The organism is Roseiarcus fermentans (genome assembly GCF_003315135.1).
In the GTDB taxonomy this organism is placed as follows: Bacteria; Pseudomonadota; Alphaproteobacteria; order Rhizobiales; family Beijerinckiaceae; genus Roseiarcus; species Roseiarcus fermentans.
Genome location: NZ_QNRK01000003.1, coordinates 57672 through 171527, shown reverse-complemented (window position 1 = coordinate 171527; position 113856 = coordinate 57672). Strand labels below are relative to the sequence as shown.

Sequence of the window (113856 nt, the reverse complement as noted above, 5' to 3'; positions counted from 1 at the left end):
ACCGTCGACGACGGCGTCAAGGAGATTCCGATCGAGGAGCGCGGCGGGGACGAAGTGTCGTTCGTGCAGGGGCGGGACGCCGACGGCGCGATCGTCCGGGTGCGGATTTCGCCCGACGCCAGTCCGGTCGCCAACCCGGCCTTCGACGTGACGCCGGCGCGGCTCGTGACCGGCCTGATCACCGAACGCGGCGTGGCGGAAGCCTCGCGCGAGGGGCTGAAGGCCCTGTTTCCCGAGCGCGGGTGAGCGGGCTTGCCGACTGGCCGTCGCAGCGCGCCCCCGCGCGGCGACGCTCTCGTTGACATGGTGGAACCGCCTCGATGACCTCGGATCTCGCGACGGCGAAGGACGAGCGGGTTCTCCCGCAAAGAAGCGCGAGCGTGCTCGCGAACGTGGCGATCCTCTATTACAAGGACGGGCTGACGCAGGGCGAGATCGCCAAGCGCATCGGCGTTTCGCGCGCGACGGTGGTCAACTATCTGCGCCAGGCGCGCGAGCAGGCCATCGTCGACATCCGGATCAACGGCGCGTCCTTTTCGGTCTCGAAACTGTCCAAGGACCTGCGTGAGGCATACCGACTCGAAGACGTCTACATCGCGTCGGTGTATCCCGGCCCGGACGTCAATCCCGAGAAGCTCGCCCGGGACGTCCGCCGCCAGGTCGCGCGCGTCGGCGCCATGGCGGTCTACGATCTGGTGCAACCCGGCGACGTGCTGGGGGTCGCCTGGGGCGAAACGATCCAGTGGCTGTCCGAGGAGATGCCGCGCGGAAACGTCCGCAATCTGACGATCTGCCAGATGATCGGCTCGATGAAGTCGCCGTTGCTCCCGGCGGCCGAGACGAGTTCGATCCGCATCGCCTCCAGCCTCGGCGCCGACTGCTACACGCTCCACGCCCCGGCGATCCTGTCGAGCCGGGAAATCGCCGAGGCGCTGAAGAACGAGCCCATCATCCACACCCAGCTGCAAAAGCTCGGGGAGCTGACGAAGACGCTGTTTTCCGTCGGCAATTGTTCGGAGACGACGCACCTCGTCCAGTCGGGCATCGTCGACGCCGAGGAATTGCACGCGTATCGGCGCCAGGGCGCGGTCGGCGTGATCTGCGGGCGGTTCATCGACGTCCACGGGCGCCATGTCGTCGGCGAGATGGACGCGCGCATGATCGGCGTCACGCCCGAGGGGATCAAGGCCGCGAGCTGCGGCGTCATGGTCGCCTCGGGGGTCGACAAGATCGAGGCGATCAAGGCTGCGCTCGCCGGCGGCTACGCCAACTATCTCGTGACCGACGAGACCACGGGCAAATTGCTGTTGGATAAGGCCTGATCGCAGACCCGCGCGAGCCGGTCCGGGTTGGCAAGGGCCTCTCGGCTTCCAGCATCTCCTGTCTCACCGCGCGAACGAGTTCGCACAGCCCGTCCGGGCTCCCGGCGAAAAGCCCTTTGACGGCGGCAATCGCAGGTTCGCTTCGGTCTTGGTCATGGCGGCGGTTCCCCGACAAAGAAGTCAGGCGACTTGGCATCGCCGGCCTGCCGTGACCGCCTCTCGCTCCAGGCGATCTTGCACAACTTTCCTCACACGACCCGGCCCACACCGACCCGTAGCGCCAATCAAGCCCGGCAAGGGCGGCGCAAGATCTCTTGGCTGGCGACCCTGTCGGAAGGAACCGAACATGGGCGGTTCGCGTTGTTGTTCGCAATCATCGGCCCTGACCCTGGAGACCCACGACATGCCCGGAAATCTTGTTTATTACGCGCTGATCCTGATCGTCATTGCAGTCGTCGCGGCGCTGCTGGGGTTCGGCGGCGTCGCTTCGACCGCCATGAGCGGCGCGCACCTGTTCGTCTGGCTGGCGGTCGTCATCGTGGTTGTCGGCGTCGTATTCGCCCTGATACGTCGCGTGTAGCCTATCGACCGGACGAGATTTGCGGGCGCTGCAGCAGATCCGGCCACCAGGAGCTTGGCGCCTCCCGCGCCGACGCTCGTCGTGGTGAAGGTTCCCGTGGAGGAGCCCGCGAACATCAGGGCGGCGTCGCCCGCGCAGGCGCGCAGCGCGCGGCGTTCGCCTGCCAGGACAGGCGGGCCGAACGTCGTTTCCCGACCGAGATCACGACGAAAGCCAGACTACGCCGATGGCGAGCGTGATCAGCGTCAGCGGCGCGCCGACACGGAAATGGTCCCAGAAGCCGATCTTCACGCCGGACGCCTCCGCCTTCTGCACGACAATGAGATTGGCGATCGAGCCCAGAATCGTGAAATTGCCGGCGAGCGTGGAAGCCATCGCGATCGTGAGCCACGCCTTGTCGTGATCGGCGAGCGCCGAAACGAACGGCCTGAGCATCAGCACCGCCGGCACGTTGCTGACCAGATTGGACAGGATGGCGGCGACGGCGGTCAGGACAGGAAGCCGATCGAGGCGAAGCCGCCCGACCGCGGCGACGACGTCCGAGGTCAGAAGCGCGTGTTGCGCGCCCGCCACGATGATGAACAGGCCCGCGAACATCAGCAGCAGCGACCAGTCGATGTCGGCGTAGACCCGCCGGCTTTTCACCCGGCGGGTCAGGAGCAGGAGGCCGCCGATGATGATCGCAGCCTTGGCCGGGGCGACGCCGAAGAAGAACAGCGCGATCATGACGAGCGTCGCCGCCACGGCGCGCATGGCGAGGACGCGGTTGACGACCGCCCGGGGCCGCGGCGCCGCGAGGCGCGTGTCGCCGGTGAACTCGCCCCGATAGACGAGCGCGATGAGCGCCGCGGCGACGACGAGCCCGATCGCCGCGATCGGCGCCAGGGCCAGCGCGAACGCGGCATAGGAGATGTGGGAAAAACCGCCGATCATGATGTTTTGCGGATTGCCGGTGATGGTCGCGGTCGACCCGACATTCGAGGCCATCGCCACGGCGAGCAGGTAGGGCGCGGGGCGACGTTTGAGCGCGACCGTCAGGTCCAGCACGAGCGGCGCCAGCACGAGGCAGATCGCGTCGTTGACCAGGAAAGCGGAGAAAAAGCCCGAGGTCGCCACGATCGCGGTCAGCAGGATCGGCGCATGTTTCGCCCGCGCCATGACCCAGCCGGTGGCGAAGGCGAAGAAGCCCGACAGCCGCAAACTGGCGACGACGATCATCATGCCGAGCAGCAACGCGATGGTCTCGAGATCGACCGCCTTCAGGGCGTCCTGAAGCGGCAGGGCGCCCGAGGCGACCATCAGGCCGGCGCCCACGAGCGCGATGCCCGCCCGGTCGATGCTGAGGCCGGGAATCCGTCCGATGGCCAGCGCCAGATAGCTGCCGGCAAAGATGACGCCCGCCGCGATGTCCCGGCTTTCGCCAATGACTTCGTGGCCGCGCGGGAGCAGATAGCGCGCCAGCGCCGCCCCGAAGGCGATCGCGAGCACGAGGCCCAGGAGAACGAGGCTCAGCGCCATGGGCCATCGCCGCGGGGCGCCGTTCGTGGTGTTCATCGACAGACCATCGGGCGTTGATTTCGTCTACACGCCTTCGGCGCGCGACACGTGAGCGGACTCGGAGCGTGTTTCCTTGATTGCGTCAATCACCGACTGAGGGTCCGCCGGCCGCGACATCGCGTCGGCCAGTTCATCGATGCGATCGTGGAGTTGCGGGCTATCCTGACGAAGCTCCTCGAGCAGGGCGACCACCTTGGCGATCTTTTGCTCGCTCAGGATCGTCAGCTCCAGATTGAGGAGCTCGAGCCGCTGGGTCAGGCGGTCGTCTCCCGTTTGCGTCGTGAGGATCAGAATGACCAGATAGAGGGACGCCAGCGACGTTGCGCCCGTCAGCCAAGCAAAGGGAGGCGGATCGAGGGCGGGATAGCCCAGGGCCGCGGCCAGGCCGTTCAAGCTCACCCAGCCGACGACGAAGACCGACAGCGCCGCGATGAAATTCGCTCGACCGATGAGCGACGTGATGCGGTCGACGAAGCGCTGGTGTCGGGTGGCGTTCGCACGATGTTCGGCGCGCAGCCCGGCGATCGCCCGGATCGTTTCTTCGAGGTGGATCGGCGGGATCGACGACGCGGCGTCCGGTTCAGGCACTGGCCGTCCTCTCCAGGAAGCGCGGCGCGTTCCGCCGGGATTGTGTTGCGGAAGCTCGAAGCGGACCGCGCCGGGCGCGGCGGCGCGCGCTTCGCCGATGTGCGCGCGCCGTTCGAGAGAGATCCGGGTGGAGGTGGTCTATCGCGGGCCGGCGAACCCCTGGCGGCGACGACGCCCCGCCATCGGGCGCCGTCGATCGATCAGTACTGATCGTAGTGGCGGTGGTGGTGGTGATGATAAGGATACGGCTGATAGGCGTAGCCGCGATGGTAGCTTCTGTGATTGGTGGCGGCGTTTCCGACCGCCGCGCCTCCGACGCCGCCCACCACCGCTCCGACCGGACCGCCGACGACCGCTCCGGCGACAGCGCCCCCCACCGCGCCCGTGACGAGGCCGTTTTGGTCGGCAAGCACAAGTCCGGACGACCCGCACAGCAACAGCGCCGCCGAGACAACGAGAACAATTCGTGACATGAGACCTCCTGCGAGCCGGCGAACCCCGCCGCCGCTCTTCGCCACTTGGTCGCCAACCGGTCCGAAAGGTAAGCGTCGGATTCTACTCAGGGGCGCGTCGCCTGGTCCGTCGCCTCGCGGGGAGCGCCCCGCACCCGGGCCGGCCTCTTGAAGGAAGGCTCCGGAGCTCGGGAAACCCTTTCGTGACCACGCAGGTCGCGAGCGCCTTGAGGACGCTGCGTCTCTGGCTCCGCGGCTTGATGCGTGGTCGGGTGTCATGAAGGCGTTAGGTCCCGGCCCCAAAGTCAACAGTGTGATCGTCGAGCCGCGGGGGCCAGCGTGAATTCCATGGATTCTACCAGAAAGAGCCAAAACCGTGATCGAGGGAACAGACCCTCTTCGGAGGCTGACGAGGGAGAGCGGCCGCACGGCGCCATTGGCGCAGACGAGGCCGGTCATTTGACGGGCTCGCCGGCTCTCGAACCGACCCCGACGGCTCTGGAAGCCGTGGCGTCAGACGCGCAAGTCAAGGTCGTTGTCCCGCCGGCGATCGACGCCTCGGGAGCCGAGCCGCTGGCTTACGAGGAGGAAACCGCAGTCGATGAGTCTGATCTTGTCGATTCGCTGCTCGTGGACGACGTCCGAACCAAGGCTCAGTCGACCATCAAGACGTATGTGATCGCCGCGCTCGCCGTCGGCATGGTCCCGGCGCCGGTCTTTGATTTGGCGGCGCTGCTCGCCGTTCAGCTCAAGATGGTCCACGGGCTGTGCGGGATCTACGACAAGAGCTTCTCCAAGAGTTCTGCATCCTCGATCGTACTCTCGCTCGTCGGCTCTGCGATCCCCGTGGCGGCGGCCTCGACCGTCGCGAGCTTCGTCAAACTCATCCCCGGCGTCGGGTCGCTGGTCGGCGGCGCCAGTCTGGCGGTCCTCGGCGGCGCCCTGACCTATGCCGTTGGTCAGGTCTTCGTGCATCACTTCGAGTCGGGAGGCGCCCTTCTCGACTTCGAACCCGCCAGGTTGCGGGAGCGCTTTCGGATGGAGTTCCTGAAGGGCAAGCAGGTGGCGCAGGAAGCCCACGACGAGTCGGAACGCCCGGACGCTCACGACAGTCCTGCCGACCGCGCAGGGCTCGCTCCCGAACCGAAGGTGGCCCAGGCCTGAGCGGTTGTCGCGGGCCTGGCGTCGGGAGTTTCCGGGCCCGCTGAACGGGTTCATTCCGCGACGCGGCGAACAGGCGCTTCGCCGCTCCTGCGGAGCGGGTCCGAGCCGCCCATCGCCTGTCCGGCGTCGGCCGGTGCGGGGGCTGGATCAGTCGAAGCGGCATGGTGCGTTTGAGGGTCGACGATCCGGTCGCATCGAAGGTTTTCGGATTTGCAAGTGATGGCCGAGCGCGCCACTGACGACGACCCGGTTGCGGAGTTCCTGAGCGTAAAGTCGGAGGCCGCGGCTGCGCCGGATCCGCGCTTCGACCGATTGCGTCGGACACTGGCGGGCGTTCGTCGCGGCATGCTTCTGAGCGTGGTCCCCTCGCTGATCGTCATTCTCGCCTTCGTGGCGTTCGTCGCGCTCGTGTTCTGGAAGCGCATTGTCGTGGTCATCCCCTCGGGCGAAGCTGGCGTGCGTTACGCCCTCTTCGGCGGCGGCACGGTGACCGACACCGTCTATGGCGAAGGGTTGCACATCATCTCGCCGCTGGACGCCATGTCGATCTACGACACCCGATCCCAGATGGCCCTCCATTCGATCACCGTTCTGACGAACAAAGGCCTTCCGGTGACGCTCGACATCGCCATCCGCTATCATCCGGAATACGAGATGCTTGGGCTTTTGCATCAGCGCGTCGGCCCGAATTACTTACAAACCGTCGTCATTCCCCAAGTGGAGTCGGTTCTCAGGCGGAACATCGGCAAGGCCGATCCTGAAGACATCTACACAAACAAGGCAGGCATCCTCACCGAGATCATCGCGCGCGCGATCGATGAAACCGGCCAGCAGTTCGTCACCATCGAGGACATCATCATCCGGTCGGTGGAGCTGCCGCCCGACGTCAAGGACGCGATCGCCAGGAAGCTCGTCCAGCAACAGGAGGCGCAGGCCTACGAATTTCGCCTGGTGACGGAGCGCCACGAGGCCGAGCGCAAGGAGATCGAAGCAAACGGCATTCGCGCCTTCAACCAGATCGTCTCAACCAATCTTTCGGATCCGCTGCTGCGGTGGGAGGCCATCAAGTCGACCAGCGACCTGGCGCGCTCGTCGAATGCGAAGACCGTCGTCATCGGCGGCGGCGGCGCCAGCCCGTCGCTGATCCTGGGGGGTCAATGAAAGCGGCGGCGAGCGGGTCGATCGAGACGGCCCTCGAGCGGCGGGCGTTTCTGCTGGGCGTCTCCGCCGCCGCGGCGTTTCCCGCCGCCGCGTTCGGCGCGCCGCTGCAATCAACTCGGCCGCCGCCGATCGTGATCGGATTTGTCGACGAGCCCGGTCCCGCCGGGTCCGTCAGGACCGGAGTCGAGCTCGCCATCGCTCAGATCAACGCCAAGGGGGGGCCCCTCGGCAGGCCCTTCTCCCTGGTCCCGGTTTCTGTCGAGGGAGGCGCGGACGAGGCTTCTCAGCGCGCCGCCGCGGTCTCCGCCGCGCGCCAGCTCACCGGCCATGCGGATCTGGTCGCCGTGATCGGCCACGCCACCGTCTCCGCGGCGATCGCCGCCTCGATCACCTACGAACAGGCCGGCGTGCTCTATCTCAACGCCCTCGTGACCGACGACACCCTCACCCAACACGGTTTCCAGATGGTTTTCACCACCATCGAGTCGGATGGCGAAATCGCGGCGCACATGGCGACCTTCGCTTTCACCGAGGGGCTTCGCCGCGTCGTGATCCTTCGCAGCCGCCAGCCCGAGGCCGAGCGCCTGGGCGCGTCCTTTTCCGTGGAGGCCGCGCGTCTGGGCATGTCGATTGTCGCGGAGCGCGCTTTCGCCGCCCGGGAGACGAACTTCCGAAACGTCATCGCAGACCTCGCGAGCAAGCAGTTCAACGCCGCGTTCATCGCCGCCGACGACGCCCAGGCGGTCGCGCTGGCGGAGCAGATGTATCAGCGGAACGCCCGCGTTCCCCTGTTGCTCGGCAAACACATCGACGCGGACGGGTTCAGGTCGGCCCTGGGCTCGAATCCGTTGCCGGTCCTCGCGCCGGTGCGCCTCAGCCCCGCCGACACGCGCGAGGGCGTCGCGGCGTTCCGCGCCGCCTACCGAGCGCGCTACGACCGGAGCCCCGACGGCTGGAGCCTGGAAGGTTACGAAGCCGCGAACCTCCTCGCGGCGCTCATTGTGCGTTGCCGGGGAAGCAATCCGCTGGCGCTCGCCTCGGAGTTGCGTTTCAGCTTCGCCTGGAAGGGCGCGAAGGGCCTGTATTCCTTCGCCCGCAACGGAGCCCTCTACACCCGCGCGCCCGTCGTCGTGAAGCTGGCCGAGGGCGCCGCGACCTACTACCTGCCGGACAGTTGAGCAGGCGGATCATGGAGACGTCTTATGGTCCTCGAACCAATGACCTTCGCACTCGCGCTCGGCGTCTATTTCATCGCGGCGCTCCTGCTCGGACTGGCCGGACGGCGGCGCAAGCTCGGCGGATGGGGCTATTTTTTCGGCTCGTTGCTGCTCACGCCCGTTCTCGGCTTGCTGCTCGTGCTCGCCTCGGATCCGCGGCGGCGCGAATGACGGGCGCGGTCGGTGGTTGGGCGGCGGGGACGCTGGCGTGCCTTCTGACGCTCGCCGCCGTTTCGCCGGCGCGGCCGGCGGAAGACCGCGACTACGTCTGGCTGGTCGCGCCCGCGAGCCTCAATCGCTACGCGGTCTCGGTCGTCGAGGCGGTCGGCGCGCGCAGTCGGCAGAAGTTCGCCAAGATCGAGACGGCCGATTCCGACGGCGCGGTTTCCCTGCTCTGCGCGAGCGCCGGCCTCGAATCGCCGGACGCCGCGCTGCTGACGCGGGATCTGTCGGCGGAGGAAAGAAGCCGATGCATCGCCAACGGCGTCCAGGACCTCGTGCCTCTGGTGGTCGCCTATGACGCCTTTGTCCTGGTCCGCAGCCGTGACGACGCTCCGGCGCGCATCTCCCGGGTCGATCTGTTCCGCGCCGTGGCGGCCGAAATCCCCGATCCCGCGGCGCGTCAGGACGCGAGCGTGCCCGCCATCCTCGTGCCGATCGTCGCCAATCCGCTGACGCGGTGGAGGGACGTCGCGCCGAGTTTGCCCGACGCCCCGATCCATGTTCTCGTTCCTCCCGCCGGTTCGGCGCTGCGGCAGCTCGTTTCGGGGTTGCTGCAGCGGCCGAGTTGCTTCGCCATCCCTCCGATCGCAGCCCTCGCCCGGACGGACGACATCGCCTTCAATCGGATCTGCAGGTCGCTGCGCGGCGACCCCATCGTCCAGGCGACGCCTGCGAGTCTCGACGACACGATCGCCCGGCTGGGGTCGACGCCAGGGTCGATTGCGGTGATGCGATTTGGCGACCTCCAGCAGCACGCGGATCGGCTGCAACCGGTGGCCATCGACGGCGTCACGCCCAGCGCCGAAACGATCCTGAGCGACTCCTATCGCTTTTCGCGTCCCATGCGTCTGGTGGTCAAGTCGGCCAACTTCAGTCTGGTCTCCGGCTTTCGCGAGTTCGCCGGCGAATTCATGTCCGGGCGCGCGGCCGGCGAGGGGGGATATCTGATCCAGAACGGAGCGGTGCCCTTGTCCCGGGCCAGGCGCGCCTCCGTCGCCGAGCAAGTCCTCGACCTGTCCAGAGCGCCGCCGCCGCCCGCCTCGGCCACCCAGCAGGCCGCCGACCAGGCCGGCGCCGCCGTCCGCGAAACGATCGCGAGGACCTTGTTTCAAGAGGCGCAGCGCAAACATGACCGCAGCCTGTTTGACGCCTACGTGACGATTTTCCCGGACGGCGCTTCGGCGAAGGACGCGGCGACGGAACGCGACGCGCTCGATCGATCGGCCGCAGAGCGCGGGTCCACGGCCCGCAGCAACGCCGAGACAGGCGGCCGTGAAGTGGGGGAGGACCAGTCGAAGGCGGCGACCGAGCAAACGCTTGGGTCGAGACCGGAAATCGGCGAGGACGCTGCGGCGGCGGTGATGCTCGCGCTGTTTCCGGACGGGCCGCACGCTCAGTCGGCGCGATTGCTGCGCAACGAAGTCGCCGAGCGGCGACGCACGAGCCTCTGCCCGGATGCGCCGAACCCTGCGCCTGCGGGGTGGCGAGATTGCTGGCGCCCGCCGCCGCTCGCCTTCGCCGCCGGCTCGTCGGATCTCACGGTCGACGGCGAGGCGACCCTGCAGGCGGTCGCCGAGGTTCTGGCGGCCGATCCGTCGGTCCAGGTCGAATTGACCTGCCGACCGGACGCGGGCGGCGGTCAAATCGACACCCTGCTCGCTTCCTTGAAGCGCGTTCAGACCGCAGAGCATGGGCTGGAGGCCAAGCACGTCGATCCGAGCCGCATCGCCCCGATCGCGATCCTCGCCGCGGCGCATCCCGACGCGGCCAGCGCGGTCGATCCGAGCGGCGCGGCCGGGGGCCGCGTGGAGATGACGCTCTATCGCAGCGCTGCGTCGCGCGCCTCGCCCCCGGATCGAACGCCGTGATCGCGATCGTGTCGCCATTCGGCGCCGGCTGCGCCGGCCGGGCCAGCAGGCCGCCGCATCCGCCGATTCCGCGACCGGCCGGTCCGCCTTCGGCATTGCGCTGAGATTCAGGGCTCGGGAGCGGCGCGTTGATGACGGACGAAACGCTTTTGGGCTGGACGAAAGAGCCCGCCGCCGGCAGCGACCGAAACGCTCGCTCCGCTGCGGCGCCCTCAGTCAGACTGAGCGCCTTCGTCGTCTTTTATCGTCTGCTCGCCGACTATTCGTCCGCTCGCACGGTTGCGGCGGCCGGACTGACGATGCTCGTCGGCGCCGCCTACGCGGGCCTCCTTTACGGGCTGGCGCGCCTGCTTGCGTTCGACCGGACGCCACAAGATGAATTCTTCCTCGGCCAGGTCTTGCTGGCGGCGATCGTCCTCTACAACGTCCTCGCCCGCGTTCAGGCGTCGGTCATGTCCCGCCTCGACCAGGACGCCGTCGCCGCGTTCTTCCTGCGCCTGGCGCAGGCCGTGACGGCGACGCGTTTCGCGACGCTCGAAGGCATTGGTCCGTCCGTCGTGCTGGAGGCCTTCCTCACCGACCGCCAGTCCGTTGCGGACGGTCTCGTGATCGCCGTCCGGCTCTTGCGGGGCGCCTCGACCGTCGTCGCCTGCATCGCGCTCATGGCGCTGCTTCAGCCGCTGATCGGGCTGCTGCTCGCGTCGGCGTTCCTCCTGGGTATGCGCCGCTCGCCACGCCCGGCCCGATCGCTCGAAAAGACCAGCAAGCTCGCGAACCAGGCCGAAGCCCGCTACCGCCGGGTCATCGACGACCTCCTGCACGGACTGGAGGGGATCAAGTTGAACGCCGGCCGCCGGAGCGAAATCCTGTCCAGTTGTCGAAGGGCGCTCGAGCGCCAGGGGCAAGGCATGCTCTTCGCCCGGGTGCGCAGCCGCATCCTGTTGCGCCCGATCGTCCTTGCGGGCTACGCGGTCCTGGCGCTGATCGCCTTCGTTCTGTCCGACGTTCTGGTCCGCCACCAATTGCTGGCTGGCGTGCTGATCATCGCCGCCATCGTCAACCTGGAGATCGAGATGGCCCGCGACAGCGAGGACCTGCTGCGCCACAGGACGCATCTCGAAGGGCTCATGCGGATCGGGCAGGCGCTCGCGAGCGGCGGCGCCCCTCCGGCGTTTGCGCTGCCCGCGAACATCGAAACCATCTGCTTCGTGCAAGCGGAGCGCCAGTACCGGCTTCGCGACGGATTCCGCCTCGGGCCTGTGTCGCTCACGCTCAGGCGCGGCGAAATCACCTTCATCGTGGGCGGCAACGGAAGCGGCAAGACGACCTTCATTCGGCTCCTCGCCGGCCTCGACGATCCGACCGCAGGCGAGGTCCTGCTCGACGGGATGGCGTATTCCGCTCCCGCGCGCGCCCTGTTGTTCACGGCGGTGTTCAATGACTTCCATTTGTTCGACGAGGTCCACGGCCTCGATCCGGCGGCGTCCGAGCAATTCGCCGCGACGCTCGCCCGCCTTTCGCTCGACCGTGTGACCCGCCTCGACGGCGAGAAGATTGTCGCTACGCAATTGTCGTCCGGCCAGCGGCGCCGCCTCGCGCTCGCGGTCGCCCTGAGCAAGCCGCGGCCTTTCGTCCTGTTCGACGAGTGGACGGCCGATCAGGATCCCGAGTTCCGCGCCTACTTTTACGACGAGCTGCTTCCCCGGTTGCGCGACGAAGGCCGCGGCGTGGTCGCGGTCACCCACGACGACCGATACTTCGACCGCTGCGATCAACGCGTCGTTTTCGAGGAGGGGCGCATCGCGGCGCTGGTGCGCCCATGAATCCGTCCCGCGTCGAGACGCCGTTCGCGCAGCGCGCGTTCAGGCCGCTGATCGGATTTCTGGGCGCTCAGGTGTTGGGCCGCCTCGCCCTGAGCGTCGCTCTGGGGGCCGCCTTATACGGCGACCTCGATGACGTCGAAACGCTGATCATGGGTCTCGTTTTCGCCGCCGGGAGCGTCAGCGCCCGCGTGTCTTTCGATCTCGCCGACATCGAACTCTCGGCTCTCTGCTGGATCTACGCCGTCCATCGGCAGGAGCGCTTCATCCGGCGCGTCATCGCGGCGGACCCGATCGGCTTTCAGCAATTCGGCGCAGGACGCCTGTCGGCGATTCTCAACCGGATGCTCCGCAGCGTCGCCTTCTTCGACCTTCCGCTCGCGCGTCTGTTGTCCCTGGCGGCGAATGTTCTGGCGGTGCTCGCGATGGCGGTGGTCTTCAATGCGCTTCTCGGACTTTCGGTGCTGCTTGTCCTCGCGGCCGCCGCCGGGTTCGTCTACCTGCGAAACCACCCCTCCCGGGAACGTCGAGCGCTTGCCGAAGGCGAGCGCGTCTATGAAGCGAGCGTTGCGGATCTGGTGAGCGGATTCAAGGAGCTGCGACTCGATCCGTTGCGCGCGGCGGCGATTCTCCGCGACCGGTTCATCCCGGCCAATGCGATCATCGCGCGAGCGGGCGGCGTTCGTCATCGCCAGGATTCCGCCACCCAGACCTTTCGCGAGTCGCTGGCCCTGACGAGCGCAGGCGTCATCGCTCTGGCGGCGATGGCGTTCTTTCCGGCTGAAAAGGAAGCCGCGGGCACGGTGGCCGTCGCGCTCCTGCTCCTGCAGACCATCGCCCTGCAATCCCTGCCCGACGGCCGGCAGCTCCGCGGCGCGCTCGACGCCCTCGATGACGCGGAGCGTCGACTGGGATCGGATCCGACCCCGCCTCCCCGGCCCCTTCCGGCCTCGGTCGAAGTCCCCCGCGCCCGCGCGCCCCGAGACGCGGCGCTCGCGCGACTGATCGGTCCCGGCCCTTCGACCCAAGCCGCAGAGCTGAAGCGCTTCGCCCCGCCCCGCCTCAGCCTCGGCGACGTCGTCTACCGCAGACCCGACCCCGCGCCCGGCATATCCGGCTTCGCGCTCGGGCCGGTCTCCTGCGTGTTCCCCCCCGGCAGCCTGTCGTTCATCGTCGGCGGCAACGGCAGCGGTAAATCCACGTTGATGCAGTTGATCTGCGGCCTCGCCCGACCCCAGTCCGGCGACATTCATCTCGACGACACGCCGGTCGACATCGCCTCCCACCGGGACCTGTTCACCGCGGTCTTCGCCGACGCGCATCTTTACGATCGGCTCTACGGGCTGCCGGCCGGGGTCGGCCCGCGAATCAATGCGTTGCTGGCCCTCCTCGAGATCGATCACAAGACCAGGGTCGAGGGACGCGCATTCACCACGCTCGATCTCTCGAGCGGGCAGCGCAGACGCGTCGCGCTCGCTGTCGCGCTCGCCGAGACTCGCCCGTTCCTGCTGCTGGACGAGTGGGCGGCGGACCAGGATCCTCAGTTTCGCAAGCGATTTTATTCCTCCATTCTGCCCACGATCGCGGCAAGCGGACGAACAATCATCGCGGTCTCCCACGATTCCCGCTATTTCGACGTCGCCGACCAGATCGTTCGGCTGGACTTCGGACGACTGGTCCCTCACGCGACCGATACGATATCGCTTCAGGCCGCCGCTGACGCCCGCCGCTCGCCCATTCCTCAATCTCCGGGATGACGCGTGCGGCGCGGACCGATTGGGAAGGCTTCGAGGGACGCGACTCGGGCGCGGGGCGGTCGCGACGGTCGTGGCGTTTCCCCCCAATTGCGGACGAATGGGCCGCCGACAAATCGCCCAATTGGCGCACATGGTGGTGCACTGAGCGTCGCTCCGAACTTCGGGCGGCGGGAATCGCGGTCGTTGCGGCCACCCACGACGATGAGTTCGTGTCGATCGCCGATCTGGTGGTCACGTTGCGCGGAGGGCGATTGTCGGTCTGATCGGGCGCGGCCGAGGCGGGATGGCGTTCCTGCTCGCCTGGACGGCGCGACGCAGCTTGCGTGGACCGCCCGACGTCGCTCGCCGCGGCGACAGATCGAAGTCGAACGGCCGGACCGTCAGCGCGAAATCAGGGAGGACGGGTCCGAGCGAAGCGGCCACTTGCGCGCCATGACCGCGACCCCGGACAGCACCTGCGCTTGGTTGGCGAGCACGGACGCGAAAAACCCGAAGTTGCCGAAGAGCACGCCCGCCGCGGCCCCGATCGCGATCGGGGCCGTCACCGCCAGGGCCGCGCCGGATCTCTCACGAAACCGGTCGGTCGCCTCGAGCAGATCGAGAACCCGGCGCAGATCGTGTTCGACGAGCACCACGCTGGCGACCGCCTGGGCGGCGGCGGCGGCGTCGGCGACGGCGATCGAAACGTTCGCCTGCCTCAGCGCCACGAGGTCGTTGACGCCGTCGCCGACGAAGCACACCCGTCGGCCCCGAGCCTGCAACCGCCTGATCACCTCTGATTTTCCGGAGGGCAGCACCTCCGCGTCGAATCCGTCCACGCCGAGCTCCCGGGCGACCCGGGCGGTCTGCGCCCGCCCGTCTCCGGAGAGAATGCGGACGGCGATTCCGCGAGCGCGAAGCGCGGAGACGACGGCGGCCGCCTCCGGACGGATGCGCGGCCTCACGACGATGGATCCGACATGCCGTCCGGCCCGGGCGACGTGCACGACCACGCCATCGGGCGAGCCGCCCTCGCTCGACGAGGGACTTCGAGACAGATCGACGCCCATGGCCGACATGTATCGAGCGCTGCCCACGATCACCGGCGCGCCCTCGACGTCCGCCTGGGCCCCGTTGCTGATCGTGTACTCGAGCGCCGCAGCGCCCGCGCGCGCCACGCCCCTGCGCGCGGCTTCGGCGCAAATCGCACGGGCGATCGGATGGCTGAGCCGCTGCTCGACCGCCGCCGCCCATTGCAGCACCTCCCGCTCGCTTACGCCCGCTACGCATCGCACGGACTCCACCAGGGGGATCTGATCGGTGAGGGTCCCCGTCTTGTCGAAGACAATCGTGTCGACGCCAGGCAGGATCTCGAGCGTGCGGCCGTCGGTGATGAGGATCCCCTCGCGCGCGCAGCTCGACAGCAGATGCAGCATGCCGATGGGAGCGTAGATGATTTCCCATGCCCCCGGATGGGCGAGGTTGAGCAAGCCGGCCGCGCCGTAGGGACCGAGGAACGGGAGCGCGGCGATCGCGGCGCCGAGGCGGTAAGGCACGGTGCGCTCGTTTTTCTCCTCGGCTTTCGTGTCGATCGTCAGGCGGTACTCGGTGGTGCGCTCGAGCAGCGCCACCACCTGGCCGGCGACCGTCTCGTCCCCTGCGCGCGTCACGCGAACCGTCACGCGGCCGGCGATGAGCTGCGTCCTCGCCAGCGCGGGCTGGCCCTCGAACAGGTCGGCGGGGCGTTCCTCGCCGGTCATCGTACGCTGGTCGACCAGCCCCGTCCCGTCGATCACCACCCCGTCCGCCGGAAACGTCTCGCCGGCATGCACGATCACTCGGTCGTCGCGCCTCAGGCTCCCGATCGGCGTCTCGACCTCGACGCCGTCGACGAGCACCCAGACCCGTTTGGCGCCGGCGCGGAAGTAGCGGCTGACGTCCTGCCGCGCGTGGTCCTTGACCGCCAGGAGAAGGCGCTTGCGAACCCACACCAGGATCATCGCCAACGGAATCGCCCAAAAGGTCTGGGCCAGGATCACCAGACTGTCGATGACGACGTCGGCGGCGTCTTCGCTCAGTCGTCCGCGGTCGCGCAGGTCGGCGATTGCGCTCTCGAGGCTCGGAATGACCCCGAACGTCGCCAGAGCCGGCGCCGCCAGCACGAGCGGAGGCGCAACGGGCGCGAGGAGCAGGCAGGCGGTGACGCCGCCCGCCACCAGGGGCTGCCGCGCCGACTGGTCGGAGACCGCGAGGAACCTCTGCAATGCCCCCTCGCGCCCTGCCGTCAGCGGCGGCGATGCGGCGCCGTCGAAGCGCGCGCCTCGCGCAGCGACGGCTCCGACCTGCGACGTCGCCGGCTTCCGGCAGGGCCTCGCGGCGTCGCGGTCGCCTGTCCGCGGACCCGGCGCGGCGTCTGGTCGCGCCAGGGCGGGGCGGTCTCGCTTCAGGCTTCGGGCCTGAGCGGGCGGGCTCGCCCGCAACCCATTCCCCTGCGCGGCCCGGGCGACCGGGCGCGCGCTTGATCGCTGCTCGGGTTGGCGTTCCTGCCTGGGTGCGCGCAGGCCAGCGGCCCCGTCGCCATTCGACCCCGACGGGCCGCTGATTGAAATTGGGCGTTTCGCCGCCGATTGAGCGGCGACCGCCTTCGGCGGGTCTCCCTCCCGGCCGCGCCGCGCCTTCTGGTCGTGAACGACCGCGCCTGCTCGCCGCGACCCGCGGGTCGGCCAGGCGCGCAGAAGGTAATCGGCGACACCGCCGAGCGCGCTGGAAATCACCAACGCAGACAATGACAGCACCGGCAGTTCTCCCTGCATGAATCGTCTTTGCGCGACAGCGCGAGCTTTGCGTCGCGGTTGGCGCCCACAGCTGGTCGCCACCCTGAACGACGGACCCGTCCCGCCCCGGAGACGATCGTGCAGACCGTCGATCCGGATGCGAAATCCCCGAAAGAGAAGCCGGCGGCTCGCGCCGCCGTCGAACACAGCCTGCGGGTCCGGTCGGTCGAGACGGGCCGGTCGCGCGCCGGCTGCCGGTTTCGCCCTCGCTACACCTTGAAGTTTTGAGAGGTCAGGCCTGATGTCGTCCCTTTCAGCGAGATCGCCATCAGACTTGCGCTGCCCGTGGCGAGAGTGTTCACAGTGTCATTGACGTAGATCATGGCGCCGGCGCCGTTGTAGAGCCAGGCGATCGAGTCGGCGCTGACGGTGGCGTTGGCCCCGGACAGGCCGCCCTGAACGTTCAGGTTCGGGTCGAGCGGCGAGAAGTTGAAGAGATCGTGGATGGATCCGCCGGCGGCGAAGCCCGTGATGGCGTCATGGCCGCCGGCGGTGTTGATCGAGTCCGACACCGCCGAGTAGGTGAAGGTGTCGGCGATGGCGTGGCCCGCGACATTGATCGTGTCGGCGCCGCTTCCCGCCAGGATCGTGTCGCCGCCATGAGTGGCGGTGATCGAGTCGTTGCCCGACCCTGTCGCGATCGTATGCGCGGCCAACCCCGTCGTCGTCACGTTCAAGGCGCCGGAGAGGCCGGTCGCCACCACATTCGCCGCCAGATTGGTCACCGTTTCCTCGGCCGACCCGGCGAGGGTCAGCGTGCTCCCCGCGGCCATTTGGGCCGCATTGACGTTCATGCCGCCCGCGCCATTGTCGGTGATCGAGGCATTGCCGGAGCCCGCCGTCATGGACTGGGCCGTCGTCCCGGTCGCGATGACTCGCAACGCGCCGCTGGAGTTGGCGGCTCCGAGCGTGCCGGAGAGGTTGGTGACCGTCGCCGCTGCAGAGCCGAACAGGCGCACAGAGTTGCTGGCCAGAAGCGCCGTGGCGTCGATAGCGAGGCTCCCGCCGGCCGCGTTGTCCGTCACCGTGATGGCGCCGGAGCCCGTGGCGATCGTCTGCTGCGTCGCGCCGACCGCGGCGACGGTGACGGTCCCGCTGGCCGCCGACGCATCCAGGCCGGCGGCCAAATTGGAGACCGTTTCGTTGGCCGACCCGGCGAGGGTCAGCGTGCTCCCCGCGGCCATTTTGGCCGCATTGACGTTCATGCCGCGCGCGCCCTTGTCGGTGATCGAGGCCTTGCCGGAGCCCGTCGTCACGGACTGGGCCGTCGTCCCGACGGCGGTGACTGTCAACGGCCCGCTGGAATTGGCGGCTCCGAGCGCGCCGGAGAGGTTGGTGACCGTCGCCGCTGCAGAGCCGTAAAGGCGCACAGAGTTGCTGGCCAGAAGCGCCGTGGCGTCGATGGCGAGGCTCCCGCCGGCCGCGTTGTCCGTCACCGTGATGGCGCCGGAGCCCGTGGCGATCGTCTGCTGCGTCGCGCCGACCGCGGCGACGGAGAGGGTCCCGCCGGCCGCCGACGCGTTCAGGTTGCCGGCCAGGTTCGCGATCGCCTCCGCGGTCGAGCCCGAGACCTGCAAAGTGTCGCCCGCGCCGAGGCCCGCCGCGTTCACCGCGAGGGTTCCCGCGTTGCTGTCGGCGATGCTCGTCGGACCAGCGGCCCCGGCGAGCAGAGTCACCGCGGAAATGCCGGCGGCGGCGGCGTTCGAACCGAGCGCGACGCTGCTTGCGCCGCTCAGCGCGAGGGCCTCGATGCTGTGGAGCGCGCTGAAATCCGCGTCGGTCAGGGCGGCGCCGGCGGTCAGCTGGACCGTGTTCACGCCCGCCCCGCCGTTGATCACGGCCGCCGCGGCGAGCGCCGCCTGCGACGCGAACGAGAAGGTGTCGTTTCCGGGCGTTCCCTCATACCACGCGCTCGAAGGCGCGCTGGTGTTCCCCGCCGCGACCGTCGCCGTGACCGTGAAGTCGCGGACCGCCGTGTTGTTGCCGCCGGCGAAAGTCCAGACGCCGCCGGACGCGACCGTCGAGCCGAGCCTGTGAGCGCCGTCGTAGATCGTCACCGTGTCGCCCGCGTCCGCAGCGCCCGACAGGGACCAGTGTCCGCTCGAGCCCGACCCGACATAGGACGCGGCGACGATGGCCGGCGCGGTGACGTCCGTCACCGAGGCGTTGGCGTTCGTCGCGGGCGTGGCAAAGGCGCTGCTCGTGTCGCTGAGCGTGAACGTCGTTGTCGACCGCGGCGCCGGATAGAACGTCAGCGCGTCGAGTTCGCTCGTCACGGTCGCGGCCGAGCCCGAGAGGGTGTAGACGCCGCCGCCCGCCCCGCCGATCAAGCCCACGCCGGCGAGCGTTCCGCCGGCGCCGCCGTTCGATAGCGTGATCGACAGCGTTTCGGTCGCACTCGCGTTGGCGTCGCCGATGACGACATGGGCGAACGGCCCGATCGGCGCCGCCGATGTCGTCGTCAGACCGTGCTGGACGCCGGAGATGGTCGGCGCGACGGCCGGGTCGACGTTCGTCACCGTCGTGGTCGAGTCGACGGTCGCGGCGGCGTAGGCGCTGTTCGTGTCGCTGAGCGTGAACGTCGTCGTCGCGCTCGTGTTCGGCGCTCCGGCGGCCGGGGTGAACGTGAGGGCGTCGAGTTCGCTCGTGACGGTCGCAGCCGAGCCGGAGAGGGCGTAGACCCCGCCCGCGCCGGCAACCAGGCCCGCGCCGGCGAGCGTTCCGCCCGCCCCGCCGTTCGACAGCGTGATCGAGAGCGTTTCGGTCGCATTGGCGTTGGCGTCGCCGATCGTGACGCTGGCGAACGGTTTGACGGTCGCCTCGGACGTCGTCGACTGACCGCCGATCGCCCCGGATAGGGTCGAAGCGACGGCCGGATCGGCGTCGATGACCGAAGTGGTCGAATCGACCGTCGCCGTCGCGTAGGCGCTGCTCGTGTCGCTCAGCGTGAACGTGGTCGTCGCGCTCGTGTTCGGCGCCCCGGCGACCGGCGTGAAGACGAGTGCGTCGAGTTCGCTCGTCACGGTCGCGGCCGAGCCGGAGGGGAGGGTGTAGACGCCGTTCGTCCCGCCGCTGAGGCCGTTCCCCGACAGGGTTCCGCCGGCGCCGCCGTTCGACAGCGTGATGGCGAGCGTGTCGGTCGCGTTGGCGTTCGCGTCGCTGTCGGTCACGTTGGCGAACGGAAGGACCGCCGTCTCGGAGGTCGTCGCCTGCCCGGCGGTCGCGCCGGACAGGGTCGGCGCGACCGCCGGGTCTACGTTCGTCACCGACGTGGTCGAGTCGACGGTCGCTGCGCCATAGGCGCTGCTCGTGTCGCTGAGCGTGAACGTCGTCACGGCGGTCGTGTCCGCCTGTCCGGCGACCGGGGTGAAGGCGAGGGCCCGCAATTCGCCCGTCACGGTCGCGGCCGCGCCGGCGAGCGTATAGACGCCGCCGGCGCCGCCGGAGAGGCCCGTCCCCGACAGCATTCCGCCCGCGCCGCCATTGGAAAGGGCGATCGTCAGCGTGTCGGTCGCATGAGGATTGGCGTCGCCGATCACGACGGTGGCGAACGGGTCGACCGCCGCCTCCGAAGTCGTCGTCTGGCCGCCGGTCGCCCCGGAGAGGGTCGGCGCGACGGCGGGGATGACCGACACGGTCGTGGTCGCATCGACGGTCGGCGCCGCATAAAGGCTGCTGACGTCGATCAGCGAGAACGTCGTCGTGGCCCCGATCTGACCGGCTGCGGGGGTGAAGATCAGAGCGTCGAGCTCGCTGGTCAAGGTCGCAGCCGCGCCGGACAGCGCGTATACGCCGCCGGCGCCGGCGCCGAGCCCGGTTCCGGACAGCGCGCCGCCCACGCCGCCGTTGGACTCGACGATGACGAGCGTGTCGGTCGCGTTGGCGTTGGCGTCGCCCACCGTCACTTGCGCAAACGGCGCGAAAGCCGTGTTCGGAGTCGTCTTCTGGCCGGCGAGCGCGCCGGACAGGACCGGCGCGACCGCCGGGTCGGCGTTCGTCACCGTCGTCGTGGCGTCGGGGGTCGGCGTCGCGTAGGCGGTGCTCACATCGCTCAGCGTGAACGTCGTGGTCGTGGATGTGTTCGGCTGCCCCGCCGTCGGGGTGAAGGCGAGCGCCTCGAGTTCGGAGGTGATCGCGGCGGCCGCGCCCGAGACCGTATAGACGCCGTTCGTCCCGCCCGCGAGGCCGTTTCCGGACAGCGTTCCGCCCATGCCGCCGTTCGAAAGCGTGATGGTCAGCGTGTCGCTGGCGTTGGCGTTGGGGTCGGCGACGGCGACGGCGGCGAACGGATGGACGGCGGCTTCCGAGGTCGTGACGAGGCCACCGGTCGCGCCGGATAGGGTCGGAGCGACCGCCGCGGCGACGTCGGTCACCGAAGTCGTCGAATCGACCGTGGGCGTGGGCAGCGCGCTGCTCACGTCGCTGAGCGTGAAGGTGGTCGTGACGCTCGCGTTCGGCTGGCCCCTGGTCGGCGTGAAGACGAGCGCTTCGAGTTCGCTCGTCACGGTCGCGGCCGAACCGGCGAGGGTGTAGACGCCGTTCGTCCCGCCGCCGAGCTTGCTGAAGCCGACGCCGTCGCTGAGCGTCCCGCCGGCGCCGCCGTTCGAGAGCGTAATGGTGAGCGTGTCGGTGGCGTTGGCGTTGGCGTCGCCGATCGCGACGGCGGCGAACGGCGTGACCGTCGCTTCCGCCGCAGTGGTCTGGCCGCCGGCGGCGCCGGAAATGGTGGGGGCGTAGGCGATGATGTTCACCGTGGTGGTCGCGTCGACGCTGGGCGTCGCGGCCCTCGCCAGTTCGAACACGGTTCCGGATCCTCCGGCGCCGCCGGCGCCCGTCGCGCCGAACAGGTCGCCCGACGAGTCGGACAGCAGGGTTCCCGCGGGATAGAGGCCAGTCGCGCTGTTGAAGCCGGTCAACGTGACCATTGCGCCGTAGCCGCCGGCCGTCTTTGGAATCTCGAACACCGTGCCGGCGCCGCCGTCGCCGCCGTACATCGCGGTCCCGAACAGGTTGCCCGAGGCGTCGAGCATGAGGCCACCGGGTTTGAGGCCATTGCCATAGGTGAACGTCGCCAGCGACACGGGCGCACTGTAGCCCGAAGCGCTCTTCACGATCTCGAAAACCGTATCGCTCGTCGTGCCGAACAGGTCGCCCGCCGCGTCGATATCGAGGTTTCCAACGGGGAATTGGCCGGTGAAATAGCCGAAGGACGCGATGGCGACCGGCGCGGCGTATCCCGAGCCGGTCTTGGCGAGTTCGAACACCGTGCCGTCCCCGCCGAGGCCGTCGGAGCTCGCGGTCCCGAACAGGTTGCCGGACGCGTCGACGGCGAGGTCGCCGAACGGATCACTGCCGATGGGCTTGCTGTTGTAGGAATTGAACGACGCAAGCGTCACGAGCGCGCCGAAACCGGTGTCGGACTTCGGCATTTCGAACACCGTGCCGTGGTTGTTGACCCAGTCGCCGGTTGTCGTCCCGAACAGGTCTCCGGCGGCGTCGAACGTCACGCCAGCCACCGGGTCCGCGCCGTTCGGCCCGGTGAACGTCGCCAGGGTCTGGGGAGCGCCGTAGCCGGAAGGCGTGTTGACCAGCTCGACCACCTGGCCGTCGGCCGACGCGCCGGAGCCGGAGTTGAGCGTGACGAACAGGTCGCCGGACGCATCCAGCGTCACGGCTTTGGGGTTGGCGCCGCCCGCGTCGGTGGCGAACGTCGCCAGGGTTTGAGGCGCGCCATAGCCCGAGGCCGTCTTGACGAGTTCGAACACGGTTCCGGCGCCGCCGGACCCGCCGCTGTTGGTGACGCCGAACAGATCGCCGGCGGCGTCCGAGGCCAGGCCCTGGGGATAGGAGCCGTCCGGACCGCCGAAGGCGGCGAGCACGGTCGGAGTCGAGGACAGCGCGGTGGGTTCGGCGCTGCTGACGGCGGCGAGCGTGAAAGTCGTGGTCGTGTTGGCCGACCCGGCGGCGGGGGTGAAGACCAGCCCGTCGAGCTCGCTCGTCACCGTCGCCGCCGAGCCGGCGAGCGTGTAGACGCCGCCCGTCCCGCCCGCGAGGCCCGCCCCGGAGAGCGCGCCGCCGGCGCCGGCGTTCGACAGCGTGATCGTCACCGTGTCGATCGCGCCGGCGACGGAATCGGCGATCCTTGCGTTGGCGAACGGCGCGATCGTCGAGGCGACGCCCGTCGTCTGCCCGCCGACCGTGCCGGAGATGGTCGGCGGAAGCGCGGGGTCCACGTCCGTCACGGTCGTGGTCGAGTCGGTCGTGGCGGCGGCGTAGGCGCTGCTCGTGTCGCTCAGCGTGAACGTCGTCGTCGCGCTCGTGTTCGGCTGCCCCGCATTCGGCGTGAAGACGAGCCCGTCGAGCACGTTCGTCACGGTCTCAGGCGAACCGGTGAGGGTGTAGACGCCGTTCGCGCCGCCGCCGAGGTTGTTGAAGACGCCGGGGTCGGTGAGCGTCCCGCCGGCGCCGCCGTTCGAGAGCGTGATGGTGAGCGTGTCCGTCGCGTTGGCGTTGGCGTCGCCGACGGTCACGCCGACGAATGGATTGACGCGCGCCTCGGAGGTCGTCACCTGCCCACCCGCCGTCCCGGAGAGGCTCGGGGCGACGGCGGGATCAGCGTCGATCACCGAAGCGGTCGAATCGACCGTCGCCGTCGCGTAGGCGCTGCTCGTGTCGCTGAGCGTGAAGGTGGTCGTCGCGCTCGTGTTCGGCGCCCCGGCGACCGGCGTGAAGACGAGCGCGTCGAGTTCGCTCGTCACGGTTTCAGGCGAACCGGTGAGGGTGTAGACGCCGTTCGCGCCGCCGCCGAGCTTGCTGAAGCCGACGCCGTCGGACAGCGTCCCGCCGGCGCCGCCGTTCGAGAGCGTGATGGTCAGCGTGTCGCTCGCGTTGGCGTTGGCGTCGCCGATCGTTACGCCGGCGAACGGGTCGACGGGCGCCTCGGAGGTCGTCGCCTGCCCGCCCACCGTCCCGGAGATTGTCGGGGCGACGGCGGGATCGGCGTCGATCACCGAAGCGGTCGAATCGACCGTCGCCGTCGCGTAGGCGCTACTCGTGTCGCTCAACGTGAAGGTGGTCGTCGCGCTCGTGTTCGGCGCCCCGGCGACCGGCGGGAAGACCAGCGCGTCGAGTTCGCTGGTCACGGTCGCGGCCGAACCGGTGAGGGTGTAGACGCCGTTCGCGCCGCCGCCGAGCTTGCTGAAGCCGACGCCGTCGGCGAGCGTCCCGCCAGCGCCGCCGTTCGAGAGCGTGATGGTCAGCGTGTCGGTCGCATTGGGGTTGGCGTCGCCGATCGTTACGCCGGCGAACGGGTCGACGGGCGCCTCGGAGGTCGTCGCCTGTGCCGCCACCGTCCCGGAGATCGTCGGGGCGACGGCGGGCTGGACAGCAACCGTGGTCGTCGAATCGACGGTTGCGGTCGGGGTGAAGACCAGCGGAAGCTCGAGCACCGCGCCGCCGCCGACGGCGCCGCTGGCGGTCACGCCTTTCATGAACGCCGTCACGTACAGATTGCCGCTGGCGTCGACGGACATGCCCACCGGTTCGTCGCCGGTCGAGGCGCTGAACGAGGCCAGTGTCGTCAGCAACGACGCGTAGGACGCGCCGGACTTGACGAGCTCGAACACCGAGCCGCCGCCGGAGGCGCCGCCGTTATAGGTCGTCCCGAACAGGTCGCCGTTGGCGTCAATCGTCAGGCCGTCGGTGTACGTGCCGTTGTAACTACTGAAGGAAGCCAGCTTCGTGAGCGCATAGGACGACCCGCTCTTGACGAGCTCGAAGATCGTGCCGTTGTTCGCCCCGCCCTGGGTGGTCGTCCCGAACAGGTCGCCGGCGGCGTCGGCGACGAGGGGCGCTTCCGGCGCGGATCCGTTCGTCCCGTTGAACGAGGCGAGCGTCGTCATCGTGTAGGACGTCCCGTTCTTGACGAGTTCGAACACGCTGCCATCGCTGTTGGCCCCGTACCCGACGGTCGTTCCGAACAGGTCGCCGCCGGCGTCGGCGATGAGGCCCGCCATCGGGCCGGAGTAAGAATATATGCTGGAAAACGCGTAGAGCGTGTTCAGCGCGTAGGACGAGCCGGTCTTGACCAGCTCGAAAACCGAGCCCGCGCCGCCGTAGGTCGTCCCGAACAGGTCGCCGTTGGCGTCGGCGAGCAGAGCCGATTCCGGCAGTCCGTTATTGGGGAACGAGACGAGCGTCGACGGCGTGTAGGACGATCCGCTCTTGACGAGTTCGAACACCGTGCCGCCGCCGGACGCGCCGCCGTACCCTGTGGTCCCGAACAGGTCGCCGTTGGCGTCGGCGATCAGCCCCCCGATCGGGTACGACCCGTTCGCCGCGCCGTTGAAGCTCTGCAGCGTGACCTGCGTATAGCTCGCCCCGGTCTTGACGAGTTCGAACGCCGAGCCCTCGCCGTTGGCGCCGCCATCCTGTGTGACGCCGAACACGTCGCCGCTTCCGTCGAGTACCGGAACGCCTCTCGGGAAGGAGCTGCTGGGCAACACGGACAGGACCGTCGGCGTGCTGCCATAGGACGTCGCGCCGTAGGCGCTGCTGGCGTCGCTCAGCGTGAACGTCGTGGTCGAGGACGAATTCTGCCCCGCCGGCGGGGTGAAGACCAGCGCGTCGAGTTCGGCCGTGATCGTCGCGGCCGAGCCGGCGAGGGTGTAGACGCCGTTCGTCCCGCCGCCGAGCTTGCTGAAGCCGCCGCTGTCGCTGAGCGTCCCGCCGACGCCGCCGTGCGAGAGCGTGATGGTCAGCGTGTCGGTCGCGTTGGCGTTGGCGTCGCCGATCGTTACGCCGGCGAACGGGTCGACGGCTGCGCCTGGAGCGGTCGTCTGTCCGCCAACTGCCCCTGAAATCGTCGGAGCCGACGCAGAGGCGCCGGAAGACTGAGTGCTAGACATGCGCTTGCCCCCACCGTCGCATTTTCAACATCAGTTTGTCATAGGTGAACAATGAAAACTTTTCCAGTATCTGTAATCGCTCTCCATGACGGCGACATTACACGTTAATTTACTGTCTATTTAGAGCGCAACACCCTCGCGACCGCCAACATCGTCCGAGTCGGCGCCGAAGACGCCGTCAACCCCAGATCGATTTGACCGGCGCGTTGTTCCATTTGGGCAGAACGACGATACCCTCTCGGTTCACGCGGCCTGCACGAACACGACCGCCATCCCTACCGCTGGCGTCCGCGTCAGGTTCCGACGTCCTGTCGTCGCTGCGGGGAAACGCGGCGCGCCTCGTCGGAGACGACGACCTTCCGCGCGGAGGTCCGGTGCGCCGCGCTCTGGGCCCTCGATCCGCCGGCTCGGCGAGGCGCCGCTAGTCCGCGTCGTCCGCGATCGGGTCCGTGGCCGCCGTCGCGTCGAGACGCTGCATGTTCTCCAAAATCTTGAGGAGATAGTGCAGCATGTGCGCGGTGTCGCTGATCGAGAAATCGACCAGGATCTGGTCGTAGTAGGCGTGGATCTTCGGCAGGGCGAGGTCGCGCCAGGTGGCGCGGCCGGCGTCGGTCATGGCGACGATCCGCGACCGGCGGTCGCGCGTGTCCGGGGCGACCGCGATATGCCCGTCGCGCTCCATCCGGCTCAGGAGCCCGGCGAGGTTCTGCCGGCTGACCATCAGGTAGCGGGCGAGGTCGCCGACGCTCATGCCGCCTTCGGCCTTCTTGCGCGACAGGGCGCCGAGGACCGCCCACTGCTGGGTGGTGAGGCCCTCGGCCTCGACCGCCCGGCTTCCGGTTTTATGCAACATATTTGCGCATTGATACAGGCGAAAGAACAGCCTGTTCGCCAATTCGATCTTGGCGACCGGAGCGCCTGCACGAATTTTTTCCTCAGTTGCGGTCATAGTCCCTCTTGCGCATGATACGGCGCTCCGGCTATATAGCAACATGTTGTCTTAAAAGATCGCCTGACGTCGATGATCCTGTCCTAAATCGACGGCGGTCGCAATGTCGGTCCCGAGGGAGGATTTCGTCATGACGCGTTTCGCAGGCAAGGTCGTCGTGGTCACCGGCGGCGGCGGCGGCATCGGCGGCGCGACCGCGCGCCGCTTCGCCGGCGACGGCGCCAGGGTCGGCGTGTTCGACCTCGATTCCAACGCCGCCGAAAAGGTCGCGGCCGGCATCCGCGCCGGCGGCGGGGACGCCGAGGCCTTCGCCTGCGACATCGCCGACCGGACCCAGGTCGACGCGGCGGTCGCCGCGGTCGAAGCCCGGTTCGGCCCGATCGACGTCCTCGTCAACAACGCCGGCTGGGACGTGTTCCGGCCGTTCGTCAAGACCGAACCGGCGCAATGGGACCGGCTGATCGCCGTCAATCTCACCGGCGCGCTGCACATGCACCACGCCGTGCTTCCCGGCATGGTCGCGCGCCGGGCGGGCCGGATCGTCAACATCGCGTCCGACGCCGCGCGGGTCGGTTCGTCTGGCGAGGCGGTCTACGCCGCCTGCAAGGGCGGCCTCGTCGCCTTCTCCAAGACCATCGCGCGCGAGCACGCGCGGCACGGAATCACCGTCAACGTCGTCTGCCCGGGCCCGACCGACACCGCCCTGTTCGCCGACTACAAGGAGGGCGCCGGCAACCCGGACAAGCTGGTCGAGGCCTTCACCCGCTCGATTCCGCTCGGCCGCATCGGCCAGCCGGACGACCTGCCGGGCGCGATCCTGTTCTTCGCCAGCGACGACGCGGCCTACGTCACCGGCCAGGTGCTCAGCGTCTCCGGCGGCCTGACCATGGCCGGCTGATTTTCTTTCGAGGGAGGATTTTCATGCAGTTCCAGGACATCACCTACGAGATCCGCAACGGCGTCGCCTGGATCGTCATCAACCGGCCCGACAAGATGAACGCCTTCCGCGGCACGACCTGCGACGAACTGATCAAGGCGCTCTACAAGGCGGGCTACGACAAGCAAGTGGGCGCGATCGTGCTCGCCGGCGCCGGCGACCGGGCGTTCTGCACCGGCGGCGACCAGTCGGCGCACGACGGCGGCTACGACGGCCGTGGCACGATCGGCCTGCCGATGGAGGAATTGCACGCCGCCATCCGCGACGTGCCGAAGCCGGTGATCGCCCGCGTCCAGGGCTTCGCCATCGGCGGCGGCAACGTGCTCGCGACCCTCTGCGACCTGACGATCTGTTCCGAGAAGGCGGTGTTCGGCCAGGTCGGCCCCAAGATGGGGTCGGTCGACCCGGGCTATGGCACCGCCTACCTCGCCCGCGTCGTCGGCGAGAAGCGCGCGAGAGAGATGTGGTATCTCTGCCGGCGCTACTCCGGGCAGGAGGCGGTCGCGATGGGACTGGCCAACCTCTGCGTGCCGCACGCCGAACTCGACGCCGAGGTGCAGAGATGGGGCGAGGAGCTGTGCGAGCGCAGCCCGACCGCGCTCGCCATCGCCAAGCGCAGCTTCAACATGGACACCGCCCACCAGGCCGGCATCGCCGGCATGGGGATGCTGGCGCTGAAGCTCTACTACGACACCGACGAGTCGAAGGAAGGCGTCAACGCGCTCAAGGACAAGCGCAAGCCGGACTTTCGCAAGTACGCGAAATGAGACGGGCGAGGACACCCGCCGCCGACCCGCCGTGCGGGCGGCTGCGTCGGCCGACGTCTCCGGCGAGGGAGAGGGGTTTCAGGGAGGCTCATCGATGAACCCGTATCTCGACGCCGATCTCGTCGCGCTCGCCGATCAGGCGCGCAAGTTCGCGGCCGACCGCATCGCCCCGGGTTTCCAGGAGCGCGACCGGACGCGCGCGCTCGATCGCTCGATCATGAAGGCGATGGGCGCGATGGGCTTCATCGCTCCCGAACTGCCGGAGGAATTCGGCGGCCTCGGCCTCGGCTCGCTCGCCGCCGGCGTGATCCACGAGGAGATCGCGCGCGCCGATCTCAGCCTCTCCTACATCAGCCTGCTCGCGTCGCTGAACGGCCAGATTCTGGCCCATCACGGGCGCCCCGACGTCGTCAAGCCGTGGCTCGCGCGCCTGACCGCGGGCGAGGCCCTGCTGGCGATCGCGCTCACCGAGCCGCGGGGCGGGTCCGACGCCGCGGGCCTCCGCCTGCGCGTCGAGCGCGACGGCGACCATTACCTCGTCAACGGCGAGAAGACCTCGATCTCCGCCGCCGACCAGGCGGACGCTGCGGTGGTGTTCGGGCGGACCGGATCGGTCGAATCGGGCGCGCACGGCGTGACCGCGCTGCTCGTCCCGATGGACCTGGCCGGGATCGGTCGCAGCCGATTCGACTGCCACGGGCAGCGCGCCATCGGCCGCGGTTCGCTGTTCTTCGACAACGTCCGCGTGCCCGTCTCGCACCGTCTGGGCGACGAGAACAAGGGTTTCGTGCAGGTGATGCAGGGCTTCGACTTCTCCCGGGCGCTGATCGGGCTGCAGGTGCTCGCGGTCGCCCGCGTCGCGCTCGAGGAAACATGGGCCTATGTCGCCCAGCGTCAGGCGTTCGGCAGGCCGCTCTCGGGTTTCCAGGGCGTGTCGCATCCGCTCGCCGAGTTCGACACCCAGGTCGAGGCGGCGCGGCTCCTCTGCCTGCAGGCTTTGTGGCTCAAGGACAAGGGCGCGCCGCACAGCGCCGAAGCCGCCATGTGCAAGTGGTGGGCGCCGAAGCTCGCCTATGACGCGATTCACCAGTGCCTGCTCATGCACGGCCACGGCGGCTACGACCGCGGGCCGATGGAGCAGAGGCTGCGCGACGTGCTCGGCTTCCAGATCGGCGACGGCACGGCGCAGATCATGAAGACGATCGTCGCCCGCGCTCGGGCCGGCCGCGAGGCGGTCCCGGCTTAACAACAAGGCGCAAACGCCGCCCCGGAAGCGGCGACAGGGAGAGGAAACATGGAATTCGACCCCGTCCTCCTGGCCGCGCGCCGCGCCGACAGCGTCGCGCGCGGCCACTGGCGCGACCGGACGATCAACGACGATCTCGACGCCTGCGTCGCCGGCAGCCCGGACACGCTGGCGCTGACCGCTTTCGAGCGCGAGTCCGGCGCGGTCCGCCGCTTCACCTGGCGCGAACTCGCCGCGCTCGCCGACCGGATCGCCGTCGGGCTCGCCCGGCTCGGCGTCGGCCGCAACGACGTCGTCGCCATGCAACTGCCGAACGGCTGGCGCTTCACCGCGCTCTACCTCGCCTGCTCGCGCATCGGCGCGGTGCTCAATCCGCTGATGCCGATCTTCCGCGAGCACGAGCTGTCGTTCATGCTCCGGCACGCCGAAGCGAAAGTCTTCGTCGTGCCGGCGGTCTTTCGCCACACCGACCACGAGGCGATGGCGCGCGGGCTGAAAAAGGATTTGCCGACCCTCGAGCGGATCCTCGTCGTCGGCGGCGGCGGCGGCGGCGAAGACGATTTCGATGCGCTGCTGACCGCGCCCGAATGGGAGACAGCCGCCGATGCCCCCGCGATCCTGACGCGGAGCCGGCCGGGCCCCGACGACGTCACCCAGCTCCTCTACACCTCGGGCACCACCGGCGAGCCCAAGGGGGTGATGCATTCCGCCAATACGCTGATGGCCAACATCGTCCCCTACGCCGAGCGGCTGCGGCTCGGCCGGGACGACGTCGTGTTCATGGCCTCGCCGATGGCGCACCAGACCGGCTTCATGTACGGGCTGATGATGCCGGTCATGCTGGGGGCGAGCGCCGTGCTGCTCGACATCTGGGACCCGGCGAAGGCGGCGGAGCTGATCCGCAGCGAGCGGGCGAGTTTCACCATGGCCTCGACGCCGTTCCTGACCGACCTCTCGCAGGTCGTCGCGGCGACCGGCGAGGGCGTGCCGACGCTGAAGACCTTTCTGTGCGCCGGGGCGCCGATCCCCGGGCCGCTGGTCGAACAGGCCCGCGCGAGCCTCGGCGCCAAGATCGTCTCGGCCTGGGGCATGACGGAAAATGGCGCGGTGACGCTGATCAAGCTCGACGACGACGACCGCCTCGCCGTCGCCACCGATGGCTGTCCGCTTCCCGGCGTCGAGGTCAAGGTGGTCGACGCCGCCGGGGCGGAGCTGCCGGCCGGCGAATCGGGCAGGCTCGTCGTGCGCGCCTGCTCCAATTTCGGCGGCTATCTCAAGCGTCCGCAATGGAACAACACCGACGCCGACGGCTGGTTCGACACCGGCGACCTCGCTTACAGCACCGCCGACGGCTACATCCGCATCAGCGGCCGCAGCAAGGACGTCATTCTTCGCGGCGGCGAGAACATCCCCGTCGTCGAGATCGAGTCGCTGCTCTACCGGCATCCCGCGGTGGCGCAGGTCGCCGTCGTCGCCTATCCCGACGAGCGTCTGGGCGAGCGCGCCTGCGCGGTGATCGTCGCCAGGGCGGGCCGGACGATCGACTTCGCCGGCATGAGCGACTTCCTCAGGGCGCAGAAGGTCGCGGTTCCGTACATTCCCGAGAAGCTGATCGTGCGCGACGCCCTTCCCGCGACGCCGTCGGGCAAGATCCAGAAGTTCAAGCTGCGCGAGATGCTGCGCGAGGGAACGCTGTAGCGCGAATTCGGGCAACCCGAAATGCTTGGGGGGAGTTTTCAGCCATGGCCGTCGACGCCGAGACCTTCGCAATCCTGATCGACACGGTGCGCCGTTTCGTGCGCGATCGGCTCGTCCCGGCCGAAATGACGGTGGAGGAACAGGACGAGGTTCCCGCCGACATCGTCGCGGACATGAAGGGCCTCGGCCTGTTCGGCCTCTCCATCCCGGAGGCATACGGCGGGATCGGCCTGTCGATGCGCCAGGAATGCGAGGTCGCCCACGCCGTCGGCCAGACGGCGCTCGCCTTCCGGTCGGTGTTCGGCACCAATGTCGGCATCGGCTCGCAGGGCATTCTGATGGACGGCACGGAGGCGCAGAAGCAGGCCTATCTGCCGCGCGTCGCGAGCGGCGAGCTGATCATGGCGTTCGCGCTGACCGAACCCGGCGCCGGCTCGGACTCCGCCGCGATCGCGACACGGGGCGAGCGCGCCGGCGACGCCTATGTTCTCAACGGCGTCAAGCGTTTCATCACCAACGCGCCGCGCGCCGGCGCCTTCACCCTGATGGCGCGCACCGACGGGCCGGGCGCGGCGGGGATCTCCGCCTTCATCGTCCCGGCCGACCTCCCCGGCCTCAGCCTCGGCAAGCCCGACCGGAAGATGGGGCAGCGCGGCGCCAAGACCTGCGACGTGATCCTCGACAACGTCCGCGTGCCGGCGGCCAACCTCATCGGCGGACGGCCGGGGCAGGGTTTCAAGACGGCGATGAAGGTGCTCGACCGCGGCCGGCTGCACATCTCGGCCGTCGCCTGCGGCATGGCGCAGCGCATCCTCGACGAGTCCGTCGCCTACGCGAGGCAGCGAAAACAGTTCGGCAAGCGCATCGGCGAGTTCCAGCTCGTCCAGGCGATGCTCGCCGACAGCCAGGCCGAGCTTTACGCCGGCTGGAGCATGGTGCGGGACTGCGCCGGGCGTTTCGACGCCGCCGCAGCCGGCCCGAGCGATCCCGAGCTCGGCATGCGCGCATCGTGCTGCAAGCTGTTCTGCACCGAGATGGTCGGGCGCGTCGCCGACCGGGGCGTCCAGGTCCATGGCGGCTCGGGCTACATCAGTGAGTTCCCGGTCGAGCGCTTCTATCGTGACGTGCGCCTGCTGCGGCTCTACGAAGGCACGACGCAGATCCAGCAGATCGTCGTCGGCCGCGCGCTCGTCGGCCGCAATTGAGGCGTAGCCGGCGATTGGGCTAAACACGCGTCCTAACCGAGACCCGGAGATCTCCCATGGCTTCCCCTTCGACCCGCGCCGCCTTCCAGTGGGACGATCCGCTCGGGCTCGAGGGGCAGCTCACCGCCGACGAGCGCGCCGTGCGCGACGCGGCGCGCGATTTCGCGCAAGGCGAGTTGCTGCCGAAGGTCCAGGACGCGTTCCGGCACGAGAAAACCGACGCCGGAATCTTTCGCGCCATGGGGGAGCTCGGCCTGCTCGGCGCGACCATCCCGGAGACCTACGGCGGCGCGGGCCTCGACTATGTCGGCTACGGCCTGATCGCGCGCGAGGTCGAGCGGGTCGATTCCGGCTATCGCTCGATGATGAGCGTGCAGTCGTCGCTGGTGATGGTCCCGATCTTCGAATTCGGCGCCGAGGCGACGAAGCAGAAGTATCTGCCCAAGCTCGCGACCGGCGAATGGATCGGCTGCTTCGGCCTGACCGAGCCCAATTACGGCTCCGATCCCGGCGGCATGATCACCCGCGCCCGCAAGGTCGACGGCGGCTACCGCCTGTCGGGGGCGAAAATGTGGATCACCAACAGCCCGATCGCCGACGTGTTCGTCGTCTGGGCCAAGGACGACGACGGCGAGATTCGCGGCTTCGTGCTCGAGAAGGCCTTCAAGGGGCTCACCGCCCCGCCGATCCACGGCAAGGTCGGCCTGCGCGCCTCGATCACCGGAGAGATCGTGCTCGACGACGTGTTCTGCCCCGAGGAGAACGCCTTTCCGCAGGTGCGCGGCCTGAAAGGTCCGTTCACCTGCCTCAACAGCGCCCGCTACGGCATCGCCTGGGGCGCGATGGGCGCGGCCGAGGACTGCTTTTCCCGGGCGCGGCAGTACGTGCTCGACCGCAAGCAGTTCGGCCGCCCGCTGGCGGCCAACCAACTCGTGCAGAAGAAGCTCGCCGACATGCTGACCGAGATCGCGCTCGGCCTGCAGGGCTGCCTGCGTCTGGGGCGCCTCAAGGAGGCGGGCGCGGCGCCGGTCGAGCTGACCTCGATCCTGAAGCGCAACAATTGCGGCAAGGCGCTCGACATCGCGCGGGCCGCCCGCGACATGATGGGCGGCAACGGCATCAGCGACGAGTTCGGCGTCGCCCGCCACCTCGTCAACCTCGAAGTGGTCAACACCTACGAGGGCACCCACGACATCCACGCCCTCATCCTCGGCCGCGCCATCACCGGAATTCAGGCGTTCACCTGAGACGGACGTCGCTGCGTCATCCATCGCGTCGAATTGTCGACCCCGGTCGCGTTCAGGGCGCCGCCCAGCAGCGCGAGCGATCCGCCCCCCAAGAACGACCGCGCCGCCGCTGATCACGCCTCCGGTCGCGAGGTCGAACGCGCCGGCGTCGAGGGTCAGCGTCGTCCCCAGCGTGAGGACGTTGCTGTCGGTGACGGTTGCGCAACAGGGGGTGAACGGATTACGGCCGCGTGATGGTGACCGTATGGGTTCCCTTGACCGCAAGGGTCGCGTCGTCTGACGCCCCCGGCGCGACCCCTGTGCTCCAACGCGTTGCACGTCGCGACGTCCCGTCTGGCCTCCGCCGGCGCAACCATTTGAGAAGACGAAACTTTCGGACATGGGTCGAGAGTTCCCCCGTACCCGGCGCGGAACCGCTTGGATGGCTGGGTCGAACCCGGCCACGAGGCCGAGCGCGACCGCCCGGGAATTTGCCCGGGGTTGTAACTCCCAACCCCGTCATTGCGAGGAGCAAAGCGACGAAGCAATCCATGCCGCCGCTTGCTTCCTGCGGAGAAAATCGCTCCGTCTTCTGCTCGCAATGAAGGGCGGCGGGACGACCAGAAGGCGCAACAGCGGCCCTGGATCGCTTCGCTTCGCTCGCGATGACGGCGCTGTTCGCTGCCGGCTTGGGAGTTACCCCGGGTACGGCGACTGACCTAATGATTTGATATCGCTGGTGCCGCAAGAGGGATTCGAACCCCCGACCCCCTCATTACGAATGAGGTGCTCTACCAGCTGAGCTATTGCGGCGCCGTGATCGCTGTCGGGCGAGAGCCCGCGATCGCGAGGTTCTCTATGCCAGATTGCATGAGCTTGGCAATACGCCGCGCATCGGCCCTTGCGCGGAATCGCGATTGGACGGCAGATTCGATCCGGGTCCGCTCCGGCGGGCGGCGGCATTGCACGGGAGGTTGCGGTCATGGCCGGACGGTTGGCGGGAAAGCTTGCGGTACTGACGGCGGCGGGCGCGGGGATCGGACGGGCGACGGCGGAGGCCTTCCTCCGCGAGGGCGCGCATGTGATCGCCACCGACATCGATCCCGACGCGCTCGCCGGGCTCGACGCCGACCGGCGCCGGCTCGACGTGCGCTCGGGCGACGAGGTGGCGGCGCTGGCGCGTTCGCTCGGCCCGATCGACGTCCTGTTCAATTGCGCCGGCTTCGTCCACCACGGCTCGGCGCTCGACTGCGCCGACGACGACTGGGACTTTTCCTTCGACCTCAACGTCAAGTCGATGCACCGGACGATCCGCGCGTTCCTGCCGGGCATGCTGGCCAAGGGCGGCGGCTCGATCGTCAACATGGCCTCGGCCGCCTCGTCGGTGAAGGGCGTGCCGAACCGATACGTCTACGGCGCCAGCAAGGCCGCCGTGATCGGCCTCACCAAGGCGGTGGCCGCCGACTTCATCCGAAAGGGCGTGCGCTGCAACGCGATCTGCCCCGGCACGGTCGAAAGCCCGTCGCTCGACGGCCGGATCGCCGCGCTGAGCCGGACGACGGGCGACACCGTCGCGGCGGTCCGGCAGGCGTTCGTCGACAGGCAGCCGATGGGGCGGCTCGGCCGTCCCGAGGAGGTGGCCGCGCTCGCCGTCTACCTCGCCTCCGACGAGAGCGCCTTCACCACCGGGCAGATCCACCTCGTCGACGGCGGCTGGGCGATGTAGGCCCCGGCCGCCCCCGCGCGCCGCTGCGGTTGCGCGCCGCCCGGCGGGGATTCATTCCAGGTTGGTGTGCCGCGCCCGCATCGTCTCCGCGGTCTCGCCGAAACGCTCCCTGAGCTTCAGGATCGCCAGTTCGAAGGCGATCATCTGCGCCGTCTCGAACAGCGATCCCATCGGCAGGACGGAGAGCGCGCCGCCGCGGTCGTCGGCCATGGTCTGGGCCGGGATCACGGTCACGAGGTCGACCTCGCCGGCGAGCCCGCCGCCGGGCTGAGCGGTGACGAGCGCCGTCTTCGCGCCGGCCGAGCGCGCGATGCGCGCGAGCACGCCGGCGGTCGCGAGGTCCCCGGGCCCGGCGGAGACGATGAGGAGATCGCCGGGACCCACCGCGGGCGTCGTCATGTCGCCCCAGACCGAGACGTCGCGGCCCATGTGGAAGAGCCGCATGGCGAAACCGCGCATCTGCAGCCCCTCGCGGCCGAGACCGAAGACGACGATGCGCCGCGCCCCGGCGATCGCCTCGACCAGCCCGTCGAGCGCATCCTCCGGCATGGCGGTGAACACGGCCCCGAGATCTCCCAGCGCCCCTTTCGTGAGCGCGCCCAGGCTTTCCGGCATCGAATCCTCCCTTGCTCTCGACTTTACCGCCATGCTGACCGCGAATCGGCGACCTTGGCAAGGCTGCGCCGGCCGCGGACGGCGCGCGGGCCGCCCGAGACGGGTCGTAGGTAAAATCCCGGACAGGCTGTAAGGGCGCCTGCGGCGAGTCGTAAGTATTATCCCTTATTGCCGTTGCGGAGGGTAACGTCGTTTACTAATAGTCGGGGAAGTTGGTAGGGCGGGCTCGATCATGGACTTCGACGAGGAACCCATTTTGTGCGGGCGGTGCAGGACGGTCGTGCATCTCGAAACCCCTTCGGTCGCCGAGACGATCGTCCGGTGCCCGGTCTGCGGCGAGAGCGACACGCTCGAGGCGGCGCGGCGGGAAGCCTCGCAGCACACCGCCTACGCGTTTCTGCAGCACGCCCTCTGGCCGATCAAGGCGGGCGCCCCGGAGGTGCGATACCGCTTCCACGCGGAAAATCATCTCCTCCACGGCCAAGATCGGCTCCGGCGGGGCTTGAGCTGATCGAGCGAGGTTCGTCGCGGCGGCCGGTCGCCGCGCCGCGGTCACCGGCCGCGGCCGGCGCCGCTCACCCGTCCTTCAATCCCAGGACGTCGGCCATCGCATAGAGGCCGGGCTTGCGGCCATGCGCCCAGCGCGCAGCCTTCAGCGCGCCATAGGCGAACAGCATGCGGTCCTCGGCGTGATGGGCGAGCGACAGGCGCTCGCCTTCGCCGGCGAACACGACCTCGTGGTCGCCGACCACCGTGCCGCCGCGCAAGGAGGCGAAGCCGATGTCGCCCTTGCGGCGCGCCCCGCTGACGCCGTCGCGCCCGCGCGCGGCATGGCTCTTCAGCGCGATCCCACGCCCGGCGGCCGCCGCTTCGCCCAGCATCAGGGCCGTGCCCGAGGGGGCGTCGACCTTCATGCGGTGGTGCATCTCGACGATTTCGATGTCGTATTCGTCGCCGAGCGCGGCGGCGGCGCGCCGGGTCAACGCCGCGAGCAGGTTGACCCCGAGACTCATGTTGCCCGAGCGCACGATCGGCGCATGGCGCGCGGCGGCGTCGATCCGGTCGAGGTCCTCATCGGCGAGCCCGGTCGTGCCGATGACGTCGGCGATGCGCGCCTGCGCGGCGAGCGCCGCCAGTTCCACCGTCGCCGCCGGCGAGGAAAAGTCGATGATCGCGTCGGCGTTCAGCATCAGGGGCAGAGGATCGGTGACGATGGTGAGACCGCTCGCCGGGCAGCCCGCCAGCGGTCCCGGATCGTGGTCGACCCACGGCGAATTCTCGCGTTCGAGCGCGCCCGCGAGGGTCATCCCGGCGGCCTCGTGGATCGCCCTGACGATCATCCGCCCCATGCGGCCGGCCGCTCCCGCGACGACGATGCGCAATTCGCCCATGCCTCGACCCTCCCGTCGCCTCAGGCGCCTTCCACCAGCACCATTTCGATGTCCGCGGCCCCGGCGCGCAGGGCGCGCGCCGCCTGGTAATCGGCCGAGTGGAAATAGGCGCGCGCCGCGTCGTAGCTGTCGAATTCCAGCACCACGTTGCGCGCTCGCGCCGCGCCTTCGAGCGCCTCGTGTCGGCCGCCGCGGGCGAGAATCCGGCCGCCGTGCGCCGCGATCGCTTTCGCGGCCGCCGGGGCGTAGCGGGCGTAGGCTTCCGGATCTGTGATGTCGACACGCGCGATGACATAACCCTTCGGCATGGCGTTTCCTCCAACGTCCCGGAGCGGGCAAGATAGCCGCGCGACGGCCCTGATCAAGGCGTCGCTGCGGCGATTTCGGCGACGATCCGCAGGGCCGCCGCGCGCGGGTCGGCCGCCTGGACGATCGGGCGGCCGACCACCAGATAGTCGGCGCCGTCGCGGATCGCGCGCCCGGGGGTGGCGACCCGCTTCTGGTCGCCGACATCGCCGCCGGCCGGCCGAATGCCGGGCGTCACCAGAATCATGTCCGGGCCGAGCGCTTCGCGGACGGGCCCGGCCTCGGCGGCGCTGGCCACGAGGCCCTGGACGCCGAGCGCCCGCGCCTGTTCGGCGCGCCGCCGCACCGTCTCGACCACGCCGAATCGGTAGCCGGCCTCGATCAGGTCTTCGTCGTCGAAGGAGGTGAGGACGGTCACGCCGAGGATCGACAGCTCGGAGCCATTCGCGCCCGCGACGGCCGCCTGCATCGTCTGGGGATAGGCGTGGACCGTGAGAAAGGTCGCTCCGAGCCGCGCGACCTGCGCGGTCGCCCGCTCGACCGTGTTCGGGATGTCGTGGAGCTTGAGGTCGAGAAACACCTTCTTGCCCGCGCCGGCGAGCCGCGGCGCCAGAGCGAGGCCGCCGTCGCTATAGGCTAGTTCCATGCCAATCTTGTAGAAGACCGCAGCGTCGCCGATCGCTTCGACGAGCTTTTCGGCGGCCGCCCGGTCGGCGACGTCGAGCGCGATGATCAGCCGGTCGCGGGGATCGAGCGGTTTCATGCGCCCGCTCCGCGGCGCCGGCGGCCCTCGCCCTGGGGCCGCGGCTGCGCCTCGAGCCGGTACGTCCAGACTCGCGCGGGCGGCAGGTTGGCCCAGATCGGCCGGCCGCGGCGGGCGGAATAGCGGTCCCCGAGCAGTTCGCGCGGAATGGGCGAGACGAGCCCATAGGTGAACTGGACGAAGGCGCCCTCGCGGCCCATCAGCGCGAACGCGTCGCCGAGCAGCTTCTCCCGATCTCCGGGCGGCCGGGTGAGCAGCGGCAGGCTGGAGACGAACGCCGAAACGCGCGCGCCCCCGAGTTCGGCCAGCGAGCGCGGCAAGTCGTAGGCGTCGCCCTCGATCACGCGCGCGCCAGGGAAGCGCTCCCTCAGCAGACGGCAGAACTGCGGATTGAATTCGAGCATCACGAGGCGGCGCGGGGCGACGCCGCGGTCGATCAGCGCCTGGGTGACCGGTCCGGTGCCGGGGCCGAGCTCGACCACGAGCCCGTCCGGCGGCGGGCCGGACGCTTCCGCCATCGCGCGGGCGAGCGCCCGGCCCGACGGCGCGACCGCGCCCGTCAGATGCGGCGTCGAGGTCAGCGACATCAGGAAATGAAAACCGTCGCCGAACCGCCGGGCGGTCCGCTTCTGATCCTGCATCTGCGCTCCCACGGGGCGGGTCGTCGCCCGTCCGGGCGCCGGTTTAGCGCGCGCCTGCCCTTGCGGTAAAGGCGCCGATTGACCGACCGGTGTTTTCGGGCTACATGTCACCGTATGGTGACAAAGGTTGCGGGCACGATCGGCGCGCGCAATCCCGCCGTCGTCCGGGCCCGGGTGCTGGCGGCGTTGGGCGCGATCATCGAACGGGATGGGCTCGCGCGCCTCGGCGTCAACGCGCTGGCGCGCGAGGCGGGCTGCGACAAGGTGCTGATCTACCGCTACTTCGGCGATCTCGACGGCGTCTGCCGGGAATTCGCGCAGAGCCGCGACTTCTGGTGGACGCTCGACGACCTCGTGCAAGGCCTCGATCCGGCGGGGCTGTCGCGGACGCGGGCGCTTCAGGTGCTGATGCGCCGCCATGCCGCGGCGATCCGCAGCCGTCCGACGACGCTGGCGATCCTGGCGCATGAACTGACGGAGCGTTCCACGCTGGCGATCGCCCTCGAGGAGGTGCGCGAGACGCGCACGCTCGAGCTGTTCGCCTGGATCGGCGAGCGTTTCGACCTTCCCGCGGCCGTCGATCTGCCGGCTGTGTCGCTGCTGCTCGGCTCGGCGGTGAACTATCTCGCGGCGCGCGGGCGCGACGTGAGCGTCATGGGCGGGGTGGCGCTCCGTTCCGACGCGGACTGGGAGCGCATTCTTTCGGCGATCGACGCGCTGATCGCCGGGGTGGTTCCTCCGCAATGAGCCGCCGGGTGGGAACAGCGTCGCCGATCGGCGACTTCAGCGGCGGGAGCCCGTCATGACCGACACCTGGATCAGCCGGCGCGCATGCCTGGGGGCGGGCGGCGGCCTCGCCGTCGTCGCCGTCGGCGGGACGCTATGCGCAGCGCCCGCGCCGCGAGACCGTTTGCCGAGCGGCGACGCCTTCGCGCCATGGACATCCTTCGACGATCCGTCGCTCGCCGGCACGCCGTTCGCGCTCGTCGCCGCGGCGGTGCTCGCCGCCAACCCGCACGACACGCAGCCGTGGCTGTTTCACGTCGGCGACGATGCGATCGACGTCCATGCCGACGTGTCGCGCAATCTCGGCGCGATGGACCCGTATTTGCGCGAGATGCACCTCGGCCTCGGCTGCGCGATCGAGAACATGGCGTTGGCCGGTCCGCCGAACGGCTATGCGGTCCGCGTCGCGCCGGTTGCGGGTTCGGTGATCGGAATCGAGGCGCGCGACCGCCCGGTCCTTGCGGCGACGCTCGCCTTGTCGCCGCAGCCGCCGGGCGCCGCCGATCCGCTTCATCGCGCCATTCCCCATCGCCACACCAACCGTTACGCCTACGACCGGGCGCGCGGGCTCGACACGAACTGGATGGACGCCGCGCGCCGTCTCGGCGAGACCGACGGCGTCCGGGTGATGTTCCTCGAAGGCGCGGCGCGCGACCGGCTGGAAAGCGCGATGATCGACGCGACCCGGTCGATCGTCGCCGACGCGCCGATGATCGCCGACAGCGACCGCTGGTTCCGGATGACCGACGCGGAGATCGACGCCCATAGGGACGGCCCGACGCTCGCGGCCGCGGGCCTGTCGTTCCTGCAGCTCGCCTTTGCGCGCCTGTTTCCGGTTTCGGCGCAGACCAGCCACGCCGCCTGGCTGGCGCAGACGCGCGACACGCAGCTCGCCACGGCGCCGGTTCTGGGGCTGATTGCGGCGCGCGACCGCTACGACCGTCCCGCGACCATCGCCGCCGGCCGTTGCTGGCAGCGGCTGCATCTCGACGCGACGCTGAACGGCGTCGCGTTGCAGCCGATCAACCAGCCGATCGAGATGATCGACCGCGAGCGTCAGACGGGCCGAGGCGACGCATTCGCGCAACGCATCGCCGAGCTGACCGGGCCGGACTGGCAGGCGACCTTCGGCTTCCGCGCCGGCGTGTGCGCCCGAGGCGGCGTCGCGAGCCCGCGCCGCCGCCTCGCCGACGTTCTCGTCGCATAAGCGGCGGCGACGGCCGCCTGCGGGTCTCAGGACGGGGGCAGGGGCGAGACGCCGATGACCAGGGGGTGCAGCGCGAGGAGAACGAGCCAGAGCGCGAGCCCGAGGACGAACCGCGCCGCATTGGGCGGCGATTGCGGGCGCCAGCGTCCGGCGAGCAGCGCGGCGAGCGGCCAGTCCGAGGCGCAGGCCGAGAGCCTCGCCCATTCCGCCTCGCCGAGTTCGCGCCGGCGACGGCGGTCGAGCGCGCGCATGCCGAGCACGGCGAAGCCGCCGAAGCCGCCGAACAGCAGGACGTGCGCGAGGTCGCCGTTCGCCAGCGTGTGCACGCCCGCCCAGAGCGCGAGAGCGACCAGCAGCGGGTGGCGGGCGACGCCGACGACGCCGGGGCGGGAAGGATCGAAGCCGGCCGCGGGGCCGCCGAAGGACAGCGGGTTGGGCGCGCCCACGGCGAAAGCGACGAGGAGGCAGGCGAGCGGCGCCGCGAGATTGGCGAGCCACATCTGCCAGATCTCGGTGGACCAGAGCGGCACGAGCGGCGCCCGCCCGGCCGCCGCGATCAGCCAGGCGATCGCCGCGACCGACACCGCGCCGTAGACGATCTGATAGCCGGCCTCCCCCAACGAGGCGGTCAGCCGGCGGCGCACGGCAGGCCGCGCGGGAAGGGCGTGGGAGACCAGGAACGCGGCCCAGGCGGCGGCGAACTCGGCCCAGCCTCCGGGGTTCATGCCCGGCTCGCTGGGAGGCGGGGGAACAGGACCGTGTCCTCGCTCAGCTCCGCCCCTCGAAGAACTCTTTCATCTTCGCGAAAAACCCGGCGCTCTCGGGATGGGTCTTGTTCGAGGATTCCTCGGCGAACTCCATCAAGAGCTCGCGCTGGCGGCGCGTCAGGTTCTGCGGCGTCTCGACGTTGAGCTGCACGAACAGGTCGCCCGCGTCGCGCGACCGCAGGATCGGCATGCCCTTGCCGCGCAGCCGCAGCTGCCGGCCCGATTGCGCGCCCTCGGGAATGCTGACCCGCGATTCGGTGCCGTCGAGGGTGTGGACGGTGAATTCGCCGCCGAGCGAGGCCTGGACCATCGAGATCGGCACGCGGCAGTAGAGATCGGCGCCGTCGCGCTGGAACACCGGGTGCGGCTTGATGGACAGGAAGATGTAGAGATCGCCGGCCGGCCCGCCGCGCATGCCCGCCTCGCCCTCGCCGGTCAGGCGGATGCGGGTGCCGTCCTCGACGCCGGCCGGCACGTTGACCGACAGCGTCCGCTCCCGGGTCACGCGCCCGGCGCCCGCGCATTTGTCGCACGGGTTTTCGATCGTCTGCCCCCGCCCCTGGCAGGTCGGGCAGGTCCGCTCGATGGCGAAGAATCCCTGCTGCGCCCGCACCCGTCCGTGGCCGCCGCAGGTGCGGCAGGTGACCGGCTTCGAGCCCGGGCGCGCTCCCGACCCCGAGCAGGCCTCGCAGGGCACCGAGGTCGGCATCTTGATCGTGGCGTTCTTGCCGTGGAAAGCCTCTTCGAGGCTGATCTCGAGATTGAAGCGCAGGTCGGCGCCGCGCTCGCGGCCGGACCCCTGACGTCCGCGCCGGCCGCCCATCATGTCGCCGAACAGATCGTCGAAGATGTCGGACATCGACGCGGCGAAGCCGTCGCCCATGCCGCCGACGCCGCCGTGCTCGAACGCCGCGTGGCCATAGCGGTCGTAGGCCGCCCGCTTCTGCGGATCGGACAAGGTCTGATAGGCTTCGTTGAGTTCCTTGAAGCGCGCCTCGGCCTGCTTGTCGCCGGGATGACGGTCCGGATGACAGCCCATCGCAGCCTTGCGGAAGGCGGATTTGAGCTCGATCTCGGTCACGGTCTTGGACACGCCCAAGACTTCGTAGTAGTCCCGCTTCGCCATATCAGCGCGCCCTTGCGCGCGTGAGCAAAACCATCATCGCTTCAACCCGCTTCAGCCCGAATTGGAACGCCGCCGTCGGCGGCGTCCCGGTTGCGATGCGCCCAAAGCCCCGTCGGGCTCGCGGACGGCGTCAGCGACGTTTCGCCGTCCGTCCCCCAGTTCCATGACGGCGTCGGCCGCTTCCTGTTTGGAAGCGGCCGGTGCGCGCGTTCGATCAGGGCTTCTTCTTGTCGTCGTCGACCTCGCGGAACTCCGCGTCGATCACGTCGTCCTTGGCCTGGTCGCCGCCCGGCGCGCCGACGGCGTCGCCGGCGCCGGCCTGCTGGGCCTTGTACATCGCCTCGCCGAGCTTCATCTGCGCCTGCATCAGGTCGTTCGAGCGGGCCTTGATCGCCTCGACGTCCTCGCCCTGCAGCGCGGTCCTGAGCGCGGCGATCGCCGCCTCGATCGCGCTCCGGTCGGCGGCGGAGACCTTGTCGCCGTAGTCCTTGAGCGCCTTCTCGGCGTCGTGGCCGAGCGATTCGCCGTGGTTCTTGGCGTCGACCACCTCGCGCCGCTTCTTGTCTTCGGCGGCGTGGGCCTCGGCGTCCTTGACCATCTTGTTGATGTCCGCCTCGGAGAGGCCGCCCGACGCCTGGATGCGGATCTGCTGCTCCTTGTTGGTGGCCTTGTCCTTGGCGGTGACGTTGACGATGCCGTTGGCGTCGATGTCGAACGTCACCTCGATCTGCGGCATGCCGCGCGGGGCGGGCGGAATTCCGACGAGATCGAACTGGCCGAGCAGCTTGTTGTCGGCCGCCATCTCGCGCTCGCCCTGAAACACCCGGATCGTGACCGCGGTCTGGTTGTCCTCGGCGGTCGAGAAGACCTGGCTCTTCTTGGTCGGGATCGTGGTGTTGCGCTCGATCAGGCGGGTGAAGACGCCGCCGAGCGTCTCGATGCCGAGCGAAAGCGGCGTCACGTCGAGCAGCAGCACGTCCTTGACGTCGCCCTGCAGCACGCCCGCCTGGATCGCCGCGCCGATCGCCACCACTTCGTCGGGGTTGACGCCCTTGTGCGGCTCCTTGCCAAAGAACTGTTTGACGACTTCCTGCACCTTCGGCATGCGGGTCATGCCGCCGACCAGCACGACTTCGTCGATCTGCGCGGCCGACACGCCGGCGTCCTTGAGCGCCTTGCGGCACGGCTCGACCGTGCGCTGGATCAGGTCGTCGACCAGCGCCTCGTACTTGGCCCGCGTCAGCTTGAGCGCGAGATGCTTGGGGCCGCTCGCGTCCGCGGTGATGTAGGGCAGGTTGATGTCGGTCTGGATCGCCGAACTGAGCTCGATCTTGGCTTTCTCGGCCGCTTCCTTGAGACGCTGCAGCGCGAGCTTGTCCTTGGTCAGGTCGATGCCCTGCTCCTTCTTGAACTCGGCCGCCAGATACTCGACGAGGCGCATGTCGAAGTCCTCGCCGCCGAGGAAGGTGTCGCCGTTGGTCGACTTCACCTCGAACACGCCGTCGCCGATCTCGAGGATCGAGATGTCGAACGTGCCGCCGCCGAGGTCGTAGACGGCGATCGTGCCGGCCTTCTTCTTGTCGAGGCCGTAGGCGAGCGCGGCCGCCGTCGGCTCGTTGATGATGCGCAGCACCTCGAGGCCGGCGATCTTGCCGGCGTCCTTGGTCGCCTGCCGCTGGGCGTCGTTGAAGTAGGCCGGGACGGTGATGACCGCCTGGGTGACCGGGCCGCCCAGATGCGCCTCCGCGGTCTCCTTCATCTTCTGGAGAACGAAGGCCGAGATCTGCGAGGGCGAATATTCCTTGCTGTCCGCCTTGACCCAGGCGTCGCCGTTGGGGGCGCGCACGATCTTGTAGGGGACGAGACCCATGTCCTTCTTGGTCATCGGGTCTTCGAACGACCGGCCGATGAGGCGCTTGATCGCGAAGAACGTCCGCTCGGGGTTGGTCACCGCCTGCCGCTTGGCCGGCTGGCCGACGAGGCGCTCGCCGTCGTCGGTGAACGCCACGATCGAAGGCGTCGTCCGGGCGCCCTCGGAATTCTCGATCACCTTGGGGGCCGACCCCTCCATCACCGCGACGCACGAATTGGTCGTGCCGAGGTCGATGCCGATTACTTTCGCCATTTGTCACCTGCTCCTTTCGCGGGATCGCCCGGCCCCGTAGCGGCCGGACCATGAGAAGGACTGCCAACGGCCCGAAGCGGCCGGCGTCGTCTGTTCTGATCCCCTCTAAACCCTGGTAAATTCAGGACGGGAGCGACGCTGATCGAGCGTCGAATCCGCCGGTCGGGCCGTATATAGGTTCGGCGATTTCGGGGCGCAAGGCGAGGAATCGGCGGATTTTTCGCGTCCCGCCGCGCGGCCGCCGGCCAAACAAACGCCTTTCCCTTTGGCCGCAGGCCTTCTACAAGACCCTCATGATTTGCCCGACGATCTGGCGCGTTGTCCTCCTGATCGGCGGCGTGGCGCTGGCCGGGGCGCCCGCCGGCGCCCAGCTCGCCCTGCCGGGCGCCGCGCCGGCCGCCCCGGCCGGTGCGTCCGGATCGCCCGCCAAGCCGAAAAGGACCAAGCGCGTGAACCCGGCCGACGCCGGCGAGAAGACGGGACCGTCGGCCCTCAAGGACGCGCCCGGCCTCGACTCGATCGACGGACGGCCGCTGATGCTCAACGGCGCCAAGGGTCTGATCCAGATTTCCGGCAGCGGCGACACGCTTCAGATCGACAGGCTGAGCCTCGCCGGCGAAGGCGTCTCGGACGCGTCGCAGCGCTGCGTCGTCGCCATCGTCGGGGACAAGCCGATCGTGGCGACCAGCGCCGGTCATCCCGACGGCCTCGCGCGCTACGAGGTCGACGTCCCCGCCTGCCCGTTCGCCTTCGACGTCGTCAACGGCGCAGTCCTCGTTCCCGCGCAGATCACCGCCTGCGTGTTCAAGGCGGCCGATTGCCAGACGAGCCCGAGCGGCCTCTGGGGGCCCGACGGGACGACGCTCCAGGCCGACGCTGCGGCGATCGGCAAGCGCCGCACCGAGGCGGAGAACGCGATGGCCCGCGCGCTGCACAAGCTCGAGGACCTGGCCCGCGACCACCCGGACGCCGCCAGTGTCGTGCGCGACCAGGGCGGCTTTCCCGGCGAGCGCGACGACACCTGTCGCGACTATGTCAAGGAAGCGGAGCACGGGTTCTGCGCGGCGAGCGTCACCGCCGCCCGGGCGGCGCTGCTCGAAGCGCGGCTCGCGACGATCGCCCCCGCCAAGTCCGACAAGAGCGCCGGGGCGGACAAGCCGAAGCACAAGAAGGGCAAGTCCGCAGAAGCGGGCGGAGCGCACCCGCAAAACCCGCAATAGAGCCGGTCTGGGAGGGAGCGCCTGTCGCGCTCGCGGGCGACGGGACGCCGCCTCTCCCAGGGAACCAACATGCCGAAGGAGCGCGCCATGACCGTCCGTTCGACCGGAACCGGGCCCGCGGGGCCGACCGAAGCGCCCGCGCGCGGACTGAAGGAGAAGGCGGCCGAGGAATTCCGCCGGTTTCTCGTCCTGTTCGTCTATCTGTGGGTGTTGTTCGGGGTGTTCGCCCTCAACCAGGGGATCGTGATGAGGGAGCAGGGGATCGGCTGGACCTGGCAGGGGCTGGCCTTCGTCAACGCCCTCGTGTTCGCCAAGGTGATGATGCTGTTCGAGATGGTCGATCCCGGGCGATGGCTGCGCAGGCGGCCGCTGATCTATCCGATCCTCTACGAGGCGTTCCTGCTGACCCTCATGTTTCTCGTGGTGCACGTGATCGAGACGGTGATCGCGGGCCTCGTCCACGGAAAGACGATCGGCGAAAGTCTGCCCAGCATCGGCGGCGGCGGGCTCGCCGGACTCCTCAGCGTGTCGGTGATCGTGTTCCTCGCGCTGACGCCGTTCTTCGCCGTCCGGAACCTGAGCTTCGCCCTCGGCGCGGACACGCTCGTGGCGCTGCTGTTCAAGGAGCCGCAGGACGAAGGCAGGCGGTGAGGCGCCGGCCGGTTCCGGCGGCGCCCGCCCGGCGCGTCGGCCGCTACCGCTTGCCGCTTTCCTCCCGATGCGAAAGGCGCGCCGCTCGGAACGCCGCGACGAACCCGGCGAGCGTCGGCGCGTCCATGTCGGAGACGGCGACGAAGGCGAGATCGGCGTCGCTCCAGCGCGCGACGTGGTAGCCGTCGATCGTCGCGGTCCCCTCGGCCCGGGCGCCCGCGGCGTCGAGCGGCAACTCCGTCACGGCCGCCATATGCTCGTTGTGCCGGTAGACGAGCGTCGGAACCGGCGCCCGATCGACGATGGCGACACGCCCCCCCGCGAGCGGAAAGCCCTGCGCGGCGAGATCGACGATGTCGGCGCTGACCGTCGTGCGGCCGGCGAGCCACGGCTTCACCGTGTGGCGGTCGGACGAGGCGACGTCGAAAGGCTGGCCGGCGACGGAAGCGCGGGCGAAATCGGAGACGAGACTGCCGGCGACCGCTCGCGACGGGTCGGGCGCGTTCAGGGACGTGAGCCCGACGCCGGCGGCGAAGCCGAGCCCGGCGAAAGAGGCCGCGAGCGCCAGCCAGCCCCTTGCGCGCGACGCCGGGGGCGGCGCGGCCCTCGCCGGCTTCGCGGGTTCTCCCGCCGCGAGCGCGAGCACGGCGTCGACCAGCCCCTTCGGCGCCGCCTCGCGCGGAACGTGGCGGCGCACCGCGTCGCGCACGGCGGCGAGCTCGCGGTATTCGGCGGCGAGCGCCGGATCGGCGGCGAGGTCGCGTTCGAAGGCGAGCGCGTTGGCGGCGTCGAGTTCGCCGTCGAGAGCGGCTTGCAAGCGCAGGCGGCGAAGGTCGGCAGGGTCGCTCATGGGTCCGCTTTCAGGGATCTCGCGAGGGCGCCGCGGGCGCGGGCGAGGCGCGACATGACGGTGCCCATCGGCAGTCCGGCCGCCTCGGCGATGTCGCGGTAGGACAGGCCGTTGACGTCGCGCAAAATGAGGATTTCCAGAAGCGGCGGCGGCAGCGCCGCCATCGCCCGCCTCAGCCGCTCGCCGTCCTGAACGGCGATCAGCAGCGCCTCCGGATCGGCGGCGGCGTTCCCGTCGCCGGGCGCGAGCGCGTCGAGATCGTCGAGGCCGCCGGCGAAGGCGAGGTCCTTGCGCCGGTTGCGCGCCATCCAGGTGACGGCCGCATTGCGGACGATCGCGAGGAACCAGGGTTTCGGACGATCGACGCTCGTCGTCTCGAGCGCCTTCAGCGCCCGCACCGCCGCCTCCTGGACGATGTCCTCAGCGTCGTTCGCGTCGCGGCACAGCCACTTGGCGAGGCTGTAGGCGTCGTCGAGCAGCGGCGGCACGAGGACGCGGAACCGCTCGGCGGCGTGCGGACTGGCGGCGGTCATGGCGCGGCCGCCCGGGGGTTTGCGCGTCTCGCCTTTCGCCGGGCGGGCGCTACTTCGCCCGCTCCCTCAGATACGCGATCACGTCGGCGCGGTCGTTCGGATCGTCGAGATGGAAGAACATTTTTGCGCCCGGAACGAAGGCTTGCGGATTGGTCAGCCACCGGTCGAGCGTGTCCGCGTTCCATTCGAAATGCGCGCTCCTGAGCCCGTCGGAATAGTCGTAGTCCGGCAGCGAGCCCGCCCTGCGGCCGAAAACCCCGCGATGGCGAGGTCCGACGTCGTTCTGATCGAGCGAGTGGCAATCCGTGCACGCCTGATAAACCTGTTCGCCGCGGGCCGGGTCGCCGGCGGGGGCTGCGTCGGCGCGGCCGGCGGCGAGCGCGGCGAACGCCAGCATGACCTTCAGCATCATGGTCCCCTTCAGGCAAGGTCCGAGTCCGTGACCGCCAGACTCGTCGGGGTGGGGACGTAGGCCACCTCGCGCACGCCGAGCCATGTCCGCAGTTCGCCGGCCGGCACGAGCTTCGGCCCCGGCGACGGCGCCGTTCCCGGCGCCGGCTGCGGAAAGGCGCTCGAACGGGCGGTATGGAAGGTCACATTGCCCTCGACCTTCTGCATCAGCTGATGGATGTGGCCGTTGAGAACCGTCACCGAGCCGAAGCGCGCGAGAAGGGCCAGCGCCTGCGCCGAATCCTCCGTCCCCCACCCCCATTGCGGGGCGATCATCCAGAGCGGGATGTGGCAGAAGACGACGATCGGCGTCGAGGCCGATTTGCCGCGCAGGTCGTCGTCGAGCCAGGCGAGCTGCTCGGGCCCGAGCGAGCCGAGTCCGTTCGCCTTCAGGTCGACGACATTGACGAGCGACACGAAATGCACGCCGCCGTGATCGAACGCATACCAGCCGCCGCCGGCGCCTTTCCCGAAGCGCGCCAGCCAGGCGTCCCGCGTTTTCGCATCGGTGATGTCGTGCTCGCCGGGCGAATAGAAGACGTCGCGCTTCGTTCGCTGGATCATCGCGAGCGCGTCGTCGAATTCGGCGGGCTTGGCGGCGTGGGTGACGTCGCCGGTATGGAGAATGAACGCCGGATCTCCCGGCATGGCCAGCACCTTGTCGATCGCCACGTCGAAGGTCTTGCGCGCGTCGGGATTGGCGGGCTTGGCGAAGCCGATGTGGCTGTCGGACAACTGGACGAAGGAAAACCCGCCTTCGGCCGCCCTCGCCGAGCCGATCAGCCGCGACGACGGAACGCCGCCGGCGACCGTCCAGACCACGCCGGTTCCCGCCCAGAGCATGCACTTCAGGGTCTGCCGGCGGTCGATACCGTTGTCGTTCTGCGCTGTCATGTCTGTCTCTCCCTGTGCCTCGCGAGGCGTCGGACAGGAAAGAGACTCGGCGGGCGCGCCATTTATTCCCCGAGGGGCGGATAAAGTTTTGCGGTGACACCCAAGCCGCCGTCATCGCGAGGAGCGAAGCGACGTGGCGATCCAGGGGGCCTGGGTGTTACGATTTGCGGTAACCGGGGCGGATTCCCGGGCAATCCGGTCAACCGTCGGCCCGGCGGCCTGCGCCGCCATCGATCGGGGCCACGACCGGCGCCGCCGCAGCACACGCTCCATCAGCGCCAATTGCGGCGCAAAACGCCAGAAACGCCGAGAACTCGGCGCCGGGGCGGCGCCGGCCCCCGAAACCGCGAGGCCTCAGGCGGCCTCGGGGCGCGGGTTCGGCAGGAAGGCCGCGAGGAAGCCGATCGCCGGCAGGAAGGCGCAGATCTCGTAGACGAAGCGGAGACTGGTGTAGTCGGCGACCATGCCGAGCAGCGCCGCGCCGATGCCGCCGAGCCCGAACGACAGACCGAAGAACAGGCCCGCCACCGCACCGACATTGCCGGGCGTCAGCTCCTGCGCGTAGACGACGACCGCGGAAAAGGCCGAGGACAGGACGAGACCGATCGCCACCGAGTTGATCGCCGTGCCGACCAGCCCGAGGTGCGGCAGCGCCAGGGTGAACGGCAGCACGCCGACGATCGATCCCCAGATGACGGTCTTGGCGCCGAAGCGGTCGGCGAGCGGGCCGCCGAAGAACGTCCCGACCGCGACCGACGCCAGGAACACGAACAGCAGGATCTGCGACGTCTGCACCGACACGCCGAATTCCTGCATCAGATAAAAGGTGTAGTAGCTGCCGAGGCTCGACATGTAGAGGACTTTCGAGAACAGCAGGATGATCAGCGCGGTGATCGTCCAGACGACGGTCGCGCGCGGGTAGCGCGGGGCGGCCGCCTCCGCCTGGCGCTTGCGCGCGCGCTGGTCCCTGTGCCAGCGGCTGACCCGGATCAGGAGCGCCACCGCGATCGCCGCCAGCGCGGTGAAGGCGAGCACCGAATGCTGGCCGAACGGCACGACGACGAAGGCCGCCAGCAGCGGCCCGGTCGACTGGCCGAAGTTTCCGCCGACCTGGAACACGCTCTGGGCGAAGCCGTGCCGGCCGCCCGAGGCGGCGCGCGCCACCCGCGATGCCTCCGGATGGAAGACCGCGCTGCCCACCCCGATCACGGCGACCGCGGCGAGAAGCAGCGGATAGGTCGAGGCGAACGCCAGCCCGACCAGGCCCGCGAGCGTGAACGCCATGCCGACCGGCAGCAGGAAAGGCATCGGCCGGCGGTCGGCGGCGAGCCCGATCATCGGCTGCAACAGCGACGCCGAGACCTGGAACACGAAGGTGATGATCCCGGTCTGGAAGAAGGTCAGCGCCATCTTCTCGCGGAACACGGGATAGAGCGCCGGCGCGAGCGACTGCATCGTGTCGTTGAGCATGTGCGAGGCGCTGACCGCGAACAGGACGCCGAGCGCCGTCGTCTGCGCCGCCTTGCGTTCGGCGGCCGCCGCCTCGAGACAGCCTGGCGTGGTGGTGGTCATCGCGGGCGCTCCCCGACCGCCGGCCGGCGGGCCCGCGGCTTGTCGCCGCAAGGAAGCGGCCCTTCCAGCAAACGCCCGGCAAGCGTCCGGGCGCAGGATTCCGTCGGGCGTCGGGGCCGCTTGCGCCTCCGGGTTACTTCGGCGCGAGCACCATGATCATCTGGCGGCCTTCCATCGACGGCTCGGCCTCGACCTTGGCGATCGGGGCGGTTTCGCTCTTGACCCGCTGCAACAGCTTGTAGCCGATGTCCTGGTGGGCCATTTCGCGCCCGCGGAACCGCAGCGTCACCTTGACCTTGTCGCCCTCTTCGAAGAACCGCATCACCGAGCGCATCTTGACGTCGTAGTCGTGGTCGTCGATGCCGGGGCGGAGCTTGATTTCCTTGATCTCGACCACCTTCTGGCGCTTGCGCGCCTCGGCCGACTTCTTCTGCTCGAGGAAGCGGTACTTGCCGAAATCGAGGATCTTGCAAACCGGCGGCGTCGCGTTGGGGACGATCTCCACCAGATCGAGCCCGGCTTCCTCGGCCTGGCGCTGCGCGTCGGCGAGGTTGACGACCCCCTGGTTCTTGCCCTCCGCGTCGATCAGCTGGACCTGCACGGCGCGAATGTCGCGGTTGGTTCGCGGGCCGCCTTTCTCCGGCGCCGCGGTAGCTTTCATTGGACGGCGAATGGCCACTCTCCTGGGTTCGTTTGCCTGGCGCCCGCGGCGCGCAAGCGATTGCTCCGTTCAGAGCCCTCGGCCCTGCGGACCCCTAGACATGGGTCAGAATGGACATCGAGTCAACCGCCGCCGGGCGGCTTGAACAGCCGGGGCCAGCGGCTTTCCAGCCAGCCGAGCGCCCGCGCGACGCCGCGTCGCAGGATCGGAACGTCCTCGGCGATCAGGATCAGGCCGAGCGGCAGCATCCACAGGCCGAAAACCGGCAGAATCGCGAGCAATCCGCCGAGCATGAGCAGGACGCCCGCGGGCAGGCGGGCCCAGCGCGATTCGGGCCGCAGCAGCCAGTGCGCCGCCGCGCCGAACCGCGCCGGCAGCCTCGCGATCAGGTTGCGGAGGCGGCGGCGGTGGGCGTCCTCGTCGCCGTGCGACATCGCGTCACGCCGCGACGTCGGCGACGACGGTGTCGAGCAGCGGCGCGCCCAGAGAGGTGACGCGAATCCGCCCCGACGGGCCGCGCTCGAGAAACCCGTCGTCGATCAGGGACCTGAGCCGGTCCCGGTCGAGCGTCCGGCCGCTCAGCGCCTCGTAGCGGCGCGGATCGACGCCTTCGCTGAGCCGGAGTCCCATCAGCAGGAACTCGTCGCCCTGCTCTTCGGGGGTCAGGGCCGAGTCCTCCACCAGGCCATGGCCGTCCGACTCCACCCGCCCGAGCCACGGCTCGGGGAGGCGCTCGCACGCCTGGGCGAGCCGTCCGCGCGCCGTGACGATCCGCCCGTGCGCGCCGGGGCCGATTCCCGCGTATTCCCCATACCGCCAGTAGACGAGGTTGTGCCGGCTCTCGCCGCCGGGCCGGGCGTGATTCGAGACCTCGTAGGGGAGGAGGCCGCGCGCCTCGGTCAGCTCCCGGGTCGCCCGGAAGAAGGCGAGGCTCAGGTCCTCGTCGGGCAGTTCGAGCTTGCCTGCGTCGCGCAGACGCTCGAAGGCGGTGTCCGGCTCGACGGTCAGCTGGTAGAGCGAGATGTGGTCGCCGGCGAGGTCGAGCGCGCGGGCGAGTTCGGCGCGCCAGGCCGCGAGGCTTTGTCCCGGCCGCCCGTAAATCAGGTCGAAGGTGAAGCGGGGAAACAGCGACGCTGCGAGCCGCACCGCCGCGAGCGCCTCCTCGACGCTGTGGCGGCGCCCGAGGGCCTGCAGGTCGGCGTCGGCGAGCGCTTGCACCCCGACCGACAGCCGGTTGACGCCGGCGGCGCGGTAACCGCGGAAACGGCCGGCCTCGACGCTGGTGGGATTGGCCTCGAGCGTGACCTCGGCGCCCGCGTCGACCCGCCAGTGCGCCGCGATCGCGTCGAGGATTCCGCCGACCGTCCCGGGCGACATCAGCGACGGCGTGCCGCCGCCGAAGAAGATCGAACGCACGACGCGACCGGGCGCGAGCGCGGCCCGGTGGGCGATCTCGGCGCTGAAGGCCGCGAGGTAGCGGGCCTGATCGATCGGCTCGCCGCGGACGTGGCTGTTGAAGTCGCAATAGGGGCACTTGGACAGACAGAAGGGCCAATGGACGTAGACCCCGAAACCGGGATCGTCGTCGGCCGTGTGGTCCTTTTGCGGTGCGGCGCGCGCCCGTTCGGCCTCCATCATCGCGCCCTTATGCCAGCGAACCGCCCGGCGCGCCAGCCGTTCCGGCCGAAGCCGATGACGGGGAGCGTCGACTCGTCAGCGGCGAGGGGGCCTAGAGGGCGTCCTCGTTCGTCTCGCCGGTGCGGACGCGCAGCGCCCGCTCGATCGGCGTGACGAAGATCTTGCCGTCGCCGGTCGTGCCGGTGCGCGCGACCCGCTCGATGGTCTCGACGACATCGTCGACGCGTCCGTCGGGGATGGCGACCTCGATCTTCACCTTGGGCAGGAACCGCACGACATATTCGGCGCCGCGGTAGATCTCGGTGTGCCCCTTCTGCCGGCCGTAGCCCTGGACCTCGGTCGCGGTCATCCCGTGCACCCCGATCTTGTCCAGCGCTTCGCGCACTTCTTCGAGCTTGAAAGGCTTGATGATCGCCGTGATCAGTTTCATGACTTTCGCAAAGCCCCGCTTCTGCCCATCGCCGACGATCGCCCGCATTTTGGGCTGGGCCGCGATGAGACGCACAATCGCCGCTCGTCATGCACAAAAAGCGGACAAAAGCAAGCCGGGCGTGTCCGGCTTGCGTATGGCGCGGGCAAAACGCCGCGGAATCCTCAGGCGCCCCGGACGCGTTCGCGGCGCCCACGCCGTGCTTGAGCGAGCGTCATCATACGCCGGGCGGAGACCGCAGAATCTACGTTTGCCAGAACGACCAAAACAATAAATTGTGGAAAAGAGAATTCAGGGGTATTGTCGCTCCCATGCCGAAGCTGCGCGGACTTCGCCGCGCTCGGCGCGCCGTTGAACGCTCGCCTGGGAAGGACGGCGCTCCGATTGACGGGCTCGCGAGCGTCAAACCGTTGGGACGCCGACGTCGACGCCGGCGAACAGGCGGGGGGCCTTGCCCGGCTGCCGAGGTGGTTGTGCGCCAGGACCCGGACAGGGCGCGTCGTGGGAGGGTGCGCGTCTCGCGCACCCCGGCGGCGAGACGCCGCCGCTCCCATTGAGCGCCGTGACCGCCGCTCGCACGCCGGGCTTGGGAGTTACGGTCGCCCGTAACTCCCAACCCCGTCATTGCGAGGAGCAAAGCGACGAAGCAATCCATGCCGCCGCTTGCTTCCTGCGGAAGAAATCGCTCCGTCTTCTGCTCGCAAGGAAGGGCGGCGGGACGACCAGAGGGCGCGACAGCGGCCCAGCGGCCCTGGATCGCTTCCCCCCGGGCTCTTCGACCCGGGGGTCGCTCGCGATGACGGCGCTATTCGCTGCCGGCTTGGGAGTTACGGTCGCCCGGAGAATCCGGCGCAAGCGGCTGGAAATGCGGAATCTGCGCCCGGATTGGCTGGCGAGGCCGGGGCGGCCGGGCCGTTAGCGACGGAACCCCGCCGACGGATCCGGCCCGCGATCGCGCGGCGGTCGCCGCCGGTCAGCGCGCGGGACAGGCGGCCGAGCGATCACGTCCGCAGCCACTCGACGATTCGCCGCGTCGCCTCGGCGATCTGCCCGGGATTGCGGGCGAAGCAGATCCGCAGGAACCCCTCGCCGCCGGGGCCGAAGGCCGAGCCCGGCGCCGCGCCGACGCCGGCCTCGTCGATCAGCCGCAGCGCCAGCGCCCGCGAATCGGGGAAGCCGTCGATCGCGAAGAACAAATAGAACGCCGCCTCGGGCTCGAAGAAACGGACCCGGCCGGTCGCCAGCAGGCCTTCGCACAAGATGTCGCGCGACCGGCGGCAGCGCTCGATCTGATCGGCGAGGAACGCCTCGCCCTGGTTCAGCGCCGCGACGCCAGCGCGCTGGGTGAACACCGGCACGCCGGAGCTGGTGAACTGGACGAGGTTCTCGATGATCGGCCCCAGCGCCGCCGGCGCCTCGAGCCAGCCGACGCGAAATCCGGTCATCGCCCAGTTCTTCGACAGCGTCTGGACGAACAGGATCTTGTCGTCGGGCGCCATGACGTCGTGGAACGACGGCGCGCGGGCGCCGTCGTAGGTGAGGCGGCCATAGATCTCGTCGGCGATGATCCAGAGATCGTGTCTGCGGGAGAGGGCAAGGGTCGCGGCGATCTCCTCAGCGGTCGCGATGAAGCCGGTGGGATTGGCGGGGGAATTGAGGAAGATCGCTTTGGTCGCCGGCGTCACGGCGGCCGCGAGCCGCTCGACGTCGAGGCTCCAGCGCCCCTCGCGCCCGAGCGGAACCGGCACGGCGCGCGCGCCCGAGGTTTCGATGGCGCCGCAAAAATTCGGCCAGGCGGGCGACGGGATCAGCGCCTCGTCGCCGGGGCCGAGCGTCAGGCGGGTCGCGATCTCGATCGCGTGCATGCCGCCGATGGTGGCGAAGAAGGTTTCGGGACGGAACGCGCCGCCGCCCGGCGCCGCGCCGTAGCAGCGGGTCATGTAGGCCGCGATCGCCTCGCGCAACTCCGGAATGCCGCCCTGGTAGGTGTAGAAGGTTTCGCCGCCGTCGAGCGACGCCTTGGCGGCGTCGGTCACGAACCGCGGCGGCGGCTGGTCGCCCTCGCCGACCCACAGCGGAATGAGGCCCTGCCGGCCGCGGCCGTAGTCGAACACTTCGACGATGCCGCTGGGCGCGGCGTTGAGCGCGGCGGGCGGGATTTCGGCGAGCCAGTTGCGGTCGGGGACAGTTGCGATGGTCATGGGCCGCGTCATGACGGAGCGCGACGCGGCAGGCAAGGGGACCCCGACCGTCCTGTGCCGGCTCGTCGGCGCACTGGGATCGGCCTATTCGCGTTCGTAGGTTATGGACATGACCGTTCAGACCACGCCCTGCGCCAGATCGTCGAGGATCGGGCAGTCGGGGCGCTCGTCGCCGCAGCAGGCGCCGACCAGCGCGCGCAGCGTCCCGGCCATCGCCTGCATCTCGGCGATGCGCGCCTCGAGTTCGGCGACATGGCGCTCGGCGATCCGGCGCACCTCGCGGCTCGGCCGCGCGCTGTCGCGCCAGAGGGCGAGCAGGGCCGCAATCTCCGCCGTCGAGAAGCCGAGCCGCCGCGCCCGCTTGATGAAGCGCAGGTCGTGCACGTCCCGCTCGCCGTAGTCGCGGTAGGCGTTGGCGCGCCGCTCGGCCGGACGCGCCAGGCCGATCGATTCGTAATGGCGGATCATCTTGGCGGTCACGCCGCTCGCCGCCGCCGCCGCGCCGATATTCATGTCCGCGATCGTCCCTTGACCTTCCCATCATGGGAAGGTCTATGCGTCGGATGAGCGAACTTCAAGGGCAGGCATGCGATGAGTCTCGTCGACAATGACAAGGCCCTGGCCAGGGACCCGGTCTGCGGCATGTCGGTCGATCCGGCCACCGCGGACTATCGCTGCGACCACGACGGAGCGACCTACTACTTCTGCGCCTCGGGCTGTCGGACCAAATTCGTCGCCGACCCGGCGCGCTACCTCGGCCCGAAACCCGCGCCGGCGCCCGCGGCGCCGCCCGGAACGATCTACACCTGCCCGATGGACCCGGAGGTGCGCCAGGAGGGGCCGGGCGCCTGCCCGATCTGCGGCATGGCGCTCGAACCGGAGACCCCGTCGGCGGAGGCCGGGCCGAACGAAGAACTGATCGACATGAAGCGCCGGCTGTGGTTCGCGCTGGCGCTGTCGGTTCCGCTGGTCGTTCTCGACATGGGCGGCCACCTCTGGCGGCCGGAGCAGCTGACGCCGGCGCTCTCGCGCTGGATCGAGCTGTTGCTCGCGACCCCGGTGGCGCTGGGCGCCGGTTGGCCGTTCTTCGTCCGCGCCTGGAGCTCGATCAGGACCCGCAACCTCAACATGTTCACCCTGATCGCGCTCGGCGTCGGCGTCGCCTGGACCTACAGCGTCGTGGCGACCCTCGCGCCCGGACTGTTCCCCGGCGGGATGGGCCATCACGGCGGGCCGCCGGTCTATTTCGAGGCGGCGGCTGTCATCACGCTGCTTGTGATCGTGGGGCAGGTCCTCGAGCTGACGGCGCGGGAGAAGACCGGCGACGCGATCCGGGCGCTGCTCGACCTCGCGCCGAAGCGCGCCCTGCGCATCGACGCCGACGGCCACGATCACGAGGTGGCGCTCGCCGACGTCATGGTCGGCGACCGGCTCCGGGTGCGCCCGGGCGAAAAAATCCCGGTCGACGGCGAGGTGGTCGACGGCGCGAGCGCCGTCGATGAATCGATGATGACCGGCGAATCGATGCCGGCGATGAAGGCGGTCGGCGCGAAGCTGATCGGCGGCACGGTCAACGGCTCGGGCGCCCTCGTCGTGCGGGCCGAAAAGGTTGGACGCGACACGGCGCTCGCGCGCATGGTCGATCTGGTCGCCAGGGCGCAGCGCAGCCGCGCGCCGGCGCAGAGGCTCGCGGACCGGGTCAGCGGCTGGTTCGTGCCGCTGGTGTTCGCCGCGGCGATCCTGGCCTTCCTCGTGTGGCTGACGTTCGGGCCCGAGCCGCGCTTCGCCTTCGCGCTGGTCGCGGCGGTCTCGGTGCTGATCATCGCCTGCCCCTGCGCGCTGGGGCTCGCGACCCCGATGGCGATCATGGTGGGAGTCGGGGAGGGCGCGCGCGCCGGCGTCCTGGTCCGCGACGCCGAGGCGCTCGAACGGTTCGAGGCGGTCGACACGCTGGTCGTCGACAAGACCGGGACCCTGACCGAAGGCAAGCCGCGCCTGACGGCGCTCGAGGCCGCGCAGGGAGTCCCGGCCGACGACGCCTTGCGGCTCGCGGCGTCGCTCGAGCGGTCGAGCGAGCATCCGATCGCCGCCGCGATCGTCGCCGCCGCGCGGCGCAAGCGTCTCAAGCTGTCCGAGCCCGCCGACTTCCAGGCTTTTCCGGGCGGCGGCGTCGTCGGCCGCGTCGACGGGCGCGCGGTCGCGGTCGGCTCGGGCGTCTTCGTCGCCGAGCGCGGCGCGGACCCGAGCGCGCTGGCCGCGCGGGCGGAGGCGCTGCGGCGCGAGGGCGCGACGGTGGTGTTCGTCGCCGTGGACGGGGCCGCAGCCGCTCTGATCGCCGTGTCGGACCCGATCAAGGCCGGCGCCGCCGAGGCGCTCGCCGCGCTCGCGGCCCAGGGGATGCGCGTCGTCATGATGACCGGCGACAACCGTTCGACCGCCGCCGCCGTGGCCGAGAAGCTCGGCATCGCCGCGTTCGAAGCGGAGACTCCGCCGGAGCGCAAGGCCGAGGCGATCGCCCGGCTCAAGCGCGAGGGGCGGGTCGTGGCCATGGCCGGCGACGGCGTCAACGACGCCCCCGCGCTCGCCGCCGCCGACGTCGGAATCGCGATGGGGACCGGAACGGACGCCGCGATCGAGAGCGCCGGCATGACCCTGATCAAGGGCGACCTCGCCGGCCTCGTGCGCGCCCGAAACCTGTCGAAGGCGACCATGCGCAACATCCGCCAGAACCTGACCTTCGCCTTCCTCTACAACGCCGCCGGGATTCCGATCGCGGCGGGCGCGCTCTATCCGGCGTTCGGCGTCCTCATGTCGCCGATCGTCGCGGCCGCGGCGATGTCGCTCTCCTCGGTTAGCGTCATCGCCAACGCGCTGCGGCTCAAGCGGGTCAAACTGTGACGCTCGCCGCACGGGGCGCGGCGCTTTCTCGACCCTCGCCCGCCTCGGGCGGGCGTCGTCACCACAGCATGGTCCACGACAGGTTCACCGCCTCGGAATCGGCCGGGCGGGAGGGGCCGGCGGCCTTCTGGACGTCGCGCACGAAGCCGCGCAGGCCGCGGCGGTTGGGGTCGATCTTCTCCATGAGCTCGTTCATCTGGCGCAGCCGGCGGACGAGGGTCTTCATGAAGGCGACGGCGCGCTCGGGGTTGTCCTCGAGCGAGCCGATGAACTCGTCGTAGGACATTTCCAGGCATTCGACGTCGGTCTGGGCGAGGATGGTGGCGGAGCGCGGCCCGGGTTCGATCAGGCTCATCTCGCCGAACACCTCGCCGGTCGCGAGCGTGCCGACCCGCCTCCCGCCCTTTCCGACCAGAACCTCGACCTCGCCCGAGACAATGAAGAACGCCGTATCGCCCTCGTCGCCTTCGCGAATGATGGTCTCTCCGGCCTTGAAAGCGACCGACTGCATGGGGTCCTCCGTCAGGTGACTGTCGATCACCGTGCCACGATTGCGGCCGTAGGGATAGCGGCTCGGGCCGCCCGGTCGAACCGCTCGGCGATCCGGCGCCTCGACGAACGTCCCGGCTCATGGCGGGCAGGCTTGCCCCGTGTGGAGCGGCGGTTCTCTCGGCTGCCCCGCCCGAAATCGGGAGCCTGCCGCTCCGGCGCCGCATTGACAATGCAGGCCGGCCATGGTTTGCGAAAACCCGCTCGGCGCTTTCCTCGCGCCCGAGCCGGAACCCCGTGCCATGCCGCGTCTCGTCAAAACGACGTCGACCAAAACGCGTCGCCCGCTCAAAGGCGGGACGATCGGCTGAACGCGCCTTCCGCTCCGGTTTCCTCCCCCGGCGGGGCGCCGGGGCGAAGTCCGCCGGAGGCGGACGCTGGAAGCGGGGAGGCTTTGAAAGCCGAAAAGGAATTCGATCATGTCTGGCTACAAGGTCGCGATCGTCGGGGCCACCGGCAATGTCGGGCGCGAGATGCTCTCCATTCTCGCCGAGCGGCGCTTTCCCGCCTCCGAGGTCGTCGCCCTCGCGTCCTCCCGCTCGATCGGCAGGGAGGTGTCGTTCGGCGACCGGACGCTGAAGTGCAAGGCGCTGGAAAACTATGATTTCACCGACACCGACATCTGCCTGATGTCGGCGGGCGGCTCAGTCTCGAAGGAATGGTCGCCGAAGATCGGCGCCAAGGGCTGCGTGGTGATCGACAACTCGTCCGCCTGGCGAATGGACCCGGACGTGCCGCTCGTCGTCCCCGAGGTCAACGCCGAGGCGGCGCGCGGCTTCGTCGCGAAGTACATCATCGCCAACCCGAACTGCTCGACCGCCCAGCTGGTGGTGGCGCTCAAGCCCCTGCACGACCGTGCGACCATCAAGCGCGTGGTGGTGGCGACCTACCAGTCGGTCTCCGGCGCCGGCAAGGACGCGATGGACGAGCTGTTCTCGCAGACCCGCGCGGTGTTCACCAGCAATCCGATCGAGAACAAGACCTTTCCCAAGCGCATCGCCTTCAACCTCATTCCGCAGATCGACGTCTTCATGGACGACGGCCAGACCAAGGAAGAGTGGAAGATGGTGGCCGAGACCAAGAAGATCCTCGATCCGAAGATCAAGCTGACCGCGACCTGCGTGCGCGTGCCGGTGTTCATCAGCCATTCCGAGGCGGTCAACATCGAATTCGAGAAGCCGATCACCGCGGACGAAGCGCGCGACATTTTGCGCGAGGCGCCCGGCTGCCTCGTGATCGACCGGCGCGAGCCCGGCGGCTACATCACTCCGCACGAGGCGGCGGGCGAGGACGCCACCTACATCAGCCGCATCCGCGAGGACCCCACGGTCGAGAACGGCCTCAACCTGTGGTGCGTGTCGGACAACCTGCGCAAGGGGGCGGCGCTGAACGCGGTGCAGATCGCCGAGGTGCTGATGAACCGCGGCTGGCTGAAGCCGAAGGCCGCCTGACGGCGCGCTTCGAGCCCGCGCCGGTCCGCCTCCACGGCGGCCGGCCGGGGAAATCGGTCGCCGGCCCGGCTCCAGACTTGCTATGGCCATCAGCAAAGGCTATCGGCGTTCAGGACCCCGCCCCCCGAGAGCCATGGCGAACGAACCGGATATCCGTCTTCTCACCTCGCCCCGTATCTTCCTGGTCGGGATGGCGGCCTTTCTGGCGCTGGTCGGCTTTGTCGTCCTCATCCTGCTCAAGCAGCTCCAGCTCGCCTTCTCCGCCAATCCGGGCCTCAACGGGCTCATCCTCGGCGTGCTGGCGATCGGGTCGCTGTTCACCTTCCGCCAGGTCTTTCGCCTGTTTCGCGAAATCCACTGGGTCAACTCGCTGACCAGCGCCTATGACGGACGCAAGGTCAGGCAGCCGCTGCTGCTCGCTCCGATGGCGGCGATGCTCAACGCCGGGGCGGGCGCGAGCGGCCTCTCCACGCTCACCTCGCGCGCCATCCTCGATTCGATCGCCACCCGCCTCGACGAGGGGCGCGAGCTCAGCCGCTACCTGATCGGCCTCTTGGTGTTCCTCGGGCTGCTCGGCACCTTCTGGGGCCTGCTCGAGACCGTCCATTCGATCAGCGGCGTGATCGACAGCATGAAGACCGGCGCCGACACGACGTCGATGTTCGAGGACCTCAAGAGCGGCCTGTCCGCGCCGATCGCCGGAATGAGCGTGTCGTTCACCTCGTCGCTGTTCGGCCTCGCGAGTTCGCTCATCCTCGGCTTCCTCGACCTGCAGGCGGGGCAGGCGCAGAACCGCTTCTATTCGGAGTTCGAGGAGTTTCTGGCGAGCCACGTGCGCACGAGCGCGGCCGAGCCGGAGACCGTGCCGCAGCCGGTGGCGGTCGGCCCGCCGCACGTCGACAGCCAGAAGAACGCCGCCGCGATCGCGACCCTCGCCGAGGGCATCCAGGCCCTGGTCGGCCACATGCGCACCGAGCAGCAGCAGATTCGAAACTGGGTCGACGTCCAGGCCCAGCAGCAGGAGGACATCGGCAAACTCCTGCGCCGGCTGCTCGACGAATTGTCGACGCGCTGACCCTTCGCCCCCTGGCGGGCGGAGTGGTTGGCGGCGCGGTCGTTGACCGCGCGCCGCGCTCAGCGAGCGCGGCTACAAAGGCAGGAGCACGGAATGGCGTTGTCGCGCAGCCGTCGGTACGAGCCGGTCAACTACTGGCCGGGGTTCGTCGACGCGTTGTCGACGATGCTGCTCGTCATCATCTTCCTCTTGTCCGTGTTCATGCTGGCGCAGTTCTTCCTGTCGCGCGAGGTGACCGGCAAGGACGAGGCGCTGACGCGGCTCAACCGGCAGATCGAGGAGCTGACCAACCTCTTGGCGCTCGAGCGCACCCAGAAGAGCGCCGACCAGACCCGGATCGCCTCGCTGTCGGCGACGCTGGAAGCGGCCGAACGCGAGCAGAAGCGGCTCGCCGGGGCGGCGGCGGAGAGCGCGGCGTCCGCCGACGCCGCCGGGCGCGCGGCGGCGGCGTCGAACGCGCTCTCGGCCGAGAAGGAGATTTCCGCCAAGGCGCTCGCCGAGGTCGACATCCTCAACCAGCAGATCGCGGCGCTGCGCAAGCAGCTCGCGGCGATCGAGGACGCCCTGTCGGCCTCCGAGGCCGCCAATCGCGAGTCGCAGTCGAAGATCTCCGATCTCGGCCAGCGGCTCAACGTGGCGCTGGCGCAGAAGGTGCAGGAACTCGCCCGCTACCGCTCCGACTTCTTCGGCCGGTTGCGGCAGATTCTGGGAAGCCGGCCGGACATTCGCGTGGTCGGCGACCGGTTCGTGTTCGAATCCTCGGTTCTGTTCGACGTCGGCAAGGCCGACATCAGCCCGGAAGGCAAGAAATCGCTCGACAGCCTCGCCGCCGCCGTGCTCGACCTCGAGCGCGAGATTCCGCCCGATATTCCTTGGATCCTCAGGGTCGACGGGCACACCGACAGCCAACCGATCGCCGGGAACGGGCTGTTCCGGTCGAACTGGGAGCTCTCTTCCGCCCGCGCCGTGGCGGTGGTGCAGTATCTCGTCGCCAGGGGCGTCGAGCCGGAGCGGCTCGCCGCCGCCGGCTTCGGCGAGTTCCAGCCGCTCGACGCCGGGACGGACGAGGCCGCCATGGCGCGCAACCGGCGGATCGAACTGAAGCTCACCGAGCGATGAACGCGCCCGTCCGGCCGTTGCGGCCGATCGAGGACGGCGATGGCCCCGCGCTCGCCGACCTCTGGGTCGCGGCCTGGCGCGACAGCGGCTTCGCCATCGACTTCGAAGCGCGCCGGGCGTGGCTCGTCGAGCGGCTGGCGGCGCACCGGACGGCCGGCGGCGCGATCGTCGTCGGTCTCGACGCCAGAGGCCGGCCGGCGGGCTTCGCGGCGATCGATCCCGCGACCGGCTATCTCGACCAGCTCTGCGTCGCGCCAGCGGAGAAGGGCGCGGGCCTCGCGGCCGCGCTCGTCGCCGAGGCGAAGCGCCTCGCCGTCGGCGCGGTCGAGCTGGACGTCAACGAAGCCAACGAACGGGCGCGGCGTTTTTACGCGCGCGAGGGTTTCGTGGTCGTCGGCCGAGGTTCGAGCGCGCAATCGGGCCTGCCGACCCTGCGTCTGCGCTGGACGCCGGGCTGATTCTGTTCCTTCGCGGTTGCGTCGGCGTTCTGTCCCGGCTACGCCATGGCCCGTGAAAGACGCGCCGCCGCCGCAGGATCGCGGCGAGACGAGAGGGCGCCCTTTCCCGGAGACTCAAATCATGCACAAGATTGTCCTTCTGTCGCTCGCGGGCGTCGCCCTGTCGGCTTTGGCGACGCCATCGCTCGCCGAGGATCTGACGATCGCGGTCGCCGGTCCGATGACCGGGCCGCTGGCCTCGATCGGCGACCAGATGAAGCGCGGAGCGGAAGCAGCCGCCGCCGCGATCAACGACGCCGGCGGCGTCGCCGGCCAAAAGATCAAGATCGTCGTTCAGGACGACGTCTGCGATCCGAAGCAGGCGGTGGCTGTGGCGAACCTGATCGTCGGCCAGCAGATCAAGTTCGTCGACGGCCACGCCTGCTCGGGCTCGTCGATCCCGGCCTCCGAGGTCTACGCCGAAAACAACATTCTGATGATGAGCCCGGCCTCGTCGAACCCGGTGCTGACCGAGAAGGGGCATCCCACGATCCTGCGCCTCTACCCGCGCGACGACGCTCAAGGGGCGTTCGCCGCCCCGTGGATCGTCGACCACTACAAGGGCAAGAAGGTCGCGATCGTTCACGACAAGTCGGCCTACGGCAAGGGCCTGGCGACCGTGGTGAAGGACAAGCTCAACGCCGCCGGGATCACCGAAGTGATGTTCGAAGGCATCAACCCGGGCGACAAGGACTACAGCGCGCTGGTCTCCAAGCTGAAGGGCGCGGGCGCCGACTTCGTCTACTTCGGCGGCTACCACCCGGAGGCGGGCCTGATCCTGCGGCAGGCGGCCGACCAGGGCTACAAGCCGCAGCTGATGAGCGCCGACGCCCTCGCCACCTCCGAGTTCTGGCAGATCTCGGGGCCCGCCGGCGAAGGCACGCTGTTCACCTTCCCCTCGGATCCGCAGCGGTCGCCGGCGGCGGCCAAGGCGGTGGAGCAGTTCAAGGCGCAGAAGTTCAACCCCGAGGGCTTTACCCTGATCAGCTACGGCGTCATTCAGGCGATCGCCGAAGGCGTCCAGAAGGCCGGCTCCACCGACCCCAAGGCGGTCGCCAAGGCGCTGAAAAGCGGCGAGACGTTCGACACCGTGCTCGGCCCCGTCAAGCTCGACGCCAAGGGCGACCTCAAGGATCCGAGCTTCGACCTCAACAGGTGGAGCGAGGGCAAGTACGCCGCGATCGGCAAGTAAGCCGACGCGGGAGGCGGCGCGCAGGCTCTACGGCGCGCCGACCACTTTCACCGGGAGGAAAACCAACATGCGCACCATCGTCATTCTGTCGTTCGCGGGCGCCGCCCTGTCGGCGCTCGCGACGCCGTCGCTCGCCGACGACCTCGTGATCGCCGTCGCCGGCCCGATGACCGGTCCGGTCGCCTCGATCGGCGACCAGATGAAGCGCGGCGCGGAAGCGGCCGCCGCCGCGATCAACGAGGCCGGCGGCGTCAATGGCCGCAAGGTCAGGATCGTCGTTCAGGACGACGCCTGCGATCCGAAGCAGGCGGTCGCGGTCGCGAATTTGATCGTCGGCCAGGGGATCAAGTTCGTCGACGGCCACGCCTGCTCGGGCTCGTCGATTCCGGCCTCGGAGATCTACGCCGAGAACAACATCCTGATGATGAGCCCGGCCTCGTCCAACCCGGTGCTGACCGAGAAGGGCCACTCGACCATCCTGCGCCTCTATCCGCGCGACGACGCGCAGGGCGCGTTCATCGCCCCGTGGATCGCCGACAACGAAAAGGGCAAGACCATCGCGATCCTCCACGACAAGTCGGCCTACGGAAAGGGCCTCGCCACCGTGGTGAAGGACAAGCTCAACGCCGGCGGCGTCACCGAGGTCCTGTTCGAGGGCATCAACCCGGGCGAGAAGGATTACAGCGCGATCGTCTCCAAGCTCAAGAGCGCCGGGGCCGGGTTCATCTACTTCGGCGGCTATCATCCCGAGGCGGGCCTGATCCTGCGTCAGGCGGCCGACCAGGGCTACAAGCCGCAGCTGATGACCGGCGACAGCATCGCCACCTCCGAGTTCTGGCAGATTTCGGGGCCCGCCGGCGAAGGCACGCTGTTCACCTTCCCGACCGACCCGCGCCGCTCGCCGACCGCGGCCCACGCGCTCGACCAGTTCAAAGCGCAGGGCTTCAATCCGGAGGGCTTCACCCTGTTCAGCTACGGCGTCGTCCAGGCGATCGCCGATGGCGTGAAGAGGGCGGGCTCCGACGATCCCAAGGCGGTCGCCAAGGCGCTCGAGAGCGGCGAGCCGTTCGAGACCGTGCTCGGCGCGGTCAAGCTCGACGCCAAGGGCGACGTGAAAGACCCGACCTACGACATCAACAAGTGGAGTGACGGCAAGTACGCCGCGATCGCCAAGTGAGGCGGTTTCCCGCCTGAACGAACCCGCGCGCCGCGGTCCGGTCGGGCCGCGGCGGAGCTTTGCCGGAGGGCGCCCATGCACATCCTGGTGACCGGCGCGGCCGGAATGCTCGGCCGCAAGCTGACGGAGAGTTTTGCGAAGCTCGGCGGGCCGGGCGGGGCGGCGGTCGACGCGCTCACCCTGATCGACGTGGTCGAACCCGAGGCGCCGACCGGTTTTGCCGGACGGACGGTGGCCCGCGCCGTCGACATCGCGGCAGCGGGCGCGGCGGAGGCGGTCGTCGCCGGCCGGCCGGACCTCGTGTTTCATCTCGCGGCCATCGTCTCGGGCGAGGCGGAGGCCGATTTCGACAAGGGCTATCGCATCAATCTCGACGCCACGCGCAGCCTGTTCGACGCCATCCGCGCGGCGAACGGCGCCTTCGGGTATCGCGCTCGCGTCGTGTTCGCCTCCTCCATCGCCGTGTTCGGCGCGCCGTTTCCCGACGAGATCGGCGACGACTTCTGCGCGACGCCGCTGACCAGCTACGGCGCGCAGAAGGCGATCGGCGAACTTCTCCTCGCCGACTATTCGCGCCGCGGCTTCCTCGACGGGATCGGGTTGCGCCTGCCGACGATCTGCGTCAGGCCGGGCGCGCCCAACAAGGCGGCGTCCGGCTTCTTCTCCAGCATCATCCGCGAGCCGCTCATGGGCCGGCAAGCCGTGCTGCCGGTCGGCGACGACGTGCGCCACTGGCACGCGAGCCCGCGCTCGGCGGTCGGGTTCCTTCGTCACGCGGCGGCGCTGGACTCGTCGGCGCTCGGGGCGCGCCGGAATCTCACGATGCCCGGCGTATCGGCGACAGTCGGCGACCAGATCGCCGCGCTCGAACGCGTCGCGGGGGCGAAAGCCGTCGGTCTGATCCGGCGCGAGCCCGATCCGGCGATCGAACGGATCGTCGCCGGCTGGCCGCGCGCCTTCGACGCGGCCCGGGCGCAGGCGCTCGGCTTTCGCGCCGAGACCTCGTTCGACGCGATCGTGCGCATCCACATCGAGGACGAGCTTCAGGGTAAACTTTAGGCTGGGGCCGCGGCGCCCGTTCCCTTCTCCCGCTCGCGAGCGGCTCCCCGTCCGGTCGCGACGTTTCCACCCGGCACGAGCAAACCCATGACGAACCTGCTTCGGACCTTCGGCGTCGCGGCGACTCGCCGGCGGTTTTGCCTCGGCCTCGTCGCGGCGGCCGCCGCGCCCGGCCCCGCCCGCGCGGCGGCCGCCGACCGGCTCGCGGCTCTGGAGCGGAGCGCCGGCGGACGGCTCGGCGTCGCCGTGCTCGACACGTCGAGCGGCGAGACGCTCCTGCGCCGCGCCGACGAGCGCTTTCCGATGTGCAGCACGTTCAAGCTGATCGCCGCGGCCGCGGTTCTGAAGCGCGTCGACGCCGGGCAGGAGACGCTGACGCGGTTCGTCCCGTATCGGCAGGCCGACCTGCTCGGCTATGCGCCGGTGACCAAGGCGCAAGTCGACGCCGGCGGCATGACGCTCGCAGACCTGTGCGCCGCGGCGATCGACTGGAGCGACAACACGGCCGCCAACCTGATCCTCGACGCGATCGGCGGGCCTGCCGGCTTCACCGCCTTCGCGCGCCTCCTCGGCGATTCCGTCACGCGGCTCGACCGCAACGAGCCGACGCTCAACACCGCCATCCCGGGCGATCCCCGCGACACCACCACCCCGCTCGCGATGGCGCGCGACCTGCAGGCGGTGCTGCTCGGCGACGTGCTGTCGGAGGAGTCGAGACGGCGGCTCGAAGCCTGGCTGATCGCCGACAGGGTCGGCGACAAGCGCCTTCGCGCCGGACTTCCGCCCGACTGGGGGATCGGCGACAAGACCGGCTCCGGCGATCACGGCACGGCCAACACCATCGCCATCCTTCGCCCGCCGAACCGCGCCCCGCTCCTCGCGGCGGTCTACTACACCGAGGGGCCGGACTCGATGGACGCCCGCAACGCGGTGAACCGGCAGGTCGGCGAGATCGTCGCGGCGACGTTCTGACCGGCGAAGCCGACCCCGGCCGGCGCGTCAACCGGCCGGAGGCAGGTACGGAAAGACCTTCGAGGGCTTCGCCGTCACCGACTCCTTGCCGATCCCGAGACGGATCGGCGCGTTGGCGGCGATGCTGAACATCACGTCGGGCGCGTTGTCGGTCAGGGATCGTCCGTTCCATTCCCCGAAGCCGAAGGTCGCCCGGGTGCCGACCTCATAGGGCAGGATGTTCGGGAACAGCCGGTGCGCGATGCGGAGGCCGTAGCCGCGCGGGTCTTCCGAGGTGCCGAGCGCCGCCACGACGCCGGCGATCGCCCCGGCCGCGGTTTCGCCGAAGGCGGCGAAATCGTCAGCCGGGCGGCCGCCGTTGAGTCGATTGCCGAGGTCCTCGTTGTATTGCGTGAACAGCGGATGGATCATCGGCAGGCCGACGCGGTTGATCTGACGCCAGCCGCCGGCGTCGGTCGCCAGCGACGCCACCGCCCACACGCCGATGCGCCTGGCGTCGGCCGGGCCGGCGGCGAGCGCGTCGTCCGGGACTTCGAGCACGATGGAATAGACGGTGTGGCCGGCGAACAGGTTTTTCGCGTGGGCAGGGTCCCAGCCGGTCAGGTCGATCGGCTTGCCGTCCTGGAACGCGTGGCCGACCGCGTGCAGGACGTGCGGCTCGATCCAGAACGGATCGCCCGCCTTTCCCGCCCAGAGGCGCAGGCCGTTCGGCCCGGCCACCGTCTCGCCGGTCGAGCCCCGGGCCAGCGCTTCGCCGGCCGCGTGAGGATCGCCGGCCTCCTTTCCGGCAAGGCGGCGAAGCGTGAGGCGCTGCCGGCCGGCCGGGTCGCGCGGATCGAAGGTGACGCGGTACGTGACGTCCTCGATCGCGTCTCCGTCGCGGTCGACCTTGAATTCGTACATGCCTTCCGGATGATAGCCGGGCGTCGGAATCGGGCCGAAGATCGAATGGCAGACGTTGATCGCGAACACGGTGCCGAGTTCGCCGCGAAACACGTACAGGTCGGTGATGTCGAGACGAATGTCCTGGCGAGCGAGGGGGGAGTCGAGATGATGCGACATCGTTTGCTCTCCTTCGAAAGGCTGCCGATGAGTATTCGCTGGAAGAATATGTGACGTCAGCGTTGGCAGGCGAAGCTGCCGCGATCGAAACGAAAGGTCTTTATGGGCGCCTTCAGACTGCGGCGACGTCGTCGCCGGACTCATCGCAGCGGCGGAAACCAGAATTCAATGACTCAACGCTCAAGCGCGCCTGAAAAAGGCCCTCGCCCCGTCAGCATCGAACGGAACGGTTCGGCCGGCAAGAGGGCGCTGATGAGTTTCGGTCAACACGACGGCCTGACGACAGCGATCTCGAGGCTGCCGGCCGCCGCCGCCGCTTCCATCGCCTCGGGAAGCGCCTCGAGCGGAAAGACGCGAGGCGTGATCGCGCGGAGATCGAGCAGCCCGGCGCGCACGAGGTCGAGAAGCCGTCCGTAGGCGCGGGCCGGATACATGAACTGGCCGAGAATCTCCCAGTCGTTGAGCATGACCGCCGTGTAGGGAATGGGCAGGTCGACCGTCATGCTGCCCATCAGCACGAGCCGACCGCCGCGGCGCAGGCTCGTGAGCGCCGCCAGTGTCGAGCGCGGATCGGTCGCGCCGCCGACCATGTCGAAGGCGATGTGCGCAGCCCCGCCGCCGGCCTCCCGGATCGCCTTGGCGTCGCCCGCGACGTCGCCGGTCAGCGTCACGGTCGCGACGCGCGAGCCGGCGACCCTCGCGACTTCGGCGAGCGCCGCCGGGTTGCGGCCCGCGGCGACCACCCGCGCCGCGCCCATCGCCACGCCGAGGAGCGCGGCGGCCGTCCCGAACGCCCCGGCCGCGCCGTTGACCACCAGCGTCTCGCCGGCGGCCAGGCGCCCGCGCAGCAGCCCGCCATAGGGGACGATGAAGCGGGAGAGCGCGGCGAGCTGCGTCGATTCGAACGCCTCCAACCCGACGAGCGGGGTCGCCGCCTCGACGGGAACGAGCGCGAGGTCCGCAAGCGTCCCGTCGGGCCATTCGGCGAGCATCGCCGAAGAGTCGGGCGGCGCGGTCAGGCCGATCAGGATCTGAGCCGGGTCGTCGACGTTCTCGCGCGCCACGACATGCGGCGAGATCACCACGCGCTGGCCCGGCCTCAGCCGCCAGACGCCCGCCCCGACCGCCTCGATTCTTCCGACGGCGTTTGTCCCGATGGTGAAGGGCCCGGGCGGCGGGTTGTAGAACGGCAGCCGTCCCGCGACATAGGCGCCGAGGTAGCTGACGAGCGACGTCGCCTCGACCCTGACGAGCACGCTGCCCGGACGCGGCTCGGGCGGGGGCCTGTCCTCGAGCGCGAGGCGGCCGCCGAGTCTGTCGAGACGCCAGGCCTTCATGTCGATGTCCTCGTTTTTCGCCCCGTCAGCGCTCCGCCAAAAGTTCGGCGCGCGCGGCGGCGAGGTCCTTCTTCGCCGCCGCCGAGACCTTCGGATAGGCGAGGTCGAGCTTGTCGACCGCCTCGACGATCGCCGCCGCGACCACGAGACGGGTGAACCACTTGTTGTCCGCGGGCACGACATACCAGGGCGCTTGCTTGGAGGCGGTCGCCCGGATCGCCTCCTCGTAGGCGTGCATGTAGTCGTCCCAATATCTGCGCTCGCGCACGTCGGCGGCGGAAAACTTCCAGTTCTTCTCCGGCTTGTCGAGTCGCTCCATGAAGCGTTTCTTCTGCTCCTTGCGCGACAGATTGAGATAGAATTTGAGGACCACGACGCCCTGGCGGGTCAAGTAGTCCTCGAACCGCGCGATGTCCGCGAGCCGTTCGTCCCAGACGCCCTTGCCGACGAGGCGCGGCGGCATCTTCTGCGCCTTCAAGAGCGCCTCATGCACCCGCACCACGAGGACCTCCTCGTAGTACGAGCGGTTGAAAATGCCGATGCGGCCGCGCTGCGGAACCTTGACCGAATAGCGCCACAGGAAATCGTGCGACAGCTCCTCGTCGGACGGCTGCTTGAACGAGGAGACGTCGCAGCCCTGCGGGTTGACTCCCGACATCACGTGCCGGATCGTGCCGTCCTTGCCGGCGGCGTCCATCGCCTGAAACACCAGCAGCACCGACCAGGAATCCTGCGCGTAGAGAATCTCCTGCTCGAGCGCCAACCATTCCGAGCCGCGGCTCAGAAGCTCCTTCGCCTCCTGCTTGTCCAGGTCGAGCCCGAGCGTGTCGCCGGGATCGAAGTCCTTCAGGCGGAAGTCCTTTCCCTTGGTGACGCGGAACGGCTCGCTGTATTTGCGCACATTTTTCAGGACGTCTTTTCGCAGCACGGCGCCCGCCTCCCGATCTGTCATGGAATCGTCACGTGACGCCCGGTCGCGCGCCCTGTCAATGGGGCGGCGCGAAGAGGGCGAAGAGGCTGCGAAGGGGGCGGATCGCGTCGCGTCGAGGGTTCGGCCGGGCCGCCGGCGGGGCCATGATTTCCGGGCGTCTTCGCGTTGCGTGCGGGCGACCGAGCTTTTCGACAGGCTGGCTGATTTGCAGCGGCGTTCTATCGCGTGCGGGTGCTCGCCTCGACAACTTTCTCGCTTGCCGCAGAAGTTCGCAGTCCGCGCTCGATGTATTCGCGAATGAGTCTTTGCGTCGGGATCTTCTCCGCAGCCGCCCGGGCGCGGACGGCTTCCAGCAGGCTGCTCGGCAGCCGCAGATGGATCGAGGCGTCCTTCATGAACCGCTCGTAGCGGGCGAACCATTCGTCACGTGGCAGCGCGCCTGCGCTGAGGTCATAGTCGTCGAGGTCGGCGGTGTCGAGAAAGGTCTCGACATCTTCGTCGCTCTGGAATTCTGGAACGGGCTTCGTCATCGGAGCCAGCGTTTCAGGACAGGATGCAGATGCGTTCGGCGCTCGCCTTGATCGCCGCGTAGATCGCGTCCGGAGCGATATCCAGTTCGCCCGGCCACGTCACGGCGCCGAAGCGGAGCGAAACCTGACCGAACGCTGCGATGTCCGCAAGCGGGGCGAAGACCCCCGCGCCCGCCGAGGCCACCAGGGCCGACATGTCGACGAGGCCGTCCAGTCCGTCGACGAAACGGACCCGAAGACGGTAACCAGGCAGCGCTTCCACAGCCGCGACGCGCCATGGCGCCCGCGGCGTGATCTCCGGCGTCACGGCAAGGGCGCGATCTTCTTCGGCGATCGGTTGCGCGCGCACAGCTCCCAATTCTCCATAAGCTCGGCGCGATGGTCCTGCGCCCATTCGAGCATGAGCGCCATCGCGCGGCGTGGCAAGCCGCCTTCGATGATCCCGAGGGTCCGGATGTCGACGATCGCCTCGTGTTCCGCATAGAGGGCATGGAAGTGAGGCGGCGCGTGATCCTGCCAGAACATCTGGATCAGGATGCCGTAAAACGCGCTGATCGTCGGCATTTTGGCGCCCTCACCGCCACATCGACCGCATCCGCGCCGCGAGGTCGACGCGCGGCCCGTCGGCGGCGAGGCGAGGAGGGGACGGCGCCGCCTCCGGCCAGGTCCGGCGAAGAAAGTGCTTCAGCAGCGGCGGCGGGATGAAGCGGGTGCGGCCGGCGAACACGCTGCGGTCGCCCATCTTCGGCTGGCCATGGACGTAGAAGCGTTGCGGCACGATCAGCGTGAGATCGTCCCGGGCGCGCGTCATGGCGACGTAGAGCAGCCGCCGCTCCTCCTCGATTTCTTCGCTGGAGCCGGTCGCGAGGTCGGACGGGATGCAGCCGTCGACGCAGTTCAGCACGAACACGCTGCGCCATTCCTGCCCCTTGGCCGAATGGATGGTCGAAAGAATGAGATAGTCCTCGTCGCGCAGCGGCGGGCCTGCCTCGTCGCTGGTCGCGTCCGGCGGGTCGAGCGTCAGCTCGCTCAGGAAACGGTCGCGCGAGGCGAACGAGCCGGCGATGCGCTCGAGCGCCTCGAGGTCGCCGATCCGCGCCGCGCAATCGTCGTAGCGCGTTTCGAGAACGGGCGCGAGCCAGGCGACGGCGTCGGCGAGTTCGCCGGGCCAGGGGGCGGCGCGGGCGGCGAGCCGCCGCAGCAGGCGCGCGAAGGCGTCGAAGCCGGCGCGGGCGCGGGCCGGCAGCTCCAGCGCCGACATGGCGGCGAAGCCGTCGTCCTCGGCCGCGGCGGCGACGATCGCCCCGGCGATCTTCGGCCCGACGCCGGGCAGAAGCTGGGCGACGCGAAATCCCGCCACCCGGTCGCGCGGGTTTTCGGCGAAGCGCATCAGCGCGAGCGCGTCCTTGACGTGCGCGGCGTCGAGGAACTTCAGCCCGCCGAATTTTACGAACGGGATGTTGCGCCGGGTGAGTTCCAGCTCGAGCGGCGCGCTGTGGTGCGAGGCGCGGAACAGCACCGCCTGCGATTTCAGCGCCGCCCCCGCCTCGCGGTTCTGCAGGACCGCGGTCGCGACGAACCGCGCCTGGTCGGCTTCGTCCGGGACGACGACCAGCGCCGGCGCCGCGCCCTCCCTCCGGTCGCTCCAGAGGTCCTTGGCGAACCGCTCCGGCGCGAGCGCGATCACCGCGTTGGCGGCGGCGAGGATCGGCTCGGTCGAGCGATAGTTGCGGTCGAGCGTCACGACCCGCGCCGGCGGCTCGAACGCCCCGGGGAAATCGAGGATGTTGCGCACGGTCGCGGCGCGGAAGGAATAGATCGACTGCGCGTCGTCGCCGACGACGGTCAGCCCGCGCCCTCGCGGGCGAAGCGCGAGCACGATCTCGGCCTGCAGCGCGTTGGTGTCCTGATATTCGTCGACCAGCAGGTGGTCGAAGCGGCCGGCGATCTCGGCGGCGATGTCCGGCTCGGCCAGCATCTGCGCGAACCAGAGCAGCAGGTCGTCGTAATCGAGCACGTTCTGGCGCTGCTTGGCCTCGACATAGGCTGCGAACAGGGCGCGCAGGGCTTCCTCGTGCGCGGCGACCCAGGGAAACCACCGTCCGATCGTCTTGCCGAGATCGGCCTGCGCGTTGACCACGCGCGAATAGACGGCGAGGCAGGTCGCCTTGGTCGGAAACCGCTCCTTGGTCTCGGTCAGGCCCGCCTCGTGGCGGGCCCAGTTCATCAGGTCGGCGGAATCCTCGCGGTCGTGGATGGTGAACTGGGGGTCGAGGCCGACGCGCGGCGCGTATTCGCGCAGCAGCCGGGCGCCGATTGCGTGGAAGGTGCCGGAATAGTCGGGGGCGGCGGCGGCGGCGGCCTCGGCGGGCAGGCGGCGGGCGAGCAGCCGCTCGACCCGGCGGACCAGTTCCGCCGCCGCGCGACGGGAAAAGGTCGCCAGCATGATCCGCTTCGGGTCGGCGCCGCCGAGGATCAGCGCCGCGACCCGATGGGCGAGCATCGCCGTCTTGCCGGACCCCGCGCCCGCGATCACCAGGAGCGGCGAAAACCCCTCGGCCGCGCCGAGGCCGTGCTCGACCGCGAGCCGCTGCTCGGGGTTGAGCTCGACCGGCTGGGCGGCGCGAATCAGTGCGAGCGACATGAGGCGACGCAACCACGTTTCGGCCCCGGCTCCAAGCGCGAGCGGTCCCGGATTCTGTCATGTGGCGCGGGGGCGGCGCAGGCGCGCCCCGAGCCCTGGATAAAAGCCGTGACGACGGGTCGGCTTCGCGGGCAGGGCCGCCCTGTTTGCGCGCTCGAAGCGAATCGCGTCGCGGAATGCGAAGCGAAAGGTTTGCGATTCCAATCTTTGTCGGTCGCATGCGACGGAATCCGGGACCCGGAGGACCGGCACGCGCCTTGCGTTCACCTGTTCACAGTCAAGGGGTCTCGCAACATGAAGCTGGTGTTCAACGTTGGGCTTATGGCGGGTCTCCTCGCCGCATCCCTGACCGTGGCGGGCGCCGCGCGCGCCGACAGCTTCGAGCTGAACTACGAGGCGCCGGGCGTCGAGACCTCGACCGCGACCTTCAGCGCGGTGGGCGTCGAGACCTTCGACACGCTCAAGACCGGCATGAATGCGTCCTTCACCGCCGCTTTCGGCGCCACCGGCATCACCGGAACCTACTCCGGTCCGAACGGCGTCCAGATCAACAGCGCCGACCAGTACGGCGGGGCGGGCGGGACCGGCAAGTACGCGGTCGCCTTCAACAGCGACCCCTACACGCTGACCCTGAACCAGAACGTCAATTATTTCGGCTACTGGCTGTCGGCGCTCGACGCCGGCAACGTCGTCACGTTCTACGCCAACGGCGTCCAGGTCGGTCAGGTGAGCCCCGGCCAGGTTACCGCCGTGACGCAGCTCAACAAGGCCTACTACGGCAACCCGAACGCGAACTTCAAAGGCCAGGACTCGGGCGAATCCTTCGCCTTCATCAATTTCTACGACACCACCGGATCGTTCAACCAGATCCAGTTCTCCGAGGCGCCGACCTTCGGCGGCGGCTACGAATCCGACAACCAGACCGTCGGCGTCTTCACCAAGGAAAGCGCCGCCTCGGCGGTCGTCGAAGCGCCGCTGCCGTTGCTCGGGTCGAGCCCGATCGCGGTTCTGGTGCTCGCGGGCGCCTTTCTCGCGGCGCAGCGGCGGAGCGCGAACCCGACGATGAAATGGGCCTCGGTCGCGGCCTGAGCCGTTCGGTGGCGGGACCGACGGGTCCGGCCGCGAACGGGGAGCTTGTCCAAAGCCGCGGTCGGCAGGCGCCGCGCATCGGCGCCCCGATCTGTCGTTGGGACACTCCAATTCGTTTCCGCTCCCGGCGCACCGGGCGGCGGCGCGGGTCCACTGCTGTTTCGCGCGGCGTCTTCCGGGCGCGTCTCCGGCGACGGTTGCGAGCTGCGGCCGGCGACCGCCCCCGAGGCGAAAAGCAACTCGAACGCCCGCGCCCATGCGTTCTTTCTTTCCGGGTTCCGTTCTTCTAGTATGACCGCGGCCGCGGTCTCGAGGCCGGGGCAGAGATGCAGGAACCGCTCGCCCCTTCGACTGCCTTCTCTGCATCCCGAAACGATCGCGGCTGGGCGTCCTGTTCGCCGCCGCAGCGACCGCATCCAACCGCCCGAGACGACAAGCCACGAGGACCGTCCGAGACCTGGAGTTGTTTGATGGGACGCGTAACGCATTCCCTCGATGAACTTCGCCAAGACATGACGGAGACGCAGAGTGTCATCGATATCCTCGAACGAGCGAGCCGGGAACTGACGACGATCATCAGTTATGACGAGGCCATGCGGACGAATCCTTCGCGCGGCGAGCAACTGACGGCGATCGTCGAGCAACTGGCGCTCGCCCGCCACAAGAGGCTGTCGCTCGCCCGGCGGATCGAACGCCTCGCGTCGCGAGCGTAGCTTGGCGCCCACTTCGCCGCGCCGCGTCGCCGATCCCGTCCGAGCGCTCGACTGCCCGGTGGGACAGAGCGACGGCGCTCGCGACGTCGGCGCAACGGCGCCGCAATCGGGAAACGCGCGGGCGAAGGCATGCCGCCTGCCGGCCAGCGCTCGCGCTGATTCCATTGTCGTCGACGCGGGCCGATCGCCGCGAGGTCGGCTCCGTTCCCACCTCGCCGCCGGCATCGCCCCCGTTCTCCTTCTCGACGCCTTCGGCTCGGCCGGTTCGCGCACGCGCAAAGGGAGGGCGATCGCTCCGGAAGTCGACCGCCTATTTACGCCCAGTCTAACCAATCTGCGTATTGCTGAAAGGCGATAGCGCCAATAGCGTCCATTCGGGACCCGAGCCGCTGTCGCGTTCGATATTTTCAGGACATTGAACTTCATTTTAAACGTCCATATTTCTGTCTAAACCCAGCAATCGTTTACAACGAGTACATATGGATCATAATTTTCCAGTACGATTGATTTTTGGTGACCTAATCTGATAAAGACTCCCCATGCAGACGACAATATAGTTGACGCTGTCCAATCGTGGGAGTCGGGACAATGGAACTTGGTTTGTTGTCTAACTCGCTGTTGAATCCCGCGGTACATTGGACGACCCTGGCGCCTCCTTTGTTTTCCGCTATGAGAGAACACTTCAACGCTCGAATCATCATGCCTCCTCCGATGTCCGTCCGCCGGCTGCGGGACTGGAGGGCGGTGCGCGCGGAGGTGACGAAGTGCGACGTCCTGTTCTGGATGCAGTATGCGCACCGGCCGGAGCCTGCCGTTCACCTCGCCGCGGCGCTCAAACCGTCCGCGCGGCGCGCCGCGTTCGCCTTCGACGCCTGGAAGATGCAGATTGACAAGATCGGTTATTCCGCCGTCCTGCATGGCCTCGACCCGTGCTTTGTCGCCTATCGGGAGGCGGTCGAAGAGTTGCGGGAGCGGTTTCCGCGCGGTCGTTTCGAATGGCTGCCGTTCGGCATCGACACGCATTCGTTCCGTCCCCGCGCCGAGGGCAAGTCGATCTTCGCCTTCTGGATGGGACGGCGGGACGAGCCGCTGCATCAGGCGCTGCTGCGCTACTGCGAGAAGCGCGGTCTCGCCTACGTCTATTCCGACAGGGGCTCCTACAGCGCCGACGAACTCGGACGCATCGCGTCGAGCGCCGAGTATTTCCTGGTCACGCCGCCCCACCCGGAGCGCTCCGGGGGGTATAGCCCGCTGGTCATGCGCTATATGGAAGGCCTCGCCGCCGGGACCCGGCTGCTCGGCGTGCTGCCGAAGAGCGGCGAGTACGAGCGTCTGCTGCCGCTGAACGCCATCTGCCAGGTGGCGCCGGACGGCTCGGATCTCGACGCCCGTCTCGAAGCGGACGAACGCGATCCGGATCGGCGGCGAGCCGTCGAGGCCGCCTGCGCCTACGTGCGCGAACATCACTCCTGGAAGCGGCGGGCGGAGCAGATCCATCAGCGGCTCGCCTTCGACACCGCCTTCGAGTTTCCGACCATTGAACGCCAGGGATTCAACGGCGAGCTGCGTCGCGAGGCCCCGATGGGCGCCGCCTGAGCCCGCGCCTCGCGTCGGGGACGGCGCGGCTCCTCATTCGGTTGTCCAATTGAAGCCGGGCGCCGATCTCGCGTATGGCTGACGCGGCGTTTGTTCGACCGTGGGGCCAATCACGATGAGGTCTGTTCGCAAAGTCTTCGAGCCGCTGGCGATCGGCGCCCCACGCCCGTTCCGGGAGCTGCCCTCGAAGCTCGAGCGGATGATTCATTTCGTTCCGCCGCATATCGAGAAGGTGCGGGCGAAGGCCGGCGAACTCGCGGGCCAGGTCGACGTGGTGCTCGGCAATCTCGAAGACGCCATCCCGATCGAATCCAAGATCGCCGCGCGCGACGGCTTCATCGCCATGGCGAAGGCGACCGACTTCGGCTCGACCGGTCTCTGGGCCCGCGTCAACGCGCTCAATTCGCCGTGGTTTCTCGACGACATGACGCGGATCGTCGGCGAGGTCGGCGACAAGCTCGACGTCGTGATGATCCCCAAGGTCGAGGGCGACTGGGACATCCATTTCGTCGACCAGTATCTGGCGCTGCTCGAGGCGCGGCACGGCGTGAAAAAGCCGATCCTCGTCCATGCGATCCTCGAGACCCCGCAGGGCGTCAACAACGTCGAGGCGATCGCCGCCGCTTCGCCGCGCATGCATGGGATGAGCCTGGGGCCGGCCGATCTCGCAGCCTCCCGCGCCATGAAGACCACTCGGGTCGGCGGCGGCCATCCGGATTACAAGGTGCTGGCGGACGCGGTCGCGGGCGCGCCGCGCGCCTCGTTCCAGCAGGACCCCTGGCACTACACCATCGCGCGCATGGTCGACGCCTGCGCCGCGCACGGAATCAAGGCCTTCTACGGACCGTTCGGCGATTTCTCCGATCCGGACGCCTGCGAGGCGCAGTTCCGCAACGCCTTCCTGCTCGGCTGCGCCGGCGCCTGGACGCTCCATCCGAACCAGATCGCCATCGCCAAGCGGGTGTTCTCGCCCGACGCCGGCGAGGTCGCCTTCGCGCGCAAGATCCTCGACGCGATGCCCGACGGCTCGGGCGCCGTGATGATCGACGGAAAGATGCAGGACGACGCGACCTGGAAGCAGGCGCGCGTGATTGTCGAGCTCGCCAGGCAGGTGGCCGCCAAAGACCCGGAATACGCCGCGCTGTACCAGCTTTGACGCGGCCGCGCCTCCGGACATCGCCCCAATCTCGAATTGACGGGCCTCGTCACCCGGTCTAAGGCGGTTGCCATGACGCTGCGGATCGCGAAATTCGGCATCGGCCAGGTGGTCAAGCACCGGGTCTACCCATTTCGGGGTGTGATTTTCGACGTCGACCCGGTGTTCGCCAACACCGAGGAGTGGTGGCGCGCGATCCCGGCGGAGATCCGTCCGACCAAGGATCAGCCGTTTTACCATCTTTACGCCGAAAACGCCGACAGCCAGTACATCGCCTATGTGTCGGAGCAGAACCTTCTGCCCGACGACTCGGGCGAGCCGGTTCGCCACCCCCGGATCAGCGAGACCTTCGAACGGACGGCTGAAGGGGGCTACCGGTTCCGCGCGGGCGCCTTGGCGAGCTGAACCCCGATCCTGGCCTATGCCGACCGGTCAGTAGGCTCCGATATTCGGCGGCGGCCGCCGCTCCGCGCCCTCGAAATCGACGCTCGGCGCCCGATCCGGGTTGCCGCCGCCGCGGGCGCGGGTTCCGGGCTTGAGACGGACGTCGAACGCATAGGCTTTCGGGTCGAAGTGAACGAACGTCGCTGCCGGGCCCTCGCCGGCGATGATGTTCACGGCCACGGCGGCGCCGTCGCCGTACACGCCGGGCGCTCGATTCCATATCCGCTTGCCGTCGACGCGCGAGACGATCGTGCATCCCCGCTCGTCGCTCGGGCACAAGTTGTGGTCCATGACGACGCCGGGCAGCGTGGTGTCGATATCGAAAACGTTTGCGACGTTGTTGCGTACGACGGTGTCGTTGGAGGGCGAACCCTCATGGGTGGCGCGCCCGAGAAAGATCCACGGCCGGCACATCACCCGCCCGCCTGGGTCTTTGGTTCCGAAGAGGGAGTCGTCGTCGAGAAGCGTGTTGTTGACGATCAAGCCGCCGTGCACGCTGGCGTAGCTGATGCCGTGGCACGCGCTGGTAATGACGATGTTGTTGCTGACCGTGAGATTGTGCCAATCGACGTTGAAGGCGTCGATGCCCTGGATTTCCCCCGGGAACTTCAGGTTGGGATCCGTTTGCCGGATCGCCAGATTCCGGTCGATCACGATATTGTGAAAGTGATTGGTCTTCGTTCCCGGCGCGAGGACGCCGATCTGTCCCTGCATGAAATCCTGGTGGTTCCCGTCGCCGAGCGTCAATGAATTCGTCAACGTATTCCTGGAAATAATCAGATCGTTCGCCGCGTAGTCGAGAAAATCGTCGCCCAGATAGTTCAGGCGGTTGTTCGTGAACAGGGTCTTGTCGCCGGCCAGGATGACGCCGAAGCGCACGTTGTGAATGGTCGTATTGGAGATCGACGTGCAGGACGACCCGCCCTCCGGACTGCCGGTGACCGACAACCCGGCCCAGCGCGCCCTGGCGAGCCAGTCGGCCTGCGTCCAGTCCTCGACACTGTCGGCGGACGAGATGTCGAGGCCGTCGAGAATGACATCCGCCGAAGGCAGCGCGGCGCCCTGGCCGCCGACGCGCACCAGCGGCTCGTAGCCTTTCGCCGGCGACTGGACCTTGACGCCCTTGAAGCGCCACTTGTTGGCGGCGCCGACGGACAGGGAGCGGAAGACCGGAGTCTCGCCCGGCGCCGCCTCCACGGTCACGAAGTCCGGGTTCTCGATCGCCCGACCGGAGACGTTCACCGAGATGTCGCCGTAGTCGCCGCTCATCAGCATCAGGGCGTCGCCCGGCTTGACGGGCGCGTCCGGATTGGGCGCCCACGTCCAGCCGTCCGGAGCGGCGTGCCAGTAGGGCGCCGTCGAAAGGAGCGGACTCTCCCCCGGCGCCGCGCTCACCACCGCCTGCAGCGAGTTCCATGGATGTGCGGCCGATCCGTCGCCGTCGGGACGGCCGTGGACCGGGTCGATGCGCCAGACGTGTCGCGGAGTCGCGGGCGGCTCGGCGCAACCGGGGTAGACCGGGGCGGCCCTCGAGGCCTCGCCGGCGCCGGCGGGACCCTCGGAAAGACCCAGGCAGAGCGCGCAGAGCGCCGGACACAGAACGAGGAGGCGGTGAAAGAACGACATAGAGACCCCCGTGGGCGCCCCGGAACCGTCCCGCATGCGCCGGGACGGACCGGGCGGGACCTCGCGCCCCGCCAGACCGTCCCCTGGCGTTTCGATCGCGCCAATCGCCCGCCGCGGGAGCGAAGGCGCGCCGTCGCTACTGCTTCGGCGCAGCCGGAGCGGCCGGCGCCGCCGGCGCGGCCGCGCCGCCCTGCTGCTGCTGCTGCTCCAGAGCCTTGCGCTGCTCCTCGGCCTTCTTCTGCAGCTGCTGCTGCAGCGCCTGCCGCTGCTCTTCCAGAAGCTTGGGGTCCGTCGGCTTGCCGTCGAAGGTCGGCCCGAAATCCTTCAGCGGGATGTTGAAGGTCAACTCGTGGCCGGAGGGGTCGCCGCCGGGAACGCGCAGCACGATGGCGAGGTTCTGGCCCTTCTTGAGGCTGGCGAGCGTGCTCGGGCCGACCTCGAGTTCGGCCGTGCACGCATTCTGGAAGCACATGTCGTACTTGCCCTCGAGCGGCTCGGACTTGTCGATCATGACGCGGAAACCCGGCTTCAAGAGCATCCCGATCGGCAGCATCATGAAGCGGAGCTTCTTCTTGTCCTCGCCCTGGAGTTCAAAGACCTGCATGCTGACCATCGGCGGCTGATCCGCCGAGGTGGCGAAGTCGCGCATCGTCTGGCAGGCGTCGCGTCCCGTGGTCTGCTCCTTGCCGCACAGCTTCACCCACTGCGGCTCGGGCGAGACGAGATCGACCTTGGACGGGATCTGCGGCTGCTGCCCGGCCTGCGGCGCCGGCGCGCCGGGGGCGGGCGCGCCGGGCTTCGCCGGCGCGTTCTGGGCCAGCGCCGCCCCGCCGAGCGCCAGGGTCATTGCGAGCGCCGCGGCGCTCGAGCGCATGATCGGGAAAATCATCAATCGTCCTTTCAAGCCGTACCCAAGTGATCTCTTGACCCGAGCGGTCATGAACCCAAGCGATCTGTCGCGCGCCCGCGCCGTCCCGCATCGCGGGAGCGCCCGCAAGGGCCTTCGGTCAGCCGTCCGGCGACACTATGACCCTGCGGCGCCGCCAGAGGCGGCTCCGCGGCGCGCGCTCTCTTTCCATATCCGGCGTGACAATCCAATAACAATTTCGCCCCCGGAATCCGTCGCGCGCGACCGCCTCGTGCGCAAAGCCGCATTCGTCGACCGAACCGCCAACGGCGCCGATCCCGGTGCTAAACTCCCCGCGATGGTTCGCCTCGCGATTCGATGTCTGCTGATTGCGGCGTTCGCGCTCGCCGGCCTGGCGCTCGCCGGCCTGGCGCGCGCCGGGCCGGCCGCCGCGATCGCCATGCACGGCGACCCGGCGCTGCCGCCGGGCTTCCCGTATTTCCCTTACGTCAATCCGGAGGCGCCCAAGGGCGGCCGGCTCAACCTCGCCTATCTCGGCGCGTTCGACAGCCTCAATCCCTACAACGTCAAGGCGCTGTCGACGGCGCAAGGGCTCGTCGGCAACGTCTACCAGTCGCTGATGATGCGCTCCGCCGACGAACCCTTCACCCTCTACGGTCTGATCGCCGAGAGCGTCGAGACCGACCCGGCGCGCGAGCACATCACGTTCCGGCTCAACCCCGCGGCGCGATTCTCCGACGGCTCGCCGATCACGTCGGCCGACGTGGCGTTCAGCTTCAATCTGCTCAGGGCGAAGGGACGGCCGCAGCAGCGCGCCGCCTACAGTCTCGTCAGACGCGTCGACGCGCCCGACCCGCTCACGGTGCGTTTCGACCTGACCGGCGCCGACGACCGGGAGCTGCCGCTGACGCTCGCGATCATGCCGGTGCTGTCGCGCGCCCACACCGACGCCGAGCATTTCGAGGACCAGACGCTGACGATTCCGGTCGCCTCCGGCCCCTACCGTGTCGCCGAGGTGGTTCCCGGCCAGCGGCTGACGCTCAGGCGCAACGCCGACTACTGGGCGCGCGACCTGCCGGTCGCGAAGGGCCTGTACAATTTCGACGAGATCCGGATCGACTATTTTCGCGACGCCGGCGCAATGTTCGAAGCCTTCAAGGCCGGGCTCGTCGACGTCCGGGTCGAGGACGATCCCGGGCGCTGGCGCTCCGAATACGGATTCCCCGCCGCGCGGGACGGCCGGATCGTCAGGGCGGTGGTTCCCGACGGCCTGCCGAAGGGCGTCTCGGGCTTCGCCTTCAACACCCGCCGCGCGATGTTCGCCGATCCCGCGGTGCGCGAGGCGCTCGCCTCGATGTTCGATTTCGAATGGCTGAACGCCAACCTCTACGCCGGCGCCTACCGGCGCTCGCAGGGCTTCTTCGACGACAGCGCGCTGTCGTCGGTCGGGCGGCCCGCCTCGCAGCGCGAACGGGACCTGCTCGCGCCGTTTCCGGGCGCGGTGCGAACCGACGTGATGGAGGGGACGTGGCGCGCGCCCGTGTCGGACGGCTCGGGCCGTGATCGCACGATCGCCCGGGAGGCCATCGAGAGGCTCGAAGGCGCCGGCTACCGGATGACGGACGGGCGGCTCGTCGCGCCGGGCGGGGCGCCGCTCGCGTTCGAGATCATGGTGACGACGCGCGGGGAGCAGCGGCTCGCCCTCGCCTACGCCCACAATCTGGCGCGCATCGGCGTCGTGGCCGACGTGCGGCTGGTCGACGAGGTGCAGTTCCAGCGCCGCCGCGCCCGCTTCGACTTCGACATGACGCCGGGGACCTGGACCGCTTCGCCCTCGCCCGGCAACGAGCAGCGCGGACGGTGGAGTTCGTCCGCCGCCGACGCGGAAGGCGCCTACAACTTCGCCGGCGCCGCCTCGCCGGCGATCGACGCGATGATCGCGGCGGTCCTCTCGGCCGGCAGCGGCGACGATTTCGTCGCGGCCGTCCGGGCGCTCGACCGGCTGCTGATTTCCGGCTTCTACATCGTCCCGTTCTTCTATGCGCCGGAACAGTGGATCGCCTATTCGGCCAAACTCGGCAGGCCGGAGAAGACGCCGCTGTTCGGCGTCGACCTCGCCGCGTGGTGGCGCAAGGCGCCGTGAGAGGCGCGCGCGCCTTCCGCCCGGAGCGGACGGTCGCAGGCGCGCATCGACGCGGCGATCGTAACCAATCGTTAACCATGAGCGCCGACACTCGGTCGACAGGGCGGCCGCCCGGCCCCGGCGGCGGCGCGCGGGGGCTTCGACCGGGCCTGCGACGGCTTCGCCGCCCGGCGCCCCTCCCGCAAGGGAGGGGAAACGGCGCCCGGACGCCCGGCCAGACAAAAGGAGGCGAGCGATGCCCATTCACTCCCAGGCGCCCCGACTGAGGGAACTGAAGCCGCGCATCACGGTGTGCGGCGTCGGCGGCGCCGGCGGCAACGCGGTCAACAACATGATCGTCTCGGGCCTCGCCGGCGTCGACTTCATGGCGGCGAACACGGACGCGCAGGCCCTCGCCTCGTCGCGCGCCGGCGTGCGGATCCAGATGGGTCTGCACCTGACGGAAGGCCTCGGCGCCGGATCGAAGCCCGACATCGGCAAGGCCGCAGCCGAGGAGGCCCTCGACGAAATCCGCGACCGGCTCGCCGGCTCCCACATGCTCTTCCTCACCGCCGGCATGGGCGGGGGCACCGGAACGGGCGCCGCCCCCGTCATCGCCAGAGCCGCCCGGGAGATGGGCATCCTCACGGTCGGCGTCGTCACCACGCCGTTCCAGTTCGAGAGCGGCCGCCGGATGCGGGCCGCCACGGCCGGGCTCGCCGAGATGAAGACCGCCGTCGACACGCTGATCGTGATCCCCAACCAGAATCTGTTCCGGATTGCGAGCGCGCGGACCACCTTCGTCGACGCCTTCGCCATGGCCGACGACGTGATGGGCTCGGGCGTGGCCTGCATCGCCGATCTGATCGTCAAGGAGGGCCTGGTCAATCTCGACTTCGCCGACGTCTGCTCGGTCATGAGCGAAGCGGGGACCGCGATGATCGGCACCGGGGAAGCGACCGGAGCGGGCCGCGCGCTGCGCGCCGCAGAAGCTGCGATCGCCAATCCCCTCCTCGACGACGCCTCGCTGCGCGGCGCCCGCGGCCTGCTCGTGTCGATCACCGGCGGCGAGGACCTCACGCTCTACGAACTCGACGAAGCCGCGAGCCGGATCCGCCGGGAGGTCGACGACGAAGCCAACATCATCCTGGGGGCGACCTTCGACGCCCGACTCTGCGGCGCTGTCCGGGTGTCGATCGTCGCCACGGGCGTCGACCGGGCGGCGGAGGCGGACGCGGCCGCTCCGGCCGCCGCGATGGCGGCGCCCGAGCCGCAAGCCGCCGCCGCCGACGTCATCCCGTTCCCGGAGCCGGGCGAATGGCGTCGGGGTCATCCGGAGGAGCTTGCGAGAACCCTTCCGGCGGCGCGCCAGCCATCGCTGCTCGAGCGACTCGGCTCCTCCATGTCGGAGCGCTGGCGCCCGGCGTCGGGCTGGCGCTGACGGCGCGGAGCGAGACGTCGGCGGGCGAACCCGCTTCGGGATTCGCTCGCCGAGCCTCATCGCGCGCGCCCGCAGGGCGCGGGTTGCGGTTCATGCGAGCCTGAGCGCGACCACGCCGCCGACGATCAGCAAGGCCGCGCCGGCGCGCGTCCCCTTGAACGGCTCGCCGAGCAGCGCCACGCCGATGATCGCCGCGAACGCCACCGAACATTCGCGCAACGCCGCGACCGCGCCGATCGGCGCCTGCGTCATCGCCCAGACCACGATCGCGTAGCCGCCGAAAGCGGCGAGTCCGGCGAAGGCGCTGGCTGCGGGATCGCGGAAAAGCTCGGGGACCGCGGCCCTGCCGCGCATCGCCATCACGACCGGCAGATACAGCGCCGCGGTCAGCGCGTCCGACCACGCGTTGTAAGCGAAGGCATGGGCCGCGTCTGGCCCCGCGAGCCGCGCGCCCTCGCCGTCGAGGACCGAATAGACGGCGATGATCAGCGAATTGGCGAGGGCGACGACCAGCGTCGCGCGGTCGATGCGCCGCTCCGCCAGGCCCGAGAGCCCCATCGCCGCCACGCCGCCGACCAGCGCCAGCACCCCCACGAGCGCGACCGGGTCCGGGACTTCGTGCAGCGCGACCGCCGCCAGCGCCGTCGCGACCAGCGGCGCGAGACCGCGCATCATCGGATAGGCGACCGACAGATCGGCGTTGCGATAGAGCAGGCCGACGAGCAGGAAGTAGACCACGTGGATCAGCGCCGACGCGATCACGAACGGCAGCGACGCGGCGGAGGGCGCCGGCGTCGCCAGCGCCACGAGCGTCGCGACGACGCCGGTCCACAGCGCCACCCGCGCCGAACCCATGACCTTGTCGGCGGCGTTCTTGACCACCGCGTTCCAGAGCGCGTGCAGCAGGGCCGCGCCCAGAACCGCCGCCCAGACGAAAGTCGTCACGCGCCCACCGTCCCGATTGTCGCACAATCGTCATAGTGGGGTTCGGGCGGCGAAGCCAGAGTGCGACGGCGCCGGCGAAGCGGGCGCCGGCGTGCCGGACCCCGTTGTCCGGTCCGGACCGCCTCGATCCGTCGAGGGAGCTTGTCACCATATAAAGACATGTTTATATGATTATGCAGATTTCGGAAGGCCCGCTCATGACCTCGTCCCTCGACCCCCTGTTCGACACGGCGTTCCCCCACCGTGCGGACGCCGCCGACGCGCTGCGCGCGGCGGCGGAGAAGCGGATCCTCATCCTCGACGGCGCGATGGGGACGCAGATCCAGACCTTCGGCTTCACCGAGAGCCATTTTCGCGGCGAACGCTTCGCCGCCTGCGAGTGTCATCTCCAGGGCAACAACGACCTGCTGACCCTGACCCAGCCGCAGGCGATCGAGGACATCCATTTCGCCTACGCCATGGCCGGCGCCGACATTCTCGAGACCAACACCTTTTCCTCGACCACGATCGCTCAGGCCGACTACGGCATGGAGGCGGTCGTCTACGACCTCAACCGCGACGGCGCGCGGCTTGCGCGCCGCGCCGCGATCAAGGCGGAAAAGGCCGACGGCAGGCGGCGCTTCGTCGCCGGGGCGCTCGGCCCGACCAACCGCACCGCCTCGCTGTCGCCCGACGTCAACAACCCGGGCTATCGCGCCGTCACGTTCGACGATCTGCGCACGGCCTATGCCGAACAGATCGGCGGCCTGATCGACGGCGGCGCCGACATCATCCTGATCGAGACGATCTTCGACACGCTCAACGCCAAGGCGGCGATCTTCGCCTGCGAGGAAGTCTTCGAGCGACGCGGCCTCCGCCTGCCCGTGATGATCTCGGGCACGATCACCGACCGTTCCGGGCGCACCCTGTCGGGCCAGACGCCGACCGCGTTCTGGCGCTCGGTGCGGCACGCGAAGCCCTTCACCATCGGCCTCAACTGCGCCCTCGGCGCGAGCGCCATGCGCGAGCACCTGGCCGAGATTTCCGCGGCGGCGGACGCCTTCGTCTGCGCCTACCCCAACGCCGGCCTGCCCAACGCCTTCGGCCAGTACGACGAGAGCCCCGAGGCGATGGCCGCGCAGATCGCCGGCTTCGCCCGCGACGGTCTCGTCAACATCGTCGGCGGCTGCTGCGGCTCGACGCCCGACCACATTCGCGCCATCGCCGAGGCGGTCCGCGACCTTCCGCCCCGGCCGATTCCGGCGATCGCGCCGCTGATGCGCCTGTCGGGCCTCGAGCCGTTCACGCTCACCCCCGACATCCCCTTCGTCAACATCGGCGAACGGACGAACGTCACCGGCTCGGCGAAATTCCGCAAGCTGATCACCGCCGGCGACTTTTCCGGCGCGCTCGCGGTCGCCCGCGACCAGGTCGCCAACGGCGCCCAGATCATCGACATCAACATGGACGAGGGCCTGATCGATTCCGAGGCGGCGATGATCGAGTTCCTCAACCTCGTCGCCTCCGAGCCGGACATCGCACGTGTGCCGGTGATGGTCGATTCGTCGAAATTCTCGATCATCGAAGCGGGCCTGAAGCGCCTTCAGGGCAAGAGCCTCGTCAACTCGATCTCGCTCAAGGAGGGCGAGGAGGCCTTTCTCAGGCAGGCGAGGCTCGTGCGCCGCTACGGGGCCGCGGTCGTCGTCATGGCCTTCGACGAGCAGGGTCAGGCCGACACGTTCGAGCGCAAGGTCTCGATCTGCGGCCGCGCCTACAAGCTGCTGACCGAAGCAGCCGGCTTTCCGCCGGAGGACATCGTGTTCGACCCGAACGTCTTTGCGGTCGCCACCGGCATCGAGGAGCACAACAACTACGGCGTCGACTTCATCGAGGCGGCGCGCGCGATCCGCGCGACCTTGCCGCACGCCCACATTTCCGGCGGCGTGTCCAACCTGTCGTTCTCGTTCCGCGGCAACGAGCCGGTGCGCGAGGCGATGCACGCCGTGTTCCTCTACCACGCCATTCGCGCCGGCATGGACATGGGCATCGTCAACGCCGGCCAGCTCGCGGTCTACGACGAGATCGATCCGGAGCTGCGCGAGGCCTGCGAGGACGTCGTTCTCAATCGCCGCGCCGACGGAACCGAACGCCTGCTGACGATCGCCGAGCGCTACCGCGGCGCGGCCGGCAAGGAAGCCAGGGCCCAGGACCTCTCGTGGCGCGAGGAGCCGGTCGACAAGCGCATCGCGCACGCGCTGGTCAACGGCATCACCGACTTCATCGAGGCCGACACGGAGGAGGCGCGGCTCCAGGCCAGGCGCCCGCTCGACGTGATCGAGGGTCCGCTGATGGCCGGCATGAACATCGTCGGCGACCTGTTCGGCGCCGGAAAGATGTTTTTGCCGCAGGTGGTGAAGTCGGCGCGGGTGATGAAGCAGGCGGTCGCGATCCTCTTGCCCTACATGGAGCAGGACAAGTCCGGCGAAGGCCGTCAGACCGCCGGCACGATCGTGCTCGCCACCGTCAAGGGCGACGTCCACGACATCGGCAAGAACATCGTCGGTGTGGTGCTCGCCTGCAACAACTACGAGATCATCGACCTCGGGGTGATGACGCCCGCCTCGAAGATCCTCGCCGTGGCGCGCGAGCGCAAGGCGGACGCGATCGGCCTCTCCGGCCTGATCACGCCCTCGCTCGACGAGATGGTGCACGTCGCGGCCGAGATGGAGCGCGAAGGCTTCGACATCCCCCTGCTGATCGGCGGGGCGACCACCAGCCGCGTCCACACCGCGGTCAAAATCCACCCGCGCTACGCGCGCTCGCAGGCGGTGCACGTCAACGACGCGAGCCGGGCGGTCGGCGTGGTGTCGGCGCTGCTTTCGCCCGAGACCCGCGACCAGACGATCGCGGCGGTCCGCGCCGATTACCGCAAGGTGGCGGAGGCGCACGAGCGCAGCGAATCCGAGAAGAGCCGCGTTCCGCTCGCCCGCGCGCGCGCCAACGCTTTCGCCGGGTCGGGCGGCCATCAGCCGATCCGGCCGAGCTTCTTCGGAACCCGGGCGTTCGATTCCTACGATCTCGCCGAACTCTCCCGCTACATCGACTGGACGCCGTTCTTCCAGGCCTGGGAGCTGAAAGGACGCTATCCGGCGATCCTCGACGATCCCAGGCAGGGCGCGGCGGCGCGGGCGCTGTTCGACGACGGCCAGGCGATGTTGAAGCGGATCGTCGACGGGCGGTGGCTGAAGCCGAAGGCCGTGGTCGGCTTCTGGCCGGCGGCGCGCGAGGGCGACGACATCGCGCTCTACGCCGACGAAGCGCGGGCGAAGCGGATCGCGACCTTCTACACCCTGCGCCAACAGCTGACGAAGCGCGACGGCAAGCCCAACATGGCGCTCGCCGATTTCGTCGGTCCGCGCGACTATGTCGGCGGGTTCGTCGTCACCGCCGGACTCGAGGACGAGGCGGTCGCGCGCTTCGAGCGCGCCGGCGACGACTATTCCGCGATCCTGGTCAAGGCGCTGGCCGACCGCCTCGCCGAGGCGTTCGCCGAGGCGATGCACGCCCGGGTGCGGCGCGAACTCTGGGGCTATGCGCCCGACGAGGCGTTTGCGCCCGAGGACCTCGGCGGCGAGCCCTATCGCGGCATCCGCCCCGCCCCCGGCTATCCGGCGCAGCCGGACCACACCGAGAAGGCGACGCTGTTCAGGCTGCTCGACGCCGAGCGCGCGATCGGGGTCAGGCTCACCGAGAGCTTCGCGATGTGGCCGGCCTCCTCGGTCTCGGGCCTCTACATCGCCCACCCCGAGGCGCATTATTTCGGGGTGGCCAAGGTCGAGCGCGACCAGGTCGAGGACTACGCCCACCGCAAGGGCATGGACGTGGCCGAGGTCGAGCGCTGGCTGGCGCCGGTGCTGAACTATGTCCCCGTCCGGGCGGCGGCGGCGGAGTAGGCTCCGCCCGCAAAGCCGGTCTTCGCGGGAGCCGCGCAAAACTCGGCGCGCTGATCGCGATCTGAAGCCCGCTCAGCCGCCTTCCGCCATCGGGCCGGCCGGCGACCGCACGTGCGCCCCGCGCGCCAGGGCGAACGCGCCGACGACCGCAGCTGCAAAGCCCGCCGCGGCGCCGACGCCGAGCGCCCAGCGCGGACCCATCGCGTCGGCGATCCAGCCGACGATGGGGGCGCCGATCGGCGTGCCGCCGAGGGCGACGCTGACCCTCAGCGCCATGACGCGGCCGCGCATCGCGGGCTCGGTCGACAGCTGCATCAGGCTGTTCGACACGTTGGTGACGGTGAGCGCGGCGACGCCGATGACGGCGAGCGCGACGGCGAAGGCCCAGTACGACGGCGACACCGCAGCGAAAGCGCAGCCGAGGCCGAAGACGGCCGAACCGACGATCAGCGCGCCGAATCTCGGCCGGTCCCGGCCGGCGGCGAGCAGCGCGCCCGCCACGGTCCCGACCGCCATGCTCGACGACAAGAGGCCATAGCCGAATGCGTCGACGTGGAAGACGCCGACCGCCATGGTGGCGATGAAGATGGTGAAGTTCAGGCCGAACGTTCCGATCAGGAACAGCATCGCGAGGATCGCCACGAGGTCCGGCCGGGAGGCGACATAGCGCAGCCCTTCGGCAAAGCTTCCGCGGGCGCGGCGCGCCCGCGCGATCGGGTGAAGGTCCGGCAATCGGAGGGCGGCGAGCGAGACGAGCACCGCGCCGAACGAAGCGCCGTTGATGACGAACGCCCAGCCGGCGCCGAAGGCGGCGATGATCAGGCCGGAGACGGCGGGGCCGATCATCCGCGCCGCGTTGAACGAGGTCGAGTTCAGCGCCACGGCGTTCGACAGGTCCGCGTCGCCGACCAGCTCGCCGACGAAGGTCTGGCGCGCGGGCGCGTCGAACGCCGCCGCCGAGCCGAACAGGAAGGCGAAGACATAGACGTGCCAGAGCTGGACGAGGCCCGTGACCGTGAGCAGCCCCAACGCCAGCGCCAGCGCGCCCATCGTCGCCTGCGTGGCCATCAGGAGCTTGCGCTGATTCAGGCGATCGGCGGCCGATCCGGTCCAGGGCAGGAACAGAAGCTGCGGCCCGAACTGCAGCGCCATCACCGCCCCGACCGCTTTCGCGTCGTGGTGGGTGAGGGTCGTCAGGACCAGCCAGGCCTGCGCCGTGCGCTGCACCCAGGTTCCGACATTGGAGACGAAGGCGCCGGCGGCCCACACCCGGTAGTTGAAGAACCGCAGCGACCGGAAGACCCCGCTGGCGATCATGGGCTTTTCGGCGCGTTGCCGCCGTTGAACCGCCCGAACCCCCACGCGGAAAAGAGCGCCATCGCCAGCGCGCCGAGGCCGAGCGCCGCCGCGTCGACAAGGTTCCTGAGATCGAAAGCGCCGACCTGACAGACGAGCAGATAGCCGACGACGAGATTGAGGAAGCCCCACAGCGCATTCACCGTCGAAGACGACAGCCCCTGGCCCGGCGGATCGGCGAACGGCGTCTGGAACGGCCGCCCGCTGACGCCGCTGACGAGATGGGGGACGGCGTTGAGGAGAAAGGCGCCGCCGAACAGATAGGAAACAAGATCCAGCCACGCCATATCAGCCGCCCTCTCCGGCGGGGCCCGATCGTCCCTCCGGTCATGCCGACCCTTAGCAGATCGGTAGGTAAACTGCGAAGATATTCTTCTCAGTTTAGCTACCGATAGCGAGTCGATCAGCGGCGCGCGCATGGGCGCTGGGTCGGCGGCCGGCGGGGACGACCTGCCGAACGCACACCGCGAGGGCGTGCGAGGCGGCCCACGGGCGAAGTCGCTCGGCGATCGGCCGGTTTCCCTCTCGGCGGCCTCCCTCAACCCTGTGGACAGCAAGCCCATAATACTCTAGGAATATCTTTCTACAGGAGAGAGCACGCCGTGACGCGCGCGATCGTAGGACGTTGGGGAAAGAATCTTGCGATCCGTTTTCCGGCGGAGCTCGCCGAGGCGGCGCGGCTCAACGAGGGCGAACGGGTCGAGATAGCCCTGTCGGGGGGCGAAGTCGTCATCCGCAAGCTGCCAGGCGAAGCCACAATCGAAGCCTTGTTCGCCGGCAAGTCGCCGGAAGCGTGGCGGGCGCTCTACCACGACGCCTTCGACTGGGGCCCGGATCGCGGGCGTGAGCGCCTCGACGAATGAGCGACGTGGAACACTGGCCCGACGCCGGCGATCTGGTCTGGACCGAGTTCGCCCCGACCCTCGGCCGCGAGCAGACGGGTCGGCGGCCGGCGCTGGTCATATCGTCGGCCGCCTTCACGCGAAACACGGGCTTCGTGCTCGTCTGCCCGATCACGTCGCGAGTCCGCCCGTTCCCGACCAGCGTCGTCCTGCCCGACGGCCTTCCGATCGCCGGCGAAATCCTGCTCAGCCACCTTCGCAGCCTCGATGCGCTCGCAAGGCCGATCCGCCCGATCGGCGCGGCGGTCCCGGCGGAGACGGCGGCCGAGGTGCGCGCGAAGCTCGGGGCGCTGATCGCGATCTGATCGGCGTTCCGACGACCTTCTCCCGTCATCGCCCGGGAGCGGGAAGAGGTCGGCCGAACCGCCCCGAACGCCCGCGCCATGCGTTGAATCGGCGGTCATCGCGCCCGCGCCGCGCGCGCATGCGCCGTCCGGCGGTCGCGGGGCGCGGCGGCCCCGGTTTCCGTCGCCATCCCCCGCGCCAGCGTCAGCGCGAGGCCGTGGTAGCGGTCGTACTCCCGGGCGATCTTCGCCGCCCGGTCGAGCGCGGCGAGGTCGCCGTCCCGCATCGCGCGGCGGGCGGCCTGCATCGCCTGGTCGAGCCGGGCGATCCGCATGGCGATCAAATCCTCGCTCGCGTCCGTACTGCGGCGCGCGACCGCCGCCGCGACCCGCTCGCGCGCGGCCGTGTCGTCGACCGCCGCGCCGTGCGCCGGCGCCCGCCCGGAAAGGGCGCCGCGCGGCGCCGTCTGGCTGTTCGACCTCTGCTTGCGCTTGCGTCCATCGTCCTCGACTCCGGTGTTCGGCTGAAAAGCCATGCCTCGCTCCTTCAAGTATCCGGAACTCATCGATACCACAGATTTGACTTTTCAGAAATAAAATGCTACCGAGCCTGCCCTGGCGGCGCCCTCTCCGGACGCCCACGACGGGGAGGAGGCGGTCATGATCGATCCGGTTCATGCGGCGGCGTGGGCGGGGGCAGGGCGGCTCGCCCTCGACCTGATGCGCACCGCCTCGGCCCTGATGCCGAGGGGGCGCGACAGCGAGGCGATCGGCAGGAGCCTGGACGAAGCCGGCCGGGCGCTCGAGCTCGCCAGCGCGGCGATGGCCCGAGACCTCGGCTATCCGCTGTGCCGCTGCGTCTTTCCGCCGAAGCCGATGCTGTGGGACAACGCCCGCGGCGCGTTCGTCTGCCGGGAGTCCGGCTGCGGCAGGGCGGCGCCCGGCGGATGAGCCGGCCGACCCTTGCCTCGGCGCGCCAAGGGCGCCAGCGTGGCGGGAACGGCGGGCGGATCCCGCGAGAGGAGAGACGGGCATGAGCGACGCAGCGGGACCTCTGACCATCGACGTCGTCAGCGACGTGGTCTGTCCCTGGTGCTATCTCGGGGAGAAGCGGCTCGCCGCGGCGCTCGCCGATGAGCCGGGGCCGGTCGTCGTGCGCTGGCGGCCCTACCAGCTCGACCCGACGATCCCCGAGGGCGGGCTCGACCGGACGGAATACATGGAGCGCAAGTTCGGCCGCGGCGGGCGGCTGAAGGAGGTCCACGACCGCCTGACCGCGCTCGGGCGCGAGGCCGGCGTCGCCTTCGCCTTCGACCGGATCGGGCGCGCGCCCAACACCCTCGACGCGCACCGGCTGATTCGCTGGTCGGCGTCGTCGGGTGCGCAGGGCGCCGTGGTCGACCGGCTGTTTCAGGCCTATTTCGTCGAGGGGCGCGACATCGGCGATCGCGGCGTGCTGGTCGACATCGCAGCCGCGAGCGGCCTCGACGCCGCGCTCGTGGCGCGCCTGTTCGAGGAGGGCGCCGACGTGGACGCGGTGCAGGGCGAGATCGCCGAGGCGCAGGCGATCGGCGTCACCGGCGTGCCGTTCTTCATCTTCGCCGGCCGGCTCGGCGTGCCGGGCGCGCAGGAGGCAGCGGTTCTCAAGCGCGCGATCGACGAGGCGCGCGCGGCGGCTGAGACCTGACCCTCAGGCGGCGTCGAGCGCGAGCACCAGATGGGCCGGCAGCGCCAGCGGCGGAGCGGGGTCGGCCCGGTCGGACAGCGCCGAGGTCGGCGCGACCGGGGCGTCGTTGGCCGGGGGGAACTCGAGCTTTTTCGGCAGCGTCCGCTGCGGAAGCGCCGCCGGCGGCCGTCTCGGGGCGTCCGCGTCCGCTTCCTCCGCCAGGCGGCGCAGATAGAAGATGAATGGCGCGAGCGTCGGGTCGTTCTCCGCTTCGCAGGCGGCGATCGCCGCGACGACGGGCGCCGCGGGAAGCGGCGCGCGCGCCGCTGTCGCCGGCGCCGCGGGCGAGGCGAGCGCCGCGCGCAGCACGGGCAGGGCGGGCGCCGGCAGGCCGGCTTTCGCCGCCGCCGCGGCGAAGGATTTTCCACGCGGATCGCTCACGAGCTTCGCCGCGCGCGCCGGGTCGAGGCCGGCGAGTTCCGCCAACGCCGCGACGAACAGTCTGCGCTCGCCGCCGAGGAGCGAGCGCAGCAGGAGCGCGAGGGTCAGCGCGCCGCGCTGGCCGATGGTGCGGACCAGCGCGGGCAGCTCGTTCTCCGGGCAGCGGGCCGCGAGCCCCGTGAGCGCGACGTCGCGCGCGCGTCGGGCGGCGCGCGAGGCGGCCGGGCGGTCCGCGGCGATCGCGATCGCGGCCTCGACGCAAGCCGGCAGGTCCGGGCGCACGCCGAGCGCCTCGCGGATCCCGGCGTCGGCGGCGAAACGGTCGATCAGCCGCAGGAGCGAAGCGGGGGCGATTGCCGCGCCGCGATTGTCGAGGAGGGCGAGCGCCGATTCGCGCGCGCCGACTTCGGCCAGCGCCGCGGCGGGACCCGCCCCGAGACCGGGACGGCGCGCGACCGCGCACTGGGCGGCGGCGTCGCCGAGGGCGACGCAGTCGACGAGATCGGCGTCGGCGAGCAGCGGCGAACGGGCGAGCAGCGGCAGGGCGACCTCCGACCGGTCGCGGGCGAGCGCGACGACGAGCGCGCGCGGCGCCCGGCGCGCCCCGGCGAAGGCCTCCGCCAGCGCCCGCCGGACCTCGGCCGCGCGGTCGGCGGCGAGGGCGGCGAGCGCCGCGGCGCAGTCCGCGCGCAGCGCCGACGTCATGTCGGCGTCGAGAAAGGCGCGCGCCAGCGCGCTCGCGGCCTCGGCTCGCTCGCGCGTTCCGGCGCGCTGCGCCCATTCGGAAACCCGGCGCACGGCGCACGCGGGCGAAGAAGCGGTCGTGGCGGAGGCTGCGGGTTCGCGAAGAGTCTGCATATCCTAGCGAATATGCGTTTATGGTAAACGGGACGTTAAGACCGACGCCGGAGGACCCCATGCCGACACCCGCCCGCCATCCCCGCGGCGGTCTCTTTTTCGAGGATTTCGCCGTCGGCGACCTCATCCGCCACCGCCTGACGCGGACCGTCACGCAGATGGACAACATGCTGTTCTCCAACATGACCCTCAATCCGCAGCCGCTGCACATCGACGCCCATTTCTGCGCCACCGAGACCGAGTGGGGCCGGCCGCTGATGAATTCGCTGTTCACCCTCGGGCTGATGATCGGCATCTCGGTCAACGACACGACCGTCGGCACCACCATCGCCAATCTCGGCATGACGGACGTGACGTTCCCTGCGCCCCTGTTCGAGGGGGACACGATCCGCGCCGAGACGGAGGTGCTGTCGACACGGGCCTCGAAGTCGCGGCCGGACGCCGGCCTGGTCGAGTTCCGTCATCGCGCGTTCAAGCAGGACGGGACGCTGGTGGCGGAATGCCGGCGCACGGCGTTCATGCGCCGGCGCGGGCCGGAGATCGTCTCCGTGTGAGTCGATGCGCTCGCTGCTCATGACGCCCGGCGACGACATGGGGGCGCTCGCCGCCGCGTTCGCGAGCGCGGCCGACGCCGTCGTCGTCGGCCTCGACGTCGCGCCCGGGCGGCGGGGCGCTGCGCGGACGAGCGCCGCGCGCGCGCTCGCCGAAGCCGCGCTGCGTCCAGGCGGTCCGCTCGCGATCGCGCGCCTGAACCCGCTTCGGTCGGGCGAGACCGACCGCGATCTGCAGGCGATCATGCCGGCCGCGCCTTTCGCCGTGCTGCTGCCCGCCACGGGCGGCCGGGCCGACGTCGAGCGGCTGTCGTCGAAGCTCGCCGTGCACGAGGCGCTGAACGGCGTCGACGACGGGCGTACCGCGATCGTGGCCTCGATCGATACGAGCGAAGGCCTGCTCGCCGCCGCGGCCTTGCGCGGCGCGGCCTCGCGCCTGATCGGCCTGGCGTGGGACGCGGCCGCGCTCGCGGCCGATATCGGCGCCGAGGCGGCTCGCGACGACGAGGGAGTCCTCGCTGGGCCGCTCCGGACGGCGCGGGCAATGACGCTGTTCGCCGCCGCGGCGGCCAGGGTCGGGGCGATCGACGCCGCGTTCCCCGGTCTCGACGACCTCGGCCGGCTGCGGACGGAGGCCGCCGCCGCGCGCCGGGTCGGCTTCACGGGCAAGCTCGCGCTCGATCCGGCCCAGGCGGCGATCATCAACGCGGCCTTCGACGGCGCGCGCCGTCCGGCGCGCCGCTGACCGGCGTTCACGTGTTGATTTAAAGAAAATTCAAGTCGTTCTGCCCAGCCTCTCGTTCATTTCGAGAGCTGTTCAGCCAGCGCATCGCTCGGCGTAACAACGCATGCTAATTTTACGTTGACATTATTGACTAAGAAAGCGCTTGTGGACAAAATTAAGATGGGATAAATGATCGTATACTCCCGATCATAGGGTTATTTCAGTGGCGGACGGACGTCCGGCGGCTCGATTTTTGACCACCAAACCACCGCTGCTGATGTATGCGGCGCTTCTGTTCTGTTTCGGGGTCGCGATGTACCTCTTCGGCGTCGCGCTGGGCGTGGCGCGCTACCTGCTCGGGCTCAACGGTTGGCTCCATCCGATCGACCAGACGATCGTTTGGTATAGCGGCATTCCGGTGACGATCGGCGTCGCCCTGGCGCTGCTGGACCTCTTCGTCCTGCTTTCGCACAAGCGCCCGGACCAGCCGATCCGCGTCGACCCGGTGGCGGACAAGCGGGTCACCGTCGCGCTGACCGCCTTCAACGACGAGAAGAGCGTCGGCGAGGCCGTCAGGGACTTCCGCTCCTCCCCTTTCGTCCGCTCCGTCATCGTCGTCAGCAACGCCAGCACCGACGACACGATGCGGGTCGCCGCGGAAGCCGGCGCGGACACGGTCGACGAACCCCGGCAGGGGTACGGCCATTGCGTCTATCGGTGCTTCAAGGAAGCGCTGGCGCGGAACGATTCGGAACTGATCGTCCTGTGCGAAGGAGACATGACCTTCAGAGCCGCCGACATTGAAAAGCTGCTCGCCTACGCGCCCCATGCCGATATCGTCAACGGAACGCGCACGGTCGAACGTCTGCGCGCCCACACGACCCAACTGACGACCTTCATGGTCTACGGCAATCTTTTCGTCGGCAAGCTCCTGGAAGCCAAGCATCTCGGCCGCGCGACCCTCACCGACGTCGGCACGACCTACAAGCTGTGCCGCCGGGACGCGCTCGCAGCCCTTCTTCCCCATCTCGATCCGGCGGTGAATCTCGAGTTCAACCCGCACTTCCTGGATCGCGCGCTCGAATACGGCCTGACCGTGGTGGAATGCCCGGTGACGTTCCACCCCCGCTGGGGCAAGAGCAAAGGCGGCAACGTGAACAATCGTCGCGCTCTGACGGTCGGTGTGCGCATGATGATCGGAATCGCGACCAACTGGAAGCGGGCAAAATGACGGCGCCAACGGCGGCCTCTCACCGGTCTCGCCTTTGTGTATCCCCGTTCACCCGACTGATGAAGGCGGGCGCGGGTTCCGCTTGGGCTGCGGCCGCTCGCGACGAGGCCGGTGTCGGCTACGGCCTCTTCGTCCGCACGAGGCCGGGGTCGAAGCCGCCTCAGCGGCGCACCGCGACCATGAACAGCCGCGGATAGGGAAGGAGGACCTTTCCATCCGACTGGGCGGGATAGGCGTCTTCGAGGCCCTCGCGATAACGCGCGACGAAGGCGCAGCGCTCGTCGTCGGAGAGCCGTTCGAGGAACGGCTGCAGGGCCGATCCGGCGAAGAAGTCGGCGACGCCGGCGGCGCTGTCGAACATGTAGACGTAGGTCGTCAGCCACAATTCGATCGCCTTCGAAACCGGCTGCAGCCACTCGTAATAATCGTCGACGGCGGCGATGTACGGCTGCGTCTTGGCGACCGGCACGAGGCGCGACGACCACGGGCCTTCGGCGGCGACCATGCGCATCAGCGCATGCGACGATTCGTTGGCGGTCGAGGGCATCTGCGCCGCGAACACGCCGCCCGGCGCCAGGGTCGACGCCAGGCGCGGGATCAGTTCGTGATGGTTGGGCAGGAAATGCAGCGCCGCATTGGTGAAGATGAGGTCGGGCGGCGCCTCGGGCGACCAGCCGGCGATGTCGCCGCGGGCGAACGTCGCGTTCGGGACGAGGTTGCGGGCGTGCGCCAGCATGGCCTCCGACGTGTCCAGGCCGACGAGCCGCGCATCGGGAAAGCGCCGGGTGAGAAGCCGCGAGCTGTTCCCCGGCCCGCAGCCGAGGTCGTAGACGAGCCGCGCCGCGGCGAGCGGGACCCGATCGAGCAGGTCGCGCGCGGCGCGGGTCCGCTCGTCCATGAACTTCAGATAGAGGCTGGGATTCCAGTCGCCCGAGGGGCGCGTTTCCATCTGGACCGACGCTGGCATGGTTCCGGACGACCCGTGAGCCGGCCGCACGCCGGCATTTCAGCATAATATAGTTGACAAAAGTAGTCAACTAATGGACCGCGCGCCCAGGTTCATGCCGTCATGCCCCACGGACTGTGACGCGGCTCACAGCGAACTGACCCGGCGGAAGTTAGCGCAAAAGAGGATCGTTCCGCCACGAGGGGGCGAAGGCGCTGCGCGAGAGCCCGTCTCCGATGGAGAGCGCTATGAACAGGATCGAAAAGCAGGCGGAGTTTTACCGCGGCTATCTGGCCGACGATCGCAGCCTCGCCGCCGTCGCCGCAGTCCTCGTCACCGGAATCGCCGTGTGGCTGCTGATCTACCTCGTCAGCCTCATCGGCCCGGCGCCGGGCCGCGGGGCCTTCCCATCCGCCTCCGGCGCCGGCGATCCGTCCGGGCCGGCCGCCGAACTCACCCAGCGCGCCCGCTGACGGCGAGCGCGGGCGGCGGTCCGCCCTCTCGGGGGTCGCCGCCGGAGCGCCTCCCGGATCGGCCGCGCCGGTTGCGCCGAGTCCCGGTTCCGCTGACGACGACCGGGCCGCGCCCGCTCCGCCGCCGGGGACCGCGGCGCGGAGAGAGAGGCCCGTCTCGGACGACGACCGGAGGGCCGCCGGTTGAGATTTCAGACCGGTGTGGGGCGGGTTCGCCGATCCCGGCGGCGCGCCCTGCGACGGGCCGCTCCGGTGTCGCCGCACGGTCGCGGCTGGCGACGTTCAGGGCTTGCACCCCAGCAAAAAAACTGGATGAATCGGGCGAACTCGTCCGGACCTCGCGGTCGCGCTCGCCCTGCAGGTCGCCTCGACGAGGCGCAGGCCCCTGGATGGGAAGGGAGAAGCGCATTGGCCGATTTGAATATAGATCCCGAATCTGGGGACGCTAAGGTTTTTGAATTGGGATTGACTCTCGCGGGAGCGATATCGGCAGGCGCGTATACTGCGGGGGTCTTGGATTTTCTATTCCAGGCGCTCGACGAATGGGACAGGCATCGGAACGATGAGGGCGTCCCGCAACACCGCGTGGTCATAAAGGTCATAACCGGCGCCTCTGCGGGGGCGATAACAGGCGCGCTGAGCGCCGTGGCGCTCGCCCGCGGTCTGCACGGTCGGGAACTGAGTGAAGCGGAGCGGAACGCATGCTATCCATCCTACCGCTCGCAGGCGCAACCCTATCGCTGCGTCTTGCCGGCGATCTGGCGTACCTGGGTCGAATTGCCGGACATGGCGGGTTCTGGCGAATCTCCTGGGTTTCTCGGGCGAGCCGACCTCGACCGAAGCGGCCTGGAGCTGACGTCGGTACTGGACAGCACCGTACTCGAGCGAATCAAGTCGGAAGCGATCTCGGCTCCGAAAGAAGCTGGCCAGCGCCACATCAATTCAACGGCAGATTACATTTCGAAAGAACTTCATATCTACATGACGCTGTCCAATATGCGTGGTATTCCCTACACGGTCGGGTTCGGCCGCCCCGAGAACCAGTATGGAATGTTGACTCACGGAGACCGCGTACATTATCTCGTCAAGGGCCTTGGCACGGCGGAATCGCGGCCGGCGGCCTGGCTGGAAGAAGACTCGAAGAACGCCGCCATTGTCCTTGATGTCGGCACGCTGCCTGCAGCGCCCGGCGAAACATCTCGGGACTGGGACGCCTACGGGTCGGCGGCGTTGGCGTCGGGAGCATTTCCCGTTGGCTTGGCGCCCCGCCTGTTATCCTATGAGGCTCGCAACTACATCGACCGGAAGCTGCCCATCAATCTGCAGCCGGGGGTGTTCGTCAAACCGTGTTTCCCGGACTCCCTGAAAGACGAATCCGCGCGGTTCGCCTTCCAGACTCTCGACGGTGGGATCGTCAACAACAATCCGTTCGACTACGCGCAGTACGCATTGTTCGGAGGCCCCCCAACGGAGGAGCACAAGAAGGCGGGGGATCGCGCCATCGTGATGGTGGCGCCGTTTCCCGACCCGCCGAAATTCCTTCCTGAGAATGCGCCGAAGCCAGGAATCGCCGCCATCCTCCGTGCGCTGTATCCCGCACTGGTCAATCAGGCGCGATTTCGGATTTCCGAACTCGCGCCGGCCGTGGACGGGCGGGATTACAGCCGATTTCTGATTTCGCCGCGGCGGCGCATACCGAGGACCGTTCGCCCGAATGATTCCGCCGAAAGAGCGCCCGAGGAGCGCTTCGCCATCGCCTGCGGACTGCTGGGCGGCTTTGGCGGCTTCCTCGACAAGTCGTTTCGAGCGCATGACTTTCAACTCGGCCGACGCAACTGCCAGCTGTTTCTTGCCGAGAGCTTCACGGTGCAGGCCAACGGGATCGTGCAAGGACGGCGCGCTGACAACGGCGAAGTCCCGGTGGTCCCGCTGGTCGGATCCGCAGCCGAACCGACGCCGCTACCCAGATGGCCGCAGCTCGAACGCGACGTCTTGGCTCGACTCGAACAGAAAATGCAGGCGCGTCTGGATGCGGTCGTGCCCGCGTTCATCGACGGACAGACGCGCAATCGGCGTCTCCGCTTCGTGATGCGCCGCGGATGGGCGTGGTTTCTGCGCAGGCCGACGCTGCGCCTCATCAAGGCCACGGTGCTCTACGACCTGGTGCGCAGACGACAGGTCGGGGACTACGAGCTGGATCAGGGGGTGATCGAACCGCTTCTGGCGCGTGGTTGCGGGCGAGACGATATCGCCGCAGTGATAGCGGAATTGGTCCATCCCGCCTTCCGGTTTCGCACCGAGGAGGGCATCGCGGGCGCGCTCGACCGAACCCCGGCGTTCGTGAGGGACATTCTCGTCGCGCTTCAGGACGACCGTCTTCCGACGCATTTGCGCAGCTGGCGCGACGTCGCCGGCTGGACGACCTGGGACGGCCGTCCCGGCTTCCTGGAGCGCCGAGCGATATTCCGAATTATCCTTCGGCGGTGGAATCGCCCGACCGTGGGGTGAGCGTGGTCGACGGAGGCTCCATACGGGCCGCCATCGCCCCGAGGTTTTCCGGACTCTCGCGCACCTGCGGCAAGATCGGCGCACGGGCCGGGTCACGCTCCAGACGTTGCGAGAACGCACGGGAACTGTCAGGGCGGGCCGTGTGCTCGAGGGCCCTCTCGAGGATCTCCGCCAAGGTCTGAGACATCGCCTCGCTCCTCATGATTTGCATGATAACGTATTATGACGCTCGGAGGTTCAAATACTCACCGCATTGTTCCGAGCCAGGACGGAGGCGAAGGGTGCCTTATTCCATGCGCGGCGCCAAGCTCGAAACGGACGGTGCTTCCGCCATCGGACCGGCGGTCGAGCGTGAATTGCTCGACGCTGCGAGCGGTCAGCGACAGCAGAAGGGCATGGTCGCCGGCGGGCAATTTCAGGCTGATCGCCCTGCCGCCCGGCTCCTTCCACAACGCGATTTGCCGGCTGGGATTCTCCCCGGGCATTGAAGATCGCGTTAACATGCCCAGGGAGGTGACGGTCAACACGGACGAACCGGGGTCGTCGGCGAGCGAGGTCGCATACCGGCCGGGCCATCGATTTTCGACCTGCGGACCGTCCATCAGCAAGGCCAGGACGAGATTGGGGCCAATCGCGTTCATGACTGTGAGCACAGGGTCGTAGCGCGCCAGATCCTCGCACACCAGAACCGACAACGCAGCGCCGGGACGAAACACGGTGATGAAGCAGTGGCGGTAGCCGACTTCGATCGCCTCCCACCAGCTCGCCTGCGGGTCGAGAACGTTCCCGAGTTGGTAACGCTTGACCTGATCGCCGTCCAGACGCCAACGGTGGTGCTTGGACTGGGAGGATCTCTGCACCACGGTGTGCGACAGCATCCGATACATCGAGGCCGCGTTCCGGGCGCGGCCGTTCTCCCTGTACAGCGTCCCGCAAAGCAACAGCTCGACGTCGGTTTTTTCAGCCAGTTCGTTCGCGACTTGCGCAGCGAAGTCGCTCAGCAGCGCAGTTTCGGGAAGGACGACGGCATGGACCGGCTCAATCTCGGAATGGGCGCGACCGATCAGGTCGATGATGAAGCGGCTGAAGTCCTGCGGCGTGGTCTCCGCCGTCCAGACGCTCGGGTTGAGCGCGAACGCCCGGTCACGGGACGCCGGCCGGGCGGCGAGCGGCTTGAAGCTGCTGCCGGGCAGCGTATACGGGAACGGAATGACGAGCAAATTGAAGGGCCTGAGTTGCTCCTCCTGTCCCGTTGCAATCCGCCAGTGCGTCGTCACGTGGCCTATCGAGGGCAAGAGCGCCACGTGGTGTGTGAGCGACCGTAGGGTGCAGCCGACGGAGGGCGTGCTGGCTTTGGGCTGAACGCAGGCGACAGCGGGCGGAACCATTGCGCATATGCTGTGCGGAACGAACGGTAGGTTGCGCCCTCCCATGACCGAAACGTCCGGCGTCGCATCCTGCTTCTTCAGCCAGGCGACGTGTTCCTCGAACACCACGTAAGCGGCGCCCGCTTCCGCGGCCTGCCTCGCCCCCGGCGTGAGATTGTCGCCGACCGGGAGCGGGAATCCCACGCCGGCGCAGGCGTCGTCCGCAATGGTGAGGAGCTTGAACACCAATGCCTTCCATCCGGAACTGGCGTCGCTGCCGTCGTCGAGCCGGGCTTTCTGATATCGACGCACCAGCGCAGACCAAGAGTCCTGGACTGCTTTCGGCGGCGCTCCGGAGTTGCGCCATTGTCCGCCGAGCTCCTCCACCTCCTTGCAGTGGTCGGGTCCGCAGACAAAACATTTATCCCAAGATGATGTAAATGCAGTATCGGAATAGAGCCCCGATCGCTCGGTGATGCTGGCGACCGCGGCGAAAAGGTCAGGAGGCCAGCTCGGCACACTATCCCAGCCGGTATCACTGCTGTTGCAGCCATCCGGCAACACCGCCTTCAAGGCGTCGAGAATAGTCGTCAAGATCGAAGCTCCAAAAAAATCAATTGTTGAAATATTGTAACCAATCGTGGATTGCTTGACGCAAGAAAGACAGACGGCGCGGCGGCCGTCAAGGCGCTCCCGTCTGATCCGTGGTCGCGGTCGTGTCGTGACGGGTGGATCATCGCGACGCACAGTCGACCTCACCGAACGTGGGGTGTGGCCGCGGGTCGACGAGCCATGCAGAGGTCCGCAAGCCCCGACCGCGCCGGCGGACCGCGCCCGGTCGAGTCGTCGGGCCACGCCGCCATTTGGCTCTCGACGGAACGGCGCCGCTCGCCGATAAGGGACGGCTGCGGACCCAGCGCCGGCGCGAAGCCCGGCCGACGCTGGCCAGACCGACTTCAGGCGTCCGTCGCGGCGCCGGCGTGGGGAGGGAAGCGAAGGTGAGCGCGTCGCTGAACAGGCGTTTGGCCGCGGGAGCGGGCCGATGATCGCGATGCCGGAGCCGGACCGCGCCGTGCTCGCCCGGCGCGCCGAGATCGTGGCGGCGCTGCGAACAATCGTCCCCGGCGAAGGCGTGATCGACAGGGCGGCGGAACTCTCCGCCTTCGAGTGCGACGGGCTGACCGCCTACCGGCAACCGCCGATGGTCGCCGTCCTCCCCGGAACGACGGCGCAGGTGGTCGAGGTGCTGCGCTACTGCGCCATGAACGGCGTCAAGGTCGTGCCGCGCGGCGCCGGGACGTCGCTCTCGGGCGGCGCCCTGCCGCTCGCCGACGGCGTCCTGCTCGGGATGGGCAAGTTCAACCGCATCCGCGAGGTCGACGTCGCCAACCGCTGCGTCGTGGCCGAGCCCGGCGTGACCAATCTCGCCATCACCCAGGCCGTCGAGGGGCTCGGCCTCTATTACGCGCCCGATCCCTCGAGCCAGATCGCCTGCACCATCGGCGGCAACGTCGCCGAGAATTCCGGCGGCGTGCATTGCCTGAAATACGGCCTGACCACCAACAACGTCATCGGCGTCGAACTGGCGACGATCGAGGGAGAACTGTTGCGCTTCGGCGGCAAGCATTTCGACGCCTCCGGCTACGATCTGCTCGGGGCGATCATCGGCTCCGAGGGCATGCTCGGCGTGGTCACCGAGGTCACGGTGCGCGTGCTGCCGAAGCCGCCCGGCGCGCGCGCGCTGCTGATCGGCTTCGCCTCGGTCGAGGGAGCGGGGGCCTGCGTCGCCGGCGTGATCGGCGCGGGCGTCATTCCCGGCGGCATGGAGATCATGGACAAGCTCGCGGTCGAAGCGGCCGAGGCCTTCGTCCATGCCGGCTATCCGCTCGACGCCGCGGCGCTGATGATCGTCGAGCTCGACGGCTGCGAGGCGGAGGTCGACGCCCTCGTCGCCGAGGTCGAGGCGATCGCGCTCGAGAACGGCGCGACGAGTTGCCGCTCGAGCCGGTCCGAGCGGGAGCGGCTGCTGTTCTGGGCCGGGCGCAAGGCGGCGTTTCCGGCGGTCGGCCGCATCTCGCCCGACTATTACTGCATGGACGGGACGATCCCGCGCCGGGAAATCGGCCGGGTGCTGCGCCGGATCGAAGCGATGGAGGGCGAATACGGACTTCGCTGCGCCAACGTGTTTCACGCCGGCGACGGCAATCTCCATCCGCTGGTGCTCTACGACGCCAACAAGCCCGGCGAACTCGACCGGGCCGAGGCGTTCGGGTCGGCGATCCTGCGGCTGTGCGTGGACGTCGGCGGCGTGCTGACCGGCGAGCACGGCGTCGGCGTGGAAAAGCGCGACCTCATGGACACGATGTTCACCGAAATCGACCTCGCCCAGCAGCAGCGTCTGAAATGCGCCTTCGACGCCGGGGGCCTTCTCAATCCCGGCAAGGTGTTTCCCCAGCTCTGCCGCTGCGCCGAACTCGGCCGCATGCACGTCAGCGGCGGCGCGCTTCCCTTTCCCGATCTTCCGCGTTTCTGACGGAGCCGGCGCCGGATGTCGACCTTTACCCCGTCGGACGCTCGCGAGACCGCTGAAACCGTGGCCTGGGCGGCGGCGGAAGGCCGCGCGCTCGAGATCGTCGCGGGCGGGACCAAGCGCGGGCTCGGCCGCCCGATGACGACGGAGCACGTGCTCGACGTGTCGCGGCTCGCAGGCGTCGTCACTTACGAACCTGCGGAACTGGTGCTTACCGTCCGGCCCGGGGAGAGGTTGGCGGCCATCGCGGCGGCGCTCGAGGCCGAAGGCCAGATGCTGGCGTTCGAACCGCCGGACTGGCGACAATTGCTCGGCAGTTCCGGCGAGCAGACGCTCGGCGGAATTGTCGCCTGCAACCTGTCCGGGCCGCGCCGGCTGCGCGCGGGCGCGGCGCGCGACTTCGTGCTCGGCTTTTCCGCCGTCAACGGCTTCGGCGAGACGTGGAAGGCCGGCGGCAAGGTGGTCAAGAACGTCACCGGCTACGACATGGCCAAGCTCCAGGCGGGCGCCTACGGCACGCTGTCGGTGCTGACCGAAATCACCGTCAAGACGACGCCGAGGCCGGCGACGTCGTGCACGCTGGCGCTCGCCGGGCTCGACGACGAGGCGGCGATCGCGGCGCTGGCGCGCGGCCTCAATTCGCCGTTCGAGGTCACCGGCGCGGCGCATCTGCCCGCTCGAAGCGCGCGCCGCTCGGGCGTCGGCGCGGTGGCCGGCGGCGCTGCGGCGGTCACCCTGCTGCGCCTCGAGGGGCCGCCCGCTTCCGTCGCCTGGCGCGCCGACGCGCTCGAAGCCCTGCTCGGGCGCGCGGTTCGCCTCGGCGACGCCGAGACCCGCGCCGTCTGGCGGGAGCTCGGCGCGGTCGCGCCGCTGCTCGGGCCCGGCCGGCGCGTGGTCTGGCGCCTGTGCCCGACCCCGAGCCGGGCGGCGTCGCTCGCCGGCGCCTGCCGCGCCGCCTTCGATTCGGCGGAGGTTTTTTACGACTGGGGCGGCGGCCTGGTCTGGCTCGCTCTCGATCAGGCCGAGGCCGCGGACGACGGCGGGGCCGCGCGCGTCCGCGCCGCGATCGCGGGCATGGGCGGCCACGCCACCCTGATCGCCGCGCCGGATTCGATCCGCGCCGCGACGCCCGTCTTCCAGCCCGAGGAGCGCGGCGTGGCCCTGCTGGGCGCGCGAGTGAAACGCGGCTTCGATCCCCGCGCCATCCTCAATCCGGGCCGGTTGCGCGAGGGCCTCTGATGCAGACGCATTTTACGACGGCCCAGCTCGAAGACCCCGACGTGCGCGAGTCGGAAAAGATTCTCCGCGCCTGCGTGCACTGCGGCTTCTGCACCGCGACCTGTCCGACCTACGCCCTGCTCGGCGACGAGCTCGACAGTCCCCGTGGGCGCATCTACCTGATCAAGGACATGCTCGAGACCGGGCGGGCGCCGACCGCGGAGGTCGTCAAGCACGTCGACCGATGCCTGTCCTGCCTCTCCTGCATGACGACCTGCCCCTCGGGCGTGAACTACATGCATCTGGTGGATCACGCCCGCCACCACATCGCGGCGACGTTCAAGAGGCCGCTCATCGACCGGGTCATGCGGCGCGCCCTCGGCCTCGCGCTGCCGCGTCCAAAGCTGTTTCGCGCGCTCATGCGGGCGGCGGGTTTGGCGGCGCCGCTCGCCGGGCTCCTGCCCGGGCGCCTCGGCGCGGCGCTGAGCCTCGTTCCGCGCCGGCTGCCGGCGCCGTCGCCGGTCGATCGGCCGCAGGTTTTCGCGAGCGAAGGCGCGAAGGCGCGGCGGGTCGCGCTGCTCGGCGGCTGCGCCCAGCAGGTCCTGGCGCCCGAGATCAACGAGGCGACGATCCGGCTCCTCACCCGTCATGGCTGCGAGGTGGTCGTCGCCGCGGGCGCCGGATGCTGCGGCGCGCTCACCCATCATCTCGGGCAGGACGGACAAGCCTTCGCCCGGGCGAACGTCGTCGCCTGGACGCGGGAGATCGAGCGCGGCGGGCTGGACGCCATCGTCGTCAACGCCTCCGGCTGCGGCACGACGGTGAAGGACTACGGCTTCCTGTTCCGCAACGATCCGACCCTCGCGGCGCCGGCCGCCGTGGTCGCGGCGCTCGCCCGCGACGTGACCGAACTCGTCGACGAGATCGGACTTCTCCGGCCCGCCGTCGCGGTCGGCCGTCGCGTCGCGTATCACAGCGCTTGCTCGCTTCAGCATGGCCAGCGCGTTCGCGATCAGCCCAAGGCGCTGCTGCGCGCAGCCGGTTTCGTCGTGGTCGAGCCGCCGGAGGCGCATCTGTGCTGCGGCTCGGCGGGAACCTACAACCTGCTGCAGCCTGAGCTCGCGACGCGGCTGCGCGACCGGAAGGCGGCGGCCCTCGAGAGCGTCTCGCCGGACCTCGTCGCCGCCGGCAACATCGGCTGTCTGACCCAGATCGCGGCCGGCACGGCGCTTCCGGTGGCGCACACCGTCGAACTGCTCGACTGGGCGACGGGGGGACCGAGGCCGCGCAGCCTGCCGGCCTGAACCCCGAGGCGTCGGTCTTCGTTTACTTGAGCGTCGAGGTGGCGCTCGCGATGCTCGCCACCGAGCCGATCGTGCCGATGCCGCCGCCGATGATCCCGAACACCTTCTGCACTTCCGTCGAGGGCGAGTTCGACACGTAGAGGAAATCGCGATTGGCCATGCGGAAGTTCTGCTGCAGGAACAAGCTGTTCGGGTCGGTGAGGTCGAGCCGGTAGACGACCGGCGTCAGGCGGCCGGGACGGACCAGCGGACTGGTCGGCGCGAACTGGCGAGCGACCGAATCGGGCTCGTAGCGGAAGATGAAGACGCCGCGCGGGTCCGATCGGTTGTCCTGCAGCCCGCCCGCCTTGGCGAGCGCTTCGGCGAGCGAAATTCCATCGGCGTTGAACGGGATTTCGGCGTTGGAGCCGGTCGCGCCATAGGCGATGAACGTCTGCGGGTCGTGAACCAGCGTCAGGGTGTCTCCGGGATGGAGATAGATGTTTTCCCGCGGGTTGTTGACGATCGTGATCAGCGGAATGCGCGAAGTCGTCGAACCGCGGGAAAGGTCGACGAAGGTTTCGTTCACCGGCGCCCGGATGCCGCCCGCGGTCGCCAGGACGTCGAGCAGCCGGTCGCCCTTGACGGTCAGCGGCACGCGCGCGCCCGCAGCGACCTCGCCGCCGACGCTGACGGAGCCGCCGGCCGTCTTGGTGATGTTGACGAGGACCTGCGGCTGGATCGCCTTGCCTTCCAGCGCGCGCTCGATCTGCTGCTGAACGGCGCGGGTCGTCTGACCCGCCACGTGGATTCGGCCGGCGTAAGGCATGGTGATGCCGCCGTCGCGGCCGACCACCTGTTCCGGAATCGTCGCGCTGTTCGAACCGGTGCTCGCCGTAGCGCCGCTCGTCGTGGTGGCGGCGGCGGACGAGAACAAGCCGCCGGCCGCGGCCTCCCAGACCGTGATCGTGATGGCGTCGCCAATTTCGATCGCGGGTTCGGCCGAGGGCTGGCGGTCGCCGAACTGCGCCGACAGGCTGCCGAATCCGTGCCGCCTCAAGGCTTCGACGGCCGTCGGCGTAATGTCGACGACGAGATATCGCTGGCTCTGATCGGTGTCGACCTGCCGGGCGGAAACATCTTTTGCGCTCGGTCCGGAGTCCGGCAGCGAGGAGCATCCGGCGAGCGCAAGCACAACGGCGCCCGAAAGAGCGCCCGCAAGACCCAGTTTCCCTGATCGCCCCATGAACGGCCCCATTTCGACTTCCCCGTCTATCAAGCCGGACCGGCTCTGGCTACGCCCCCACCGACCCGCGGATGCGCACACGCAGACGGGTGTTGCGAAAATGACACGGCTGGAGAGGAGCTTCCGCTTTCCAAGCGACAATGTTAGCGACGACGAGATACCACCTCTTCGCAGGAAGTCGACGTATATGGAATTCACGCGGCAGCTCTGGATGCGTCACCTACTGCTGATAATTACCGTAAAACTAATTTCAGATCGCTTCGATATCTATGTTCGACGCTGTAGTCGCCGTTTCTCACGGCAGAGGCGAATCAATACCTTGGTTCACTCCGGTTGCTTGGGCAGCGGGTTGACATTGCGGCGAAACTTCGATCAAACAACCGGGCGCGCCCGCCTTGGGCCGACGAGGGTGGCGGCTCGAGGCGGCGCAATGACGAGCCTCGTCGGTTCTCGGGATGCGTGGGTCTGGACGGTGCGCCGTAACTTGGCTTCCGATGACGTGCGTGCGGCGTCGCGGAGGCGGGCGATGGCGTCCACGGACGGGCAGCAAGCACCGTATAAAATTTGTAATTTTGTTGCGCGCGCGGAACGTTTAATGCGATAAGGGAAGGTGCCGGTCTCCGATGAACGGACGCAAGTGATGGATTTACTTCCGATTTCAGGCGACGAGCCAAAATATAGAGGTCCGTCCGCCGCCTCCAGCCCCCGCGACCTTTCGGAGAAGCAGGACGCTGTCGACTCGGATATATCCACCGATTGCTTTGAAACCTTGCCTCGGATGCAGGAACAGCGCGCCTTTTCTGCGGAAATTAAGCGATTGGGTCATCGACACCCGTACTTCCTGGTCCATGAAGGCCGCGCCGGCGCCTCGACCGTCGTCGACGGCGAGTCGCTGATCAACTTCTCCTCCTACGACTATCTGGGTTTCAATCAGCATCCCGACGTGCATCGAGCGGCGGTGGAGGCGGTGGGGCTCTACGGGGTGTCGCCATCCGCCAGCCGGCTGGTCGCGGGCGAACGGAAAATCCACACCGATCTCGAACGCGCGCTGGCCGAGCACTACAGCCAGGACGCCAGTCTCTCGTTTGTGAGCGGATACGGGACGAACGTCAGCGTAATCGGCGCGCTGATGGGCCCCAAGGATCTGATTCTGTTCGATTCGTTGGCGCACAACAGCATCATCGCCGGGGCGAAGCTGTCGGGAGCCAAGGTCAGGTCGTTTCCGCACAACGACCTCGACGCGCTCGACGCCGCGCTGCAGCGGCGGCGCGGCCTGTATCAGCGTGTGCTGATCGTCGCCGAGGGGCTGTACAGCATGGACGGCGACGTCTGCGACCTGCCGAGGCTGGTCGACATCAAGACGCGCCACCGCGCCATGCTGATGATCGACGAAGCCCATAGCCTGGGCGTTCTGGGCCGCCATGGACGCGGATCGTTCGAACGCTTCGGCGTCGACCCGCGATCGGTCGACATCTGGATGGGAACGCTGTCGAAGACGCTCGCCTCGTGCGGCGGCTTCGTCGCCGCGTCCTCCACCCTGATTGAATTTTTCAAGCACAACGCCGGCGGGTTCGTCTTCAGCGTCGCGCTCGCTCCGGCCTTCGCCGCAGCGGCGCTGGCGGCCCATCGGCTGCTGCTGGTGAGCGGGGAGCGCGTCGAACGCCTGCGCGAGAACGCCGGGTTGTTCAGCCGCCTCGCCCGCTCGCAGGGCCTCGACCTGGGCGAAAGTCTCGGCGAGGCGGTCATTCCCGTCATCGTCGGCGACTCCGTTCGGGCGGTGGCGGTGAGCTCCAATCTGCTCGGACGGGGCGTCAACGTTCAGCCGATCATCTACCCGGCGGTCCGCGACGGCGCGGCGCGACTGCGTTTCTTCATCAGCTCCGAGCATTCGCGAGAGCAGATCGAAGTCGCAGTTCTCTGCCTCGCTGAAGAGTTGAGACGGGCAGGGACGGAGCAGGGGCCCGTCGCCCAGCGGGGTTCGCGATGAACGGCTTTGAAGTACGTCCCGTCCGCGACCGCGCGGGGCTCGATGATTTCATCGTCGCGGCGCGGCGGGCCGAGGCGTCGAACCGGCAGTGGGTCGAGCAGGTGCACGACGAGGCGCGGCAAATGTTCGACGCCAAGTCGATTTTTCTGAAAGAGAACGCCGTTCAGCCGTTTGTCGCCTATCGCTCGGGAGAGCCGGTCGGCCGGATCGTGGCGACGGTCGACGCCGGACACCAGAAAAAATACGGGGATCGCTGCGGATTTTTCGGATTCATAGAATCGATCGACGATCCGGCCTGTTTTGCGGCGCTGTTCGGGGCCGCCGAGTCCTTCCTGCGCGACAAGGGCATGGCCCTGTCGCGCGGGCCATTCGGGCTGAACGTCAATGGAGAAACCGGGCTGCTCGTCGAGGGCTTCGACCAGGCCCACATCATGCAGACGAATCACTGCCCGCCATACTATGGCGACGCCATCGAGACCTTGGGTTACGTCAAGGCGACGGATCTTTACGCGCTGATGTGCGCTGTTCGGGAATCCAACGTCCCGGAACGGGTGGCGCGTGAGATCGCGAAGGGGAGGGCGCCGAAGATCGACATTCGCACCGCCTCCTATCGCAATTTCTTCGGCGACCTCCACACGCTGATCGACTTCTACAACGACGCCTGGTCGGAGAATCGATGGGCGCTGCCGATGAGCCGTGCGGAAGCGGATTTCACCGGCAAGATGATGCTGCCGATCGCGAGGCCGGGCTGGATCTATTTCGCCTCCTACAAGGGCGAACTCGTCTCCGTCATCGCGCAGGTGCCCGACGTCAACGAGGCGCTTCAGGGGCTCGACGGAAAGTTGTTTCCGACCGGCCTTCCCACGCTGCTCTGGCGGCTGCACGTTCGGGGAACCCGGCGAGCCCGCGTCCTGCTCGCGGCGACCGCCAAGAAGTGGCGCGACACGATCGTCGGCGTCGCGGCGATGGGCCAGCTGATGGCGCGATCGATCGCCGACGCCCGCAAGGCGGGCGTCGAAGAGGTCGAGTACAGCTGGATCCTCGAGGACAATCGGGCCGCCCTCGCGCCGGTCATGAGCCTTCCTGCGCGTCGCACGCGAGTTTTCAGGATTTACGAAAAGCAGCTCTAGGCCGCCGGTTTGCGACAATGGGGCCGTCATCGGCGGGAATCAGGCGGAACATGACGAAAGATCATAGCGAGCAGGCGCCGGGCGCGACGACCGAAAGCGGAGACATCCGCGCCGACGTCACGCGGGTATTGAAGGACATCATCGCCCGGCGCACGCAGCGGGACAGCGCCGGCTGGACGGAACAGACTGAGCTCAAGGACACCGGGCTCGACTCGTTCGATGCGATCGAATGCATCTTCGAGTTGGAAGAGCATTACACGGTCGACATCGACTTCAACGCCAACAATCCGGACACGAAGCTGGAAACGATCGGCGACTTCATCGATCTGGCGACCCGCGCCATCGTTGCGGGGCCAAAAGGGTGAGGCGTGTCTTGGTCGCCGGCGTCGGCGTGATTTCCAACGCCGGGATTACGCCGGAGGCGTTCTGGGATTCGCTCGTCGCCGGCGAGGGTCATTTTTCCACGCCGAAGCTCGCTCCCGGACTGTCCATGCGCGTGGGCGCCGTCGAAGACGAGACCCACTTGCAGGGCTTGCCCGTGCGCTCGCTCGCGGCCCTGGATCGGTCCGGCGGCTTCGCCGTCGCCGCCGCCTGCCGAGCGCTCGCCGACGCCGGGATGCGATGCCCGGTGGAGGACCCTGAACGCGTCGCCGTCGTCCTTGGAAATGGGGCCGGCGGGCAGGAGGCGATCGAGGCGCAGTACAGACGCGTATATCTCGAAG

At 69.2% G+C, this 113856-nt stretch carries 97 protein-coding genes, 1 tRNA gene and 1 pseudogene (2 of these 99 running past the window's edge); 55 read left to right on the top strand and 44 right to left on the bottom strand.

Annotated features, from left to right (window positions below; translation table 11 throughout):
- From mtnA to DFR50_RS03890, 3 genes are all read left to right on the top strand, one after another.
- On the top strand, positions 1–246 hold the final stretch of the coding sequence (gene mtnA, locus DFR50_RS03900) for an S-methyl-5-thioribose-1-phosphate isomerase (RefSeq protein WP_113887888.1). It extends 849 nt beyond the left edge of the window; 246 of the gene's 1095 nt are visible here — the last part of the coding sequence; its start codon lies off the left edge, out of view; it ends in the stop codon at positions 244–246.
- A 74-nt stretch (positions 247–320) separates the two neighbouring features.
- The gene (locus DFR50_RS03895) at positions 321–1322 is read left to right on the top strand and encodes a sugar-binding transcriptional regulator (protein ID WP_113887887.1); all 1002 of its coding nucleotides are present in this window, start codon (positions 321–323) and stop codon (positions 1320–1322) included.
- Between the two features lie 403 nt (positions 1323–1725).
- The gene (locus DFR50_RS03890; RefSeq protein WP_113887886.1) at positions 1726–1902 is read left to right on the top strand and encodes a DUF1328 family protein; all 177 of its coding nucleotides are present in this window, start codon (positions 1726–1728) and stop codon (positions 1900–1902) included.
- Positions 1903–2103: 201 nt separating this feature from the next.
- On the opposite strand, the gene DFR50_RS03885 is transcribed toward DFR50_RS03890, so the two are convergent.
- From DFR50_RS03885 to DFR50_RS32455, 3 genes are all read right to left on the bottom strand, one after another.
- On the bottom strand, positions 2104–3420 hold the full coding sequence (locus DFR50_RS03885; protein WP_170153045.1) for an anion transporter: 1317 nt from the start codon (positions 3418–3420) through the stop codon (positions 2104–2106).
- A 63-nt stretch (positions 3421–3483) separates the two neighbouring features.
- A complete protein-coding gene (locus tag DFR50_RS03880; RefSeq protein WP_170153044.1) occupies positions 3484–4047 on the bottom strand; it encodes a DUF1003 domain-containing protein in 564 nt (187 codons plus the stop codon).
- Positions 4048–4247: 200 nt separating this feature from the next.
- Positions 4248–4520: a hypothetical protein gene (locus DFR50_RS32455; protein ID WP_210208799.1), complete on the bottom strand. Its 273-nt coding sequence runs from the start codon at positions 4518–4520 to the stop codon at positions 4248–4250.
- A gap of 486 nt (positions 4521–5006) precedes the next feature.
- Between DFR50_RS32455 and DFR50_RS03870 the strand changes: the two genes are divergently transcribed.
- The 7 genes from DFR50_RS03870 (at position 5007) to DFR50_RS03840 (ending at position 13708) form a co-directional block, all read left to right on the top strand.
- Positions 5007–5663: a YcjF family protein gene (locus tag DFR50_RS03870; RefSeq protein WP_170153043.1), complete on the top strand. Its 657-nt coding sequence runs from the start codon at positions 5007–5009 to the stop codon at positions 5661–5663.
- 219 nt (positions 5664–5882) lie between these two features.
- Positions 5883–6824, top strand: a complete 942-nt coding sequence (locus DFR50_RS03865; protein WP_113887882.1) for a prohibitin family protein — start codon at positions 5883–5885, stop codon at positions 6822–6824.
- The gene (locus tag DFR50_RS03860; RefSeq protein ID WP_113887881.1) at positions 6821–8002 is read left to right on the top strand and encodes an ABC transporter substrate-binding protein; all 1182 of its coding nucleotides are present in this window, start codon (positions 6821–6823) and stop codon (positions 8000–8002) included. Before DFR50_RS03865 ends, DFR50_RS03860 begins: the two co-directional genes overlap by 4 nt.
- Positions 8003–8026: 24 nt before the next feature.
- Entirely contained in the window at positions 8027–8212 is a 186-nt protein-coding gene (locus tag DFR50_RS03855) for a hypothetical protein (protein ID WP_113887880.1), read from the top strand.
- Positions 8209–10131 carry a substrate-binding domain-containing protein gene (locus tag DFR50_RS03850; RefSeq protein WP_170153042.1) on the top strand — a complete coding sequence of 641 codons (1923 nt, stop codon included), beginning with the start codon at positions 8209–8211 and terminating at the stop codon, positions 10129–10131. Before DFR50_RS03855 ends, DFR50_RS03850 begins: the two co-directional genes overlap by 4 nt.
- Before the next feature lie 131 nt (positions 10132–10262).
- Positions 10263–11954 (top strand): ATP-binding cassette domain-containing protein, encoded by a 1692-nt coding sequence (locus DFR50_RS03845; RefSeq protein ID WP_113887878.1) that lies wholly within the window; start codon positions 10263–10265, stop codon positions 11952–11954.
- Positions 11951–13708: an ATP-binding cassette domain-containing protein gene (locus DFR50_RS03840; protein WP_113887877.1), complete on the top strand. Its 1758-nt coding sequence runs from the start codon at positions 11951–11953 to the stop codon at positions 13706–13708. The genes DFR50_RS03845 and DFR50_RS03840 overlap by 4 nt, the downstream gene beginning before the upstream one ends.
- Positions 13709–14088: 380 nt before the next feature.
- On the opposite strand, the gene DFR50_RS03835 is transcribed toward DFR50_RS03840, so the two are convergent.
- From DFR50_RS03835 to DFR50_RS03825, 3 genes are all read right to left on the bottom strand, one after another.
- Positions 14089–15951 (bottom strand): HAD-IC family P-type ATPase, encoded by a 1863-nt coding sequence (locus tag DFR50_RS03835; protein ID WP_170153041.1) that lies wholly within the window; start codon positions 15949–15951, stop codon positions 14089–14091.
- A 779-nt stretch (positions 15952–16730) separates the two neighbouring features.
- A complete protein-coding gene (locus tag DFR50_RS31870) occupies positions 16731–25427 on the bottom strand; it encodes a choice-of-anchor tandem repeat GloVer-containing protein (protein ID WP_170153040.1) in 8697 nt (2898 codons plus the stop codon).
- Between the two features lie 421 nt (positions 25428–25848).
- Positions 25849–26376, bottom strand: coding sequence for a MarR family winged helix-turn-helix transcriptional regulator (locus DFR50_RS03825; RefSeq protein WP_113887875.1), 528 nt, complete (start codon positions 26374–26376; stop codon positions 25849–25851).
- A gap of 130 nt (positions 26377–26506) precedes the next feature.
- On the opposite strand from DFR50_RS03825, the gene badH reads away from it, so the two are divergent.
- From badH to DFR50_RS03795, 6 genes are all read left to right on the top strand, one after another.
- Complete coding sequence (gene badH / locus DFR50_RS03820; protein ID WP_113887968.1) at positions 26507–27274, top strand: 2-hydroxycyclohexanecarboxyl-CoA dehydrogenase; 768 nt, start codon at positions 26507–26509, stop codon at positions 27272–27274.
- Between the two features lie 23 nt (positions 27275–27297).
- On the top strand, positions 27298–28080 hold the full coding sequence (badI, locus tag DFR50_RS03815) for a 2-ketocyclohexanecarboxyl-CoA hydrolase (protein WP_113887874.1): 783 nt from the start codon (positions 27298–27300) through the stop codon (positions 28078–28080).
- 94 nt (positions 28081–28174) lie between these two features.
- A complete protein-coding gene (aliB, locus tag DFR50_RS03810) occupies positions 28175–29326 on the top strand; it encodes a cyclohexanecarboxyl-CoA dehydrogenase (protein WP_113887873.1) in 1152 nt (383 codons plus the stop codon).
- 48 nt (positions 29327–29374) lie between these two features.
- Positions 29375–31024 carry a cyclohexanecarboxylate-CoA ligase gene (gene aliA / locus DFR50_RS03805; protein WP_113887872.1) on the top strand — a complete coding sequence of 550 codons (1650 nt, stop codon included), beginning with the start codon at positions 29375–29377 and terminating at the stop codon, positions 31022–31024.
- Between the two features lie 44 nt (positions 31025–31068).
- Positions 31069–32229, top strand: coding sequence for an acyl-CoA dehydrogenase family protein (locus tag DFR50_RS03800; RefSeq protein WP_113887871.1), 1161 nt, complete (start codon positions 31069–31071; stop codon positions 32227–32229).
- A gap of 56 nt (positions 32230–32285) precedes the next feature.
- Positions 32286–33476, top strand: a complete 1191-nt coding sequence (locus tag DFR50_RS03795) for an acyl-CoA dehydrogenase (protein ID WP_113887870.1) — start codon at positions 32286–32288, stop codon at positions 33474–33476.
- 716 nt (positions 33477–34192) lie between these two features.
- Here DFR50_RS03795 and DFR50_RS03790 read toward each other — a convergent pair.
- Positions 34193–34268: transfer RNA gene (locus DFR50_RS03790), tRNA-Thr, on the bottom strand.
- A gap of 169 nt (positions 34269–34437) precedes the next feature.
- On the opposite strand from DFR50_RS03790, the gene DFR50_RS03785 reads away from it, so the two are divergent.
- Complete coding sequence (locus DFR50_RS03785) at positions 34438–35181, top strand: SDR family oxidoreductase (protein ID WP_113887869.1); 744 nt, start codon at positions 34438–34440, stop codon at positions 35179–35181.
- Positions 35182–35232: 51 nt separating this feature from the next.
- Here DFR50_RS03785 and DFR50_RS03780 read toward each other — a convergent pair whose 3' ends face one another.
- On the bottom strand, positions 35233–35796 hold the full coding sequence (locus DFR50_RS03780) for an SIS domain-containing protein (RefSeq protein ID WP_113887868.1): 564 nt from the start codon (positions 35794–35796) through the stop codon (positions 35233–35235).
- Positions 35797–36028: 232 nt separating this feature from the next.
- Between DFR50_RS03780 and DFR50_RS03775 the strand changes: the two genes are divergently transcribed.
- Positions 36029–36307 (top strand): hypothetical protein, encoded by a 279-nt coding sequence (locus DFR50_RS03775; RefSeq protein ID WP_113887867.1) that lies wholly within the window; start codon positions 36029–36031, stop codon positions 36305–36307.
- A gap of 64 nt (positions 36308–36371) precedes the next feature.
- Here DFR50_RS03775 and dapB read toward each other — a convergent pair whose 3' ends face one another.
- From dapB to DFR50_RS03755, 4 genes are read right to left on the bottom strand one after another with little or no spacing between them, the layout of a single operon-like run.
- The gene (dapB, locus tag DFR50_RS03770) at positions 36372–37187 is read right to left on the bottom strand and encodes a 4-hydroxy-tetrahydrodipicolinate reductase (protein WP_113887866.1); all 816 of its coding nucleotides are present in this window, start codon (positions 37185–37187) and stop codon (positions 36372–36374) included.
- 20 nt (positions 37188–37207) lie between these two features.
- Positions 37208–37495 carry a DUF1330 domain-containing protein gene (locus tag DFR50_RS03765; RefSeq protein ID WP_113887865.1) on the bottom strand — a complete coding sequence of 96 codons (288 nt, stop codon included), beginning with the start codon at positions 37493–37495 and terminating at the stop codon, positions 37208–37210.
- A gap of 53 nt (positions 37496–37548) precedes the next feature.
- The gene (pyrF, locus tag DFR50_RS03760; protein ID WP_113887864.1) at positions 37549–38256 is read right to left on the bottom strand and encodes an orotidine-5'-phosphate decarboxylase; all 708 of its coding nucleotides are present in this window, start codon (positions 38254–38256) and stop codon (positions 37549–37551) included.
- Positions 38253–38897: a class I SAM-dependent methyltransferase gene (locus tag DFR50_RS03755; protein ID WP_245427295.1), complete on the bottom strand. Its 645-nt coding sequence runs from the start codon at positions 38895–38897 to the stop codon at positions 38253–38255. Before DFR50_RS03755 ends, pyrF begins: the two co-directional genes overlap by 4 nt.
- 114 nt (positions 38898–39011) lie before the next feature.
- Here DFR50_RS03755 and DFR50_RS03750 point away from each other — a divergent pair, with 114 nt between their 5' ends.
- Together DFR50_RS03750 and DFR50_RS03745 are read left to right on the top strand one after the other, a co-directional pair.
- On the top strand, positions 39012–39644 hold the full coding sequence (locus DFR50_RS03750) for a TetR/AcrR family transcriptional regulator (protein WP_113887863.1): 633 nt from the start codon (positions 39012–39014) through the stop codon (positions 39642–39644).
- Between the two features lie 55 nt (positions 39645–39699).
- The gene (locus DFR50_RS03745; RefSeq protein WP_113887862.1) at positions 39700–40890 is read left to right on the top strand and encodes a nitroreductase family protein; all 1191 of its coding nucleotides are present in this window, start codon (positions 39700–39702) and stop codon (positions 40888–40890) included.
- Positions 40891–40916: 26 nt separating this feature from the next.
- Here DFR50_RS03745 and DFR50_RS03740 read toward each other — a convergent pair whose 3' ends face one another.
- From DFR50_RS03740 to dnaK, 3 genes are all read right to left on the bottom strand, one after another.
- On the bottom strand, positions 40917–41615 hold the full coding sequence (locus DFR50_RS03740) for an NnrU family protein (RefSeq protein WP_113887861.1): 699 nt from the start codon (positions 41613–41615) through the stop codon (positions 40917–40919).
- Positions 41616–41658: 43 nt separating this feature from the next.
- Complete coding sequence (dnaJ, locus tag DFR50_RS03735; RefSeq protein ID WP_113887860.1) at positions 41659–42783, bottom strand: molecular chaperone DnaJ; 1125 nt, start codon at positions 42781–42783, stop codon at positions 41659–41661.
- A gap of 214 nt (positions 42784–42997) precedes the next feature.
- Positions 42998–44908, bottom strand: a complete 1911-nt coding sequence (gene dnaK, locus DFR50_RS03730; RefSeq protein WP_113887859.1) for a molecular chaperone DnaK — start codon at positions 44906–44908, stop codon at positions 42998–43000.
- Positions 44909–45201: 293 nt separating this feature from the next.
- On the opposite strand from dnaK, the gene DFR50_RS03725 reads away from it, so the two are divergent.
- On the top strand, positions 45202–46128 hold the full coding sequence (locus DFR50_RS03725; RefSeq protein WP_113887858.1) for a hypothetical protein: 927 nt from the start codon (positions 45202–45204) through the stop codon (positions 46126–46128).
- Between the two features lie 87 nt (positions 46129–46215).
- Complete coding sequence (locus tag DFR50_RS03720; protein ID WP_147262648.1) at positions 46216–46779, top strand: hypothetical protein; 564 nt, start codon at positions 46216–46218, stop codon at positions 46777–46779.
- A gap of 43 nt (positions 46780–46822) precedes the next feature.
- Here the strand turns inward: DFR50_RS03720 and DFR50_RS03715 are convergent, their stop codons facing one another.
- The 11 genes from DFR50_RS03715 to cueR all read right to left on the bottom strand — a co-directional run bounded on the left by DFR50_RS03715 (position 46823) and on the right by cueR (position 56521).
- Entirely contained in the window at positions 46823–47629 is an 807-nt protein-coding gene (locus DFR50_RS03715) for an anti-sigma factor (protein WP_113887856.1), read from the bottom strand.
- Positions 47626–48162 (bottom strand): sigma-70 family RNA polymerase sigma factor, encoded by a 537-nt coding sequence (locus DFR50_RS03710; RefSeq protein WP_113887855.1) that lies wholly within the window; start codon positions 48160–48162, stop codon positions 47626–47628. Before DFR50_RS03710 ends, DFR50_RS03715 begins: the two co-directional genes overlap by 4 nt.
- Before the next feature lie 49 nt (positions 48163–48211).
- Positions 48212–48574 carry a c-type cytochrome gene (locus tag DFR50_RS03705; RefSeq protein WP_113887854.1) on the bottom strand — a complete coding sequence of 121 codons (363 nt, stop codon included), beginning with the start codon at positions 48572–48574 and terminating at the stop codon, positions 48212–48214.
- Between the two features lie 8 nt (positions 48575–48582).
- A complete protein-coding gene (locus DFR50_RS03700) occupies positions 48583–49506 on the bottom strand; it encodes a metallophosphoesterase family protein (protein ID WP_113887853.1) in 924 nt (307 codons plus the stop codon).
- A gap of 354 nt (positions 49507–49860) precedes the next feature.
- A complete protein-coding gene (locus DFR50_RS03695; RefSeq protein WP_113887852.1) occupies positions 49861–51078 on the bottom strand; it encodes an MFS transporter in 1218 nt (405 codons plus the stop codon).
- 133 nt (positions 51079–51211) lie between these two features.
- On the bottom strand, positions 51212–51739 hold the full coding sequence (gene infC, locus DFR50_RS03690; protein ID WP_113887851.1) for a translation initiation factor IF-3: 528 nt from the start codon (positions 51737–51739) through the stop codon (positions 51212–51214).
- A 122-nt stretch (positions 51740–51861) separates the two neighbouring features.
- Entirely contained in the window at positions 51862–52173 is a 312-nt protein-coding gene (locus tag DFR50_RS03685; RefSeq protein ID WP_113887850.1) for a hypothetical protein, read from the bottom strand.
- 4 nt (positions 52174–52177) lie between these two features.
- A complete protein-coding gene (gene hemW, locus DFR50_RS03680; protein ID WP_425376060.1) occupies positions 52178–53377 on the bottom strand; it encodes a radical SAM family heme chaperone HemW in 1200 nt (399 codons plus the stop codon).
- 91 nt (positions 53378–53468) lie between these two features.
- A complete protein-coding gene (locus DFR50_RS03675) occupies positions 53469–53807 on the bottom strand; it encodes a P-II family nitrogen regulator (protein ID WP_113887965.1) in 339 nt (112 codons plus the stop codon).
- Positions 53808–54808: 1001 nt separating this feature from the next.
- The gene (locus DFR50_RS03670) at positions 54809–56008 is read right to left on the bottom strand and encodes a pyridoxal phosphate-dependent aminotransferase (RefSeq protein ID WP_113887849.1); all 1200 of its coding nucleotides are present in this window, start codon (positions 56006–56008) and stop codon (positions 54809–54811) included.
- Positions 56009–56125: 117 nt separating this feature from the next.
- Complete coding sequence (gene cueR, locus DFR50_RS03665; RefSeq protein WP_113887848.1) at positions 56126–56521, bottom strand: Cu(I)-responsive transcriptional regulator; 396 nt, start codon at positions 56519–56521, stop codon at positions 56126–56128.
- A gap of 78 nt (positions 56522–56599) precedes the next feature.
- On the opposite strand from cueR, the gene DFR50_RS03660 reads away from it, so the two are divergent.
- Entirely contained in the window at positions 56600–58906 is a 2307-nt protein-coding gene (locus tag DFR50_RS03660) for a heavy metal translocating P-type ATPase (protein ID WP_113887847.1), read from the top strand.
- A 58-nt stretch (positions 58907–58964) separates the two neighbouring features.
- Here DFR50_RS03660 and DFR50_RS03655 read toward each other — a convergent pair whose 3' ends face one another.
- On the bottom strand, positions 58965–59417 hold the full coding sequence (locus tag DFR50_RS03655; protein WP_113887846.1) for a Crp/Fnr family transcriptional regulator: 453 nt from the start codon (positions 59415–59417) through the stop codon (positions 58965–58967).
- A 457-nt stretch (positions 59418–59874) separates the two neighbouring features.
- On the opposite strand from DFR50_RS03655, the gene DFR50_RS03650 reads away from it, so the two are divergent.
- The 8 genes from DFR50_RS03650 (at position 59875) to bla (ending at position 67997) form a co-directional block, all read left to right on the top strand.
- A complete protein-coding gene (locus tag DFR50_RS03650; protein ID WP_113887845.1) occupies positions 59875–60906 on the top strand; it encodes an aspartate-semialdehyde dehydrogenase in 1032 nt (343 codons plus the stop codon).
- A gap of 133 nt (positions 60907–61039) precedes the next feature.
- A complete protein-coding gene (locus DFR50_RS03645) occupies positions 61040–61981 on the top strand; it encodes a flagellar motor protein MotA (RefSeq protein ID WP_113887844.1) in 942 nt (313 codons plus the stop codon).
- 93 nt (positions 61982–62074) lie between these two features.
- Positions 62075–63100 carry a peptidoglycan -binding protein gene (locus tag DFR50_RS03640; protein ID WP_113887843.1) on the top strand — a complete coding sequence of 342 codons (1026 nt, stop codon included), beginning with the start codon at positions 62075–62077 and terminating at the stop codon, positions 63098–63100.
- A complete protein-coding gene (locus tag DFR50_RS03635) occupies positions 63097–63558 on the top strand; it encodes a GNAT family N-acetyltransferase (RefSeq protein WP_113887842.1) in 462 nt (153 codons plus the stop codon). The genes DFR50_RS03640 and DFR50_RS03635 overlap by 4 nt, the downstream gene beginning before the upstream one ends.
- A gap of 121 nt (positions 63559–63679) precedes the next feature.
- Positions 63680–64789, top strand: a complete 1110-nt coding sequence (locus tag DFR50_RS03630) for an ABC transporter substrate-binding protein (protein ID WP_113887841.1) — start codon at positions 63680–63682, stop codon at positions 64787–64789.
- Positions 64790–64856: 67 nt separating this feature from the next.
- Complete coding sequence (locus tag DFR50_RS03625; RefSeq protein ID WP_113887840.1) at positions 64857–65966, top strand: ABC transporter substrate-binding protein; 1110 nt, start codon at positions 64857–64859, stop codon at positions 65964–65966.
- 75 nt (positions 65967–66041) lie between these two features.
- Entirely contained in the window at positions 66042–67025 is a 984-nt protein-coding gene (gene denD, locus DFR50_RS03620) for a D-erythronate dehydrogenase (RefSeq protein ID WP_113887839.1), read from the top strand.
- 87 nt (positions 67026–67112) lie between these two features.
- Entirely contained in the window at positions 67113–67997 is an 885-nt protein-coding gene (gene bla, locus DFR50_RS03615) for a class A beta-lactamase (protein ID WP_113887838.1), read from the top strand.
- Positions 67998–68024: 27 nt separating this feature from the next.
- On the opposite strand, the gene DFR50_RS03610 is transcribed toward bla, so the two are convergent.
- The 7 genes from DFR50_RS03610 to DFR50_RS03580 form a co-directional block, all read right to left on the bottom strand.
- Positions 68025–69059 carry a DUF4331 family protein gene (locus DFR50_RS03610; protein WP_113887837.1) on the bottom strand — a complete coding sequence of 345 codons (1035 nt, stop codon included), beginning with the start codon at positions 69057–69059 and terminating at the stop codon, positions 68025–68027.
- A gap of 263 nt (positions 69060–69322) precedes the next feature.
- Positions 69323–70396 carry a zinc-binding dehydrogenase gene (locus DFR50_RS03605; protein WP_113887836.1) on the bottom strand — a complete coding sequence of 358 codons (1074 nt, stop codon included), beginning with the start codon at positions 70394–70396 and terminating at the stop codon, positions 69323–69325.
- A 25-nt stretch (positions 70397–70421) separates the two neighbouring features.
- Positions 70422–71324, bottom strand: a complete 903-nt coding sequence (locus tag DFR50_RS03600) for a polyphosphate kinase 2 family protein (protein WP_113887964.1) — start codon at positions 71322–71324, stop codon at positions 70422–70424.
- Positions 71325–71545: 221 nt separating this feature from the next.
- Positions 71546–71857, bottom strand: a complete 312-nt coding sequence (locus tag DFR50_RS03595) for a CopG family antitoxin (RefSeq protein ID WP_113887835.1) — start codon at positions 71855–71857, stop codon at positions 71546–71548.
- Positions 71858–71870: 13 nt separating this feature from the next.
- Entirely contained in the window at positions 71871–72206 is a 336-nt protein-coding gene (locus tag DFR50_RS03590; protein ID WP_210208797.1) for a DUF2442 domain-containing protein, read from the bottom strand.
- Positions 72161–72421: a DUF4160 domain-containing protein gene (locus DFR50_RS03585; protein WP_113887833.1), complete on the bottom strand. Its 261-nt coding sequence runs from the start codon at positions 72419–72421 to the stop codon at positions 72161–72163. Before DFR50_RS03585 ends, DFR50_RS03590 begins: the two co-directional genes overlap by 46 nt.
- Positions 72422–72431: 10 nt before the next feature.
- Positions 72432–74501, bottom strand: a complete 2070-nt coding sequence (locus tag DFR50_RS03580) for an ATP-dependent helicase (RefSeq protein ID WP_113887832.1) — start codon at positions 74499–74501, stop codon at positions 72432–72434.
- 294 nt (positions 74502–74795) lie between these two features.
- Between DFR50_RS03580 and DFR50_RS03575 the strand changes: the two genes are divergently transcribed.
- The 5 genes from DFR50_RS03575 to hspQ all read left to right on the top strand — a co-directional run bounded on the left by DFR50_RS03575 (position 74796) and on the right by hspQ (position 79460).
- Positions 74796–75590 carry an Npun_F0296 family exosortase-dependent surface protein gene (locus DFR50_RS03575; RefSeq protein ID WP_113887831.1) on the top strand — a complete coding sequence of 265 codons (795 nt, stop codon included), beginning with the start codon at positions 74796–74798 and terminating at the stop codon, positions 75588–75590.
- A 512-nt stretch (positions 75591–76102) separates the two neighbouring features.
- Positions 76103–76303: a hypothetical protein gene (locus DFR50_RS03570; protein WP_147262647.1), complete on the top strand. Its 201-nt coding sequence runs from the start codon at positions 76103–76105 to the stop codon at positions 76301–76303.
- 699 nt (positions 76304–77002) lie between these two features.
- Positions 77003–77899, top strand: a complete 897-nt coding sequence (locus tag DFR50_RS03565; RefSeq protein WP_170153039.1) for a glycosyltransferase family protein — start codon at positions 77003–77005, stop codon at positions 77897–77899.
- A gap of 115 nt (positions 77900–78014) precedes the next feature.
- Positions 78015–79055 (top strand): HpcH/HpaI aldolase/citrate lyase family protein, encoded by a 1041-nt coding sequence (locus DFR50_RS03560; protein WP_113887828.1) that lies wholly within the window; start codon positions 78015–78017, stop codon positions 79053–79055.
- A 72-nt stretch (positions 79056–79127) separates the two neighbouring features.
- Positions 79128–79460 (top strand): heat shock protein HspQ, encoded by a 333-nt coding sequence (gene hspQ, locus DFR50_RS03555; RefSeq protein ID WP_113887827.1) that lies wholly within the window; start codon positions 79128–79130, stop codon positions 79458–79460.
- Positions 79461–79487: 27 nt separating this feature from the next.
- On the opposite strand, the gene DFR50_RS03550 is transcribed toward hspQ, so the two are convergent.
- On the bottom strand, positions 79488–81125 hold the full coding sequence (locus DFR50_RS03550) for a right-handed parallel beta-helix repeat-containing protein (RefSeq protein ID WP_113887826.1): 1638 nt from the start codon (positions 81123–81125) through the stop codon (positions 79488–79490).
- A 136-nt stretch (positions 81126–81261) separates the two neighbouring features.
- A complete protein-coding gene (locus tag DFR50_RS03545) occupies positions 81262–82014 on the bottom strand; it encodes an invasion associated locus B family protein (RefSeq protein WP_113887963.1) in 753 nt (250 codons plus the stop codon).
- A gap of 250 nt (positions 82015–82264) precedes the next feature.
- On the opposite strand from DFR50_RS03545, the gene DFR50_RS03540 reads away from it, so the two are divergent.
- On the top strand, positions 82265–84136 hold the full coding sequence (locus DFR50_RS03540; protein WP_342634525.1) for an extracellular solute-binding protein: 1872 nt from the start codon (positions 82265–82267) through the stop codon (positions 84134–84136).
- Positions 84137–84371: 235 nt separating this feature from the next.
- Positions 84372–85541: pseudogene (ftsZ, locus tag DFR50_RS03535) on the top strand (cell division protein FtsZ); the annotation flags it as partial.
- A gap of 105 nt (positions 85542–85646) precedes the next feature.
- Here ftsZ and DFR50_RS03530 read toward each other — a convergent pair.
- Positions 85647–86501, bottom strand: a complete 855-nt coding sequence (locus DFR50_RS03530; RefSeq protein ID WP_113887823.1) for a DMT family transporter — start codon at positions 86499–86501, stop codon at positions 85647–85649.
- A gap of 197 nt (positions 86502–86698) precedes the next feature.
- On the opposite strand from DFR50_RS03530, the gene metH reads away from it, so the two are divergent.
- On the top strand, positions 86699–90433 hold the full coding sequence (gene metH / locus DFR50_RS03525; RefSeq protein WP_113887962.1) for a methionine synthase: 3735 nt from the start codon (positions 86699–86701) through the stop codon (positions 90431–90433).
- Between the two features lie 72 nt (positions 90434–90505).
- Here metH and DFR50_RS03520 read toward each other — a convergent pair whose 3' ends face one another.
- Both DFR50_RS03520 and DFR50_RS03515 read right to left on the bottom strand, forming a co-directional pair.
- Positions 90506–91750 (bottom strand): MFS transporter, encoded by a 1245-nt coding sequence (locus DFR50_RS03520; RefSeq protein ID WP_113887822.1) that lies wholly within the window; start codon positions 91748–91750, stop codon positions 90506–90508.
- Positions 91747–92076 carry a hypothetical protein gene (locus DFR50_RS03515; protein ID WP_113887821.1) on the bottom strand — a complete coding sequence of 110 codons (330 nt, stop codon included), beginning with the start codon at positions 92074–92076 and terminating at the stop codon, positions 91747–91749. The genes DFR50_RS03520 and DFR50_RS03515 overlap by 4 nt, the downstream gene beginning before the upstream one ends.
- A gap of 315 nt (positions 92077–92391) precedes the next feature.
- Here DFR50_RS03515 and DFR50_RS03510 point away from each other — a divergent pair, with 315 nt between their 5' ends.
- Positions 92392–92652 (top strand): AbrB/MazE/SpoVT family DNA-binding domain-containing protein, encoded by a 261-nt coding sequence (locus DFR50_RS03510; RefSeq protein ID WP_170153038.1) that lies wholly within the window; start codon positions 92392–92394, stop codon positions 92650–92652.
- Positions 92649–92996 carry a type II toxin-antitoxin system PemK/MazF family toxin gene (locus DFR50_RS03505; RefSeq protein WP_113887819.1) on the top strand — a complete coding sequence of 116 codons (348 nt, stop codon included), beginning with the start codon at positions 92649–92651 and terminating at the stop codon, positions 92994–92996. Before DFR50_RS03510 ends, DFR50_RS03505 begins: the two co-directional genes overlap by 4 nt.
- A gap of 95 nt (positions 92997–93091) precedes the next feature.
- Here DFR50_RS03505 and DFR50_RS03500 read toward each other — a convergent pair whose 3' ends face one another.
- Positions 93092–93511, bottom strand: coding sequence for a hypothetical protein (locus tag DFR50_RS03500; RefSeq protein ID WP_113887818.1), 420 nt, complete (start codon positions 93509–93511; stop codon positions 93092–93094).
- 124 nt (positions 93512–93635) lie between these two features.
- On the opposite strand from DFR50_RS03500, the gene DFR50_RS03495 reads away from it, so the two are divergent.
- Together DFR50_RS03495 and DFR50_RS03490 are read left to right on the top strand one after the other, a co-directional pair.
- Positions 93636–93926 (top strand): hypothetical protein, encoded by a 291-nt coding sequence (locus DFR50_RS03495; protein WP_113887817.1) that lies wholly within the window; start codon positions 93636–93638, stop codon positions 93924–93926.
- Between the two features lie 82 nt (positions 93927–94008).
- The gene (locus DFR50_RS03490; RefSeq protein ID WP_113887816.1) at positions 94009–94662 is read left to right on the top strand and encodes a DsbA family oxidoreductase; all 654 of its coding nucleotides are present in this window, start codon (positions 94009–94011) and stop codon (positions 94660–94662) included.
- 3 nt (positions 94663–94665) lie between these two features.
- On the opposite strand, the gene DFR50_RS03485 is transcribed toward DFR50_RS03490, so the two are convergent.
- A complete protein-coding gene (locus DFR50_RS03485) occupies positions 94666–95880 on the bottom strand; it encodes a DUF2336 domain-containing protein (protein WP_170153037.1) in 1215 nt (404 codons plus the stop codon).
- A 119-nt stretch (positions 95881–95999) separates the two neighbouring features.
- Between DFR50_RS03485 and DFR50_RS03480 the strand changes: the two genes are divergently transcribed.
- The 3 genes from DFR50_RS03480 (at position 96000) to DFR50_RS03470 (ending at position 98446) form a co-directional block, all read left to right on the top strand.
- Positions 96000–96494, top strand: coding sequence for a MaoC family dehydratase (locus DFR50_RS03480; RefSeq protein ID WP_113887814.1), 495 nt, complete (start codon positions 96000–96002; stop codon positions 96492–96494).
- 4 nt (positions 96495–96498) lie between these two features.
- Positions 96499–97236 (top strand): aldolase/citrate lyase family protein, encoded by a 738-nt coding sequence (locus tag DFR50_RS03475; protein WP_113887813.1) that lies wholly within the window; start codon positions 96499–96501, stop codon positions 97234–97236.
- Between the two features lie 232 nt (positions 97237–97468).
- Positions 97469–98446 (top strand): glycosyltransferase, encoded by a 978-nt coding sequence (locus DFR50_RS03470; protein ID WP_210208796.1) that lies wholly within the window; start codon positions 97469–97471, stop codon positions 98444–98446.
- A 160-nt stretch (positions 98447–98606) separates the two neighbouring features.
- On the opposite strand, the gene tam is transcribed toward DFR50_RS03470, so the two are convergent.
- On the bottom strand, positions 98607–99413 hold the full coding sequence (gene tam / locus DFR50_RS03465) for a trans-aconitate 2-methyltransferase (RefSeq protein ID WP_113887811.1): 807 nt from the start codon (positions 99411–99413) through the stop codon (positions 98607–98609).
- Positions 99414–99640: 227 nt separating this feature from the next.
- Between tam and DFR50_RS03460 the strand changes: the two genes are divergently transcribed.
- Together DFR50_RS03460 and DFR50_RS03455 are read left to right on the top strand one after the other, a co-directional pair.
- On the top strand, positions 99641–99865 hold the full coding sequence (locus DFR50_RS03460) for a hypothetical protein (RefSeq protein WP_113887810.1): 225 nt from the start codon (positions 99641–99643) through the stop codon (positions 99863–99865).
- Positions 99866–100273: 408 nt separating this feature from the next.
- Complete coding sequence (locus DFR50_RS03455) at positions 100274–102373, top strand: patatin-like phospholipase family protein (RefSeq protein ID WP_170153036.1); 2100 nt, start codon at positions 100274–100276, stop codon at positions 102371–102373.
- Between the two features lie 245 nt (positions 102374–102618).
- Here the strand turns inward: DFR50_RS03455 and DFR50_RS03445 are convergent, their stop codons facing one another.
- A complete protein-coding gene (locus DFR50_RS03445; RefSeq protein ID WP_147262646.1) occupies positions 102619–104334 on the bottom strand; it encodes a hypothetical protein in 1716 nt (571 codons plus the stop codon).
- A gap of 448 nt (positions 104335–104782) precedes the next feature.
- On the opposite strand from DFR50_RS03445, the gene DFR50_RS03440 reads away from it, so the two are divergent.
- From DFR50_RS03440 to glcF, 3 genes are read left to right on the top strand one after another with little or no spacing between them, the layout of a single operon-like run.
- A complete protein-coding gene (locus DFR50_RS03440) occupies positions 104783–106273 on the top strand; it encodes an FAD-linked oxidase C-terminal domain-containing protein (RefSeq protein ID WP_113887806.1) in 1491 nt (496 codons plus the stop codon).
- Positions 106274–106288: 15 nt separating this feature from the next.
- Positions 106289–107509, top strand: a complete 1221-nt coding sequence (locus tag DFR50_RS03435) for an FAD-binding protein (protein ID WP_113887805.1) — start codon at positions 106289–106291, stop codon at positions 107507–107509.
- Positions 107509–108792: a glycolate oxidase subunit GlcF gene (glcF, locus tag DFR50_RS03430; RefSeq protein ID WP_113887804.1), complete on the top strand. Its 1284-nt coding sequence runs from the start codon at positions 107509–107511 to the stop codon at positions 108790–108792. Before DFR50_RS03435 ends, glcF begins: the two co-directional genes overlap by 1 nt.
- 22 nt (positions 108793–108814) lie before the next feature.
- On the opposite strand, the gene DFR50_RS03425 is transcribed toward glcF, so the two are convergent.
- The gene (locus DFR50_RS03425) at positions 108815–110017 is read right to left on the bottom strand and encodes a polysaccharide biosynthesis/export family protein (RefSeq protein ID WP_113887961.1); all 1203 of its coding nucleotides are present in this window, start codon (positions 110015–110017) and stop codon (positions 108815–108817) included.
- A gap of 817 nt (positions 110018–110834) precedes the next feature.
- On the opposite strand from DFR50_RS03425, the gene DFR50_RS03420 reads away from it, so the two are divergent.
- The 4 genes in view from DFR50_RS03420 to DFR50_RS03410 are tightly spaced (at most 50 nt apart) and all read left to right on the top strand, a layout consistent with a single transcriptional unit that may run on beyond the window.
- On the top strand, positions 110835–112004 hold the full coding sequence (locus DFR50_RS03420; RefSeq protein ID WP_245427291.1) for an aminotransferase class I/II-fold pyridoxal phosphate-dependent enzyme: 1170 nt from the start codon (positions 110835–110837) through the stop codon (positions 112002–112004).
- Positions 112001–113134, top strand: a complete 1134-nt coding sequence (locus tag DFR50_RS31865) for a hypothetical protein (protein ID WP_170153035.1) — start codon at positions 112001–112003, stop codon at positions 113132–113134. The genes DFR50_RS03420 and DFR50_RS31865 overlap by 4 nt, the downstream gene beginning before the upstream one ends.
- 50 nt (positions 113135–113184) lie before the next feature.
- On the top strand, positions 113185–113499 hold the full coding sequence (locus tag DFR50_RS32450; RefSeq protein ID WP_210208795.1) for an acyl carrier protein: 315 nt from the start codon (positions 113185–113187) through the stop codon (positions 113497–113499).
- Between the two features lie 8 nt (positions 113500–113507).
- Positions 113508–113856 carry the 5' portion of a beta-ketoacyl-[acyl-carrier-protein] synthase family protein gene (locus tag DFR50_RS03410; protein ID WP_245427289.1) on the top strand. Its footprint extends 839 nt past the window's final position, so 349 of the gene's 1188 nt are visible here — the first part of the coding sequence; the start codon lies at positions 113508–113510; its stop codon lies off the right edge, out of view.

What these genes read in the sequence shown, in the direction of transcription:
- DFR50_RS03895 (WP_113887887.1), top strand. Translation starts at nt 321, where the DNA reads ATGACCTCGGATCTCGCGACGGCGAAGGACGAGCGGGTTCTCCCGCAA.
- DFR50_RS03890 (WP_113887886.1), top strand. Translation starts at nt 1,726, where the DNA reads ATGCCCGGAAATCTTGTTTATTACGCGCTGATCCTGATCGTCATTGCA.
- DFR50_RS03885 (WP_170153045.1), bottom strand. Translation starts at nt 3,420, where the DNA reads ATGGCGCTGAGCCTCGTTCTCCTGGGCCTCGTGCTCGCGATCGCCTTC.
- DFR50_RS32455 (WP_210208799.1), bottom strand. Translation starts at nt 4,520, where the DNA reads ATGTCACGAATTGTTCTCGTTGTCTCGGCGGCGCTGTTGCTGTGCGGG.
- DFR50_RS03865 (WP_113887882.1), top strand. Translation starts at nt 5,883, where the DNA reads ATGGCCGAGCGCGCCACTGACGACGACCCGGTTGCGGAGTTCCTGAGC.
- DFR50_RS03860 (WP_113887881.1), top strand. Translation starts at nt 6,821, where the DNA reads ATGAAAGCGGCGGCGAGCGGGTCGATCGAGACGGCCCTCGAGCGGCGG.
- DFR50_RS03855 (WP_113887880.1), top strand. Translation starts at nt 8,027, where the DNA reads ATGGTCCTCGAACCAATGACCTTCGCACTCGCGCTCGGCGTCTATTTC.
- DFR50_RS03850 (WP_170153042.1), top strand. Translation starts at nt 8,209, where the DNA reads ATGACGGGCGCGGTCGGTGGTTGGGCGGCGGGGACGCTGGCGTGCCTT.
- DFR50_RS03845 (WP_113887878.1), top strand. Translation starts at nt 10,263, where the DNA reads ATGACGGACGAAACGCTTTTGGGCTGGACGAAAGAGCCCGCCGCCGGC.
- DFR50_RS03840 (WP_113887877.1), top strand. Translation starts at nt 11,951, where the DNA reads ATGAATCCGTCCCGCGTCGAGACGCCGTTCGCGCAGCGCGCGTTCAGG.
- DFR50_RS31870 (WP_170153040.1), bottom strand. Translation starts at nt 25,427, where the DNA reads ATGTCTAGCACTCAGTCTTCCGGCGCCTCTGCGTCGGCTCCGACGATT.
- DFR50_RS03825 (WP_113887875.1), bottom strand. Translation starts at nt 26,376, where the DNA reads ATGACCGCAACTGAGGAAAAAATTCGTGCAGGCGCTCCGGTCGCCAAG.
- badH (WP_113887968.1), top strand. Translation starts at nt 26,507, where the DNA reads ATGACGCGTTTCGCAGGCAAGGTCGTCGTGGTCACCGGCGGCGGCGGC.
- badI (WP_113887874.1), top strand. Translation starts at nt 27,298, where the DNA reads ATGCAGTTCCAGGACATCACCTACGAGATCCGCAACGGCGTCGCCTGG.
- aliB (WP_113887873.1), top strand. Translation starts at nt 28,175, where the DNA reads ATGAACCCGTATCTCGACGCCGATCTCGTCGCGCTCGCCGATCAGGCG.
- aliA (WP_113887872.1), top strand. Translation starts at nt 29,375, where the DNA reads ATGGAATTCGACCCCGTCCTCCTGGCCGCGCGCCGCGCCGACAGCGTC.
- DFR50_RS03800 (WP_113887871.1), top strand. Translation starts at nt 31,069, where the DNA reads ATGGCCGTCGACGCCGAGACCTTCGCAATCCTGATCGACACGGTGCGC.
- DFR50_RS03795 (WP_113887870.1), top strand. Translation starts at nt 32,286, where the DNA reads ATGGCTTCCCCTTCGACCCGCGCCGCCTTCCAGTGGGACGATCCGCTC.
- DFR50_RS03785 (WP_113887869.1), top strand. Translation starts at nt 34,438, where the DNA reads ATGGCCGGACGGTTGGCGGGAAAGCTTGCGGTACTGACGGCGGCGGGC.
- DFR50_RS03780 (WP_113887868.1), bottom strand. Translation starts at nt 35,796, where the DNA reads ATGCCGGAAAGCCTGGGCGCGCTCACGAAAGGGGCGCTGGGAGATCTC.
- DFR50_RS03775 (WP_113887867.1), top strand. Translation starts at nt 36,029, where the DNA reads ATGGACTTCGACGAGGAACCCATTTTGTGCGGGCGGTGCAGGACGGTC.
- dapB (WP_113887866.1), bottom strand. Translation starts at nt 37,187, where the DNA reads ATGGGCGAATTGCGCATCGTCGTCGCGGGAGCGGCCGGCCGCATGGGG.
- DFR50_RS03765 (WP_113887865.1), bottom strand. Translation starts at nt 37,495, where the DNA reads ATGCCGAAGGGTTATGTCATCGCGCGTGTCGACATCACAGATCCGGAA.
- pyrF (WP_113887864.1), bottom strand. Translation starts at nt 38,256, where the DNA reads ATGAAACCGCTCGATCCCCGCGACCGGCTGATCATCGCGCTCGACGTC.
- DFR50_RS03755 (WP_245427295.1), bottom strand. Translation starts at nt 38,897, where the DNA reads ATGCAGGATCAGAAGCGGACCGCCCGGCGGTTCGGCGACGGTTTTCAT.
- DFR50_RS03750 (WP_113887863.1), top strand. Translation starts at nt 39,012, where the DNA reads ATGGTGACAAAGGTTGCGGGCACGATCGGCGCGCGCAATCCCGCCGTC.
- DFR50_RS03745 (WP_113887862.1), top strand. Translation starts at nt 39,700, where the DNA reads ATGACCGACACCTGGATCAGCCGGCGCGCATGCCTGGGGGCGGGCGGC.
- DFR50_RS03740 (WP_113887861.1), bottom strand. Translation starts at nt 41,615, where the DNA reads ATGAACCCCGGAGGCTGGGCCGAGTTCGCCGCCGCCTGGGCCGCGTTC.
- dnaJ (WP_113887860.1), bottom strand. Translation starts at nt 42,783, where the DNA reads ATGGCGAAGCGGGACTACTACGAAGTCTTGGGCGTGTCCAAGACCGTG.
- dnaK (WP_113887859.1), bottom strand. Translation starts at nt 44,908, where the DNA reads ATGGCGAAAGTAATCGGCATCGACCTCGGCACGACCAATTCGTGCGTC.
- DFR50_RS03725 (WP_113887858.1), top strand. Translation starts at nt 45,202, where the DNA reads ATGATTTGCCCGACGATCTGGCGCGTTGTCCTCCTGATCGGCGGCGTG.
- DFR50_RS03720 (WP_147262648.1), top strand. Translation starts at nt 46,216, where the DNA reads ATGACCGTCCGTTCGACCGGAACCGGGCCCGCGGGGCCGACCGAAGCG.
- DFR50_RS03715 (WP_113887856.1), bottom strand. Translation starts at nt 47,629, where the DNA reads ATGAGCGACCCTGCCGACCTTCGCCGCCTGCGCTTGCAAGCCGCTCTC.
- DFR50_RS03710 (WP_113887855.1), bottom strand. Translation starts at nt 48,162, where the DNA reads ATGACCGCCGCCAGTCCGCACGCCGCCGAGCGGTTCCGCGTCCTCGTG.
- DFR50_RS03705 (WP_113887854.1), bottom strand. Translation starts at nt 48,574, where the DNA reads ATGATGCTGAAGGTCATGCTGGCGTTCGCCGCGCTCGCCGCCGGCCGC.
- DFR50_RS03700 (WP_113887853.1), bottom strand. Translation starts at nt 49,506, where the DNA reads ATGACAGCGCAGAACGACAACGGTATCGACCGCCGGCAGACCCTGAAG.
- DFR50_RS03695 (WP_113887852.1), bottom strand. Translation starts at nt 51,078, where the DNA reads ATGACCACCACCACGCCAGGCTGTCTCGAGGCGGCGGCCGCCGAACGC.
- infC (WP_113887851.1), bottom strand. Translation starts at nt 51,739, where the DNA reads ATGAAAGCTACCGCGGCGCCGGAGAAAGGCGGCCCGCGAACCAACCGC.
- DFR50_RS03685 (WP_113887850.1), bottom strand. Translation starts at nt 52,173, where the DNA reads ATGTCGCACGGCGACGAGGACGCCCACCGCCGCCGCCTCCGCAACCTG.
- hemW (WP_425376060.1), bottom strand. Translation starts at nt 53,377, where the DNA reads ATGATGGAGGCCGAACGGGCGCGCGCCGCACCGCAAAAGGACCACACG.
- DFR50_RS03675 (WP_113887965.1), bottom strand. Translation starts at nt 53,807, where the DNA reads ATGAAACTGATCACGGCGATCATCAAGCCTTTCAAGCTCGAAGAAGTG.
- DFR50_RS03670 (WP_113887849.1), bottom strand. Translation starts at nt 56,008, where the DNA reads ATGACCATCGCAACTGTCCCCGACCGCAACTGGCTCGCCGAAATCCCG.
- cueR (WP_113887848.1), bottom strand. Translation starts at nt 56,521, where the DNA reads ATGAATATCGGCGCGGCGGCGGCGGCGAGCGGCGTGACCGCCAAGATG.
- DFR50_RS03660 (WP_113887847.1), top strand. Translation starts at nt 56,600, where the DNA reads ATGAGTCTCGTCGACAATGACAAGGCCCTGGCCAGGGACCCGGTCTGC.
- DFR50_RS03655 (WP_113887846.1), bottom strand. Translation starts at nt 59,417, where the DNA reads ATGCAGTCGGTCGCTTTCAAGGCCGGAGAGACCATCATTCGCGAAGGC.
- DFR50_RS03650 (WP_113887845.1), top strand. Translation starts at nt 59,875, where the DNA reads ATGTCTGGCTACAAGGTCGCGATCGTCGGGGCCACCGGCAATGTCGGG.
- DFR50_RS03645 (WP_113887844.1), top strand. Translation starts at nt 61,040, where the DNA reads ATGGCGAACGAACCGGATATCCGTCTTCTCACCTCGCCCCGTATCTTC.
- DFR50_RS03640 (WP_113887843.1), top strand. Translation starts at nt 62,075, where the DNA reads ATGGCGTTGTCGCGCAGCCGTCGGTACGAGCCGGTCAACTACTGGCCG.
- DFR50_RS03635 (WP_113887842.1), top strand. Translation starts at nt 63,097, where the DNA reads ATGAACGCGCCCGTCCGGCCGTTGCGGCCGATCGAGGACGGCGATGGC.
- DFR50_RS03630 (WP_113887841.1), top strand. Translation starts at nt 63,680, where the DNA reads ATGCACAAGATTGTCCTTCTGTCGCTCGCGGGCGTCGCCCTGTCGGCT.
- DFR50_RS03625 (WP_113887840.1), top strand. Translation starts at nt 64,857, where the DNA reads ATGCGCACCATCGTCATTCTGTCGTTCGCGGGCGCCGCCCTGTCGGCG.
- denD (WP_113887839.1), top strand. Translation starts at nt 66,042, where the DNA reads ATGCACATCCTGGTGACCGGCGCGGCCGGAATGCTCGGCCGCAAGCTG.
- bla (WP_113887838.1), top strand. Translation starts at nt 67,113, where the DNA reads ATGACGAACCTGCTTCGGACCTTCGGCGTCGCGGCGACTCGCCGGCGG.
- DFR50_RS03610 (WP_113887837.1), bottom strand. Translation starts at nt 69,059, where the DNA reads ATGTCGCATCATCTCGACTCCCCCCTCGCTCGCCAGGACATTCGTCTC.
- DFR50_RS03605 (WP_113887836.1), bottom strand. Translation starts at nt 70,396, where the DNA reads ATGAAGGCCTGGCGTCTCGACAGACTCGGCGGCCGCCTCGCGCTCGAG.
- DFR50_RS03595 (WP_113887835.1), bottom strand. Translation starts at nt 71,857, where the DNA reads ATGACGAAGCCCGTTCCAGAATTCCAGAGCGACGAAGATGTCGAGACC.
- DFR50_RS03585 (WP_113887833.1), bottom strand. Translation starts at nt 72,421, where the DNA reads ATGCCGACGATCAGCGCGTTTTACGGCATCCTGATCCAGATGTTCTGG.
- DFR50_RS03580 (WP_113887832.1), bottom strand. Translation starts at nt 74,501, where the DNA reads ATGTCGCTCGCACTGATTCGCGCCGCCCAGCCGGTCGAGCTCAACCCC.
- DFR50_RS03575 (WP_113887831.1), top strand. Translation starts at nt 74,796, where the DNA reads ATGAAGCTGGTGTTCAACGTTGGGCTTATGGCGGGTCTCCTCGCCGCA.
- DFR50_RS03570 (WP_147262647.1), top strand. Translation starts at nt 76,103, where the DNA reads ATGACGGAGACGCAGAGTGTCATCGATATCCTCGAACGAGCGAGCCGG.
- DFR50_RS03565 (WP_170153039.1), top strand. Translation starts at nt 77,003, where the DNA reads ATGCCTCCTCCGATGTCCGTCCGCCGGCTGCGGGACTGGAGGGCGGTG.
- DFR50_RS03560 (WP_113887828.1), top strand. Translation starts at nt 78,015, where the DNA reads ATGAGGTCTGTTCGCAAAGTCTTCGAGCCGCTGGCGATCGGCGCCCCA.
- hspQ (WP_113887827.1), top strand. Translation starts at nt 79,128, where the DNA reads ATGACGCTGCGGATCGCGAAATTCGGCATCGGCCAGGTGGTCAAGCAC.
- DFR50_RS03550 (WP_113887826.1), bottom strand. Translation starts at nt 81,125, where the DNA reads ATGTCGTTCTTTCACCGCCTCCTCGTTCTGTGTCCGGCGCTCTGCGCG.
- DFR50_RS03545 (WP_113887963.1), bottom strand. Translation starts at nt 82,014, where the DNA reads ATGATTTTCCCGATCATGCGCTCGAGCGCCGCGGCGCTCGCAATGACC.
- metH (WP_113887962.1), top strand. Translation starts at nt 86,699, where the DNA reads ATGACCTCGTCCCTCGACCCCCTGTTCGACACGGCGTTCCCCCACCGT.
- DFR50_RS03520 (WP_113887822.1), bottom strand. Translation starts at nt 91,750, where the DNA reads ATGATCGCCAGCGGGGTCTTCCGGTCGCTGCGGTTCTTCAACTACCGG.
- DFR50_RS03515 (WP_113887821.1), bottom strand. Translation starts at nt 92,076, where the DNA reads ATGGCGTGGCTGGATCTTGTTTCCTATCTGTTCGGCGGCGCCTTTCTC.
- DFR50_RS03505 (WP_113887819.1), top strand. Translation starts at nt 92,649, where the DNA reads ATGAGCGACGTGGAACACTGGCCCGACGCCGGCGATCTGGTCTGGACC.
- DFR50_RS03500 (WP_113887818.1), bottom strand. Translation starts at nt 93,511, where the DNA reads ATGGCTTTTCAGCCGAACACCGGAGTCGAGGACGATGGACGCAAGCGC.
- DFR50_RS03495 (WP_113887817.1), top strand. Translation starts at nt 93,636, where the DNA reads ATGATCGATCCGGTTCATGCGGCGGCGTGGGCGGGGGCAGGGCGGCTC.
- DFR50_RS03490 (WP_113887816.1), top strand. Translation starts at nt 94,009, where the DNA reads ATGAGCGACGCAGCGGGACCTCTGACCATCGACGTCGTCAGCGACGTG.
- DFR50_RS03480 (WP_113887814.1), top strand. Translation starts at nt 96,000, where the DNA reads ATGCCGACACCCGCCCGCCATCCCCGCGGCGGTCTCTTTTTCGAGGAT.
- DFR50_RS03475 (WP_113887813.1), top strand. Translation starts at nt 96,499, where the DNA reads ATGCGCTCGCTGCTCATGACGCCCGGCGACGACATGGGGGCGCTCGCC.
- tam (WP_113887811.1), bottom strand. Translation starts at nt 99,413, where the DNA reads ATGCCAGCGTCGGTCCAGATGGAAACGCGCCCCTCGGGCGACTGGAAT.
- DFR50_RS03460 (WP_113887810.1), top strand. Translation starts at nt 99,641, where the DNA reads ATGAACAGGATCGAAAAGCAGGCGGAGTTTTACCGCGGCTATCTGGCC.
- DFR50_RS03440 (WP_113887806.1), top strand. Translation starts at nt 104,783, where the DNA reads ATGATCGCGATGCCGGAGCCGGACCGCGCCGTGCTCGCCCGGCGCGCC.
- DFR50_RS03435 (WP_113887805.1), top strand. Translation starts at nt 106,289, where the DNA reads ATGTCGACCTTTACCCCGTCGGACGCTCGCGAGACCGCTGAAACCGTG.
- glcF (WP_113887804.1), top strand. Translation starts at nt 107,509, where the DNA reads ATGCAGACGCATTTTACGACGGCCCAGCTCGAAGACCCCGACGTGCGC.
- DFR50_RS03425 (WP_113887961.1), bottom strand. Translation starts at nt 110,017, where the DNA reads ATGGGGCGATCAGGGAAACTGGGTCTTGCGGGCGCTCTTTCGGGCGCC.
- DFR50_RS31865 (WP_170153035.1), top strand. Translation starts at nt 112,001, where the DNA reads ATGAACGGCTTTGAAGTACGTCCCGTCCGCGACCGCGCGGGGCTCGAT.
- DFR50_RS32450 (WP_210208795.1), top strand. Translation starts at nt 113,185, where the DNA reads ATGACGAAAGATCATAGCGAGCAGGCGCCGGGCGCGACGACCGAAAGC.